Source organism: Candidatus Dechloromonas phosphoritropha (assembly GCA_016722705.1).
Taxonomy (GTDB): Bacteria; Pseudomonadota; Gammaproteobacteria; order Burkholderiales; family Rhodocyclaceae; genus Azonexus; species Azonexus phosphoritrophus.
In genome coordinates this window covers 1,083,590-1,198,932 of the sequence record JADKGN010000004.1, presented here as the reverse complement: position 1 = coordinate 1,198,932, position 115,343 = coordinate 1,083,590, and the positions used below count along the sequence as shown (strand labels likewise).

At 61.6% G+C, this 115,343-nt stretch carries 105 protein-coding genes, 1 tRNA gene and 11 pseudogenes (2 of these 117 running past the window's edge); 85 read left to right on the top strand and 32 right to left on the bottom strand.

From position 1 onward, the window contains the following. The 6 genes and pseudogenes from IPP03_11530 to IPP03_11505 form a co-directional block, all read left to right on the top strand. Positions 1-370: the 3' portion of a HupE/UreJ family protein gene (locus tag IPP03_11530; GenBank protein ID MBL0353247.1), read on the top strand. Its footprint begins 230 nt before the window's first position; the window shows 370 of its 600 coding nt (coding positions 231-600); its start codon lies off the left edge, out of view; it ends in the stop codon at positions 368-370. Positions 371-392: 22 nt separating this feature from the next. Then, positions 393-752: a hypothetical protein gene (locus IPP03_11525; GenBank protein MBL0353246.1), complete on the top strand. Its 360-nt coding sequence runs from the start codon at positions 393-395 to the stop codon at positions 750-752. Positions 753-832: 80 nt separating this feature from the next. Then, a complete protein-coding gene (locus IPP03_11520) occupies positions 833-1,405 on the top strand; it encodes a HupE/UreJ family protein (protein MBL0353245.1) in 573 nt (190 codons plus the stop codon). 300 nt (positions 1,406-1,705) lie between these two features. Next, a complete protein-coding gene (locus IPP03_11515) occupies positions 1,706-1,849 on the top strand; it encodes a transposase family protein (protein MBL0353244.1) in 144 nt (47 codons plus the stop codon). 281 nt (positions 1,850-2,130) lie between these two features. Continuing rightward, positions 2,131-3,006 carry a site-specific integrase gene (locus IPP03_11510; protein ID MBL0353243.1) on the top strand — a complete coding sequence of 292 codons (876 nt, stop codon included), beginning with the start codon at positions 2,131-2,133 and terminating at the stop codon, positions 3,004-3,006. A 9-nt stretch (positions 3,007-3,015) separates the two neighbouring features. Then, positions 3,016-4,053: pseudogene (locus IPP03_11505) on the top strand (transposase). A 433-nt stretch (positions 4,054-4,486) separates the two neighbouring features. Here the strand turns inward: IPP03_11505 and IPP03_11500 are convergent. Next, a complete protein-coding gene (locus IPP03_11500; GenBank protein ID MBL0353242.1) occupies positions 4,487-4,966 on the bottom strand; it encodes a hypothetical protein in 480 nt (159 codons plus the stop codon). Positions 4,967-5,171: 205 nt separating this feature from the next. Between IPP03_11500 and IPP03_11495 the strand changes: the two genes are divergently transcribed. The 17 genes from IPP03_11495 to IPP03_11415 all read left to right on the top strand — a co-directional run bounded on the left by IPP03_11495 (position 5,172) and on the right by IPP03_11415 (position 23,446). Next, a complete protein-coding gene (locus IPP03_11495) occupies positions 5,172-6,356 on the top strand; it encodes a hydrogenase small subunit (protein MBL0353241.1) in 1,185 nt (394 codons plus the stop codon). A gap of 1 nt (position 6,357) precedes the next feature. Beyond that, positions 6,358-7,383, top strand: coding sequence for a hydrogenase 2 operon protein HybA (hybA, locus tag IPP03_11490; GenBank protein MBL0353240.1), 1,026 nt, complete (start codon positions 6,358-6,360; stop codon positions 7,381-7,383). Further along, positions 7,380-8,531 carry a Ni/Fe-hydrogenase cytochrome b subunit gene (gene hybB, locus IPP03_11485; GenBank protein ID MBL0353239.1) on the top strand — a complete coding sequence of 384 codons (1,152 nt, stop codon included), beginning with the start codon at positions 7,380-7,382 and terminating at the stop codon, positions 8,529-8,531. The genes hybA and hybB overlap by 4 nt, the downstream gene beginning before the upstream one ends. Before the next feature lie 22 nt (positions 8,532-8,553). After that, a complete protein-coding gene (locus IPP03_11480) occupies positions 8,554-10,266 on the top strand; it encodes a nickel-dependent hydrogenase large subunit (protein MBL0353238.1) in 1,713 nt (570 codons plus the stop codon). Positions 10,267-10,332: 66 nt separating this feature from the next. Continuing rightward, a complete protein-coding gene (locus IPP03_11475; GenBank protein MBL0353237.1) occupies positions 10,333-10,812 on the top strand; it encodes a HyaD/HybD family hydrogenase maturation endopeptidase in 480 nt (159 codons plus the stop codon). Next, on the top strand, positions 10,812-11,084 hold the full coding sequence (locus tag IPP03_11470) for a HypC/HybG/HupF family hydrogenase formation chaperone (protein ID MBL0353236.1): 273 nt from the start codon (positions 10,812-10,814) through the stop codon (positions 11,082-11,084). The genes IPP03_11475 and IPP03_11470 overlap by 1 nt, the downstream gene beginning before the upstream one ends. After that, positions 11,081-11,638: a [NiFe]-hydrogenase assembly chaperone HybE gene (hybE, locus tag IPP03_11465; GenBank protein ID MBL0353235.1), complete on the top strand. Its 558-nt coding sequence runs from the start codon at positions 11,081-11,083 to the stop codon at positions 11,636-11,638. The genes IPP03_11470 and hybE overlap by 4 nt, the downstream gene beginning before the upstream one ends. Positions 11,639-11,672: 34 nt before the next feature. Continuing rightward, the gene (locus IPP03_11460) at positions 11,673-11,912 is read left to right on the top strand and encodes a HypC/HybG/HupF family hydrogenase formation chaperone (protein MBL0353234.1); all 240 of its coding nucleotides are present in this window, start codon (positions 11,673-11,675) and stop codon (positions 11,910-11,912) included. Further along, entirely contained in the window at positions 11,912-13,036 is a 1,125-nt protein-coding gene (gene hypD, locus IPP03_11455) for a hydrogenase formation protein HypD (protein ID MBL0353233.1), read from the top strand. The genes IPP03_11460 and hypD overlap by 1 nt, the downstream gene beginning before the upstream one ends. After that, a complete protein-coding gene (hypE, locus tag IPP03_11450; GenBank protein ID MBL0353232.1) occupies positions 13,029-14,081 on the top strand; it encodes a hydrogenase expression/formation protein HypE in 1,053 nt (350 codons plus the stop codon). The genes hypD and hypE overlap by 8 nt, the downstream gene beginning before the upstream one ends. Positions 14,082-14,088: 7 nt before the next feature. Then, positions 14,089-15,765 carry a hydrogenase maturation protein gene (locus IPP03_11445; GenBank protein MBL0353231.1) on the top strand — a complete coding sequence of 559 codons (1,677 nt, stop codon included), beginning with the start codon at positions 14,089-14,091 and terminating at the stop codon, positions 15,763-15,765. Then, the gene (locus tag IPP03_11440; GenBank protein MBL0353230.1) at positions 15,762-17,237 is read left to right on the top strand and encodes a sigma-54-dependent Fis family transcriptional regulator; all 1,476 of its coding nucleotides are present in this window, start codon (positions 15,762-15,764) and stop codon (positions 17,235-17,237) included. Before IPP03_11445 ends, IPP03_11440 begins: the two co-directional genes overlap by 4 nt. Then, positions 17,234-18,229: a HupU protein gene (locus tag IPP03_11435; GenBank protein ID MBL0353229.1), complete on the top strand. Its 996-nt coding sequence runs from the start codon at positions 17,234-17,236 to the stop codon at positions 18,227-18,229. The genes IPP03_11440 and IPP03_11435 overlap by 4 nt, the downstream gene beginning before the upstream one ends. After that, a complete protein-coding gene (locus IPP03_11430) occupies positions 18,226-19,647 on the top strand; it encodes a nickel-dependent hydrogenase large subunit (protein MBL0353228.1) in 1,422 nt (473 codons plus the stop codon). Before IPP03_11435 ends, IPP03_11430 begins: the two co-directional genes overlap by 4 nt. Positions 19,648-19,738: 91 nt before the next feature. Then, positions 19,739-21,496 (top strand): SWIM zinc finger family protein, encoded by a 1,758-nt coding sequence (locus IPP03_11425; GenBank protein MBL0353227.1) that lies wholly within the window; start codon positions 19,739-19,741, stop codon positions 21,494-21,496. A 164-nt stretch (positions 21,497-21,660) separates the two neighbouring features. Beyond that, positions 21,661-22,125 (top strand): nickel-responsive transcriptional regulator NikR, encoded by a 465-nt coding sequence (gene nikR / locus IPP03_11420; GenBank protein ID MBL0353226.1) that lies wholly within the window; start codon positions 21,661-21,663, stop codon positions 22,123-22,125. Further along, positions 22,100-23,446 (top strand): PAS domain S-box protein, encoded by a 1,347-nt coding sequence (locus IPP03_11415; protein ID MBL0353225.1) that lies wholly within the window; start codon positions 22,100-22,102, stop codon positions 23,444-23,446. Before nikR ends, IPP03_11415 begins: the two co-directional genes overlap by 26 nt. A gap of 1,110 nt (positions 23,447-24,556) precedes the next feature. Here IPP03_11415 and IPP03_11410 read toward each other — a convergent pair. Both IPP03_11410 and IPP03_11405 read right to left on the bottom strand, forming a co-directional pair. After that, positions 24,557-25,942 carry an IS4 family transposase gene (locus IPP03_11410; protein ID MBL0353224.1) on the bottom strand — a complete coding sequence of 462 codons (1,386 nt, stop codon included), beginning with the start codon at positions 25,940-25,942 and terminating at the stop codon, positions 24,557-24,559. 147 nt (positions 25,943-26,089) lie between these two features. Beyond that, the gene (locus IPP03_11405; protein MBL0353223.1) at positions 26,090-26,809 is read right to left on the bottom strand and encodes a hypothetical protein; all 720 of its coding nucleotides are present in this window, start codon (positions 26,807-26,809) and stop codon (positions 26,090-26,092) included. Between the two features lie 130 nt (positions 26,810-26,939). Here IPP03_11405 and IPP03_11400 point away from each other — a divergent pair. Both IPP03_11400 and ltrA read left to right on the top strand, forming a co-directional pair. Then, a pseudogene (locus tag IPP03_11400) lies at positions 26,940-27,530 on the top strand (IS110 family transposase). A gap of 899 nt (positions 27,531-28,429) precedes the next feature. Beyond that, positions 28,430-29,680, top strand: a complete 1,251-nt coding sequence (gene ltrA / locus IPP03_11395; protein MBL0353222.1) for a group II intron reverse transcriptase/maturase — start codon at positions 28,430-28,432, stop codon at positions 29,678-29,680. An 89-nt stretch (positions 29,681-29,769) separates the two neighbouring features. On the opposite strand, the gene IPP03_11390 is transcribed toward ltrA, so the two are convergent. Then, positions 29,770-30,447 (bottom strand): HNH endonuclease, encoded by a 678-nt coding sequence (locus IPP03_11390; protein ID MBL0353221.1) that lies wholly within the window; start codon positions 30,445-30,447, stop codon positions 29,770-29,772. 119 nt (positions 30,448-30,566) lie between these two features. Here IPP03_11390 and IPP03_11385 point away from each other — a divergent pair. After that, a pseudogene (locus tag IPP03_11385) lies at positions 30,567-30,866 on the top strand (phage integrase N-terminal SAM-like domain-containing protein). A gap of 117 nt (positions 30,867-30,983) precedes the next feature. Then, positions 30,984-31,184, top strand: a pseudogene (locus tag IPP03_11380) (tyrosine-type recombinase/integrase). 407 nt (positions 31,185-31,591) lie between these two features. Here IPP03_11380 and IPP03_11375 read toward each other — a convergent pair. After that, complete coding sequence (locus tag IPP03_11375) at positions 31,592-32,986, bottom strand: IS1380 family transposase (protein ID MBL0353220.1); 1,395 nt, start codon at positions 32,984-32,986, stop codon at positions 31,592-31,594. A 179-nt stretch (positions 32,987-33,165) separates the two neighbouring features. Here IPP03_11375 and IPP03_11370 point away from each other — a divergent pair, with 179 nt between their 5' ends. Beyond that, positions 33,166-35,442 (top strand): NADP-dependent malic enzyme, encoded by a 2,277-nt coding sequence (locus IPP03_11370; protein ID MBL0353219.1) that lies wholly within the window; start codon positions 33,166-33,168, stop codon positions 35,440-35,442. 60 nt (positions 35,443-35,502) lie between these two features. On the opposite strand, the gene mpl is transcribed toward IPP03_11370, so the two are convergent. Continuing rightward, positions 35,503-36,849, bottom strand: a complete 1,347-nt coding sequence (gene mpl, locus IPP03_11365) for a UDP-N-acetylmuramate:L-alanyl-gamma-D-glutamyl-meso-diaminopimelate ligase (protein MBL0353218.1) — start codon at positions 36,847-36,849, stop codon at positions 35,503-35,505. 50 nt (positions 36,850-36,899) lie between these two features. On the opposite strand from mpl, the gene IPP03_11360 reads away from it, so the two are divergent. The 18 genes from IPP03_11360 (at position 36,900) to IPP03_11275 (ending at position 50,916) form a co-directional block, all read left to right on the top strand. Further along, positions 36,900-37,490 (top strand): hypothetical protein, encoded by a 591-nt coding sequence (locus tag IPP03_11360; GenBank protein ID MBL0353217.1) that lies wholly within the window; start codon positions 36,900-36,902, stop codon positions 37,488-37,490. A gap of 39 nt (positions 37,491-37,529) precedes the next feature. Beyond that, entirely contained in the window at positions 37,530-38,009 is a 480-nt protein-coding gene (aroQ, locus tag IPP03_11355; protein MBL0353216.1) for a type II 3-dehydroquinate dehydratase, read from the top strand. 54 nt (positions 38,010-38,063) lie between these two features. Then, positions 38,064-38,516: an acetyl-CoA carboxylase biotin carboxyl carrier protein gene (locus tag IPP03_11350; GenBank protein MBL0353215.1), complete on the top strand. Its 453-nt coding sequence runs from the start codon at positions 38,064-38,066 to the stop codon at positions 38,514-38,516. A 7-nt stretch (positions 38,517-38,523) separates the two neighbouring features. Further along, positions 38,524-39,882 carry an acetyl-CoA carboxylase biotin carboxylase subunit gene (gene accC / locus IPP03_11345; protein ID MBL0353214.1) on the top strand — a complete coding sequence of 453 codons (1,359 nt, stop codon included), beginning with the start codon at positions 38,524-38,526 and terminating at the stop codon, positions 39,880-39,882. A 3-nt stretch (positions 39,883-39,885) separates the two neighbouring features. Next, positions 39,886-40,776 (top strand): 50S ribosomal protein L11 methyltransferase, encoded by an 891-nt coding sequence (gene prmA / locus IPP03_11340; protein MBL0353213.1) that lies wholly within the window; start codon positions 39,886-39,888, stop codon positions 40,774-40,776. Beyond that, entirely contained in the window at positions 40,776-41,906 is a 1,131-nt protein-coding gene (locus tag IPP03_11335) for a zinc-ribbon domain-containing protein (protein ID MBL0353212.1), read from the top strand. Before prmA ends, IPP03_11335 begins: the two co-directional genes overlap by 1 nt. Next, the gene (locus IPP03_11330) at positions 41,903-42,838 is read left to right on the top strand and encodes a carbohydrate kinase family protein (protein MBL0353211.1); all 936 of its coding nucleotides are present in this window, start codon (positions 41,903-41,905) and stop codon (positions 42,836-42,838) included. Before IPP03_11335 ends, IPP03_11330 begins: the two co-directional genes overlap by 4 nt. A 223-nt stretch (positions 42,839-43,061) precedes the next feature. Beyond that, entirely contained in the window at positions 43,062-43,757 is a 696-nt protein-coding gene (locus IPP03_11325; GenBank protein ID MBL0353210.1) for a 1-acyl-sn-glycerol-3-phosphate acyltransferase, read from the top strand. 131 nt (positions 43,758-43,888) lie between these two features. Continuing rightward, entirely contained in the window at positions 43,889-44,071 is a 183-nt protein-coding gene (locus IPP03_11320) for a transposase (GenBank protein ID MBL0353209.1), read from the top strand. Between the two features lie 557 nt (positions 44,072-44,628). Beyond that, entirely contained in the window at positions 44,629-44,769 is a 141-nt protein-coding gene (locus IPP03_11315; protein ID MBL0353208.1) for a hypothetical protein, read from the top strand. A 275-nt stretch (positions 44,770-45,044) separates the two neighbouring features. Beyond that, positions 45,045-45,686 (top strand): glycoside hydrolase family 19 protein, encoded by a 642-nt coding sequence (locus IPP03_11310; protein ID MBL0353207.1) that lies wholly within the window; start codon positions 45,045-45,047, stop codon positions 45,684-45,686. A gap of 127 nt (positions 45,687-45,813) precedes the next feature. After that, positions 45,814-46,113, top strand: coding sequence for a hypothetical protein (locus tag IPP03_11305; GenBank protein MBL0353206.1), 300 nt, complete (start codon positions 45,814-45,816; stop codon positions 46,111-46,113). A 52-nt stretch (positions 46,114-46,165) separates the two neighbouring features. Next, positions 46,166-46,534: a VOC family protein gene (locus tag IPP03_11300; protein MBL0353205.1), complete on the top strand. Its 369-nt coding sequence runs from the start codon at positions 46,166-46,168 to the stop codon at positions 46,532-46,534. A 160-nt stretch (positions 46,535-46,694) separates the two neighbouring features. Then, a complete protein-coding gene (locus IPP03_11295; GenBank protein MBL0353204.1) occupies positions 46,695-47,327 on the top strand; it encodes an alpha/beta hydrolase in 633 nt (210 codons plus the stop codon). Between the two features lies 1 nt (position 47,328). Further along, the gene (locus tag IPP03_11290) at positions 47,329-47,742 is read left to right on the top strand and encodes a DUF2784 domain-containing protein (protein ID MBL0353203.1); all 414 of its coding nucleotides are present in this window, start codon (positions 47,329-47,331) and stop codon (positions 47,740-47,742) included. 77 nt (positions 47,743-47,819) lie between these two features. Then, positions 47,820-49,658, top strand: a complete 1,839-nt coding sequence (locus IPP03_11285; protein MBL0353202.1) for an SAM-dependent DNA methyltransferase — start codon at positions 47,820-47,822, stop codon at positions 49,656-49,658. Further along, a complete protein-coding gene (locus tag IPP03_11280) occupies positions 49,655-50,668 on the top strand; it encodes a DUF1016 family protein (GenBank protein ID MBL0353201.1) in 1,014 nt (337 codons plus the stop codon). Before IPP03_11285 ends, IPP03_11280 begins: the two co-directional genes overlap by 4 nt. After that, the gene (locus IPP03_11275; GenBank protein ID MBL0353200.1) at positions 50,665-50,916 is read left to right on the top strand and encodes a hypothetical protein; all 252 of its coding nucleotides are present in this window, start codon (positions 50,665-50,667) and stop codon (positions 50,914-50,916) included. Before IPP03_11280 ends, IPP03_11275 begins: the two co-directional genes overlap by 4 nt. A 10-nt stretch (positions 50,917-50,926) precedes the next feature. On the opposite strand, the gene IPP03_11270 is transcribed toward IPP03_11275, so the two are convergent. After that, on the bottom strand, positions 50,927-52,144 hold the full coding sequence (locus IPP03_11270) for an IS256 family transposase (GenBank protein MBL0353199.1): 1,218 nt from the start codon (positions 52,142-52,144) through the stop codon (positions 50,927-50,929). 57 nt (positions 52,145-52,201) lie between these two features. Here IPP03_11270 and IPP03_11265 point away from each other — a divergent pair, with 57 nt between their 5' ends. Next, entirely contained in the window at positions 52,202-52,717 is a 516-nt protein-coding gene (locus IPP03_11265) for a hypothetical protein (GenBank protein MBL0353198.1), read from the top strand. Continuing rightward, entirely contained in the window at positions 52,717-55,827 is a 3,111-nt protein-coding gene (locus IPP03_11260) for a type I restriction endonuclease subunit R (GenBank protein MBL0353197.1), read from the top strand. The genes IPP03_11265 and IPP03_11260 overlap by 1 nt, the downstream gene beginning before the upstream one ends. A 193-nt stretch (positions 55,828-56,020) precedes the next feature. Here the strand turns inward: IPP03_11260 and IPP03_11255 are convergent, their stop codons facing one another. Continuing rightward, positions 56,021-57,223: an ammonium transporter gene (locus IPP03_11255; protein ID MBL0353196.1), complete on the bottom strand. Its 1,203-nt coding sequence runs from the start codon at positions 57,221-57,223 to the stop codon at positions 56,021-56,023. 156 nt (positions 57,224-57,379) lie between these two features. Next, positions 57,380-58,624: a murein transglycosylase A gene (locus tag IPP03_11250; GenBank protein MBL0353195.1), complete on the bottom strand. Its 1,245-nt coding sequence runs from the start codon at positions 58,622-58,624 to the stop codon at positions 57,380-57,382. Positions 58,625-58,671: 47 nt separating this feature from the next. Between IPP03_11250 and IPP03_11245 the strand changes: the two genes are divergently transcribed. Next, the gene (locus tag IPP03_11245; GenBank protein MBL0353194.1) at positions 58,672-59,562 is read left to right on the top strand and encodes an ATP-binding protein; all 891 of its coding nucleotides are present in this window, start codon (positions 58,672-58,674) and stop codon (positions 59,560-59,562) included. After that, positions 59,559-60,503: a Nudix family hydrolase gene (locus tag IPP03_11240; GenBank protein ID MBL0353193.1), complete on the top strand. Its 945-nt coding sequence runs from the start codon at positions 59,559-59,561 to the stop codon at positions 60,501-60,503. Before IPP03_11245 ends, IPP03_11240 begins: the two co-directional genes overlap by 4 nt. A 10-nt stretch (positions 60,504-60,513) precedes the next feature. Here the strand turns inward: IPP03_11240 and IPP03_11235 are convergent, their stop codons facing one another. The 5 genes from IPP03_11235 to IPP03_11215 form a co-directional block, all read right to left on the bottom strand. Beyond that, a complete protein-coding gene (locus IPP03_11235) occupies positions 60,514-60,717 on the bottom strand; it encodes a DNA gyrase inhibitor YacG (GenBank protein MBL0353192.1) in 204 nt (67 codons plus the stop codon). Continuing rightward, entirely contained in the window at positions 60,714-61,472 is a 759-nt protein-coding gene (zapD, locus tag IPP03_11230) for a cell division protein ZapD (protein ID MBL0353191.1), read from the bottom strand. Before zapD ends, IPP03_11235 begins: the two co-directional genes overlap by 4 nt. Positions 61,473-61,533: 61 nt before the next feature. Beyond that, entirely contained in the window at positions 61,534-62,157 is a 624-nt protein-coding gene (locus tag IPP03_11225) for a dephospho-CoA kinase (protein MBL0353190.1), read from the bottom strand. Beyond that, entirely contained in the window at positions 62,154-62,825 is a 672-nt protein-coding gene (locus IPP03_11220) for an SPOR domain-containing protein (protein MBL0353189.1), read from the bottom strand. The genes IPP03_11225 and IPP03_11220 overlap by 4 nt, the downstream gene beginning before the upstream one ends. A gap of 4 nt (positions 62,826-62,829) precedes the next feature. After that, complete coding sequence (locus tag IPP03_11215) at positions 62,830-64,194, bottom strand: TrpB-like pyridoxal phosphate-dependent enzyme (protein ID MBL0353188.1); 1,365 nt, start codon at positions 64,192-64,194, stop codon at positions 62,830-62,832. 169 nt (positions 64,195-64,363) lie between these two features. Between IPP03_11215 and IPP03_11210 the strand changes: the two genes are divergently transcribed. Beyond that, positions 64,364-64,942, top strand: coding sequence for a DOMON-like domain-containing protein (locus IPP03_11210; GenBank protein MBL0353187.1), 579 nt, complete (start codon positions 64,364-64,366; stop codon positions 64,940-64,942). Then, on the top strand, positions 64,939-66,153 hold the full coding sequence (locus tag IPP03_11205) for a DUF1343 domain-containing protein (protein ID MBL0353186.1): 1,215 nt from the start codon (positions 64,939-64,941) through the stop codon (positions 66,151-66,153). Before IPP03_11210 ends, IPP03_11205 begins: the two co-directional genes overlap by 4 nt. Positions 66,154-66,172: 19 nt before the next feature. Here the strand turns inward: IPP03_11205 and IPP03_11200 are convergent, their stop codons facing one another. From IPP03_11200 to ftsY, 5 genes are all read right to left on the bottom strand, one after another. After that, on the bottom strand, positions 66,173-66,574 hold the full coding sequence (locus tag IPP03_11200) for a DUF995 domain-containing protein (protein ID MBL0353185.1): 402 nt from the start codon (positions 66,572-66,574) through the stop codon (positions 66,173-66,175). A 153-nt stretch (positions 66,575-66,727) separates the two neighbouring features. Then, positions 66,728-68,344: an FAD-dependent oxidoreductase gene (locus tag IPP03_11195; protein MBL0353184.1), complete on the bottom strand. Its 1,617-nt coding sequence runs from the start codon at positions 68,342-68,344 to the stop codon at positions 66,728-66,730. Further along, positions 68,337-69,236 carry an ABC transporter permease gene (locus IPP03_11190; GenBank protein MBL0353183.1) on the bottom strand — a complete coding sequence of 300 codons (900 nt, stop codon included), beginning with the start codon at positions 69,234-69,236 and terminating at the stop codon, positions 68,337-68,339. Before IPP03_11190 ends, IPP03_11195 begins: the two co-directional genes overlap by 8 nt. After that, the gene (locus IPP03_11185) at positions 69,233-69,883 is read right to left on the bottom strand and encodes an ATP-binding cassette domain-containing protein (GenBank protein MBL0353182.1); all 651 of its coding nucleotides are present in this window, start codon (positions 69,881-69,883) and stop codon (positions 69,233-69,235) included. Before IPP03_11185 ends, IPP03_11190 begins: the two co-directional genes overlap by 4 nt. Beyond that, positions 69,880-70,863, bottom strand: coding sequence for a signal recognition particle-docking protein FtsY (gene ftsY, locus IPP03_11180; protein MBL0353181.1), 984 nt, complete (start codon positions 70,861-70,863; stop codon positions 69,880-69,882). The genes IPP03_11185 and ftsY overlap by 4 nt, the downstream gene beginning before the upstream one ends. 108 nt (positions 70,864-70,971) lie before the next feature. Between ftsY and IPP03_11175 the strand changes: the two genes are divergently transcribed. The 5 genes from IPP03_11175 to IPP03_11155 are packed head-to-tail and all read left to right on the top strand — an operon-like array spanning position 70,972 to position 74,944. After that, positions 70,972-72,333 (top strand): insulinase family protein, encoded by a 1,362-nt coding sequence (locus IPP03_11175; GenBank protein ID MBL0353180.1) that lies wholly within the window; start codon positions 70,972-70,974, stop codon positions 72,331-72,333. Positions 72,334-72,349: 16 nt separating this feature from the next. Then, on the top strand, positions 72,350-73,639 hold the full coding sequence (locus tag IPP03_11170; protein MBL0353179.1) for an insulinase family protein: 1,290 nt from the start codon (positions 72,350-72,352) through the stop codon (positions 73,637-73,639). After that, a complete protein-coding gene (gene rsmD / locus IPP03_11165; GenBank protein ID MBL0353178.1) occupies positions 73,636-74,178 on the top strand; it encodes a 16S rRNA (guanine(966)-N(2))-methyltransferase RsmD in 543 nt (180 codons plus the stop codon). Before IPP03_11170 ends, rsmD begins: the two co-directional genes overlap by 4 nt. Then, positions 74,175-74,672: a pantetheine-phosphate adenylyltransferase gene (coaD, locus tag IPP03_11160; GenBank protein ID MBL0353177.1), complete on the top strand. Its 498-nt coding sequence runs from the start codon at positions 74,175-74,177 to the stop codon at positions 74,670-74,672. The genes rsmD and coaD overlap by 4 nt, the downstream gene beginning before the upstream one ends. Positions 74,673-74,686: 14 nt before the next feature. Further along, complete coding sequence (locus tag IPP03_11155; GenBank protein MBL0353176.1) at positions 74,687-74,944, top strand: YfhL family 4Fe-4S dicluster ferredoxin; 258 nt, start codon at positions 74,687-74,689, stop codon at positions 74,942-74,944. A 60-nt stretch (positions 74,945-75,004) separates the two neighbouring features. Here the strand turns inward: IPP03_11155 and IPP03_11150 are convergent, their stop codons facing one another. Together IPP03_11150 and mutM are read right to left on the bottom strand one after the other, a co-directional pair. After that, positions 75,005-76,951: a dynamin family protein gene (locus IPP03_11150; protein MBL0353175.1), complete on the bottom strand. Its 1,947-nt coding sequence runs from the start codon at positions 76,949-76,951 to the stop codon at positions 75,005-75,007. Positions 76,952-77,014: 63 nt separating this feature from the next. After that, a complete protein-coding gene (mutM, locus tag IPP03_11145) occupies positions 77,015-77,839 on the bottom strand; it encodes a bifunctional DNA-formamidopyrimidine glycosylase/DNA-(apurinic or apyrimidinic site) lyase (GenBank protein MBL0353174.1) in 825 nt (274 codons plus the stop codon). Between the two features lie 89 nt (positions 77,840-77,928). Between mutM and IPP03_11140 the strand changes: the two genes are divergently transcribed. From IPP03_11140 to ychF, 8 genes are all read left to right on the top strand, one after another. After that, the gene (locus IPP03_11140; GenBank protein MBL0353173.1) at positions 77,929-79,683 is read left to right on the top strand and encodes a tetratricopeptide repeat protein; all 1,755 of its coding nucleotides are present in this window, start codon (positions 77,929-77,931) and stop codon (positions 79,681-79,683) included. Beyond that, positions 79,680-80,252 carry an outer membrane lipoprotein LolB gene (locus tag IPP03_11135; protein ID MBL0353172.1) on the top strand — a complete coding sequence of 191 codons (573 nt, stop codon included), beginning with the start codon at positions 79,680-79,682 and terminating at the stop codon, positions 80,250-80,252. The genes IPP03_11140 and IPP03_11135 overlap by 4 nt, the downstream gene beginning before the upstream one ends. Beyond that, on the top strand, positions 80,249-81,094 hold the full coding sequence (ispE, locus tag IPP03_11130; GenBank protein ID MBL0353171.1) for a 4-(cytidine 5'-diphospho)-2-C-methyl-D-erythritol kinase: 846 nt from the start codon (positions 80,249-80,251) through the stop codon (positions 81,092-81,094). Before IPP03_11135 ends, ispE begins: the two co-directional genes overlap by 4 nt. Before the next feature lie 77 nt (positions 81,095-81,171). Next, positions 81,172-81,248: transfer RNA gene (locus IPP03_11125), tRNA-Gln, on the top strand. Positions 81,249-81,335: 87 nt separating this feature from the next. Beyond that, the gene (locus IPP03_11120) at positions 81,336-82,286 is read left to right on the top strand and encodes a ribose-phosphate pyrophosphokinase (protein MBL0353170.1); all 951 of its coding nucleotides are present in this window, start codon (positions 81,336-81,338) and stop codon (positions 82,284-82,286) included. Positions 82,287-82,341: 55 nt separating this feature from the next. Next, positions 82,342-82,971, top strand: a complete 630-nt coding sequence (locus tag IPP03_11115; GenBank protein MBL0353169.1) for a 50S ribosomal protein L25/general stress protein Ctc — start codon at positions 82,342-82,344, stop codon at positions 82,969-82,971. 73 nt (positions 82,972-83,044) lie between these two features. After that, complete coding sequence (gene pth / locus IPP03_11110; GenBank protein ID MBL0353168.1) at positions 83,045-83,623, top strand: aminoacyl-tRNA hydrolase; 579 nt, start codon at positions 83,045-83,047, stop codon at positions 83,621-83,623. Positions 83,624-83,632: 9 nt separating this feature from the next. Then, positions 83,633-84,724, top strand: coding sequence for a redox-regulated ATPase YchF (gene ychF / locus IPP03_11105; protein ID MBL0353167.1), 1,092 nt, complete (start codon positions 83,633-83,635; stop codon positions 84,722-84,724). 279 nt (positions 84,725-85,003) lie between these two features. On the opposite strand, the pseudogene IPP03_11100 reads toward ychF, so the two are convergent. Together IPP03_11100 and IPP03_11095 are read right to left on the bottom strand one after the other, a co-directional pair. Next, a pseudogene (locus IPP03_11100) lies at positions 85,004-85,243 on the bottom strand (ATP-binding protein). A gap of 13 nt (positions 85,244-85,256) precedes the next feature. Further along, positions 85,257-86,486: pseudogene (locus IPP03_11095) on the bottom strand (transposase). Between the two features lie 115 nt (positions 86,487-86,601). Here IPP03_11095 and IPP03_11090 point away from each other — a divergent pair. Beyond that, positions 86,602-87,960: pseudogene (locus IPP03_11090) on the top strand (IS4 family transposase). 89 nt (positions 87,961-88,049) lie between these two features. Beyond that, positions 88,050-89,179 (top strand): IS3 family transposase gene (locus IPP03_11085; GenBank protein ID MBL0353166.1). Its coding sequence is split into 2 segments (ribosomal slippage): positions 88,050-88,299 and positions 88,299-89,179, totalling 1,131 coding nucleotides; the frame shifts between segments, so codons are not numbered across the junction. 172 nt (positions 89,180-89,351) lie between these two features. Here IPP03_11085 and IPP03_11080 read toward each other — a convergent pair. Next, positions 89,352-89,708 (bottom strand): annotated as a pseudogene (locus tag IPP03_11080) (transposase). Between the two features lie 121 nt (positions 89,709-89,829). After that, a complete protein-coding gene (locus IPP03_11075; GenBank protein ID MBL0353165.1) occupies positions 89,830-91,362 on the bottom strand; it encodes a MarR family transcriptional regulator in 1,533 nt (510 codons plus the stop codon). A 221-nt stretch (positions 91,363-91,583) separates the two neighbouring features. Here IPP03_11075 and IPP03_11070 point away from each other — a divergent pair. Both IPP03_11070 and IPP03_11065 read left to right on the top strand, forming a co-directional pair. After that, positions 91,584-92,498, top strand: a pseudogene (locus IPP03_11070) (transposase). Next, positions 92,493-94,210, top strand: a pseudogene (locus tag IPP03_11065) (IS1634 family transposase). The pseudogenes IPP03_11070 and IPP03_11065 overlap by 6 nt, the downstream one beginning before the upstream one ends. A gap of 108 nt (positions 94,211-94,318) precedes the next feature. On the opposite strand, the gene IPP03_11060 reads toward IPP03_11065, so the two are convergent. Both IPP03_11060 and IPP03_11055 read right to left on the bottom strand, forming a co-directional pair. Beyond that, entirely contained in the window at positions 94,319-95,176 is an 858-nt protein-coding gene (locus IPP03_11060; protein MBL0353164.1) for an SPFH/Band 7/PHB domain protein, read from the bottom strand. Positions 95,177-95,194: 18 nt separating this feature from the next. Continuing rightward, entirely contained in the window at positions 95,195-95,635 is a 441-nt protein-coding gene (locus IPP03_11055) for an NfeD family protein (protein ID MBL0353163.1), read from the bottom strand. Positions 95,636-95,743: 108 nt separating this feature from the next. Here IPP03_11055 and IPP03_11050 point away from each other — a divergent pair, with 108 nt between their 5' ends. Then, positions 95,744-96,640 (top strand): AEC family transporter, encoded by an 897-nt coding sequence (locus tag IPP03_11050; GenBank protein ID MBL0353162.1) that lies wholly within the window; start codon positions 95,744-95,746, stop codon positions 96,638-96,640. Here the strand turns inward: IPP03_11050 and IPP03_11045 are convergent. Beyond that, positions 96,637-97,092: a hypothetical protein gene (locus IPP03_11045; protein MBL0353161.1), complete on the bottom strand. Its 456-nt coding sequence runs from the start codon at positions 97,090-97,092 to the stop codon at positions 96,637-96,639. The genes IPP03_11050 and IPP03_11045 overlap by 4 nt on opposite strands. An 88-nt stretch (positions 97,093-97,180) precedes the next feature. On the opposite strand from IPP03_11045, the gene IPP03_11040 reads away from it, so the two are divergent. Continuing rightward, complete coding sequence (locus tag IPP03_11040) at positions 97,181-97,855, top strand: response regulator transcription factor (GenBank protein ID MBL0353160.1); 675 nt, start codon at positions 97,181-97,183, stop codon at positions 97,853-97,855. On the opposite strand, the gene IPP03_11035 is transcribed toward IPP03_11040, so the two are convergent. Genes IPP03_11035 through IPP03_11020 form a run of 4 tightly spaced genes read right to left on the bottom strand, consistent with a single transcriptional unit; the run spans position 97,825 to position 102,678 of the window. Then, complete coding sequence (locus IPP03_11035) at positions 97,825-99,921, bottom strand: hypothetical protein (GenBank protein MBL0353159.1); 2,097 nt, start codon at positions 99,919-99,921, stop codon at positions 97,825-97,827. The genes IPP03_11040 and IPP03_11035 overlap by 31 nt on opposite strands. Next, the gene (locus IPP03_11030; GenBank protein ID MBL0353158.1) at positions 99,918-100,157 is read right to left on the bottom strand and encodes a hypothetical protein; all 240 of its coding nucleotides are present in this window, start codon (positions 100,155-100,157) and stop codon (positions 99,918-99,920) included. The genes IPP03_11035 and IPP03_11030 overlap by 4 nt, the downstream gene beginning before the upstream one ends. A 17-nt stretch (positions 100,158-100,174) precedes the next feature. Beyond that, positions 100,175-101,368 (bottom strand): FAD-binding protein, encoded by a 1,194-nt coding sequence (locus IPP03_11025; protein ID MBL0353157.1) that lies wholly within the window; start codon positions 101,366-101,368, stop codon positions 100,175-100,177. Between the two features lie 8 nt (positions 101,369-101,376). After that, entirely contained in the window at positions 101,377-102,678 is a 1,302-nt protein-coding gene (locus IPP03_11020; GenBank protein MBL0353156.1) for a hypothetical protein, read from the bottom strand. Positions 102,679-102,809: 131 nt separating this feature from the next. Between IPP03_11020 and IPP03_11015 the strand changes: the two genes are divergently transcribed. The 14 genes and pseudogenes from IPP03_11015 to IPP03_10950 form a co-directional block, all read left to right on the top strand. Continuing rightward, on the top strand, positions 102,810-104,156 hold the full coding sequence (locus IPP03_11015; protein MBL0353155.1) for a branched-chain amino acid ABC transporter substrate-binding protein: 1,347 nt from the start codon (positions 102,810-102,812) through the stop codon (positions 104,154-104,156). 70 nt (positions 104,157-104,226) lie between these two features. Next, on the top strand, positions 104,227-105,150 hold the full coding sequence (locus IPP03_11010; protein MBL0353154.1) for a branched-chain amino acid ABC transporter permease: 924 nt from the start codon (positions 104,227-104,229) through the stop codon (positions 105,148-105,150). After that, entirely contained in the window at positions 105,147-106,205 is a 1,059-nt protein-coding gene (locus IPP03_11005; GenBank protein MBL0353153.1) for an ABC transporter ATP-binding protein, read from the top strand. Before IPP03_11010 ends, IPP03_11005 begins: the two co-directional genes overlap by 4 nt. A gap of 633 nt (positions 106,206-106,838) precedes the next feature. Next, positions 106,839-107,663: an ABC transporter ATP-binding protein gene (locus IPP03_11000; protein MBL0353152.1), complete on the top strand. Its 825-nt coding sequence runs from the start codon at positions 106,839-106,841 to the stop codon at positions 107,661-107,663. Positions 107,664-107,721: 58 nt separating this feature from the next. Beyond that, positions 107,722-108,303: an RNA polymerase sigma factor gene (locus IPP03_10995; GenBank protein MBL0353151.1), complete on the top strand. Its 582-nt coding sequence runs from the start codon at positions 107,722-107,724 to the stop codon at positions 108,301-108,303. Further along, positions 108,300-109,061, top strand: coding sequence for a hypothetical protein (locus IPP03_10990; protein MBL0353150.1), 762 nt, complete (start codon positions 108,300-108,302; stop codon positions 109,059-109,061). The genes IPP03_10995 and IPP03_10990 overlap by 4 nt, the downstream gene beginning before the upstream one ends. A gap of 60 nt (positions 109,062-109,121) precedes the next feature. After that, the gene (locus IPP03_10985; protein MBL0353149.1) at positions 109,122-109,886 is read left to right on the top strand and encodes a hypothetical protein; all 765 of its coding nucleotides are present in this window, start codon (positions 109,122-109,124) and stop codon (positions 109,884-109,886) included. A gap of 34 nt (positions 109,887-109,920) precedes the next feature. After that, a pseudogene (locus IPP03_10980) lies at positions 109,921-110,157 on the top strand (ABC transporter ATP-binding protein). A 338-nt stretch (positions 110,158-110,495) separates the two neighbouring features. Next, positions 110,496-112,694, top strand: coding sequence for an ATP-binding domain-containing protein (locus tag IPP03_10975; GenBank protein MBL0353148.1), 2,199 nt, complete (start codon positions 110,496-110,498; stop codon positions 112,692-112,694). A gap of 25 nt (positions 112,695-112,719) precedes the next feature. Beyond that, complete coding sequence (locus tag IPP03_10970) at positions 112,720-113,403, top strand: DUF2290 domain-containing protein (GenBank protein ID MBL0353147.1); 684 nt, start codon at positions 112,720-112,722, stop codon at positions 113,401-113,403. Positions 113,404-113,788: 385 nt separating this feature from the next. Then, on the top strand, positions 113,789-114,448 hold the full coding sequence (locus tag IPP03_10965; GenBank protein ID MBL0353146.1) for a hypothetical protein: 660 nt from the start codon (positions 113,789-113,791) through the stop codon (positions 114,446-114,448). 117 nt (positions 114,449-114,565) lie between these two features. Continuing rightward, a complete protein-coding gene (locus IPP03_10960) occupies positions 114,566-114,892 on the top strand; it encodes an XRE family transcriptional regulator (protein ID MBL0353145.1) in 327 nt (108 codons plus the stop codon). A gap of 111 nt (positions 114,893-115,003) precedes the next feature. Then, a complete protein-coding gene (locus tag IPP03_10955; GenBank protein MBL0353144.1) occupies positions 115,004-115,237 on the top strand; it encodes a type II toxin-antitoxin system CcdA family antitoxin in 234 nt (77 codons plus the stop codon). Next, a protein-coding gene (locus IPP03_10950; protein ID MBL0353143.1) for a CcdB family protein crosses the window boundary here: on the top strand, positions 115,237-115,343 show its 5' end (the start). Its footprint extends 211 nt past the window's final position; 107 of the gene's 318 nt are visible here — the first part of the coding sequence; its start codon is at positions 115,237-115,239; its stop codon lies off the right edge, out of view. The genes IPP03_10955 and IPP03_10950 overlap by 1 nt, the downstream gene beginning before the upstream one ends.

The following is a 115,343-nucleotide window of genomic DNA, read 5'->3' as shown; positions in this document are numbered from 1 at the left end:
GATGGCCGCGGGTGCACTGCTGGGCTTTCTCGGTGTGCCGCTGCCCGGCGTCGAAGTCGGCATCGCCGCGTCGGCGATCGTGCTCGGTGCAGCGGTGGCGTTCGAACTACGGCCACCGCTCGTGCTCGCGGCGCTGGTCGTTGGCGCGTTCGCGATCTTCCACGGCCACGCACACGGCACCGAGTTGCCGGCGGGGCAAAGCGCGCTGCTCTACAGCATCGGCTTCGTCATCGCGACTGGCGGCCTGCACGCGCTGGGCATTGGCATCGGTACCGCGCACCGTTGGCCATTGGGACGCAAGCTGTTGCGCGCTGCGGGTGCGGCGGTCGCAGGTGGAGGGATATTCTTTCTATGGAGAGCGGCAGCGTGACGGCGGTTCGAGGGGACTTGGCATGAAGGCTGCGCTCGCGCTGGCGGCAATTGCGGAAGCCGTGACCGGCCTGGCCGCCATGGTGGATCCTGTGCTGGTGGTTGGGCTGCTCTTCGGAGCCGAGATTGCTAGCGCCGGGATCCTGGTAGGCCGGTTCGCCGGGATCGCCCTCATCGGCCTGGGCGTCGCCTGCTGGCCGGGCGGTTCGCCGCAGCAGCCGCACATCGGCATGCTCACCTATGGTGCATTGGCGACGCTCTACCTTCTGGTTGTCGGCATTGTGGGCGGCGGCGGTGGCGTGCTGCTGTGGCCCGCCGTCGCAGTCCATGTGTTGATCGTTGCCTTGCTGTTTGCGGGGCTGCGCCGGGGTGCATCCGATTGACTCCCAGCCGCCTTGGCGCTCGCGCGAGCCGATGCATCGCCGAACGAGGCCGGCAGCCTCGGCGCATCGGACCAGGGGCTGTGGGTTTCCTGCTGCTGCTCGCTATCCCATCCGCCGAGGCGCACCTGAATTCGACGGGCCTGGGCCCGGTCTACGACGGCCTGACACATTTCCTGACCAGCCCCGAGGATCTGGTGAGCGCGCTTGCGCTGGCATTGCTGGCCGGGCTGCGCGGCGTCGAGCATGGCCGCCGCGCAGCGTTCGTGCTGCCGGTGGCGTGGCTACTCGGCATGCTGCCCGGACTGAATGTGCCAGCCTTGAGCATCGGGGCGTTCGGTGCGGCCGTCGCCTTGCTCGTATTGGGTGGACTGGTCGTCGCCGACGTCAATATCTCACTGCGGGCGTTGACCGCACTCGGCGCCTTGCTCGGTCTCGTGCATGGTTTCCTAAACGGCAGCGGCATGGGGCTAACGGGCTCGTCTATTGCCGCCGCTCTCGGAATCGTGTCCGCTGTGTTCGTGCTCGTTGTGCTCGTCACCGCATGCGTCGCCGCGCTGCGGACTGGTTGGGCGCGCATCGCGGTGCGGGTCGGCGGCAGCTGGATCGCGGCGAGCGGGTTGCTGATGCTGGGGTGGTCGTTCCGTGGCGGATGAACGTGATCATTACGGCGCGCCGACTGGTCGCGGGACGGGCATCGCCGCGAAATCTCGCCTGAGCAATTGGGGCTCGCTCACATTTTTTTCAACCCAACATTGAGATCGCCATCAGGGCTATCGCATACGCAAATGTCGTAAACCCTGAATATAAGCCGTTCACAGTGAAGAGATTATGACAGGGTCTTGTGAACGCCAACGGAATCAGGTCTACTCTCGACTTTTATTGGGGGGTAGAAATGACACTGGACGAAGCATTCACGGGACTCGCCGACCCGCGCACGGGGCCGGCGCAGCTGCATGACCTGCGCGATGATGGCGCTGTGCGCGGTACTGTGTAGAGCCGATACCTGGGTGGATGTTGCCGAATGGGCCGAGGACAACGAATCCTGGTTGAGGCAGTACTACCGCGCTTCATTGCTCGGCCTCGTGCCTCTGAGGTAAATGCGATTGCCATGGGCCTTCGGACAACTCAAGTTTTCCTTCGGCGTAGGCCGGGGCCCGGGCCAACAAGCCGGAAAATCGAGTGACAGGTTCGTGATCAGTTACCGGTCGCTCGTGGGAGCCGTTTTTTCGGTGCACTAATGTCTGTTGATGGCCGGTGGACTAAACCGCTCGCGCGGTAGAGGCTGCGCATAAGCTGCTGAGTATCTTTGAGATTAGCGTGCTGTTTCCTATGTTGAGAACTGAGGCAATCCGCCTCGTTACTCGACAGGAGCAGCGCCATGACCATCACGACCCAAAGCATCAGCCCGTTGCGTCAACGCATGATCGACGACATGCGGATACGCAAGCTATGCGACAAGACCCAGACTCACTATATTCGCGCCGTTCGGCAATTCGCCGGTTTCCTGGGTCGCTCGCCGGACACCGCGACCATCGAAGACCTGCGACGCTACCAGTTGCACCTCGTTGATCACGGCATATCGCCCGTTTCGCTCAATGCCGCAATCACCGGGCTGAAATTCTTCTTTGACGTGACGCTCGACCATGTGGCGTTGATGGCCAAAATGCAACCTGTGCGAGTCCCGCGCACGTTACCGGTGATCCTGAGCCGCGAAGGAGTGTCGCGCCTGATTGTTGCTGCCGGCAACCTGAAGCACCAGAGCGCGCTCTCCATTGCCTACGGGGCCGGATTGCGCGCCAGCGAGGTGATTTCCCTCAAGGTCGGTGACATCGACAGCCAGCGCATGACACTGCGGGTTGAACAAGGCCAAGGCCAACAAGATCGCTACGTCATGCTCTCACCCGTTCTGCTCGAACGCCTGCGGGTCTGGTGGCGCGTCGCCCGTGCGCAGGGCAAGATGCTTGATGGTGGTTGGCTATTTCCCGACCTGAACCCGATCGATTCGCTCAGCACCCGCCAACTCAACCGCGCCATCCATGCCGCGGCGATGGCCGCCCGGATCGACAAGCGCATCTCGATGCACACCCTGCGTCACAGTTTCGCCACCCACCTGCTGGAACAGAAAGTGGATATCCGCGTGATCCAGGTTCTGCTCGAGCATAAGAAACTCGACACCACCGCGCTGTACACCCAGGTCGCCACCGACATCCTGCGCGAAGTGGTCAGCCCGCTGGAGAATCTGAACCCCGTATAGCTTGTCGCCATGGGGCGTTCTGCCCTCGAGGTCGCGGACATCTTCCGGACCCATGGGCCGGCTTGGCGCCAAACGCAGCAGGCTCACCTGAGTCTGGGGCAACTCAAGGTCATGTCGGCCATCGAGCAGTGCCGCAGCGCGGCACTGGGGGCATGTGTTGCATTGCAATGCTTGCGACCATACAGAGATTGCCTACGCCCCGAAGGAAGTCCCCTTGGGGACAACTCCTGTCGCAACCGGCATTGCCCGAAGTGCCAGGCCAGTGCGGCGCAACGCTGGCTTGCTGCTGGTGGATTACTACCACGTGGTATTTACCTTGCCGGCGCCGATCAGTGCCATTGCGTACACCAACAAGGCCGTCATTTATCGTCTGTTGTTCGAGGTGGCGGCAGAGACGTTGAGTACCATTGCCGCTGATCCCAAGCATCTGGGCGCGCAAATCGGCGCCACGCTGGTGTTGCATACCTGGGGATCGGCATTGACCCATCATCCCCACGTCCATGGCATTGTCCCGGGCGGTGGCCTGTCCCCCGACGGGTCGCGTTGGATTGCCTGCAAGCCAGGGTTCTTCCTGCCCGTTCGCGTCCCCTCCCGCTTGTTCCGGCGGCGGTGCTGGCTTATCTGGCGCGCTATACCCATCGGGTGGCGATCTCGAATCAACGACTGGTGGCCATGGACGACCGTGGCATTACCTTTCGCCGGAAGGATTACCGGGCCAATCGCCAAACCCGTTACAAGACCATGACGCTTAATCCGGGCGAGTTCATGGGCCGTTTCCTGCTGCATGTCCTGCCCAGTGGATTTCACCGGATCCACCACTATGGGTTGATCGCCAATGCCGGACGCCGGGAGAATCTGGCGCGGGTCCGCGAACTGTTGCAGGTGGCGCCCGCGGGCGTTGCAGCAACCGAGGATGCGCCGGCACCAACGGATATCAAGCAACCTACGTTCATCTGTCCTGACTGTGTGGCAGCGATGGTCGTCATCGAGACTTTCGGGCGCGGGCAGCCGATCCGCGCACCACCACTGCAACGCGTCGCACGATGAGCGCATCGCTCTCTCAATATCTCAACTGTCCGTCATCACTGCCGCCAATAGTGACGATACGGGAAGCGATTGCCTGGCGCTACGGAAATGCCCATTCTGGCAGGGTGCGACACCCAAAAACCTGGCCTATCCCCTCAGAGGCCGGTCGATTGAACGCGGCCGTCACCTCGCTGACCGGCTTCATCCTCGTCTCAGTCGGCAATCCGGGCAGTCAAATCCCCATAGCCCGTCGCCTTTCCTGATATCGCCGTCGTGCTCCCCGCGGTTTCCTCCCCCGGCGCTTGTCTGACGCCAGCCCAATGAGCGGCTCCCGTTCCCAGCAGCCATGCCGGTCAGGGCTGGCATCTGACAACCCTTAACAATTGCTGTCTAATACATCCTGGTCAAGTCGACCGTATTTCGTGGTCCGATGTAATGAGATCAGGTGGTCAACTCAGTCGATATTTCGCACACAACCACCGCCGACGGCGATTTTTGGCTCTTTTTCCCGGTCGACCGCGCCCCGTTGAAAGTGCCCCTGGGGTGCAAACATGCACCCATTCGGCAAGGCCGGCGGCAAGCGCCGTGTGGAACAGCGCGGCGCCAGGGCCGGGTTCGGCGCTTTCGAGCAGAATGGGGTCCGTGCGCGACAGCCAGTCCCTCCAGTTCCATCGCCGAGCGGGAGTCTGAGTGGCCGGAGATGGGCGAGGCGGTCGCACTTGACGCCGGCAAGGCGCAACAGTCCTCCGCCCCAAAGCCCGCCATCCGGCCCGAGACCGACAGCGTCGGTGGCTAGGCCATTCAGAGGCTCGCTGACACCATGATCGGCCCAGATCGCTGGAATATGTGGAATGGTGTGGCGCTCGGGCAGGGCTGGGTGGCGTGACGGATGGGTGACGAGATCTTCCTGCCGCAATGCAAAGATACTGACCATTGTTAAGAAAATTATGGAAATAATGTTTCCACATAAGGCATCCATGCGCTTGATGAGTCCCTCCAAGTGACTGAATAAAGGCCACATTCATATCTGGCCGGTTTCTTGCGTTGAAGCCTCCAAAGCAGCTATAGCCAAACCCCCAACAGAGAGACATTGCCGGTCAGCGGCCGGTACCAAGAAGGTGGTAACAGGAGGAGGGTTCATGGCCAAGCAAGATCTGATGTTGCTGGAGAGCGATGAGCGGATCGACGCGGCGGCAACACGCCTGTCGATGACGCGCCGGGAATTCCTGCAGTTTTGTGCGGTTCTGGCGACGACTCTGGGATTGCCACAGGGGGCCGATGCGGCGATTGCCGAGGCGGTGGCGACCAAGCGGCGTCCGAGTGTGATCTGGCTGCATTTCCAGGAGTGCACGGGGTGCACCGAATCCTTGTTGCGCGCCGAACACCCGACGCTGGAAAAATTGATCCTCGACGTCATTTCGCTTGATTACCACGAGACGCTGTTCGCCGCCGCCGGCCACCAGATCGAGGCGGCCCGGCTGCAGGCGATGAGCGAGAACAAGGGCAAATATCTTCTAGTCATCGAAGGCGCGATTCCGACCAAGGATGGTGGCATCTATTGCAAGATTGGCGGCAAGACGGCGATCGAACTGGCCAAGGAATGTGCGGCCGACGCGGCGGCGGTAATCGCCATCGGTTCCTGCGCTTCGTGGGGTGGCATGCCATCGACCGACCCCAATCCGACCGGCGCCTCGAGCGTCTCGCAAGTGCTTGGCAAGCCGGTCGTGACCATCCCGGGTTGCCCGCCCAATCCCTACAACTTCCTGTCTTCCGTCGTCAATTACCTGACCTTCGGCAGCTTGCCTGCGGTCGACCATCTTGGCCGGCCGAAATTCGCCTATTCGCGCCTGATCCACGAGAACTGCGAGCGGCGCGCGCACTTCGACGCCGGGCGCTTCGCCCTTGAGTTCGGCGACGATGCGCACCGTCATGGCTTTTGTCTGTACAAGCTTGGCTGCAAGGGTCCGGAAACCTACGCCAATTGCCCGACCATCCAGTTTGGCGATATTGGCGCCGGCACCTGGCCGGTCGGTTGCGGCCACCCGTGCATCGGCTGCACTGAGCAGGGTATCGGATTCCAGAAGCCCATTCATGCCCTGGCCAAGATGAAGAACATTCAACCCGGCGTCTTCCTGCCAGGCGTTGTCGAGCAGAAAGGCATGGGTGCCACGCTTGGATCAGCCGCCGTGCTGGCGGCGGTCGCCGGAGTTGCGATCGGTGCGGGGGCCAAGCTGACGAGGAATCTCGGGCTCTCGCACAAGGCGGAGGAGATGGAAAAGGCGAAAAAGGCTGGCAAGCCCAGCAACGAATCAGCGGAGGTGTGAGATGCTGAGCAGACGCAATTTTCTCAAGGGTTGCGTGGCCGGCAGCGGCGCCGCGGTAGCGGCACTGGCCCCCGCTCCTGCCGACGCCCGCGGCAACCTGACGAAACCACCCGGCGGCCTCGGTCTGCTGTATGACGCAACGCTTTGCGTCGGTTGTCAGGCCTGTGTTGCCGCGTGCAAGGAAGCGAACAACAATCCGGCCGAATTCAGGACGGCGGACAGGTTGTGGGATACCCCGCTCGACACGACGGGTCACACCTTCAACGTGATCAAGGTCTATGCCAACGGTACCGGCGAAACCAAGGACGTCGAGACAAACGGCTTCTCCTTCATGAAGACGTCCTGCATGCACTGCGCCGATGCTTCGTGCGTATCGGCGTGTCCGGTATCGGCCATGCGCAAGGATCCGGTGACGGGTATCGTCAGCTATAACCCCGATGCCTGTTTCGGATGCCGTTACTGCGTCGCCGCCTGCGCGTTCGGGATTCCCAAGTACCAGTTTGACTCGCCGATCGGCAAGATCGGCAAATGCGAGCTCTGCCGCCACCGCCACAAGGACGGCCACTATTCAGCGTGCGCCGAGGTCTGCCCGACCGGCGCGACGCTGTTCGGCCAGACCGTGGATCTGCTCGCCGAAGCCAGGCGGCGGCTGGCGCTCAAGCCAGGCGAGACGACGCTCATCCCGCGCGGTCGTCTGCCCTATGGCGACATCGAGGCGGAAAAGGCAAGCACCTGGAAGCGGGATCCGGATATGCGTTACGAAGCGCGGGTCGGAAACTACCTGCAGCACATCTACGGCGAACACGAATACGGCGGTACCCAGGTCCTCAAACTGTCGGCGGTGAATTTCGAAAAGGTCGGCATGCCCAAGCTGCCGGAGAGATCCTCAGCTTCGCTCTCGGAGGGCATTCAGCACACGCTGTATCAGGGCATGATCATGCCGATTGCCGTGCTCGGCGTCATGACCTGGGCTGCCAGACGCAATGTCAGGAAGGATGACGATGATTCCAAAGGAGGCGAGTCATGAGCGCCCATCTGCCCGCGGCTCCGGTCGGCGGAAAGCTGATCAATAACACCACGGTCGTCTGCGGCGTCCTCATAGTGCTGATGCTGGCAGTCCTGGCGGCGCGTTTCATTCTTGGCCTGGGCGCGGTAACCAACCTGAACGATGGCTATGCGTGGGGTCTATGGGTGGTGGTGGACGTCCTCATCGGTTCCGCTCTCGCTTGCGGCGGCTTTTCGGTGGCGATGATGGTCTACATCTTCAACAAGGGCGAGTATCACCCGCTGGTGCGGCCCGCCCTGCTGACCAGCCTGTTCGGCTATACGCTGGCCGGTGCCGGCGTCATGTTTGACCTCGGGCGTTACTGGAACTTCTGGCACATCCTGTGGCCCGGCTACTGGAACCTGAATTCGGCCCTGTTCGAGACGGCTCTGTGCATCTCGATCTACATTCTCGTGATGTGGATCGAGTTCTCGCCCGTCTTCATGGAGAAGTGGGGCCTGAACGTGGCCAAGAAAAAACTGGGCAAGGTGTTGTTCTTCTTCATCGCCCTTGGCACCGTGCTGCCGATGATGCACCAATCGTCGATCGGCACGCTGCTGGTTCTGATGGGCGGCCAGGTCAATCCGCTCTGGCAGACTCCCATCGTGCCGCTTCTCTACCTGCTGTCGGCGATCCTCATGGGCTATGGCGTGGTGCTGTTCGAGTCCTGCCTCGCGTCCGCGGCCTACCGGCGGGAAATCGAAACCGTCATTCTGGGCCCGATGGCCAAGGTGATGCTCGGCATGCTCGGCGTCTATCTGATCGTGCGTGTTGTCGACCTGACGGTACGCGGCGCCTGTGGCAATGCTTTCAGCTTTGGCCTGGTGGCGATCTTCTTCTGGGTCGAGATGATCCTGTTCTGCCTGCCCTTCGCGCTAGTTGGCACGGCCGACGCCCGCCGTAACCCGGCCCGGCTCTTCCTGGGGGGGGTCTCCATCATGCTCGCCGGTGCCTTTCTGCGGCTCAACGGCTATCTCATCGGCTTCGATACGGGTCCGGGCTGGCAATACTTCCCGTCGATTCCCGAACTGCTCGTCACTATGGGCATGACCGCAGTGGCAGTGCTTGGATTTATCGTCGTTACCCGCCTCTTCCCGGTGCTGCCGCGCGAAGAAGCAAGCGCCAACTGAATTCCGGAACCAGGAGATAGAAATGTCCAAACGAGTAACCATCGACCCGGTGTCCCGCATCGAAGGCCATCTGCGCGTCGACGTCGAAGTCGACGGCGGGATGGTCAAGAAGGCCTGGGCTTCCGGCCAGATGTTCCGTGGCGTCGAGACCATCTTGATCGGTCGCGATCCGCGCGATGCCTGGGCGATCACCCAGCGTATCTGCGGCGTGTGTACGACGGTTCATGCCATGGCCTCGGTGCGCGCGGTGGAAAACGCGCTGCAACTGGAAATCCCGATCAACGCCCAGTACATCCGCAACATGATCATGCTGGCCCACACCGTCCATGACCATATCGTGCACTTCTACCACCTCTCGGCGCTCGACTGGGTCGACGTGGTTTCCGCACTCAAGGCCGATCCGGGCAAAGCGGCGACTCTGGCGCAGAGCCTGTCCAGCTGGAACGGCAACAGCAAGGCCGAATTCACGCAAGTTCAGGACCGGCTCAAGGGCTTCGTCGGCACCGGCCAGCTCGGCATCTTCACCAACGGCTATTGGGGCCACCCGGCGATGAAACTGTCGCCTGAGGTCAATCTGCTGGCTGTCGTGCATTACCTGCAGGCACTTGAAATCCAGCGCCACGCCTCGAAGATCGTCGCCATCCTCGGCTCCAAGTCGCCGCATATCCAGAATGTCGCCGTCGGCGGTGTCTCCAATCCGCTGTCGCTCGATTCGCAGTCGGTGCTGACCCTCGAGCGCCTGATGGCGGTCAGGAAATGGATTGAATCGCTCGACGATTTCGTCAAGAACGTTTATCTCGTCGATGTTGCCGCGATCGGTGCCTTCTACGCCGACTGGACCAAGTACGGGCGTGGCATCACCGACTACCTGAGCGTGCCGGACATCCCGCTCGATGGCAAGGGCACCGAGTTTGCGCTCCCCGGCGGCTACATCGAGGGTGGAAAACTGGAAAGCTTCAAGCCGATCAAGACGTTTGGTGACCCGTATCTCGTCGATGGCGTTTCGGAGGCGGTCAGGCACTCGTGGTATGACTACAAGGGGGGCGACGACAAGTCGCTGCACCCGTACAAGGGCGAGACGACGCCGAAATACACCGATTTCCAGGACGACGGCAAGTATTCCTGGCTCAAGGCGCCCACCTTCTACGGCAAGCCGATGCAGGTCGGGCCGTTGGCCAGGGTTCTCGGCATGCTGGCCGCCGGCCACGAGCCAACCAAGCAATACGCGACCACGGCGCTCGATCTGGTATCCAGCCTGGCCGGCGCCAAGGTCGGGCTCGACGCCATGCATTCGACCATCGGACGCCACGCGGCCCGGGCCATTGGCTGCGCGGTGCAATGCGACGAACTGGCGAAGCAATGGGATCTGCTGGTCGCCAACATGGCCAAGGGTGATCTTGCCACCTTTAACCATCCGGTTTTTCCGGCGGGTGAGCAGCGCGGCGTCGGCTTCCACGAAGCGCCACGCGGCGTGCTCTCGCACTGGGTCGTGATCGACTCCGGCAAGATCAAGAACTATCAGTGCGTCGTGCCGACCACCTGGAATGCCGCGCCGCGCAACGAGAACAGCACGCCGGGCGCCTATGAGGCCTGCCTAGTCGGCAATCCGGTGGCTGATCCTGAGCGGCCGCTCGAAGTTTTACGCACCGTACATTCCTTCGACCCCTGCTTGGCCTGCGCTGTCCATGTTGTCGACGAGCAGAATAAATCGGCGGTTACCGTGACGGCCGTTTGATCCAAGGTAAGGTTTTCGGTCCTTCGGGGCGCGACACTTTTCGCGCCCCGCTTTATTGGTGAGATCATGCGCATCGTGGTTCTCGGAATTGGCAACATCCTCCTCTCCGACGAAGGCGTCGGTGTCCGCGTTGTCGAAGCGCTGGCTGATGGCTGGCGTCTGCCGCCCGAGGTCGAGGTCATCGATGGCGGCACCAGCGCCATGGAAATGCTCGAACAACTGGAGAACCTGGATCTGCTGATTGTCGTCGACTGCGTGCGCGGCGGGCGCCCACCCGCCACCCATGTCCTGCTCAGGGGCGACGCGGTGCCGGTGTTTTTCCGGACCAAGCTGTCGCCGCACCAGGTCGGGCTTTCGGATGTTCTCGCCAATCTCGAATTGATCGGCCGCTCGCCAGCGGAGACGATCATCATCGGCATCGAGCCGGAGTCGATGGCGCTGGGCATGGCGCTGACGTCTGCCGTGGCGGCCCGGGTACCGGAACTGGTAGCACTCGCCGTCGGCGAAATCCGGGCACGCGGCCTGACGGTCGCGGAGCGTACGTGATGTGCCTGTCGATACCCATGCAGCTAGTGTCCCTGGAGGGTGAGGGCGATTTCGCCTGGGTCGAGCGGATGGGCCGCCGCGAGCTGATCAACATGATGCTGGTCGGCCCGCAGCCGGTCGGTACCTGGCTGCTGACCTCGCTGGGCCTGGCCAGGGAAGTGGTCGAACCCGAAACACTGGCGCAGATCGAGGATGCGCTGGCGGCGCTCGACGCCGCGCTGGCCGGCGACTATGACCCGGCGCTATATTTCCAGGACATTCCGCCACGATGAGCGAGCGCCTTCGCAAACCGGCTCTGGCGCCACCGCTGGTGCGCCCGGCGACGGCCCGTGACAGCGACCCGAGCGCCCTGCTCGAAGCCCACTACCGCCAGATCTGGGAGACGCGCATGCGCGACCTGTCCTTCGTCAATCCGCAACTGGAGGTGGCGGCGATCGGCTTTATGCGCCATGAGGGCGACTGGCTGGGCGTCATGATCACGCCGTGGTTCCTGAACTTATTCCTGATTTCCGGCGGCGGCGCGCTGTGGGGTGACATCCCGGCCGGCGAGCGCCGCTACCTCGAACTACCCTGTGGTACGCTGCAATTTGTCGCCGACGATGATCCCGACCTTGGTCCCTACCAGTATTGTCCGCTGATTGCCCCGGTGAGCGCCTTGCCCGACATGGCAGCGGCACGCCAGGCCGCCCACGATGCATTGGCGGCGGTACTCGCGCCAATACCGGAGTCATTGCCGGAGCCGAAACCAGTCCCGGAACCGACAATCGAGACGCGGCGGCATGTGTCAAGGCGCGGTTTTTTCGGTAGGCTGGCAGGGCGGCGCTAAAGAACGGCGCCGACTGGGAACATTGGAGGTTTGAATGTGTCTGGCAATTCCCGCGCAAGTCGTTGAATTGCGCGCCGGCGACAATGCAGTGGTCGATCTGGCCGGTGTGCGCAAGGAGATTTCCTTGGCGCTGGTAGACAACGTGCTCGTCGGCGACTACGTGATCGTCCATGTCGGCTATGCGCTGAACAAGCTCGACCCCGACGAGGCCGCCAAAACACTCGCCCTGTTCCGGGAACTGGGGCAACTGGACGAAGCGTCAGCACTTCATTGATGAAATACATCGATGAATTCCGCGACGGCGAGGTCGCCAAAGGCTTGGCCGAAGCCATCCGGCGCGAGGCCAGATCCGACCACCGTTACCATTTCATGGAGTTTTGCGGCGGCCATACCCACGCCATCTCGCGCTATGGCGTCACCGATCTGCTGCCGGACAACGTCAGGATGATCCACGGCCCGGGTTGCCCGGTCTGCGTGCTGCCGATCGGTCGCGTCGATCAGGCGATCCGGCTGGCGCTCGATGAGGACGTTACGCTGTGCACTTACGGCGACTGTTTGCGCGTGCCGGCTTCTGACGGCCTGTCGCTGATGAAGGCCAAGGCGCGCGGTGGCGACATCCGCATGGTCTACTCCAGTGCCGATGCGGTGGCGCTGGCGCAAAAACATCCGGACAAGCATGTCGTATTCTTCGCTATCGGTTTCGAAACGACGACACCACCAACGGCGGTGGCGATCAAGCAGGCCGCCGCGCTCGGCCTGAAGAATTTCTCGGTACTGTGCTGCCACGTGCTGACGCCGTCGGCGATTGCGAGCATTCTCGAATCGCCGGAGGTGCGCCAGTGGGGCACAGTGCAACTCGATGGCTTCATCGGCCCGGCCCATGTTTCGACCATTATTGGCAGTCGACCGTACGAGTTCTTCGCCGAGGAATACCGTAAACCGGTGGTCATCGCCGGCTTCGAGCCGCTCGACGTGATGCAGGCGATCAAGATGCTGATCCGCCAGGTTAACGAAGGCCGCGCCGAGGTCGAAAACGAGTTCTCGCGCGCCGTCGACCGTGACGGTAATCTCAAGGCGCAGCAACTGGTAGCCGAAGTATTTGAAATGCGGAAAAACTTCGAATGGCGCGGCTTGAACATCCTGCCCTACTCGGCGCTGCGTATTCGCCGCACGTTCGCCGAATTTGATGCTGAAAAGCGCTTTTCGCTCGACTACCAGTCGGTGCCGGATCACAAAGCCTGCGAATGCGGCGCGATCCTGCGCGGCGTCAAGCGCCCGCAGGACTGCAAGATTTTCGGCACCGTGTGCACGCCGGAAAACCCGATCGGCTCGTGCATGGTCTCGTCGGAGGGCGCGTGCGCCGCCCACTACACCTATGGACGCTACAAGGATGTCTGAAGTTCGCAAGAGCTATGTTCGGCCGCTCGACATCAAGCATGGCCGGATCGACATGGCGCATGGCTCGGGCGGCCGGGCGATGGCGCAACTGATCGAGGAGCTGTTCGTCAAATACCTCGGCAATGAATACCTGGCCCAAGGCGACGACGGTGCGCTGCTGCCGGCGCCGGGCGAAGGCCGGCTGGTCATGGCGACCGACGCGCATGTCGTTTCGCCGCTGTTCTTTCCCGGCGGCGATATCGGCTGCCTTTCAGTGCATGGGACGATCAACGATGTGGCCGTGATGGGGGCGAAGCCTTTGTGGCTATCTGCCGGCTTCATCCTTGAGGAGGGGTTCAAGCTCGCCGATCTGGCGCGTATCGTGCAGAGTATGGCGGAAGCCGCCATGGCGGCTGGCGTGCCGGTGGTGACGGGCGACACCAAGGTCGTCGAGCGCGGCAAGGGCGACGGCGTGTTCATCACGACGACCGGCGTCGGCGTCGTGGCACCGGGTGATGAACTGTCGGGCTGCCGCGCCCGGCCGGGCGATGTGATCATGGTTTCCGGCACGCTTGGCGATCACGGCATGGCAATTATGGCCGAACGGGAAAGCCTCGGCTTCGAGTCGCCCATCGTTTCCGACACGGCGGCATTGCATGAGCTGATCGCGGCGCTGCGGGCGAGCGGCACCGATATCCGTGTCCTGCGCGACCCGACACGCGGTGGACTGGCAACGACACTGAACGAAATCGCCAGGCAATCGGGCGTCGGCATGATGCTGCAGGAGAGGGCGCTGCCGGTGAAACCGGCGGTTGCGGCCGCCTGTGAATTTCTTGGCTTGGACCCGCTTTATGTTGCGAACGAAGGCAAAATAGTGGCGATCTGCGCTGAACCGGACGCCGAAAGGCTGTTGGCCGCGATGCGCGCCCACCCGCTGGGAACGGATGCCGCGATCGTCGGGACGGTGCATGAGGATTCTCATCATTTTGTCCAGATGACCACCGCCTTCGGTGGCCGACGCATCGTGGACTGGCTGAGTGGCGAGCAGTTGCCGCGTATTTGCTGAGCCGGACGTGCGCATCCTTTTCCTCACGCACGCTTTCAACAGCCTGACCCAGCGCCTGTATTGCGAACTGGCGGCGCGTGGCCACGAAATCAGCATCGAATTCGACATTGCCGACTCGGTGAGCGAGGAGGCAGTGGCGCTGTGCAGGCCCGACCTGATCCTGGCGCCCTTCCTCAAGCGGGCGATTCCGGAGTCGATCTGGTCGCGCCACCGTTGCCTGGTCGTTCATCCGGGCATCGTCGGCGACCGCGGGCCGTCGGCGCTCGACTGGGCGATCCAGCAGGGCGCTGGCGAGTGGGGCGTGACGGTTCTTCAGGCCGAGGCGGAGATGGATGGCGGTCCGGTCTGGGCTACGGCGAACTTTCCGCTGCGAGCGGCCAAGAAGTCGTCGATCTATCGCAATGAAGTGACCGAAGCGGCGGTGCAGGCGGTGATCGTTGCGGTCGACCGCGTAAAACAGGGAAATTTCAGCCCCGAACGTCACCCCGGACAGGCGCATGCGCTGATGAAACAGTCTGACCGGGTCATCGAGTGGCAGCGAGAAGGCAGTGTCGCAATCATCGCCAGGCTGAATGCCGCCGATGGTTTTCCCGGCATCGCCGACGAACTGTTCGGCCAGCCCTGCCATCTCTTCGATGCCTGGCCGGAAGCAATACTGCGGGGGGCACCGGGCAGCCTGCTTGGGCGTCGCGAGACGGCCATCTGCAGAGCGACCGTCGATGGCGCGCTGTGGATCGGCCATGTAAAACGGCCGGGCGGCATCAAGTTGCCGGCGACACTGGCTTTCCCCGAGGCTGGCGACTTGCCCGAACGGGCGCTGGCCGGTTACTGGAAATCGCCGACCGCGACCTGGCAGGACATCGCCTATGAAGAGGCGGCCGGCGTCGGCTTCCTGAGTTTCGAGTTTTACAACGGCGCGCTGAGCACGACGCAGTGCCGGCGCCTGACCGAGGCTTTCGGCTGGGCGACGACGCGGCCGACCAAGGTCATCGTGCTGAGCGGCGGCAGCGATTTCTGGTCGAACGGCATCCACCTGAATACGATCGAAGCGGCCGACAGCCCGGCCGACGAGTCGTGGGCCAACATCAACGCCATCGACGACCTGGCCGAGGCGATCCTGCGCTGCGACACGCAGACCGTCATCGCCGCACTGGCCGGCAACGCCGGAGCCGGCGGCTGCTTCCTGGCGCGCGCTGCCGATTTCGTCTGGGCGCGCGACGGCGTCATGCTCAATCCGCACTACAAGAACATGGGTAATCTCTACGGTTCGGAATTCTGGACCTACCTGCTGCCGCCGCGGGTTGGCGAAGAAGGTGCACAAGCCATCATGCGCCACCGGCTGCCGATGACGGCGGCCGAGTCCGCCAAACTCGGCTTCTACGACGCCTGCCTGCCGAGCCCCGGCTTCGTCGTCGATGTCGCCCGCCGCGCCGTCGAACTGGCGGCGGCGCCGGATATTGCCGACTGTCTCGCCGCCAAACGGGCAAAACGGCTGGCCGATGAGGCCAGCAAGCCGCTGGCCGCCTACCGCGCGGCGGAACTGAAGGAAATGCGCCGCAATTTCTACGGTTTCGACCCCTCTTACCACGTCGCGCGCTATCATTTCGTATCCCATTCGGCGCATTCGTGGACGCCGCGCCACCTCGCCCGCCACCGCGATCTCGACTGGAAAATTCCCCAATGACCCCGCCCCGCCCGCACAAGCTGCCCGCCATTCTCGTCATCGACGACGAAGTGCGTTCGCAGGAGGCGCTGCGCCGCACGCTGGAGGAGGATTTCGAGGTCTTTTCCGCTTCCGGTGCTGCCGAGGGCATGGAAATCCTGCAAAACGAGCAGTCGACCGCGGACATCCGCATCGTGCTCTGCGACCAGCGCATGCCGGGCATGACCGGGGTGGAATTTCTCAAACAGGTCCGTGACCGCTGGCCCGACGTCATCCGCATCATCCTCTCCGGATACACCGCAGCCGAAGACATCATTGCCGGGGTGAACGAGGCGGGTATCTGGCAATACCTGCTCAAGCCCTGGCAACCGGAGCAACTGCTGCTGACCCTGCAACGTGCGTCGGAAGTCTGGCGGTTGCAACAGGACAACCAGAGGCTGTCGCTCGAGTTGCGCACCGCCGCGCCGGCCTTGCGGCAGCGGGTCGAGAGCAAGCAGGAAAAGTTACGCAGCCGCTTCGGGCTGACCTCGCTGGTGCGCGGACCGGGCAGCCCGCTGGACCATGTATGCACGATGATCGGGCGCGTCGCACCTTACGACCTGTCGGTGATGATCACCGGCGAGTCGGGAACCGGCAAGGAGATGGTCGCACGCGCCATCCACTACGAGAGCCAGCGGTCGGACCGGCCTTTCATCACCGAGAACTGCGGTGCGCTGCCCGATACCCTGCTCGAGTCCGAACTCTTCGGCTACAAGCGTGGCGCCTTTACCGGCGCCGTCGAGGACCGTGTCGGTCTGTTCCAGCAGGCCGACGGCGGAACGCTGTTTCTCGACGAGGTCGGCGAAACCAGCCCGGCGTTCCAGGTCAAGCTGTTGCGCGTGTTGCAGGAGGGCGAATTCCGTCCGCTCGGCAGTAATCGTGCCGTGACGGTCGATGTGCGCGTTATCGCGGCGACCAATCGCAACCTTGACGAAGACCTGCGCAGCGGGCGTTTTCGCGAGGATCTCTACTTTCGGCTGGCGACGATTGCCATTCATGTGCCGCCGCTGCGCGAGCGGCCGATGGACTTTCCGTTGCTCGCCGACCGTGTTCTCGATGCCAGTTGCAGCGCTCTCGGCAAGATCGTGACCGGCTTCGCAACCGACGCGCTGGCGGTGCTCGCCACCTATGAGTGGCCGGGCAATGTGCGCGAATTGCAGAACGAGATCCTGCGCATGGTAGCGCTGGCCAACGGCCCGAAGCTGGGGGCGGAACTGCTCTCGCCGCGTGTCCTGCGCGCGCCCGCGGTTAGCCGCGGTGAGCCTGCGGAGGTCTGGTCCGACAGCTTCGCCGGCAGTCTCAAGGAGCGCCAGGAGCAGCTGGAAACCCGGGTTCTGAAATCAGCCATGCAGCGCCATCGCGGCAACAAGTCGCGGGTCGCCCGCGAACTCGGCCTGTCGCGTGTCGGCCTGCGCGCCAAGCTGGCGCGCTACGGACTGGAGACAAGCGAATGAAGATCCTTTGGCTGCAAAGCGGCGGCTGCGGCGGCTGCACCCAGTCGCTGCTGTGCGCCGAGCCGCGACCCTTGTTCGACGAACTGCGTGATGCCGGCATCGAGTTCGCCTGGCACCCGGCGCTGTCGCTGGAAAGCGGCGCCGAGGCGCTGCAACTGCTCGTTGATTGCGCCGACGGAACGACGCCGTTCGACGTGCTCTGTGTCGAGGGTGCGATGCTGCACGGCCCAAACGGCACGGGAAAATTTCACCTGATGGCCGGCAGTGGCCGTCCGATGACCGAGTGGGTCGAGCGTCTCGCCCGGCGCGCTCGGTGGGTATTCGCCATCGGCTCGTGTACTGCCTTCGGTGGCTTCTCGGCCAGTACCCCCGGCAATCCGCTCGAGGCCTGCGGTCTGCAATACGACGGCGATGAGCCGGGCGGGCTGCTCGGCGAGGACTTCGTCGCGGCCGGCGGCCTGCCGGTGGTCAACATTGCCGGCTGTCCGGCCCACCCCGGCTGGGTCGTCGATACGCTGCAGAAACTTGCGCTCGACGGTCTGACGGTGGGTGACCTCGACGAATGTGGCCGGCCGCTCCTTTACGCCGAACAACTGGTGCACCATGGCTGCTCGCGCAACGAGTATTACGAATTCAAGGCCAGCGCCCGGCAGCACTCCGATCTCGGCTGCCTGATGGAAAATCTAGGCTGCAAGGGCACCCAGGCGCATGCCGACTGCAATGTCCGTACCTGGAACGGGGCTGGTTCCTGCCTGCGCGGCGGCTTTGCCTGCATCGCCTGTACCGAGCCGGGTTTCGAAGCACCCGGTCACCCCTTCCAGGAGACGCCGAAGATTGCCGGCATCCCCATCGGGCTGCCGACGGACATGCCGAAGGCCTGGTTCGTCGCGCTCTCCATACTCTCCAAGTCGGCGACACCGAAGCGGGTGCGCGAAAACGCCGTGGCCGATCACCCGGTGGTGCGCCCGGCCGTCAGGAAGCCGAGCAAGTGAGGCGCATTGTCCTCGGGCCCTTCAATCGCGTCGAAGGCGACCTTGAAATCAGTCTCGATGTCGACGCCGGTCAGGTCATGGCGGCGCGCGTCAATTCGCCGTTGTTTCGCGGTTTCGAGCAGATATTGATCGGTCGCGCGGCGCAGGATGCGCTGGTTATCGTGCCGCGCATCTGCGGTATCTGTTCGGTGGCGCAGTCGGCCGCTGCCGCTGCGGCGCTGGCCGACCTGTGCGCCGTCGAGATGCCGGGGAATGGCCGCCTGGCCCGGTACCTGGTGCAGGCCACGGAGAACCTGGCCGACCACCTGACACATTTCTATCTCTTCTTCATGCCTGATTTTGCCCGCACCGACTATGTCGACCGCAACTGGCATGCCGCAGTCGCGGCCCGCTTTGCCGCGGTCACCGGCAGTGGCGCGCCGGCGGTGCTGGTCGCGCGCGCCAATTTTCTCAAGTTGCTTGGGTTTCTCGCCGGCAAGTGGCCGCATACCCTGGCCATGCAGCCCGGCGGCAACACTCGGGCGATCGGGAGCGCCGAGGCGGTCCGTATCCTGGCCTTACTACGCGGTTTCCGTGCCTTTCTCGAAGCCGAGCTGATCGGCGATACGCTGGAGTCCTTCGCGGCGCTGGCAAGCGAGGCGGAACTGCGCGCCTGGGGTGAGGGGCGCGGTGGCGATTTCCCGAACTTCCTGCAAGCTGCTTACGACCTGTCGCTGGAAAGGGTTGGCCGCGCCGGCGATGGTTTCCTGTCCTATGGCGCCTACGGGCTGTTCGCCAGCGGCATCTGGCAGACAAGTGGCGCGGTCGACGCCCTGGAAACCGGGAAAATCACCGAGGATAGCCGTCACGCCTGGTTGCTCGAAGGTCCGCCGCAACCACCGGCGGTGGGCGAAACCTACGTCGATGCCGACAAGGCGGGCGCCTACACCTGGTGCAAGGCGCCGCGCTATGGCGGCCGGATTCTCGAGACCGGCGCCCTGGCCCGTCAGGTCGTTGCTGGCCAGCCGCTGGCGCGCGATCTGGTCGCACGTCATGGCGCCAGCGTCACCGCCCGCATCGTCGCCCGCATGATCGAACTGGCCAGCGTACTGCCGGCGATGGAGCGCTGGGTACGCGACATCGTTCCTGGCGAAGCGTTCTGCCAGGCGGCGGCGCTTCCCGAATCCGGTCAGGGTGTCGGGCTGGTCGAAGCGGCACGCGGCAGCCTCGGGCACTGGGTGAGCGTCAAGCGGGGTCATATCGAGCGCTACCAGATCATCGCGCCAACGACCTGGAATTTCTCGCCGCGTGACGCCGATGGCCAGCCCGGTCCGCTGGAACGGGCGCTGGTCGGCCTGCCAGCCGGCGAAGGTTCGCCGCCGACCATCCAGCACGTCGTCCGCTCGTTCGATCCGTGCATGGTGTGCACGGTGCATTGACGGGTATTCGTTGGAGAATAGTTACGTGGACACTGACCGGAACCCGCCAGTGGACGCTTTGTCAGCCAGAGGACGAATCGGGAGATAGTTCGTGACTACTGATCTGCTCACCCCCGCGATACTCGAAAGCCTTGCCGGCGCCGCAGCCTTCCGGCGCGGCGAGGAGTATTTTTCCGGCGGCGCGGTTGGGCCTCTGCGCTTAACCGACGACACGATTAGCGCTCGGGTTCAGGGGAGCGAGGCCTACCAGGTTGAACTGCGGGACGACGACGGTGATCTGGCTTGGGGCTGCACTTGTCCGCGCGCCGCCGATGGCTATTTCTGCAAGCATTGCGTGGCTGTCGGACTGGCCTGGCTGGCCGGAGATGCGGCGGCGCCGGAATCCGGCAACGCATCCGGGAAGAAGAAGCGGCGCGATCCCTGGCGGGACATCGAGAATTTTCTGGGTACGCAGCCACAGAAAGCCTTGATCGAGCTTCTGCTTGATGTCACCCGGCGCGATGACAGGCTCTACCAGTCCTTGCTGCTGAAGGCCGAGCGAGTGGTGAGCGGTGGCAATGTGGCCAAGGCCTTCCGGCGCGCGATCGACGATGCGTCGAGCATCAACGGATATGTCGACTGGCGTGAGGTCCGTACCTTCGCGGGAAACCTCGACCAGGTTGCCGATTCACTGGCCGAACTGCTCCAGCCCGACACGGCAGGAATGCTGGTGGATCTCGCCGAGTACGCCATTGAGCGCATCGAGGGCGCACTGGAGCAGGTTGACGACTCCAATGGCGAGATTGGCGGTATCGCCTCTCGCCTGGGCGAGATGCACCTCAGGGCGTGCACGATGGCCAAGCCGGATGCTGCGGCGCTGGCGGAACGCCTGTTCCGTCTTACGACGACTTTGCCATTCGGCATCTGCAATTTCGATGCCGCAACGTACCGGGATTCCCTCGGCAAGACGGGCCTGCAACGCTACCGCGAACTGGCCGAGGCGGAGTGGCGCAAGATCGGCCCCCGTTGCGATGACCATGGCTACGACAGCCATCGCGCCACGATCACCCGCATCATGGAGCGCCTGGCCGAAGCCAGCGGCGACGTCGACGAACTGGTGGCGATCAAGTCCAGGGATCTCTCATCGGCCTATCGCTACCTCGGCATTGCCGAAATCCTCGCCAAGGCCGGGCGGAAAGACGAGGCGCTGGAGTGGGCCGAACGTGGCCTCAGGGCCTTCCCTGATCGTCCGCGCGACGACCTGCGCGATTTCCTGGTTGCGATCTACCTCGAGCGCAAGCGCAACGATGAGGCCCTGCAACTGACCTGGGTCCAGTTCGAGGAACGTCCCGGCCTGGAAACCTTCAAGAAGCTCAACGTTGTTTCCGGGAAACTCGGCATGTGGCCAGCGCAGCGCGAGCGAGCGTTGGCCAGGCTCGCGGATGCGATTGCCAGCGAGGCCGCGGCAACCAGTCGCTGGAAACCCAAGCCTTCGCCGCCGGACCATTCGCTACGGGTAGCGATCGCCTTGTGGGAAGAAGACCTCGATGCGGCATGGACGGCCGCTCACCAGGGTGTCTGTGACCGCAATTCCCTGATCACGCTGGCCAGCAAGCTGGAATCCGCTCGCCCAGAGGATGCCATCAGCCTCTACCGTCGCGTGGTGACGCCCATCGTCGAGCAGACCAACAACGCAGCCTACGCGGAGGCGATCAAGCTGATCCGCAAGGTAGGCGGATTGATGAAAACGCTGAATCAGTCACGACAATTCGGCGACTATCTGGCAGAGTTGCGGGTCAGGTTCAAGCCGAAGCGCAATTTCATCAAGCTGCTCGACGACATTGTCCGCTCGACGCTATCCGCGAAATGAGCCTGACAAAACCCGTTGCCAGGCATTTGCTTCCCGTGGCGCGTGCCATGACGAGTCGACTTGATTTGCAGCGCTGTCGGCGGCAAGCCATGGTTACCGGCATAACGCTGTTTTTCACCGCGCGGTCTGCTTGGATGCCGTGCCTGGTGTGCTGAAAGGACGGCATGGAACGCTTTACCATTTCACTCGATGAATCGCTCGCCCGCGAGTTCGACGAACTCATCGCGGCGCGCGGCTACGGCAATCGCTCGGAAGCGGTGCGCGACCTGATCCGCGGCGCCATCGAGGGCGACAGCCAGAACGATCCGCCTTCCGGCCATTGCGTCGCGACTCTGTCTTACGTGTTCAACCACCATGAGCGCGAGCTTGCCGAGCGGCTGACCGGCATGCAGCACGATCACCACGACCTCACAGTGGCGGCGATGCACAGCCATCTCGATCACGACAATTGTCTAGAAACGGTCATTCTCAAGGGTCGCACCGCACTGGTCCGACAGTTCGCCGGGGCGCTGATGGCCGAGCGCGGCGTGCGTCATGGCCAGCTCAATCTGATCGCCCTTCAGGCCGAACACCATCATGCGCACGATGAACAGGGTGAGGAGCATGTCCACTACCGCCCCGCCCGCTGACAACCCGCTCGACCCGACGTCGGCCGCCCTCGGCGAGCAGGCCTGGATCGAGGTCATCCAGAAGATGGATGAGGTTTACAACGACCTGCTCCAGTACGAAGTGGCGCTTGAGGACAAGAACGCCGCGCTCGAGGAGTCGCAGCAGTTCATCGAGAGCGTGCTGGGCGCGATGTCGGACATCCTGATCGCCTGCGACCGCCACGGCCTTATCGTCGAGGTGAACCCCTCGCTTTGCCACTTCGCTGGCAAGACCGCAGCCGAACTCGAAGGTCAGCCACTCTACGACCTTTTCGCCGACAACGCCGAGCAGACGAGAGCGCGCGAGGCTTTTGCCCGCTTCGGCAAGGATGGCGTACACGATCGGGAGTTCTTCCTGCGCGCCGGCGACGGGTCGACGGTTCCGGTGTCGATGAACTGCACGCCGCGCATCTCGCAGACCGGCAAGCTGATGGGGATGGTGGTCACCGGCCGCCCGGTGGGCGAGCTGCGCAAGGCGTATCAGGCCCTGCGCCAGGCGCACGATGACCTGAAACTGACTCAGGGTCAGTTGCTGCATGCCGAAAAGATGATCTCGCTCGGCCGCCTGGTGGCGGGCGTGGCACACGAATTGAACAACCCGATCAGCTTCGTGCTGGGCAATGTGCTGTCGCTCAAGCGCTACGCGCAGCGTCTCGAGGGCTACCTGAAGGCGGTCCATGCAAGCGCCGCCGCCGATGATGCGGGCTTGCGCGAGGTGCGCCGGGACTTGCGCATCGAGCGCATCCTTGCCGACATGCCGGCGCTGATCGACGGCATGATAGAAGGCGCGGAGCGCACCCGTGACATCGTCGACGCGCTGAAACGCTTTGCCGCGGTCGACAAGATGTTGCCGGAGCAGGTGAATATCAACGAAGTCATCGAGCGCTCGGTGCGCTGGGTGGTGCAGAGCGCCCCGGCGAAAGTTGCGGTCGACGTCGATTTGCCGCCCGATTTGCGGTGCACCGGTTCGTCCGGCCAGTTGCAGCAGGTGGCAATGAATCTGGTGCAGAACGCCTGCGACGCCATGGCCTCCCGGGCCGCCGGCCGGCTCCGCATTTCGGGGACGGTGGCGGACGGCATGGTCAGACTGAGCTTCGCCGACAACGGCCCGGGAATCGCCGACGCCGATCTCGGCCGCCTGTTCGAGCCCTTCTTCACCACCAAGCAGGTCGGGCAGGGGACCGGCCTTGGCCTCTCAATAAGCTACGCAATCGTCGAGCGCCACGGCGGCCGGCTGGCCGCGAGCAATCAGGCGGGCGGCGGTGCGGAATTCGTACTTTCCTTGCCGGTCCAAGGCCCGTGATCGCCCAGTAAGCGATCGCCGGTGGAGCGGAACGCCCGATCGCTTGCCCAGCCATTTGCCGCATCTGCCCGTGGTCACTCCCTCCCGCCATTGATGAGAGCTGGCGGTCGGGGCGCTGGAGAAATGGCTGCACCGGGTTGCACTTGCAAAATCGGGTGCAAAATCGGGGACAGACCAGAATGGCGCTAAGTTAAGGCCGTCCAGCATGCTCATCGCCAGCATTGTGGCTGAAAAAGTGGATGCAATAAGTCCTTAACTTGGTGCCATTCGGGACAGACCAAAATTTCTACTCATTGCCACGGTCAACCGCGCAAAACAGCCAAAAACCGTGGTTTGTCCGTTCGCAGTAACAGCAGTAAATCTAGCGGGTTGAAGTCCCGTCCGGGGAGTTGTCCGTACGCCCCGGTAGCATGAGGAAGCGGCGTCGCGGTAACGCGGGGTCGTGAGTTTCCAAACAGCAAGAGAGCAGGCCGTAACGCAAGTGAACCCATGAGTAGCCTCGTAAACGAAATGGAGACGCCGACCCCAGTGGACAGAAGGGGAAGGCCGTTGGGTGGATGCTGAAATAACGGAAGTGGCATTCGTTGACTCCCGGGGTAGCAGGGTCGGCATGTACTCGAAGATAGACTGCCCAGTGCTGGAGACCCGTTTTGGGAGGTGGGGAGGCCACCGACTGTTGCGTATAAGGAAACGAAAGCGCAGCGGCCTGAGACGGGAGTCGGAGGGGTTCATAGTACCGACTGAGATCGCGGGACAACACAACCCCGGTCGAGGGAAGGAACCCTGCTTTGTTCATGCAACCGAAGCGCGGAGGATCAGGGGATTGCCATGTCGCTAACCATCCCGGATACGATCAGGACGCTACAGAGGAAGCTCTATGCCAAGGCCAAGCAGGAAAACGCTGATGTTGCTTACTCAAGCATTGAGTGCGCAGGTTCGACCAACTCGGTTGAGCTAGCAACCATGAGTCGAGGAACTGCGCATGCCTTGGTGTGAAGAACATCGGAAAGCCGTGTGCGGGAAAATCGCATGCACGGTTTGATGAGGGAGGGCAGGCGAAAGCCTGTCCTCTACTCTACCCAGTTATTACTGGTCTGTCCCGAATGGCACTTACTTAAGCTTTTTTGGGTGCCCATGGCGCTGGATATCCTCCCGTGCCATAGGGCGTGGTCTCATCAATAATGGGTAGGCATTGCGGCGTCGCTTGAGGGCACGAGGCTCGATGCGGCCTGGGCGATTGCCGACGGTTTGCTGGGCAATGAGGGCGAAGAGTTGGCTGGGGTGTGCGATGCCACCATGATAGGCATGAGGCGCCCAGGCGAGCCAGACTTGCACGGCATGCTTGAAGCTCAACTGACGGGGCAAGAGGCCGCTTTGTAGCGCCGCTTGAGCCATCATCAAGCGGATCAAATTGTAGGCGAGCAGATAGACCCAGATTTCCTTCACGGCCATGGCTGGCGTTTGGCAGCCCAGTTGCTCCATGCCCAAGGTGGTCTTGATGTTGCGCAGATCAAGTTCAACATGCCAGCGATCCCGATACAGGCGTTTGATGGCCTCCTTGGATGTTTGCTTTGGACACAGAAAGGTCGTGACGAGTGTCTTGCCCCCCGCCCGAAGCTCGCGAACCGTGACACTGGCCGGTGCCTGCGCGTAATCCTCCTGAGACATCCAGTCTGGCTTGATGCCTGGTTTGGATAAAACCAGCAGGTGGTCACGCTCCCCCAGTCGCTGGCCGAGGCAAAAATCGGTGGTGCGTTGGCGTGATCCGTGTTGTTCAAAGACGGCATCAACCCCGCGCTCGATCAGCGCGCAGAGCAGGAAGTAGGTGGCAAAGAACGCATCGCCCACCAGCACATCGCCGCGCACCAAGGTGTCGATCTGGCGGCGCAGCAAGGACTGCTCGTCGCTGCCTTTGCCGCGACAGGCGCTGATCGCGGCATTGAGCACAGCACCGCTGCCCAGGCAGATCAGGCCGACGATCCGGCATTGCGGGAATCCCAATCCAGCCTTCTGGCTACCGGGCTGCGGGAAGTCGGCCTGATTGGCGTCAGTATCGGGCATGATCACCGTGGCCCCATCCACCAATCGTACCGGACGCCCCCGCCAGTGCCATGCCGCCGGGGCATGGGCCGTTAGCCATTGCCCGGTCTGATGGGTCAAGGTACTGACCATCGACGTCGGCACGCGTTGGCGAGCCCGGCAGTAGGCGCCGGTATGGGTGCTGCAGGGCGTGAGTCCGGCGATCAGGCGCTTGATCGCCCCTTCATTGACGGCGCGTTGGCAGGAGCGGTCGGCGCTGAGGGCTTGCGCCAAAAACATCGATAGCGTTTCAGTGGGCGGAAACAGTCGCTCTCGGTGCGGCGGCAAGGCCAACTCCACGGCATCGAAGAGTTCCGGCCCAGTCAATAGATCGAAAAACGCGTGGGCATCTACGCTGTTGGCCTTCGCCGAAATCGCGTGACGTTGCCGGGTGATGGCTTTGTGAGTAGCATGCATTGGGGCTGATTCCTCGGGTGACAGTCGGGTGTTTGGCGACTCCAACTTATCACGCGTCGATTCAGCCTGCTTTATCAATTACATCAGTATGTTGGGGCTTAAGTAAGTGCCATTCTGGTCTGTCCCCGGTTTTTCGCCCGAGCCACCTTAGGGCAGGGCCTTGGAAACAAGGCGACTCTCCAAAACTGTGCCAACCAGCCAAACGGTCGCCGCCGGAAGCAACCAGAGCGCAAGAATGACCATGGCGCAGCTACGCGATGGACTATGAAAGAGGGCGTACGCGAGCAGTCCTTCGAGTAGCACGATCAGAAAGGCATTGCCGTGCTCGCGAAGATGGCGGTAGGAGGTGATGTACTCGATGCCGGGCGTTGGTGGTTTGTCATTCTTGGGCATACCTTTGGAGCGCACGGTAGCCAGATCGCGATAGAAAGTTTCAACGACGTTGAATTTCGTGAAAAGAGCGAGAAGAACCAGACCGCTTTCAACACCAACAACCAAACCAGCACCTGCGGCCGCGACTGGCGGCAGGAACTGCCAGAACCACAAAATGGTGAGTAACGTTGGTACGAGAAGAGCGGCGGTGAACGCATATGGCGAAGCCTTAATGGCGGAGAGGCGCAGATGTGCTCGAGTGGCGTGAAGAGTCAGCACTGGCGAACTAGCGATGTAGCAGAAAGCAAAGCCAAGTGCCGCAAATAGTCCAACGCCAAGAAACGTTGCCTCCTTCGAGTCTCCGAGGATAGCCAAGCGATCTTTAAAGGGAGAACACGGCTCGAGGTTTAGAAAGGCTACAACGAGGGCGCCAACTACTGTGCCCACGAAATAGCGAACCGCGTAATACTCCCACCACTTATTCTCCATGCGCATAGTCCTTTCTTGAGGTGGCTAACGAATGAAAGGGACTTCCCCGTCCCGAAGTAGCGGCGGAAGCCACCGGTAGCAGTAGCTGCCATGATTGAGTTTCCAGACTGAATCATTCATTCGAAAGGGGAAGTCCATGAGTATTGTCACCGTTGGCATCGATCTCGCCAAGAATGTATTCGCTTTACATGGCATTGACCAGAGCGGCCAGGCAGCTTTCGTCAAACCGAAGGTGGCGCGCAGCCAATTACTGGAGATGGTCGCCAATCTACCGCCTTGTCTGATCGGTATGGAGGCCTGCTCGGGTGCGCATCACTGGGCAAGACTGTTCCGGCAGTTCGGGCACACCGTCAAACTGATGGCGCCCAAGTTCGTGGCGCCGTACCGGATGAGCGGCAAGCGCGGCAAGAATGATGCGGCGGATGCCGCAGCGATCTGCGAAGCCGTTACCCGGCCCAATACGCGCTTCGTACCAATCAAGGACATCGACCAGCAAGCCATCCTCTGTCTGCACCGCACCCGGCAAGGCTTCATCGAAGAGCGCACCGCACTCTACAACCGTCTGCGCGGGTTGATCAGCGAGTTCGGCATCGTCCTGCCGCAAAAAGTCGAGCGCCTGCGCCGGGAAATCGGCGCCCACCTTGAAGAGCTACCCGGCTGGGCCAACCGCTGTGTCGGCGATCTTCTTTCCCACGCTGACCGTCTCAACGAACGCATCACGGAATACGCCCCGGAGGAAGTCCCCTTGGGGGATAACCGATTGTAGTACCGCAGTCCTTCACCTTCTTTGCTTCGACATGGCAGACCAGATGGGCAGACAGATCATTGAGGCAGAACAACGATGAGACAGTAAAAATCAGAAGCCCGCTTGCTAAATATGGGGAAGCCCTTGTAGAAGCCCTTGTAGTAGAGCTAACCGGCGCTGCGCGGCTTTATCGCGCAGCGTCCAGAGAGCGAAGCGAACGTGGTTGAGCGCCGGGTGTGCGCCCAGCATGGGCGCGATGTAATGGGGTGGAAGTCCCCTGTGGGAGCACCGACATGGATTCATCACGAGTCAATGATAACCACTAGCCGAAGGCAAGGGCAAGCTCGCGAGGGCTTGTCTGGAGGAAGCCGGAGTGCAAACGTGCGAGGCGACGGACAGAAACTGCATAGAAGGCCGAGAGGGTCGAGGCGAGTCGGCACAGGACGACGAAGCCCACCGGTACGACCCTTACGGTAAATGCGGCGCTTGTGCGCGGAAACATCGCGTTCTTACCTGGGGAGATCTGCCGCGCGAGCGGTGACGTAGGCTGAACGAAAGGTGGCCGGGTTGAGCCAGTCCCAATCAACCAGCGCCGATGTGGGCTGTCACGCATCAAGGGCGATCGAACGGGCAGCAACGTTCAGTAACCGTAACAGCGCAGCGGTCAGCAATGGCTGATGTGAAGCGGCAGAAGTCAGCAGAGATCATAGTAGTCGTGCAAGTTGTGGCGCGGCGAAGGATCGAACAACGAACCACAAGGAGCAGACGGAGCGATCTTGGCGTAGCCGAAGTATCCCCAGGCGGGGAAGGCGAGCCGGCGAACAACCCGAACCGAGCCTTGAAACAAGACGAGACGAAAAGCAGTGGAAACAACCGAGTTAATGGCAGCAGTACTCTCCAGCGGCAACCTGCGCACCGCGTGGGGGCGCGTGAAAGCCAACAAGGGGGCGCCGGGTATCGACGGCATCACCATCGAGGGCTTTCCCGCCTACCTGCGGGCGCACTGGGGAGACATCCGAAGCCAACTCGAAACCGGGCACTATCGCCCCAGTGCCGTCCGTCGGGTCGAAATACCCAAGGAGGACGGCAGCAAGCGGCTGCTGGGGATTCCGATCCTCATGGATCGGGTCATCCAGCAGGCTATCGCCCAAGTGCTCACGCCGATCTTCGATCCCCGCTTCTCGGGATCGAGCTTCGGCTTTCGACCGGGCCGCAATGCACACCAAGCGATCAGACAGGTACAACGGCATGTGAAGGACGGCTACGCCATGGCCGTGGATATTGACCTCGCCAAATTCTTCGACACGGTCAATCACGACGTGTTGATGAATATCCTCGGGCGAACGATCCGCGACAAGGCGTTGTTGAATCTGATCGGACGTTACCTGCGCGCCGGGGTGCTGGTCGGTGAGCACGTCGAGCCCAGCGACATCGGCACGCCCCAGGGTGGGCCGCTGTCGCCGCTCTTGGCCAACATTCTGCTCAACGAACTGGATCATGAACTCGAACGGCGTGGGCATCGTTTTGCGCGATACGCCGACGACATGGTGGTGCTGGTCAAAAGTCCGCGAGCAGGAAACCGAGTCATGCAAAGTTTGACGCAATATCTGGAAGGTCGTCTGAAGCTCAAAATCAACCCGGTCAAAAGCAAGGTGGCGAAGATAAGTGAATGCGGTTTTCTGGGCTTCACGATAGTTCGGGGCAAAATCCGCTGGCTGGAGAAAAAGCTGGCGGCGTTCAAGTACCGCGTGAAGGAACTCACCGGCAGGAGCTGGGGAGTATCAATGGAGTTCCGGCTGCGCAAGCTGGGACAGTACGTGCGGGGGTGGATGGGGTACTTTGGCATCAGCGAGTACTACCGACCGATCCCGGGACTGGACGAGTGGATCAGACGGCGCATCCGAATGGGCTATTGGAAACAATGGCGCTGGCCGCGCACGAAGATCAAGCACTTGCTGGCGTTGGGCGTGAGCCTGAAAACAGCGATCCAGCATGGCGTCAGCAGCAAGAGCTACTGGCACATGGCACGTACTCCGGCGATGCAACAAGCGTTGAGCAATGACTGGCTCAAGACCAAAGGGTTGCTGAGCATCAAGACGTTATGGTGCAAGGCGCAGGGTTATTCGTCTTAGTCGAGCGCGTCAACTCGTTGAACCGCCCACTGCGGACCCGCATGGTGGGTGGTGTGGGGAGGGCCGGTTAGAAGCCGGTCCTTACCCGATTAGCCGTCATGGTGCATTGAGAGATTGCTTTTGCCAATGTTGATGTCCTTCGCAAGAGTTTGAAGGTTTTCCATCACTGTCTCGCCGCCCTTGTCCCATGGGACGATGTGGTCAACCTCAAGAATTACGGTTGGGTCGGTAGCCGGTGAACGCCCTGTAATGCGGCACTTAAAGTTGTCTCGACGCATTACCAGAAAGCGAAGGCGGTAATTGATATTGCGTGGCGTTCGATGCCGAGTGGCGCGTCCGTTAAGTGAAGGCTCAGCGGCGTGAGCCTCGCCTTCGTTGGCCCAGGCCACGAATGCTTCAAGTCCTTTTCTCCACCCCCCAAAACGATTCTCGTAAGTGCCGCTGGAGAACCGCGAAGACTGCGACGTTAGATCGTTGTACTTGGGCTGCCGGCCGAGCCGTGTCCAGACTTCGGCGAGATTCTGGAACAGGTCGTCATTCGAGATATGCAGCGTACGCGACTTGGCGAGGCCGGCCCGCTCAAGCGCCTTGAGCCATGACCCAAAGCGACGCGCCAGCGAAGAGGCGTGGAATCTGCCGCGTTCATTGTATTGGTCGCTGGTTACGGTCGGCTTGGCCAGCTCTCTCGCGACGCGCTGTAGATCCGCGACGAACTCCTCGTCTGGCACGTTGCGGTGATGAGGCTCAAGTTCGAAGCGCGGTGCCATATAGTGACGGCTAACGTTAAGTATACGCCTTGGCAGGCGTATACTTAACCAGCCGAAGGTGTATAACGCGAACAAATTGTTTGCAACGCATTGAATATTTTTACTTTATTAAAATCATCATGCCAGATGCCACCCCTCAACCCCCACCGCCGCCAAAACTGCTCGACCAGGTGCGCGACCGCCTGCGCGCCAAGCATTACAGCATCCGCACCGAAACGCAATATTTTCAATGGATAAAACGCTTCATCCTCTTCCACGGCAAGCGCCACCCGCGCGAGATGGGGGCGGTCGAGGTTGAGGCTTTTCTGACGCATCTTGCGGTGGAGGGGAGGGTGGCGGCGGCGACGCAGAATCTGGCGTTGTCGGCTTTGCTGTTTCTTTACCGCGAGGTGTTGAATATCGATCTGCCCTGGCTCGACAAGGGAAGCGCTGATTTATTCCTAATCTGTCATTCCGGCGCAGGCCGGAATCCAGGAAAATCAACGAACTGGACCCCGGCTTTCGCCGGGGTGACGAATAAATCAGCGGTTCCCAAGGTCGTCCGTGCCAAGCAGCCGCAGCGTCTGCCGGTGGTGCTGACACGCCAGGAGGTGACGGCGATTCTCGATCGCATGAGCGGCGTGCACGGCCTGATGGCGCGTTTGCTTTACGGAACGGGCATGCGGTTGATGGAGTGCGTGCGGCTGCGGGTGAAGGACGTTGATTTCGAGCGGGCCGAGATCGTCGTGCGCGAAGGCATGGCCCGAGGCCACCCCGAGGCGGCGAAGGACAGAGCCCGTGAACGATATCGAATACTGGCATGACTCGCAGTTACCCAATGAAACCGCGCCGGTGTTCGATCACCACGTTCTTCCGGCTGAGCCACGAACCTTCAGGCTGACCTTCGCGCATCGTTTCTGACCCCGAAATTCATAACCCGGATGTTTCATAAACCCGCCGCGCGATGTCAATGTCGTGCCATTCCAGCCGTGATGCGAGTCAGCTTGCTGCGAATTTTGCTGCCAACCCGCCACGATCGGCCAAATACCCCAACTTTTGGGCATCACACCCTGCCGCCATCGATCCCTGGACAGAGCGCTGGCGAGACCTCACCTCCGCTCAAGCGGATTCGAGTCGGCAGCATGAGACGGCGTCGCCGAGTCGATCAGGCCGGCGCCGGCGGGCGCGGGACGAGGTAAAGCAACTCGGTCACCCGCGCCAGCACCCCCTTCATCGGACACGACGTAGGCAAGGACAGCTTGATCCGATCCTTGTACTGCACCACGCGCACCGCCAACTTAAAGAGTTTCAGGATAATCGACAGCGGTTGCGCCTTGGCCAGTTCCGTATGCACCAGCGTGTTCTCGCGCAAGCCGTGAATCAACCCATACGCCGCACACGAATAGAACAGCCGCAGGTGATTGGCGAGGAAGGCATGATCGGAGGTCCGGTCACTGGCCAAGTCGTTCTTCACCGCCTTGATGAAGTTCTCGTCCTGCCCTCGAGCACAGTACAGCTCTTTGTAAAGCACATCAGGCGTCGGGTCGGACAGCGAGGTCACCACGTACCGCGGGTTGTCACCCAAGGCCATCACCTCGGCCTTGACCACCACGCGGTAAGCCTTGGGCCACGAGCCCGCCTGATACTCGATATCGTCGTACAGTCGTGTCGCCGCAGGCTCGGCGTTCCCCAGGCGCTGGGCGTTGGCGCTGTGTGTCTGGTGCAGCGCACGGGCTTTCTTCAGCAGCGGCTCGGCCTTGGGCGAGAGCACCTGGTTGCCGGCCAGGCCGAAGAGAAAGTCCAGATGCGGATCGGACTCGCACAAGGTCATCAGTTCGGGATTCGCGAAGTGACCATCCCCGCGCAGCAGGATGTGGGTCTCGGGCCAGGCCTGGCGGAGCAGGTGCAGCACGCGCTTGATGATGACCGCATTCTCTTTACCGGTGGGACGCTTGCCCGGACGCAGGACGGCGGTGATCAGCTTCCCGGAGAGTCCTTCGAAGAGGAACAACGGCAGGTAGCAATGATTGCCGTAGTGGTGGTTGTAGAACGCCAGTTCCTGCTGCCCGTGAGTGGCATCCTCAGAGTGATCCATATCCAGCACGATCACGGCAGGCGCTTGGGCGTAGCTGGCGATGAAGGCGTCGACGAAGCTTTTGGCCAGGCGGTAAATGTCTTTGCGCGATACGCTGTTCTCGAGCCGGGAGAGCGTGGGGCCGGAGGCCAGGTCATTTCCCTCGCCCAGCGGGGCACGACCGACCGCCAGTTTGAACAGCGGATCGCGCCGCAGCGTGTTGGCGTCATTACCGTCGGCGTAGCCGCTGGCGGTCTGGAATATCCGCTGACGAAGCAGGTCGGCCAGCGGATGGTCAATGTACGAGGCGTGGCGTTTGTCGTGAATCGCGCTGACCAGGCGGGGAATCAGGCCGATTTGCAGGTCGATGCCACGCAACAGGAGTGCGCCAAAGTCGGAGGACATCGCCCCGCCGTCAAACTCTGCCCGGATCGTAAATCCGGCGCTGGCGGGAAAGCGAAGCTGGGTTGGGATAGAATTGTCCATGGGCGGTCTCGTTTAGGCTTCTTACGAAGCGTTATTGGCGTAACCCCAATTATATCAATGGGTTAAACGAGATTCGCCTGCTTTTATGAAAAATTCGGGATAATTACGTTTTGCCGCACAGGAAGCTTTCCGGTAATCTAAGAGGTTTCGCCCAATAGTCGAAACCCGGAGGATAGTTCGTGGAAAAAGATCTGCGCGAAGCCGCACTTGAATATCATCGCCTGCCGACTCCGGGCAAGATCTCGGTTTGTCCCACCAAGACACTGACCAACCAGCGCGATCTCGCGCTGGCCTACTCGCCGGGTGTCGCCGCTGCCTGCGACGCCATCGCCGCGGATCCTGCAACAGCGGCCGATTACACTTCGCGCGCCAACCTCGTCGGCGTGGTCACCAACGGCACCGCCGTCCTTGGCCTGGGCAATATCGGCCCGCTGGCGGCCAAGCCGGTGATGGAGGGCAAGGCCTGTCTGTTCAAGAAATTCGCCGGCATCGATGTCTTCGACATCGAACTGGCCGAGAACGATCCGGACCGCCTGATCGACATCATCGCCGCGATGGAGCCGACTCTGGGCGGTGTCAACCTGGAAGACATCAAGGCACCCGAGTGCTTCTATATCGAGGAGAAACTCAAGGAGCGGATGAACATTCCGGTCTTCCATGACGACCAGCACGGTACGGCGATCATTTCCGCCGCCGCCATGCTGAATGGCCTGAAGGTCGTTGGCAAGAAGATTGACGAGATCAAGGTCGTCTGTTCCGGCGCCGGTGCCGCCGCCATTTCCTGTCTCAACCTGTGGTGCAAACTCGGCGTCAGGCGCGAGAACATCACCGTTTGCGATTCCAAGGGGGTCGTCTTCGTCGGTCGCGAAGCCGCCATGGAGGCCACCAAGGCGCATTACGCCCGCGAAACCACCGAGCGCACGCTGGGCGATGCGATGGTTGGTGCTGACGTCTTCCTCGGCCTCTCGGCCCCCGGCGTGCTCAAGCAGGAGATGGTGGCCAGCATGGCCGAAAGGCCGATGGTCTTCGCGCTCGCCAACCCGACCCCGGAAATCATGCCGGAACTGGCGCGGGAGGTGCGTCCGGACGTCATCATCGCCACCGGCCGTTCCGACTATGTGAACCAGGTCAACAACGTTCTCTGCTTCCCCTTCATCTTCCGCGGCGCGCTCGATGTCGGCGCCACTCGCATCACCGAGGAAATGAAGATGGCCAGCGTCAAGGCCATCGCCGAACTCGCCGAAGCCGAGGTTACCGACGAGGTCGCCATGGCCTACCCCGGGCATGACCTGTCTTTCGGCCCGGAATATCTCATTCCCAAACCTTTCGACCCGCGCCTGATTGTCAGGATCGCACCCGCTGTCGCGCGGGCGGCCATCGCTTCCGGAGTCGCCACCCGCCCGATCACCGACTGGCATGCCTACACTGCCAAGCTCTCCGAGTTCGTTTATCACACTGGTGTCGGCATGCGCGCCATCTTTCAGGCTGCCCGTCAGGCCAAGGGAAAACGCATCATCTATGCCGAGGGCGAAGACGAGCGCGTGCTGCGTGCCGCCCAGGTCGTCGTCGAGGAAAGATTCGCCCGTCCCATCCTGATTGGCCGGCCTTCGGTCATCGAACATCGCCTGGAGAAAACCAACCTGCGCATCAGGCCGGGTGTCGATTTCGATATCGTTAATCCGGAATCCGATGAGCGCTATCGTGAATGCTGGACGGAGTATCACAAGCTTATGGTCCGCCACGGCATCACGCCGGCGCTGGCCAAGGAAGCCTTGCGCCGCAAGCCGACACTGATCGGCTCGATGCTGCTCAAACTCGGTTACGCCGACGGCCTGCTCTGTGGCATGACCGGCCAGTACAGCCATCACCTCGGCGTGATCAATCAGGTCATCGGCAAGCGCCAGGGTGTCCATACTCTGGCAGCGATGAATTACCTGATGCTGCCGGGGCGCTCGCTGTTCATCTGCGATACGCATATCAACGAAAACCCGAGTGCCGAGGAAATTGCCGAGATGACGCTGATGGCCGCTGACCAGGTCAGGCGCTTCGGTATCAATCCCAAGGTCGCTCTGCTCTCGCATTCAAATTTCGGTTCCGGTTCATCCGAAGCCGCGCGCAAGATGAGCCTTGCTGCCGCCCTGCTGCCCGCCATGTCATCCGATGAGCTCGAAATCGACGGCGAAATGCACGGCGACTCTGCCCTGTCGGAAGATATTCGTCGCCAAGCACACCCCGAATCCCCGCTCAAGGGCGAGGCCAACCTGTTGATCATGCCGAATATCGACGCCGCGAGCATTGCCTACAACCTACTGAAGATGACCGCCGGCGAGGGCGTGACCATTGGCCCCATTCTGCTCGGCGCAGCCCGTCCGGTTCATGTCCTGACCTCGACATCGACGGTTCGCCGCCTGGTCAATATGACCGCGTTGGCCGTGGTCGAATCGCTGGAGCGCTGATCCGCCGTTTGCGGATCCTGGCGGCGGCAGTCGCCTGCCGCCAGGATCGCCGCCGGATGTTCATCCGGCCAGCGCGGCGAGCAACTTGCCGTGAATGCCGCCGAACCCGCCGTTGCTCATCACCAGAACGTGGTCGCCGGCACGGGTTTGCGCGACAACCTTGCTTACCAGGCGATCGAGATCGTCGTCCACGACCGCCTTGACACCCATCGGCACCAGTACCTCGCGGGGATCCCATCCGAGGTTGGCGGCGTAACAGAAGACGGCATCGGATTCGGCCAGGCTCTCAGGTAGCTGGCTCTTCATGACGCCAAGCTTCATCGTGTTCGAGCGCGGCTCGAGCACGGCAATGATGCGGGCTCGCCCGACCTTGCGTCGCAGCCCGGCCACGGTCGTCGCGATAGCGGTGGGATGGTGGGCAAAATCGTCGTAGACCGTTACTTCGCGGACCGTTCCGCAAACTTCCATTCGACGTTTGACGTTCCCGAAACGGGAGAGCGCTTCCAGGCCCTTGTCCAGCGGCACCCCGGCATGGCGGGCGGCAAGCAGGGCTGCACAGGCGTTGGCAAGGTTATGCTCGCCCGAGAGCGGCCACTTGATGCGCCCGAGTTCGCCGTGCCGACCGCGCAGAACCAGCTCACCGCTGGTATCGTCGCCGCTGGCGTGAAAGCCGGAGGGGTCGTTGAAATGCTCGACCGGCGTCCAGCATCCGCGCTTCAGGACACGCTCAAGGCTGGCTTCACCAGCGTTGGCGACGATCAGCCCGTTGCTGGGCAGGGTTCGCACGAGATGGTGGAATTGTGTCTCGATAGCGTCAAGATCATCGAATATGTCTGCATGGTCGAACTCGAGATTGTTCAGGACAAGGGTTCGCGGCCGGTAATGCACGAACTTGGAGCGCTTGTCGCAGAACGCGGTATCGTATTCATCGGCCTCGATGACGAAGAAAGGCGTGCCGCCAAGACGTGCCGAGACGCCGAAATTCAGTGGAACCCCGCCGATCAGGAAGCCGGGTTGCAGACCGGCATCCTCGAGGATCCACGCGAGCATCGAGGCAGCGGTGGTTTTGCCGTGCGTGCCGGCGACACCAAGAACCCAACGACCCTGCAGTACATGTTCGGCTAGCCACTGCGGACCAGAAACATAGGGCAGGCCGTCGTCGAGAATGGCCTCGAGCAACGGATTGCCGCGTGAAACCGCGTTGCCGATGACGAAGATATCGGGTTGTATTGCGCGTTGACCGGTGTCGAAACCTTCGATCAGGTCGACGCCGGCGGCGCGCAGCTGATCGCTCATCGGCGGATAGACATTGGCGTCGCAGCCAGTGACCTTGTGCCCGGAAGCTGCCGCCAGTTGCGCGAGGCCGCCCATGAAGGTGCCGCAGATGCCCAGAATATGAATGTGCATGTCACATAGACCCGTTAGAATGGGGCGATTTTACCCTGATCGCTTTTCCCATGCCCCGTCATGAACGGTCCCGTTCGAGCAACGGCTCCCGTGCCACCATAGCCAGTGCCGCCGCCCGCCTGATGGCCGAGGACGGCATTGCCGACTATCATCACGCCAAACGCAAGGCCGCGCGCCAGTTGGGTCTGCCGGAGCATACCGCGTATCCGGACAATGCCGAGGTCGAGGCTGAACTGCGGGCTTACCGCAGTCTCTACCAGGAACAGTCGCATCCGGATCTGATTCGGGCCATGCGCTTGAGCGCGCTGCGCCTGCTTGAACTGCTTGCCGATTACTCGCCTTATCTTGCTGGTTCCGTCCTCGATGGAACGGCTGGCGAGCATTCTCATATCGACATTCTCCTCTTCGCCGACAGTGCCAAGGAAGTCGAGATCTTCTTGCTCAATCGCGGCATCGAATTCGAACATGCCACCCCGCGTAACGAGCGTGCCGAAGCGGTTCTGGTCATGGAAACCGATACCGCCGGGGCCAATCTGGTGATTTTCCCGCCGCAACTGGAGCGGGTGGCCATGAAGCAGCGTGACGGACGAACGCGTGAGCGCATCCGTGCCGATGCATTGCGCACCCTGATCGGTGAATAGAGTGGACAAATAGCCGCGATTTGCGGCAAACTTGCGCCTATGACGAAGCGAAAAGCCGAAACCGCGCCGGCTGAGAAGCCCCGCATCCTGGTAGTGCACGGCCCCAATCTGAACCTGCTTGGTACCCGCGAGCCTGATCATTACGGTCATGTGACGTTGGCGGATATAAATCTGGCGCTTGCGCGCCTGGCCGAAGGCGCCAGCGTCGATCTCGAGAGCTTCCAGAGCAACCATGAAGGAGCGTTGATCGAGCGCATTCACGCTGCGCGCGAGCAGGGAGTGCGCGCCATCATCATCAATCCCGCGGCGTACACGCATACCAGCGTCGCGCTGCGCGACGCGCTGGCGGCGGTGGCGATCCCGTTCATCGAAGTGCATCTTTCGAATGTCCATGCGCGCGAGCCCTTCCGACATCATTCCTATTTTTCCGACCTGGCTCTGGGAGTGATCTCCGGCCTCGGTCACGAGGGCTATCTTTTGGCACTCGAGTATCTGCTCAACCGAGTCAATATCGATTAACGCGGCAATCGCCGGACCTTGCGTCGGATCGACGCAACACAGAGGGGAGTCTCAATGGATCTGCGCAAACTGAAGAAACTTATCGATCTCGTCCAGGAGTCAGGCATTACCGAACTTGAGCTGACCGAAGGCGAGGAACGGGTGCGCATTGCCAAGAACTACGGCGCGCTTGCCGTCCCGATGCAGCAATATGCCGCTCCCCTTGCACTACTGGGCGCGGCGCCGGCCGCCGCTTCGGCAGTAAAGCTCGACGACGAGGATGATATTCCGGATGGGCACATCGTCAAGTCGCCGATGGTCGGCACTTTCTACCGGGCTCCTTCGCCGGGCGCCGAGGCCTTTGCCCAGATCGGCCAAGCCGTCAAGGAAGGCGATACGCTGTGTATCATCGAGGCGATGAAGCTTCTCAACGAGATCGAGGCTGATGCCTCAGGAGTAGTGAAGGCGATTCTGGTCGAGAACGGCGAACCGGTCGAGTTTGGCGCTCCGCTTTTCGTGATTGGCTGAACGAGCAATGTTCGGAAAAATTCTGATCGCCAACCGCGGCGAAATTGCCTTGCGCGTTCAGCGCGCTTGTCGCGAACTCGGCATCAAGACCGTCGTCGTCCATTCCGAGGCAGATCGCGAAGCCAAGTATGTCAAGCTGGGCGACGAGTCGGTCTGCATCGGTCCGGCGCAGTCGGCCCTGAGCTATTTGAACATTCCGGCCATCATCTCGGCGGCTGAAGTGACCGATTCCGAGGCCATCCATCCCGGCTACGGGTTCCTTTCGGAGAATGCCGATTTTGCCGAGCGTGTCGAATCGTCAGGCTTCGTCTTCATCGGACCGCGCGCCGAAACCATACGCCTGATGGGGGACAAGGTGTCCGCCAAGGACGCGATGAAGGCTGCCGGCGTTCCCTGCGTGTCTGGTTCAGATGGCGCGTTGCCGGAAGATCCCAGGGAAATCGTGCAGATAGCCCGGCTGGTCGGCTATCCGGTGATCATCAAGGCGTCCGGTGGTGGTGGCGGGCGCGGCATGCGCGTGGTTCATACGGAAGCGGCGCTGATCAGCGCCGTGCAGATGACACGCACCGAGGCGCAGGCTGCATTCGGCAACTCGATGGTGTATATGGAGAAATATCTGGAGAATCCGCGTCACGTGGAAATCCAGATTCTCGCCGACCAGTTTCGTAATGTCATCTATCTCGGCGAGCGTGACTGCTCAATGCAGCGCCGCCACCAGAAGGTGATTGAGGAAGCTCCAGCGCCGCACATCCCGGCCCGACTGATCAGCCGCATCGGCGAACGCTGTGCCGACGCCTGCCGCAAGATTGGTTACCGCGGCGTGGGCACCTTTGAATTCCTCTACGAAAACGGCGAGTTCTTCTTCATCGAGATGAACACCCGTGTTCAGGTCGAACATCCGGTGACCGAGGCGATCACCGGCATCGATATTGTCCAGGAGCAGATCCGTGTCGCAGCGGGAGAGAAGCTGCGCTACCGGCAGAAGGACGTCACGTTCCGCGGTCACGCCATTGAATGCCGCATCAACGCCGAAGATCCCTTCACGTTCGTCCCCTGTCCTGGCAAGATCACTTTCTATCATCCGCCCGGCGGACCGGGAATCCGTGTCGATTCGCACATCTATCAGGGCTATACCGTGCCCTCGCACTACGACTCGATGGTCGGCAAGGTGATCGCCTACGGTGACACGCGGGGGCAGGCGATTCGCCGTATGCGCATCGCGCTGTCCGAAATGGGCATCGAGGGCATCAAGACCAACATTCCGCTCCATCAGGAATTGATGCACGACGCGCGCTTCGTCGAGGGCGGCACAAGCATTCACTACCTTGAGAAGAAACTCGCCGAAAAGGGCGAAGTCAAGAAATAGGCGATGGCCTGGCAGAGCGTCAGTTTCCTGACCGATGCATCACATGCCGAACCGGTGTGTGATGCCCTTCTGGATGTCGGGGCGCTCTCTGCCAGCGTCGAGGATGCCGACGCCGGAACACCGGACGAACAACCACAGTTCGGCGAGCCGGGTTCGATCGTCGCGTCTGGCTGGAACCGTTCCCGTGTCATTGCCCTGCTCGAACCCGATGTCGATGTCGGCGCCCTGCTGGCACGAGCGAGCGCCACTGCTGGTCTGACTACGGTGCCGGCATGGACCGTCGAGGAAGTCGCCGAGCAGAACTGGGTCCGGCTGACCCAGTCGCAGTTCGATCCCATCCGCGTGTCGGAGCGCTTGTGGATCGTTCCCTCCTGGCACGCGGCGCCGGACCCAGCCGCGGTCAACCTGGTTCTCGACCCCGGAATGGCCTTCGGCACCGGATCGCATCCGACCACCCGTCTTTGTCTCGAATGGCTCGAACGCAATGTTCACGCCGGCTGTTCGGTTCTCGATTATGGATGCGGCTCAGGCATTCTGGCGATTGCGGCGGCCCGTCTCGGGGCTGCCAGCGTGGTTGGTGTCGACATCGACCCGCTGGCGGTTGAAGCGGCCCGGGCCAATGCGCAACGAAACGGCGTGAACGCGACGTTTCACGACTCGGCGCAGCCGGTTGCCGGCGCGTATGATCTCGTCGTGGCCAATATCTTGTCTAATCCATTACGCGTCCTAGCCCCGGCCATCTGCGCCCATGTCCGCGGAGGTGGTCGCCTGGCTCTGTCCGGCATCCTGCGCGAGCAGGCGGACGAAATCATGGCGATTTACGGGCAGTGGCTACCGATGCGGATTGCCGATTTTCGCGAAGACTGGGTATGCCTGACCGGTACCAAGTCCTGATGCGTACTCGTTGCCCCACCTGCAACACAGTCTTCCGGGTCACTTCCGATCAGTTGCGGGCCAAGGCCGGGAAGGTCAAATGCGGCTTTTGCCAGTGCATCTTCAACGCTTTCCAGGAGTTGATCGACGACCCGCCGAAGACACCGCCTGCTGTCGTGGCGGCGGCCGACGTCATGGACGCGCGAGGACCTGGCCCCGAGCCAAAAGCGGTGACCGCGCTCGCCAGCGAGCCCGCTACGCTCCCTGAGCCGGTCGCAGGCGAAGTCCAGCCTGAGATCGGAGCCGAAGCCGAAGCCGACAGCGCAGCAGATCCGGCAAAGGGGTTAATGGAGGAAACCGCTGCGTCAGAGGACGACGACGGCCATGCGGAACCGGCGGGCGCCGAGGTTGCGGCCGAAGAGACCGCATCCGACGTCTGCGTTGAGCCGGATCCGGAAGCGGCTGACCGCGATCTGGACAGCGCTGCGGAAATTGCCGCGATTCCCGGGTCGACCGCGACAGAGGCGGAACAGGAAGCGGAAGGGGTTCGTGCGGAGACCATCGAGGAAGCCACTCGGGCCGCGCGCGGGGCCGGCCCGGTCGCCGCTGGTGAGCTGGCTGAAGCGCCCGCCTACAATCGCTGGACGGCCGGCGCACTCGATGGTGCTGCTGTGCACCCGCGCGCTACCTGGCCGTTCGTTGTTGCCCTGCTGCTGCTGCTTGCCGCTCTGGCGTTCCAGCTTGCCTATTACTACCGCAGCGATCTGGTGCGGCATGTTCCCGTCGCTGGGGAATTGTTCGCAGCGCTGGGGATTGCCGTGCCGCTCCCGACCCGCAGTGAACTGGTCAGCATCGAAGCTTCCGATCTGCAGTCGGACAACGTTCGCGGGCTGTTCGTCCTGCAGGCGACGCTGCGCAATCAGGCTGCCTATGCCCAAGCCTGGCCGGCGCTCGAGCTGACACTGACCGATGCGAGCGATGTGGTAGTCGCGCGGCGCGTCCTGTCTGCCGCCGACTATCTGGCGCCCGGCAAAGATCTGACCTCCTTCCCCGCCGACGCGGAAGTTCCCGTTCGTCTCTGGATCGACGCCAAGGGGCTGGGCGCCGCCGGCTACAAGCTTTATATCTTCTACCCCCGAGCCCTGCCATGACCACCCTGATCTGCGGTTCCCTCGCCTTTGACAACATCATGGTCTTTCCCGACCGCTTCAAGAACCACATCCTGCCCGAGCAGATCCACATCCTGAACGTCTCCTTCATGGTTCCCGAGATGCGCCGCGAATACGGCGGCTGCGCCGGCAATATCGCCTACAACCTGATGCTGCTTGGCGGCGAGCCGCTGATCATGGCGACGGTCGGTGATGATGCCGGGGCCTACCTCGAACGGCTGGATCGTCTCGCCCTCCCGCGGACGCATGTGCGCCATTTTCCCGGCAGCTTCACTGCCCAGGCATTCATCACGACCGATCTCGACGACAACCAGATCACGGCTTTCCACCCGGGGGCCATGAGCTTCTCGCACCTGAACAAGGTCGCCTCCGCACATACGGCGCGCCTCGGGATCGTCGCACCGGACGGGCGCGAAGGAATGACGCAACACGCCCGCGACTTTGCGGCGGCGGGCGTGCCGTTCGTCTTCGATCCGGGACAAGGGATACCGATGTTCAGCGGCGACGAACTTCTAGATTTCATGCGGCTGGCGAATTACGCCTGCTTCAACGATTATGAGGCGAAGCTGCTGAGCGATCGCACCGGGCACAGCCTGGAGCAACTGGCCGGGGAAGTCGATGCCCTGATCGTCACGCGCGGTGGCGAGGGTTCCGAAATCCTTGCCGGCGGCCAGCGCTATGAGATTCCCTGTGTCGAGGCCGACCGGATCGTCGATCCGACCGGTTGCGGCGATGCCTATCGCGCCGGTCTGCTCTACGGCATCGCCAACGGTTTCGACTGGGTGAGTACCGGCCGACTGGCTGCCGTGATGGGAGCGATCAAGATCGCCTATCGCGGTGGTCAGAACCACCAGCCCAGCCGCGAGGAGATCGGCGAACGCCACCAGCGGGCATTCGGTATGTCACCCTGGTAATCAGGTACAGGAAATTGCTATCATCCTCCGGCAGCATGAGGGTAACGCGATTGCTCAAAGCTTGTTTCGCGGCCTTTGGCGGCAGGCTGGGCAAGCCCTTCCTGGCTGTCATCCCTGAGGCGGGACGGCCAGGCTGAGACACCAGACATCTTCCAGTGCCGCCAGATTGAGCGAAGCCCCCCCCCTGCTACGCGCCTTCCGGCTGTTTCGTCTTGCGCTGGCGATGATCTGGGCCTTCGTTGTCGCTCTTTGTCTTTTTCCGATCTGCCGCAACGCTACCCGCCAGCGCCTGAAAGCCGGCGCCGCCCGCCGTGTCGTCAATTCGCTTGGTGTCAGGCTCGATCCGGATCTGACCGAAGCCGTTCCAGGCGCTCTCATCGTCGCCAACCATATCTCGTGGATCGATATCTTCATCATCAATGCGGTTCTGCCGGCGGCCTTCGTTTCGAAGGAAGAGGTTCGCCACTGGCCGTTGGTCGGCCTGCTAGCGGCGCGTAGCGAAACCGTGTTCCTGCGTCGCGGTAGCCGCGGACACGCCCGCATCATCAACCAGCAGGTAGCCGACATCCTGGCCAACGGCAATTACGTCGCTGTTTTTCCCGAGGGAACGACGACCGACGGCACCCATCTGCTCCATTTTCATGCCGCGTTGATCCAGCCCGCGCTCGCCGCCAGCCGGCCGGTTCTGCCGGTGGCGATTTCGTACTGGGAGGCGGACGGAAGCCGCAGTCTTGCCCCGGGCTACGTGGGTGACATCTCGCTGGCGCAATGCCTGGGCGCAATTATCGGGCGCAAGAGCCTGGTCGCCCGTGTTGTAGCCTGCCCGGCGCTGGGTGTGCACGGCGAGAATCGCCGCCAGGTGGCGGCGCTGGCGCGCGAGGCGATCTGCGCAGGCGCCAAGCTTCCTCGCTCGGAATGACGGAGGCGCTGGCGTCTGTTCTTGACAATTAAAGTCGAAAACTTAGAGCCTATCCGCAAATAGTGTTTAATCACATCCCATGCGCGGGGATCGCGTGCGGAGCGATGATGTCAAGAGCCAAATCATGGGAAGTGACCGACGAATTCTGGAAACGTGTTGAGCCACTGATGCCGATCCGCCAGCGACTGGCGGATCGGAGCTACGCCCGTAAGGCTGGCGGTGGGCGCAAGCCCAAAGAACCCAGACTGGTCTTCGAGGCGATTGTTTATGTGTTGCGCACAGGTTGCCAGTGGAAGGCGCTCCCGGCTAACTGAGGATTTTAGGATCACCAGCAGAATCTCAAGTCGTTTGCCCGAGCGTGATCGCGAAGCGCTAAAGCCAAGACCAAGCCGCTCGTTCTTGAGATCACGAAAGGATTCCTCAATGGTTATTCGTCGGGAGCACTGGTCAATAATTGTCTCTGGACTCGCTTTTGGAAATACTGGAGAACAACCGCGCCCGCTGCGGCGCCGCCTGCGGGCCGCTGGTGCGCCAGGCTTGTCGGCGTGGCTTCCGCTGCTGCCTTGCTCGGCGCGCTCGGGATCTTCGCTCTCACCCACCCAGGGATACCTCCCGCGCCTCGAGCCGCGTCCCTTGCGGAAGTTCCGGGAACGCGGCAGCCTTCCGTGCCGTCCGCCGCCAAGGGCAAACACGCCGGATCCGGGGCGCCAATGAGGCGCATGGGGGCGAGGGCAGCCGAAATCCGCATCAACAGATGCTGCGGCGCCGCTGACCGGCGGGGCGTCGGCGACGCTGCTGTTCCAGATCACGCCGCCCGACGAGGCTGCTATCGCTTTCATCGACGGCCGGAAGGTCGGGGGCCTCACCGGCATTGACCGCGTACAGGGTCACGCCGGGAAAGTACAAGGTCGAGATCTACGGCAACAGCATGCCCATGGTCTATCACTTCTGGGTCAATCTCAAGCCCGGTGCAAAGAAGAAGATCTGGGTGCGGTTTGCCGACGAATCCTGAACGGAGAGGCGCGAACCCGGCGACGAACTCCGGCGCGGGCGCGCTGATACCAACTCCGGCTTGAGGACGGCAACCCCGCCGATCTGGTCAACTCCAGGTAATGAGAATATATTCTGCGTCAGATCGAGCGTGACGGTGACAACGCGCACGGGCTTCATCTTTCGTGTACATGATCAGGCCCGGAAACTCGGTTACGATTGCGACGGTTGCCAGCGGTTTTCCGTTATCCATACAGCGCGTACGACCAGACATTCATTTCGTGAGGAGCAATAGCCATGACCATCCCTGTTACCCTTGTCCAGGTTCTGCATCTCTCGCCCAATGCACGATCGAGCTATCGCGACGCCTTCCAGAACGGCCAGTCCGTTTTCGATCGCTATGGGATTTCGCAAACGCCGCTGCGCGTGGCCCATTTCATGGCCCAGATACTGCACGAGTCGGGCGGACTCGCCATCCAGTTCGAGAACCTCAACTACAGCGCAGGGCGTCTGCCGAAAGTCTGGCCATCGCGCTTCAAGCCTAGTGGCCCTCTTGATCCTTCTATTTATGCCGGTAACCCGCAGAAGCTCGCCAATGAGGTCTATGGCGGACGCATGGGCAATACGGCCCCCAATGATGGCTACACGTATCGCGGACGTGGCCTGATGCAACTCACCGGCAAGGCAAGCTACCAGGAGGCGACTGCCATCCTGCGCAAGGACAACCCCGCCGCCCCTGACTTGGTAGCCGCGCCCGACGAGGTCATCGGCGCGGAATGGTGCCTGGCGATTGCGGCAGCCGAGTGGGCTGCAAAGGGGTGCAATGTCCTGGCCGACCAGGATGACATAAGAAGAATCACACGCGCCATCAACGGCGGACTGATCGGCCTTGCCGAGCGGATGGAGTGGGCGAGGCGTACCAAGGCCGTATGGCTGTAGCTCCGTCTGTCGTAATCTTGACGGGTGGGCGAGGTTGGTGGGTGATGGATCGTTCATGTCGATCGGGAAGATAGTGATGTCGGGATTGGCTTTGAAGATTACGGCATGCGCGGCATGCGTGGCCCTGATGTTGCTGGGCAGTCTGGCGCATGCCGCGCCGCCACATCGATGTGCCAGCGCCGCCACGGAACAGGCCGCAAAGCTGCTCGCGTTCCACTTTGGGCCGGATGACCGCATCGAAGTGGACAAATCCGTTATGGAACTGGCTCCGATCCGCAATCCGGCAAACAGGAAACAACTACTCGATGTGCTGCAGGTGTGGGGCCACATTTACAAGGGACAGTACCGGATGCGCTTCATCTATGCGCGAATGTCGGGCGAGTGCCTGTTGATGGGCCAGGAAATCCTGGAATACGCGGACTTGTGATCCTCCTGGCTCCAGGCCAGGGTTCAATCGCTGCGATGACGAAAGGAATGGCATGAACAATCCTGTTGGCTGGTTTGAAATCTACGTCGCCGACATGGCGCGCGCCAAGGCATTCTACGAGGCGGTTTTCGGCGTTGAGCTTGCCGAACTCGAGAGTCCGGGAATTGAGATGTGGGCATTCCCCATGCTGCCGGAAAAGCCTGGCGCATCCGGTGCGTTGGTCAGGATGCCCGGCTTTCCCATGGGCGGCAATAACATCCTGATCTACTTCAGTTGCGCGGACTGTGCGGTCGAGGCTGCGAAGGCGGCCGAGTCCGGCGGCAAGGTCCAGAAGGAAAAAATGTCCATCGGCCAGTACGGGTTCATCGCGCTGGTCAGCGACACCGAAGGCAACATGATCGGCCTGCATTCGATGCAGTGACTGCTTGTCGATTGTCGGCGCCGTCTTGCATTTTCCTGGCGGGCCAAGGGCGCTTCCCGATGTCGATTTCTGATTGAACCTTGTTGTTCCGAATGGTTAACGGCACGATGCCGCATGAGGCACCTTCTCCTGCGGTGCCGTCAGGCCACGGGAGGAGGTCATGCAGGCGTTGTTCGTTCACGGAATGGGGCGCTCGCCGCTGTCGGGGCTGCCGCTGCTCCTGCAACTCAGGCGCGGAGGTTTGCTGACCAGCACCTTCGGGTACTCGGTGGCGCTGGAAGTCTTTCCTGAAATCACGGAGCGGCTTGTCGCCCGAATCTCGGAACTGGCGGAAAAGGGGAGTTATGTAGTCGTCGGGCATTCGCTCGGCGGTGTCCTGCTCAGGGCAGCCTTGAGTTCCCTGCCACAGGCGGTCCGGCGGCCCCGGCACCTGTTTCTGCTGGGTTCTCCCGTGCAGCCATCGCGTATCGCACAAAAGCTTGGTAGCAATCCCGTCTACCGCGGGCTTGCCGGCGATTGCGGCCAGTTACTCGGGTCGACCGCCAGAATGGAGGAAATTGGCCCGATGGTGGTGCCGACAACCGCCATTGTCGGCCGGCGCGGTCCACCCTGGCCGGCCAAGGTATTCGCCGGGGAAGCGAACGATGGCGTGGTGTCGGTCTCGGAAGCGAGCGCCGAATGGATCCCTGATCAGGTTCTGGTCGACTGCGTTCATACGCTTCTGCCTTCGAGCAGGCATGTCGGCGAGATCATCCTGGAACGGCTCGCTCAGGGTGCCGCGCAGGCTGACTGAGATGCCGCCCCACCAGCTTCTTGCGGATGCCGTGCTGATTGCGCACTTCGGCATCGTTGTGTTCGTCGTCGCAGGCCTCGCGTTCGTCATCGTCGGGAACATTCTCTCCTGGCGTTGGGTGAATGGGCTCTGGCTCCGCCTTGCACATCTCGTGGCAATCGCGTTTGTCGTCGGCGAGTCATGGTTCGGTCTCACCTGCCCGCTGACCACCCTCGAGTCGTGGCTGCGCATGCAAGCGGGGGCGGCGGCCTACAGGCGGACATTTGTCGAATACTGGGTGCAGCGCGTGCTCTTCCACGAAGCGCCGCCCTGGGTGTTTACCAGCATGTACACGCTATTCGGATTGCTGGTCGTACTGGCCTGGCGGTACTTTCCGCCCAGGCTTGGCAAGCCCCGGAATGGAAACGGGGTATAAGTCCCGAGCCGGAGCCCCGGATACCGGACAATGGTTTTCAGTGGCTGTATAACCATGACAGAGAACAGAAAAACGACATGAACCACCAAGCCCTCTCCTCTTTCATCTGGTCGGTCGCCGACCTGCTGCGCGGCGACTACAAGCAATCCGAGTACGGCAAGGTTATCCTGCCGTTCACTATCCTGCGCCGCCTGGATTGCGTCCTGGAGAGCAGCAAAGCGGCTGTCCTCGCCGAGTTCGCGGCCAAGACCGCTGCCGGCCTCAACCCCGACCCCTTCCTGCTGCGTAAAGCGAGCCAGAGCTTCTACAACACCTCGCCGCTTGACCTGATCAAGCTGCTCGGCGACCAGGACCACATCCGGGAAAATCTCTACGCCTACATCCAGGGCTTCTCGCCTGCTGCCCGTGATATCTTCGAACGCTTCGACTTCTACACCCAGGTCGAACGCCTGGCCAAGGCAGGCCTGCTCTATCTGGTCACCGAGAAGTTCGCCAATATCGACCTGCATCCGAGCACCGTCGACAACACCCGGATGGGGCTGGTCTTCGAGGAACTGATTCGCAAGTTCGCCGAAATCTCGAATGAAACCGCTGGAGAGCATTTCACCCCGCGTGAATTCATCCGTCTGATGGTCAATCTGCTGTTCATCGAGGACGACGACGTGCTGACCCCCGGCAATGCCGTCGTGCGCACCATCTATGACCCGACTGCCGGCACCGGCGGCATGTTGTCGGTAGCTGGCGAACATCTGCTCGAACACAACCCGGCAGCCCGCCTGACCATGTTCGGCCAGGAACTAAACGACGAGTCCTACGCCATCTGCAAAGCTGACATGCTCATCAAGGGCCAGGACGTCGGCAACATCGTGGTTGGCAACACGCTCTCCGAAGACGGCCACGGCCAGCGCAAGTTCGACTACATGCTGTCCAATCCGCCATTCGGTGTCGAATGGAAGAAGGTCGAGAAGGAAGTGCGCAAGGAAGCTGCCGACAAGGGCTTCGATGGTCGCTTCGGGCCTGGCCTGCCCCGGGTTTCCGATGGTTCCATGCTCTTCCTGCTGCATCTCATCAGCAAGATGCGCCCGGCCGTCGATGGCGGCAGCCGTATCGGCATCGTCCTCAACGGTTCGCCGCTGTTCACCGGTGGCGCTGGCAGCGGGGAAAGCGAAATCCGCCGCTATGTGCTGGAAAACGACCTGGTCGAAGCCATCATTGGCCTGCCGACCGACATGTTCTACAACACCGGCATCAGCACCTACGTCTGGATACTCTCCAACAAGAAGCCGGAAGACCGCAAGGGCTGGGTTCAGCTCATTGACGCCAGCAGCTTCTGGCAGAAAATGCGCAAAAGTCTGGGCAGCAAGCGCAAGGAATTGTCGGAGGAACACATCGCCGACATCACCCGCCTGTTCGGTGACTTCGCAGAGGCCGAGCTGGCCACGGTAGTGGATGCCACCGGCAAGGAAATCGGCCGAAAATTGCTGTTGACCGCAGCAGTCCATCCCACGGCGCCCGCAGGCGGCAAGGTCAAGGTGGTGCCGATTTCGCGCATTTTCAAGAATGAGGAATTCGGCTACACCACCCTCACCGTCGAGCGCCCGCTACGCGATGCCGCAGGCGATGTCGTCGTCGGCGAAAAGGGCAAGCAGAAGGGCAAACCGCAAGCCGACAGCGCCCTGCGTGATACCGAAAACGTGCCGCTGGCCGATGACATCGCCGCCTACTTCAAGCGCGAAGTATTGCCACACGCCCCGGATGCCTGGATAGACCACGAGAAATCCAGGGTCGGCTATGAAATTCCATTCAACCGGCATTTCTACGTCTTCGAGCCACCGCGCAGCTTGCATGAGATTGATGAAGAACTGAAAGGTGTGACAGCCAACATCATGCGCATGCTGGAAGGGCTGGCCGAATGAACTCGCTGCCTGTGCCACCCACCGACTTCAATGAAATCGTCAGCCTCATTGCCACCGCCAAACAGCGAGCAGTGCAGGCGGTCAATACCACGCTTATCGACTTGTACTGGCAGGTGGGTGAAATCATCAGCCACAAGATTGCCGCGGCCGAATGGGGCGATGGCGTCGTCAATCAACTGGCAGCGCACCTGGCCCGCACGCAACCCGGCCTACGCGGCGTTACCCGCCCCAACCTGTTCCGCATGCGCCAGTTTTACGAGGCTTACCGGGATGATGAAAAAGTCTCGGCACTGCTGAGACAATTGCCCTGGACGCACAACCTCATCATCCTCAGCCAGAGCAAGCGCCCGGAAGAGCGCGAGTTTTACCTGCGCACCGCCATCCGCGAGCAATGGAGCAGCCGCGAACTGGAACGACAGTTCAAGGGTGCACTGTTTGAGCAAAGCGTCCTCAGCCCGGCAAAAGTCTCGGCAGTGCTGAGACAAACCCACCCCGATGCGCTCGGCGTCTTCAAGGACAGCTATCTGGTCGAATTCCTCGACCTGCCAGCCGGCCATGCCGAAAGCGACCTGCATCGCAGTCTGCTGCATCGGCTCAAGGACTTCCTCATCGAACTCGGGCGGGACTTCTGTTTCGTTGGCTCCGAATACCCGCTGCAAGTCGGCAAGCGCGACTTCGCCCTCGACCTGCTGTTCTTCCATCGTGGCCTCAACTGCCTGGTCGCCATCGAACTCAAGGTCGGCCGCTTTGAACCGGAATATTTGGGCAAGCTCGGCTTCTACCTCGAAGGGCTCGACCGCGACGTGAAAAAGCCCCACGAAAACCCGGCCATCGGCGTCCTGCTCTGCGCCAGCAAGGATGATGAAGTCGTCGAATACGCACTCAGCCGCAGCCTGTCGCCGGCGCTGATTGCCGAATACCAGACCCAGTTACCGGACAAGCAACTATTGCAGGCCAAACTGCATGAGTTTTATCAGTTGAATGCGGTCGACCGGGAGGACGGCGCATGAGCTTGCCGAGGTATGCAGAGTACAAGGAAAGTGGGATTGAATGGCTGGGCGAGGTGCCGGAGCATTGGGCTGTCCAGCCCTTTCTTGGCATTGCATCGGAGCGGAATGAATCCAACACCGGAATGCTTGAGGACAACCTGCTTTCGTTAAGTTACGGGCGCATTGTTCGCAAAAACATCGAATCCAACGATGGCCTTCTGCAGTCAAGTCCAAAATCTGCTGTAAATACTCTTCGATCCGATGAATGACGAATGGTTTTCAGCTAGCGAGGGCAACAACGTTGTTGCCCTCGCTAGCTGCGGCGCGGGAAGCCGCCCACTCCTTGAATTCATCCATGTCGAGGTACTTCCGTTCCTGCCAAGCCTCGTTCTGTTCGGCCAGCAGAGCGCCGATCAGGCGCAAGGCGGACTCGTCGTTGGGGAAGATGCGGATCACGCGCTCCCGCCGGCGAATTTCCTCGTTGAGCCGCTCCTGCATGTTCGTTGTGCGTAGCCGCTTGCGATACTTCTCGGGCAAGACCATTACCGCCATGGCATCCTCGAATCCTGCTTCGAGGCAGGCCACCGCTTTGGGGGCGCTCTTGGCGAAGCGCTCGGTGAATTCCGCCAGGCGGCGCTTGGCCTCGACCAAATCGGGCGCCTGCAGCACGAGCTTGACGGCAGCTGCCACCTCGGCGCGGTGGCGGGTGTTGCATTGGCCCAGAATGTTGCGCATCAGATGCACCTGACAGCGTTGCCAGCTGGCCCCCTGAAAGTGCCGCGCTGCCGCTTCACGCAGGCCGCCGTGGTCGTCCGAGATGATGAACTGCGTGCCCTTGAGGCCGCGCCCTCTGAGCCAGCGGAAGGTCTCGTCCCAGGTGGCGAAGCTCTCGGTGTCGCCGATCCGCACGCCCAGAATCTCCCGGAAGCCATCGGAGCGGATGCCTGAGACGGTCAGCACGGCACGCGAAACCACACGATCTTCTTGCCGACTCTTGATGAACAGGGCATCGACCAGCACGAAGGGATACTCGCCGTCCAGCCGCCGTTCGTTGAACGCGCTGACCCGCGGTTCCAGTCCGGCGCACAGTGCGCTCACCATCGATTTGGAGAAGCTGGCGCCGCACAGCTCTTCGGTGATCGCCGAGACCTTGCGCGTCGAGACACCGTGCACGACCATTTCCATGAGCGCCAGAACGAAGGCCTGCTCGCTCCGCTGGTAGCGCTTGAAGATGTCCGTCGAAAAGCTGCCGTCCCGCGTCTGCGGCACCAGCAGCGTCACCGGCCCAACCCGCGTGTAAAGGGTGCGTGGCCGGTAGCCGTTGCGATAGCCGGCCCGTTCGTCCGTGCGCTCGTGCCGCGTCGCCCCCAGCGTTTCCGTCACCTGCGCCTCCAGTACTTGATTGAGCACCGCTTCCACCAGTTTCGCCAGCCCGTCCTGCCCGTTTAAAAGCCCTGGCAGCAAGTCCGTTCCTACGCTAACCTCATACCCAGTCATCGCTTCTCTCCTTCGGTTATCGATCGTCTCGCAACGTCAGTTTACCGAATCGAAGCGGTGGCTACCTGCCACCCGATTTACAGCAGTTTAGGGACTCAATCCCTTCTGCCTGAGTCGTTTGAAACCTATCAAATCGTCAGACCCGCTGACATCGTTTTCCGGCTTACGGACCTCCAAAACGATAAGCGCAGCTTGCGAACGGCCATTGTCAAAGAACTTGGCATCATCACGTCAGCCTACCTTGCAGCAAAACCAACAGGCATACAGGCCCATTATTTAAGCTATTTGCTGCGCGCTTACGATGTCACAAAAGTGTTTTATTCGATGGGCGGCGGCTTACGGCAGTCCATGAAATTTGCTGACATCAAGCGGCTTCCAACTCTTGTTCCTCCTGTTGCCGAACAAACCGCCATCGCCACCTTCCTCGACCGCGAAACGGCGAAGATTGACGGGCTGATTGCCGAGCAGGAAAAGCTTATCGCCCTGCTCAAAGAACGCCGCTCCGCCCTGATTTCCGCCGCCGTCACCGGCAAAATCGACGTTCGCCACCTTGCCGAAGCCGAGGCTGCCTGATGTATAACCTGCACCAGGAACACCATTTCGAAGCCGCCATCTGCAACCACCTCAGTCAGAATGGCTGGCTCTACGCCGAAGGCGATGCCGCCCATTACGACAAGCACAACGCCCTGTTCCCGCCCGACCTGCTGGCCTGGATTGAAACCAGCCAGCCGGAAAGCTGGCAGGCACTGTCCAAGACCCACGGCGCCAGCCTGCCCAAGGTTCTCGCCGAGCGGGTGCGCAAATGCCTCAATGAGCAAGGCACGCTGGAAGTGCTGCGCCGGGGCGTCGAAATGGTCGGCCTCAAGAAGCCGCTGTCGCTGGTGCAGTTCAAACCAGCGCTCGGCATCAACCCGGCCATTCAGCAGGCTTATGCCGCCAACCGCCTGCGTGTCGTGCGTCAGGTGCATCATTCCCTGAACAATGCCAAGGACGCCCTCGACCTGTCGCTGTTCGTCAATGGCATTCCAGTCGCCACCGCCGAACTGAAGTCCGACTTCACCCAGAGCGTCGGCGATGCCGTTGACCAGTACCGCTTCGACCGTAACCCGGCCCTCAAGGGCGGGCTGGCCGAACCGCTGCTCTCTTTCCCGGGCGGGGCGCTGGTGCACTTTGCCGTCAGCCAGTCCGAAGTGATGATGAGCACGCGGCTGGCCGGTACGGCGACACGCTTCCTGCCCTTCAACCGGGGCAACGCCGGTGGCGCCGGCAATGCGCCCAACCCATTCGGTTTTGCTACCTACTACCTGTGGGAAGAAGTCTGGCTGCGCGATAGCTGGCTGGAAATCCTCGGCCGCTACCTCATCGGCCAGCGCAACGACAAGAAGCAACTGACCAGCGTCATCTTCCCCCGTTACCACCAGCTCGACGCCACCCGTAAACTGGTCGCCGACGTGTTGGAGAACGGTACCGGCCAGCGTTACCTGATTCAGCATTCGGCAGGCTCCGGCAAGACCAACTCGATTGCCTGGACTGCCCACTTCCTGGCCGACCTGCACGACGCCGGGAACCAGAAGCTATTCGACAGCGTGCTGGTGGTCTCCGACCGCAATGTGCTGGATGCCCAGTTGCAGGAAGCGATTTTCGACTTCCAGCGGACAAAAGGGGTGGTTGCTACGGTCAACGATGAAAATGGCAGCAAAAGCAGCCAGTTGTCGCTGGCCTTGAAGGACGGCAAGAAAATCATCGTCTGCACCATCCAGACCTTCCCCTTTGCCCTGAAGGCGGTGCAGGAACTGTCGGCCACCGAAGGCAAGCGCTTTGCCGTTATCGCCGATGAAGCCCATAGCTCGCAAACCGGCGAGGCGGCCGCCAAGCTCAAGCAGTTGCTCTCCGCCGAAGAAATGGCCGAATTGCAGGACGGCGGTGAAATCGACACCGAAACCCTGCTTGCCTTGCAAATGTCGGCCAAGGCGGCACAGGACAAGAACCTGACCTACATCGCCTTCACCGCGACACCCAAGCAGAAGACGCTGGAACTGTTCGGCCGCAAGGATGCCGACGGCCTGCCGCAGGCCTTCCACGTCTATTCGATGCGCCAGGCCATCGAAGAGGAATTCATTCTCGACGTGCTGAAGAACTACACGACCTACAAGCTCGCCTTCAAACTGGCCAACAACGGCCAGGAATTCGACGAAACCCAGGTTACCAAGAGCGAAGCACTCAAGGGCATCATGCAATGGGTTCGCCTGCACCCCTACAACATCAGCCAGAAGGTACAGACGGTCGTCGAGCACTTCCGCGAGAACGTGCAGCCACTACTGAATGGCAAGGCCAAGGCGATGATTGTCGTCAGCAGCCGCAAGGAAGCGGTGCGCTGGCAGAAGGCGATTGCCGGCTACATCCAGAAGCAGAACTACAAGCTCGGCGTGCTGGTCGCCTTCTCGGGTGAAATCACTGACCCCGAGAGCTACACGGAGCCGGTCAGCGAGCACAGCAAGCTGCTCAACCCCGGACTCAAGGGCGATATCCGCGAATCCTTCAAGGCACCGGATTATCACCTGCTGCTGGTGGCCAACAAGTTCCAGACCGGGTTCGACCAGCCGCTGCTGTGCGGCATGTATGTCGACAAGCGTCTGGGCGGTGTTCAGGCGGTGCAGACGTTATCCCGCCTCAACCGTGCCTATCCCGGCAAGGACACGACTTACATCCTCGACTTCGTGAACGAGGCCGAGGACGTGCTGGCCGCCTTCAAGACCTACTACGAAACGGCGCAACTGGAAGCGACCACCGACCCGCATCTGGTCTTTGACCTGCGGGCCAAGCTTGATGCCAGTGGTTTTTACGACACGTTCGAGGTCGACCGTGTCGCTCAAGTCGAAATGGACCCCAAGGGTACCCAGGCCCAACTGAGTCAGGCATTGGCCCCGGTTGCCGACCGCCTGCTGAAACGCTACAAGGCTGCGCAGAACGACAAGGCAATTGCCGACGCCAACAAGGACGAGAACGCCAGCCAGGCCGCCAAGGATGCGATGGCGGTGCTGGTCCTGTTCAAGGGTGACATGGGCGCCTTCAACCGCCTGTATGCCTTCCTGTCGCAGATATTCGACTACGGCAATACCGACATCGAGAAGCGCTTCATCTTCTACAAGCGGCTGATACCGCTGCTCGAATTTGGCCGTGAACGCGAAGCCGTCGACCTGTCCAAGGTCGTGCTGACCCACCATACGCTGCGCGACAAGGGGCAACAGGCGCTGAACCTGAAGGATGGGGAGACGCCAAAGCTGGAACCGATGACGGATACCGGCAGCGGCTCGGTCCAGGAAAAGGAAAAGGCCCTGCTCGCCGAAATCATCGAGAAGGTGAATGGGCTGTTCGAGGGTGAGCTGTCCGACAACGACCAATTGGTCTATGTGAATGGTGTCATCAAGGGCAAGCTGCTGGAGAACGATACCCTTGTCCAGCAGGCGGCCAACAACTCGAAGGAACAGTTCGCCAATTCACCTGACCTGTCACAAGCCATCTTGCACGCCATCATGGATGCCCTGGATGCCCATACGACGATGAGCAGCCAGGCGCTGAATTCGCAGAAGATTCAGGACGGTTTGAAGGACACCCTTTTGGGGCCGGCGCAGTTGTATGAGGCGCTACGGGCGCGCACTCAACCGTCGACCGCACCCCTGTAACAACCCAGAGAAATAAAAGGGGCTTTCGGCCCTTTTCCAGGTCTGCCCGACTGACTTAAGGAAACGCTGATTTATTCCAGAGTTGTCATTCCGGCGAAGGCCGGAATCCAGGAAAATCAACGATTTGGACCCCGGCCTTCGCCGGGGTGACGAATAAATCAGCGTTTCCTTAATTGTTTCCTATCGACAGTGCTTACCAGTTCGGCTCGCGCTCCGGAGTAGACGTTATCTTATGGATGGCGAGGTCGGCACCCCGGAATTCGTCTTCTTGGTCGAGGCGCAGGCCAAGCACCGCTTTCAGCGAGCCATAGACGAGCAGGCTACCAATCATGGCGACAACGATCGCCATGCCGGTCATGATCAGTTGCGGCATGAAGGCAATTCCGCCGGCGCCGCCCAGAGCCTTGCTGCCGAAGATGCCGGCGGCGATGCCGCCCCAGGCGCCGCACAGGCCGTGCAGCGGCCAGACGCCAAGTACGTCGTCGATTTTCCAGCGGTTCTGGGTCAGCGTGAACATGAAGACGAACAGGCCCCCGGCGATGCCACCGACGGCCAGCGCCCCAATCGGGTGCATCAGGTCGGAACCGGCGCAGACCGCGATCAGACCGGCGAGAGGGCCGTTGTGCACGAAGCCGGGGTCGTTCTTGCCGAACAGCAGCGCTCCAAGGGTGCCGCCGGCCATCGCCATCAGCGAATTGAGGGCGACGAGGCCGGAGATCTTGTCGAGCGTCTGGGCGCTCATGACGTTGAATCCGAACCAGCCGACGGTCAAAATCCAGGCGCCGAGGGCGAGGAAGGGAATCGACGACGGTGGGTGGGCGGAAATCCGGCCGTCCTTGCTATAACGCCCGTAGCGGGCGCCGAGCAGCAGCACCGCAGGCAACGCAATCCAGCCGCCCATGGCATGGACGACGATGGAACCGGCAAAGTCGTGGAATTCCGCGCCGAAGCTCGCTTTCAGCCAAGCCTGGATGCCAAAAGCATGGTTCCAGGCGATGCCCTCAAAAAAGGGATAGACGAAGCCGACGAGCAGGAAGGTGGCGATCAATTGCGGATAGAATTTGGCGCGCTCGGCGATGCCGCCGGATACGATGGCCGGAATGGCCGCGGCGAAGGTCAGCAGGAAGAAGAAGCGGGTCAGCTCGAAGCCGTTTTTCTCCATCAGCGTATCGACACCGGTGAAGAAGTGGATGCCGTAGGCGATGCCATAGCCGATAAAGAAATACGCTACGGTCGACACCGCAAAATCGGTCAAAATCTTGACCAGCGCATTGACCTGGTTCTTCTTGCGCACGGTGCCGACTTCGAGAAAGGCGAAACCGGCGTGCATGGCGAGCACCATGATGGCGCCCAACAGGATGAAGAGGACGTTGCCGCCCGATTGAACTGCTTCCATGGAACCCCCGACGAATTGATCGGAGGTTATAAGCAAGCACCATTCCAGTGCGCAAATAATGTTGAAAATCAGTGCATTGCATCCAGATGCACGCCCCGGTTCGCACTGCTTTGGTGCACCGCCTGATCGGTGCGCTTCGCAACGGTGCGGATTCTCCTATTTCGCGGCTGCCTCGGGCGGCAGTAGCACCCACATTCGCCCTGCTTGCTTCATCCGCCCCGCCTGCTCCCCAGCTTCCTTGCCGAAGCCCCAGAAGAAGTCGGCACGCACCGCGCCCTTGATCGCGCTGCCGGTGTCCTGTGCCAGCATCAGACGATTGAGCGGTTTGGTCGAATTGGGACGCGTCGTCGCCAGAAATACCGGCACGCCCAGCGGTACTGACCGCGGGTCGACGGCGATGCTGCGCTCGGCGCTCAGCGGCACGCCCAGCGCGCCGACCGGGCCACCATTGCTGTTCGGCGCTTCGCGGAAAAAGACATAGCTCGGGTTTGAATTCAGCAATTCGTCCAGGCGCCCGGGGTTGGCCCGCGCCCACGCCTGGATGCCCTGCATCGATGCCTCCTCGAGTTTCAGTTCGCCACGATCGACCAGCACACGGCCGATCGATTGATACGGATAGCCGTTCTGGTCGGCGTAGTTGAGGCGGACCGTCGTGCCGTCCGGCAGCCCGACGCGCCCGGAGCCCTGCACCTGCAGAAAGAAGAGTTCAATGGGATCGTCCACATAGAGCAGTGTGCGTGCCGGCACCTTGTCGCCACGCGCGACGATCTCGGCGCGCGACCAGTAGGGCAGGATCTTTTTGCCTTCGAGCCGGCCGCGCACCCGCTTGTCTTTCAGTTCCGGAAAGACGTTCCCAAGATCGATGGTCAATAGGTCGTCCGGGACGCCGCGTACCGGCTGCTCATAGCCCTTGGCACGCACCCGGCTGCCACGCAGCAGCGGTTCGTAGTAGCCAGTGACGAGCCCTGTCGCATTGCCGTCGGCCGCCTGAATCGCATACGGCTTGAGCTGACTCTCGAAGAAACGTCGTGGATCATGGCCCGGCTTGCCGTCGGCCGCCCGCGCCAGATCGCAGACGCGCTTCCAGTTCGGGCCGTGCGGCTTGCCGGCGATGCCACGGCAACTCGCAATGAAGGCAGGCCAGGCAGCAGCCTGATCATCTTCGCTCCAGCCGGGGAGATCAGACCATTTCGCCGGCTGCAGCGTTCGCGCGAAGGGACCCGCCGGAGGCGGCGTCGGAACTGGCGCCGGACGCGGCGGGATCGGGCCGGATACCACCGGCGGGCAAGCCACACACGCGGGGCACGGTTTGCATTCCTGGGGCGTTTCGCTGGGCGGTGTTCCCGCGCATGCGGCAAGGAATAACGAGGCAAGAAGCGCTGTGGTTTGGATTTTTCGCATGGGTTTCGTTAGAGTTCGCAAATTCACCGCGAAGTATAAACTCCACCATGCCCAACATCCCGCAACTCGAACGCCTCCTGAGCCGAGCCGAAGCTGTCCTCGGCCAGATCGAAGCCAGCCTCCCGCCGGCTAACTCGCCACCCGACTGGGAGACCGCGATCGCCCTCCGCTGGCGCGCGCGCAACGGGCGCGGCTGGCTGCAGGCGGTGCGTCATCCACATCCGATCCGCCTCGCCGACCTCACCAACATCAACGATCAGAAGACACGCGTCGTTGCCAACACACGCCAGTTCGTCGCCGGCCAGCCGGCCAACAACGTGCTGCTCACCGGCACGCGCGGCTCGGGCAAATCCTCGCTGGTCAAGGCCGTGCTGAATGAGTTCTCCGGCAAGGGGCTGCGCCTGATCGAAGTAGACAAGGACGATCTGGTCGACCTGCCGGATATCGTCGATCTGCTCGAGGGCCGCCCCGAGCGCTTCATCATCTTCTGTGACGACCTCTCGTTCGAGGCGGGTGAATCGGCGTACAAGGCGCTGAAGTCGATCCTCGACGGCTCGATTGCCGCCCCACCGGACAACGTCCTGATCTACGCGACGTCGAACCGCCGCCACCTGATGCCCGAGTACTTCGCCGAGAATCTCGATACCACCCGCGTCAATGACGAGATTCACCCCGGCGAGGCAACCGAGGAGAAGATTTCGCTTTCGGAGCGCTTCGGCCTGTGGATTTCGTTCTACCCGTTCAGCCAGGACGACTACCTGGATATCGTCAAGCACTGGCTGCGCCATTTCGGGGTCAGCGCGGGCAGGATCGCCAGTTGCGAGCGCGACGCGTTGAACTGGGCGCTCGGCCGCGGTTCACGCAGCGGCCGTGTCGCCTGGCAATTCGCCCGCGACCTCGCCGGCCACGAAAAGTCGGCGCGGAAAAAGTCGAAGTGAACGCGGTCATCGAGGTTGCCGCCGCCGTTATATTGCGTGCGGATGGCAGCGAGTTCCTCCTCGCCCAGCGCCCGGCGGATAAGGTTTATGCCGGCTACTGGGAGTTTCCCGGTGGCAAGGTCGAGCCCGGCGAAACGGTGCGCGCGGCGCTTGTCCGCGAGCTGCGCGAGGAACTCGGCATTTCGGTCAGAGCCTGTTCGCCGTGGCTGACCCGCGTCTTCACCTACCCGCACGCGACCGTCCGCCTGCACTTCTGGCGCGTTACCGCCTGGGATGGCGAAATCGGCATCACGGCGCCGCTCGAACATAGCGCGGTCGACTGGCAAAAATGCGGAAAACCGGTCAGCGTGACGCCGATCCTGCCAGCCAATGAGACTATCCTCAAGGCGCTGGCACTGCCAACGGCGATGGCCATCACGATGGGCGAGAGCGAAGGCGTCGAGCGCCAGCTCGAACGGCTGGAAGAGGCTCTGGACACGGGCCTGCGCTTGATCCAGGTGCGTGACAAGGGCTGGCTTTTCGCCCAGCGCCTGTGGTTTGCCGAAGCGGTCAGGCGTATCGCCGGGCAGCGCGGCGCGCTGGTGCTGATCAACGACGACGAAGACATCGCCCGGCGCATCGGCGCGGACGGGTTGCACCTGTCATCGGCGGGCCTGGCCGCGAGCATGCGGCGACCGGATTTCACCTGGGTCGGCGCCTCCTGTCACGGCGCGGACGAACTGCGCCGGGCTGCTGAACTGGGCCTCGACTACGCGCTGCTCGGCCCAGTGCTGCCAACGCCAACGCATCCCGAAGCAACAGGTCTTGGCTGGGCCGAGTTCGCGCGGCTGATCACCGGTACTCCGCTACCGGTGTTCGCGCTCGGCGGGATGAAAAACGGAATGCTTGCCATCGGTCAGGAGCATGGTGCGCATGGCATCGCGCTCATGCGCGGCTGGTAGCGCCATTGATTCAGGCGCTGGCACCAGCGTCGGGCACTTCGCTGCCTGGTTCGCTCTTCTCATCCTGGACCGGGATCCGGTAGGAATCGGATGCCCAGCAGCCGAGGTCGATCTGCTTGCAGCGTTCCGAACAGAAGGGTCGCCACGGATTTTCTGGCGCCCAGATGGATTCCCCGCCGCACTGCGGGCAGCGCACCTTGCGTACGGCCGTCAAAGGTTACAGAAGGTCAGCGCAAAGGGCACGTCGCGCTCGGTAATCTTGGCCTTGAGTTCGCCGGCGGGCGGGCGGGTGAAGCGGATATTGAGGAAATACTTGTTGGCGCTCACTTCCGGCACCGCAGGCTCTTCGATACCGATATCGACGCGCACCATCTGCGCCGCCGTACCGCCCAGATTGAGCTGGAACTGGCCGTTGACCGCAGTGTGCTGCTTCAGCCGTCCACTCGAGCGCAGCAGGCGCAAAACGATGGTGGTCGCGTCGCGCAGTGGCAGCAAGGGCCTGGTCCACTTGAAGATCCCCTCGCGCCTGATTCCGGGCGACCGGTGCAGCCACCAGTGATAGGACGGCAGATCGAACTCGCAGACGCCGCCGGGGATTGCGGCTCGGCTCTTGATGCTCATCAGCCAGTCATTTTCGCGCAGGTACTGACCGATCTTGCCCGCCATGGAAAGCAGGGCGGCCGAAGACGACTCGATCTCGTACAAGGCTCCCGAGAGAGCCTCTTCGGAAATTTCCGGATTGTTGCGAAAGGCCAGCAGGGTCTGGCGCTGGCGCTCGAGTTCCTGGATGAGGTCCATTTTGAGGTCGGCGCGACCTGCGGTTTCAACAATTTCAAACAGGGTGACGAGCGCCGTGTGATGCTCCAGTTGCCCGTCGCTCTCGGTGAAGTACGCCGTCTTTTCGAATAGATCCTCGAGTCGCAGCAATGTGCGGATGCGCTCGTTGAAGGGATATTCGTAGGTTATCACGCGGCTTGGGGCTTTGAAGAACGGGGAATTACCCTAATTCTGAGTCATTTGCAGCCAAATCTCAACACTTTACTTGAGCTTTCTGCGACGAAAGGTCCAGATAGCGCTGGTGCAGATTGGCAACCCGCACCTTGAGGGTGATGAGATCGCTGTCGTTGGCAAGCACGTCGTCAGCGACCGCCAGACGTTGCTCACGCGAAGCCTGGGTCGCCAGGATGGCGCGGACTTCCCCCTCCGCAAGCCCGTTGCGCGCGATGACACGGCTGATTTGCAGGCTTTCCGGGCAGTCGACCACGACAATGCGGTCGCAGCGTTCGCGATAGGTTCCGGACTCGACCAGAAGCGGGACGGCCAGAATCACGTAGGGCGAAACTGCCCTGCGACAGCGTTCGCCGGCGAGTTCGCGAATCATCGGATGCAGGATCCCCTCCAGCCGAAGCCGGACCGCCGGGTCGGCAAAGGCCCGCCGGCGCATTCGGCTCCGGTCGAGGGAGCCATCGACGGCTGCGACGTCTCGACCGAACTCGGCGCGCAATGCCGGCATTGCGGCACCGTCGGTGGTGGTCAGTTCGTGGGCGACGGCATCGGTATCGACGACATCGATACCATGAGTGGCGAAACAATCGGCAGCGGCGCTCTTGCCGCTGCCGATTCCCCCGGTCAGTCCGACGACGAAATTGCTCACTTGCAGGTCTGCGCCGTTGATTTCTTGACGATACTCGTGGCGAAGTCCTGGACTTCATCCTTCTTCGCCAGCGGCACGCGTGCCTCGACCTCGAAATGCGGTTCCCTGCCCGGACGCGGCATGAGCCTGGCCGACTTGATCCCCTTGGCCCTCAATTCCGCGAGACGATCCTGCACGCTTTTCTCGGTCGAGAATACCCCCAGCGAAATGGCAAACTGGTTGGAACCGGCTTCCTGGACAATGAACAGGTCTTTGACACCGAGTTCCTTCATCTCGGCAACCTTCCGCTCCGCCTCGGCCTTGCCGCCCTGAGGCGGCACAATCACCCAAGCGCCGGCCCCCTCGGCCGCGACGGCGCGGCGTTCGACCCGGACGCCAGCGAACTTCTCCACCAACGCCGACGCCAGTTGATCAGCCTCGGCAGCCGGCAGATGTTCCCAGAGCAGGCACAACTCCTCTGGCTCCGCACGCGCTGCATCGGCATACCGCCTTTCGCCGTTTCCCTTGGCCGGCGGCTTCTCTCCATACCCGACAATGCGCACGCGATCGGCCGCCAGCTGCTGCCCGACACGACCGGCATCCGGGCTCTCGGGGCGGCCGAAATAGCCGCCGGCAAACGCATAGAGCAGCAGGTTGGCGAGAATCAGCAGGAAGACAGGAACTCTCAAGCGCTCAACCAACCTTGGGCAGGTGCTTCAAGGATTCGCTGATGGCCTCAACCGGATACTCGTAGTCCTCGAGTTTGCCGGACAGGTAGCGGTCGTAGGAAGCCATGTCGAAATGACCGTGGCCGGTCAGGTTGAACAGGATGGTCTTGGCCTCGCCAGTCGCCTTGCAGCGCAGCGCCTCGTCGATCGCGGCACGGATGCCGTGGCAGGATTCTGGCGCCGGGATGATGCCTTCAGCGCGGGCAAACTGCACGCCAGCCTCGAAGGTACCAACCTGCGGCACGGCCAGCGCCTCGATCACGCCTTCGTGCAGCAGTTGCGAAAGCAGCGGCGAAGCGCCGTGGTAGCGCAGACCGCCGGCGTGGATGCCGGGTGGCATGAAGTCGTGACCAAGCGTATACATTTGCATGATCGGCGTGTAGCCGGACACGTCGCCGTAATCGTAGGCGTAGGCGCCCTTGGTCAACGTCGGACAGGAAGTCGGCTCGACCGCGACGCAGCGCAGGTTAGCCGCGCGCTTGTCGCCGGCCGCCTTGTCGGCGAGGAAAGGGAAAGCAATGCCGCCGAAGCTGGAACCGCCGCCGCAGGGGCCGAAGATCACATCCGGGTAGAGGCCGATTTTCTCGAACTGCTTCTTGGCCTCCTGGCCGATCACCGTCTGGTGCAGCAGCACGTGATTGAGCACCGAACCGAGCGTGTAGCAGGTGCCAAGTTCGGCTGCTGCCTCCTCGACTGCTTCCGAAATCGCCAGGCCGAGCGAGCCCTCGTTGTTCGGATCGGCAGCCAGCGCGGCGCGACCGGCGTTGGTCAGATTGGACGGGCTGGCGAAGACTTCGGCGCCCCAGGTCTGCATCATCGAGCGGCGGAAAGGCTTCTGTTCGTAGCTGACCTTGACCATGAAGACGCGCACCGGCAGGCCGAACATCTGGCCGGCAAAGGCGATCGACGAGCCCCATTGGCCGGCGCCGGTTTCCGTGGTCAGCCGCTTGGTGCCGGCGAGCTTGTTGAAATAGGCCTGCGGTACGGCCGAATTCGGCTTGTGCGAACCGGCCGGCGACACGCCTTCGTACTTGTAGAACAGCTTGGCCGGCGTCCCGAGCGCCTGTTCCAGGCGCAGCGCCCGGCAAAGCGGAGATGGCCGCCAGAGGCCGTAAATCTGGCGCACTTCCTCGGGGATCACGATCCAGCGCTCAGCCGACATCTCCTGCTCGAGGATCGGCATCGGGAAAATTGCATTCATCTGCTCTGGTGTTACGACGCTGCCATCCGGCGCCAGCGGCGGCGCCGGCGGATTGGTCAGGTCGGCCGCCACGTTGTACCAGTGGGTGGGGATTTCTTCCGGTTCGAGGTTGATGCGCAGCGGTATCATTTTTTCTCTCCCTGATCTGTGGACCGCAAAGGCGGTAAATTACCGCAAAAGACCTCGGTGACCAAGGGCAAGCCGGCGATTTAGCTGGTTTTGAAGGGCAAGCGTGCCCGTAGAGAGTGCTCTCGGTATGCGGCGGTCGGCGGCCCGAACAGGTAAAGTACCGCCTGCGATGCCTACCTGCCCCAAACCGACTTTGCCCGCCGCCATGAAACACTCGCTGTATTGCCATCCTGCGGGCCCTTGCGCGTTCGTCCAGACCGTTGAAGCCAGCGCGCGGCTGGCTGAAAGCGGTGGCCTGGCGGTCAGTTATCGTCTTTTCGGTGATCCCGGCAACATCCGCATTCCCGAACCCGCGCCGCCGGCAGCCGCCGACGAGTTGTGGCGACACACCTGCCTCGAAGCATTCATTGCCACGGCCGACGGGATGGATTACCGCGAATTCAATTTCTCTCCGTCGGGGCAATGGGCAAACTATCGCTTTACCGGCTGCCGCGCGCGCGATTTTTCCTTCATTCCGCCCGCTGCGCCGCAATCCACGTTCCGGCGTTTCGCTGACGGCTTTCAACTCGACGCTCTGCTTGCCCCCGAACTGCTGCCGCCTGGTGCCATTTTCGACATCGGGCTGAGCGCCGTCATCGAAGCCGGCGACGGCGGCAAAAGCTACTGGGCGCTGACCCACTGCGCGCCGCAGCCCGATTTCCATCTCCGTCAGAGCTTTTCGCTGACGCTGCAAAGACCCACGCCATGACCCGTCCCATCCGCTTCGGCATCGACCGCCTGCTGACCGAACCCGCCCTGCGCCGCCCGCTGGCCGGCAAGCGCATCGCCCTGCTTGCCCACCCGGCCTCGGTGACCGCTGACCTTACCCACTCGCTTGACGCACTGGCTGCCCTGCCCGACCTCAAGCTGAGCGCCGCCTTCGGCCCGCAGCACGGGCTGCGCGGAGACAAGCAGGACAACATGGTCGAATCGCCGGACTTCCTCGACCCGCAGCATGGGATCCCGGTCTTCAGCCTCTACGGCAAAGTACGTCGGCCGAGCGCCGCGATGATGGACACTTTCGACGTGCTGCTCGTCGATCTGCAGGACCTCGGCTGCCGCATCTACACTTTCATCACCACGCTGCGCTACGTTCTGGAAGTTGCCGCTGAACATGGAAAAACCGTCTGGGTCCTCGACCGCCCGAACCCGGCTGGGCGCCCGGTCGAAGGCCTGACCCTGCGCGATGGCTGGGAGAGCTTTGTCGGCGCCGGCGCCATGCCGATGCGCCACGGCCTGACCATGGGCGAACTCGGGCAATGGTTCATCAGCACACTCAAGCTGGATGTCGACTACCGTGTCATCGAAATGCAGGGCTGGCAGCCCGCTGCCGCGCCCGGCTATGGCTGGCCGCTCGGCGAGCGCACCTGGATCAACCCGAGCCCGAACGCCCCCAACCTGTCGATGGCCCGCGCCTACGCCGGTACCGTGATGCTCGAAGGCACGACATTGAGCGAAGGGCGCGGCACGACCCGCCCGCTGGAAATCTTCGGCGCCCCGGACCTCGACGCCCACGCCGTGCTCGCCGAAATGCAGGCGTTCGCGCCGCACTGGCTCACGGGTTGCAAACTGCGCGAAATCTGGTTCGAGCCGACTTTCCACAAGCACGCCGGCAAGCTGTGCAACGGCTTACAGATTCACGTCGACGACCCCGCCTACGACCACGCCACCTTCCGTCCCTGGCGCCTGCAGGCGCTCGCCTTCAAGGCCATCCGCCGCCTGTATCCGGATTACCCGCTGTGGCGCGATTTCGCCTACGAATACGAGCATGACCGGCTGGCCATCGACCTGATCAACGGCTCGCCGCTGCTGCGCGAATGGGTGGACAGCGTCAACTCCGGCAGCGACCAGCTTGACGCAACGGTGACGCCCGATGAGACTGCCTGGAACACCATGCGGGGAAACCTTCTGCTCTACTGAAGACAGGAAGTGGTGTCGCTCACTTGCTGAATTTGATCTTCCGGGCTGGATCGACGGAATTCAGGTAATAGCCGCCATCGGCGCCCTTGATGATAAAAGCGCACCACTTCTCGGGTTCGCGCTTCTGCCAATCGAACTCGACGCAGTATTTCCCTCCGTCATTGATCAACCACGTTCCGGGCCTCGTAACGGATTGTTGCCCCAACGCGTTCCCATACTTCTTGTTGTCTGTGGTCACCATGAAAGACCCGTCCGCGTCGTTCTTCCAGCGCCGCAGGCTGCCGGACTTCGTGACATGTTCCACCGTCGCCCCGGTTACCAGGGTCTTCAGCTCCTCTCCCGAGAACCTCGTGCCATCTTCGTCCGCAACCGCGGCGAACGACGCGACGGCTGCAAGCAGCAACCAAACGATCTTGCGCATAGCCCATCCCCTCTATCGGACCAGATTCGATTTCCGGAGCAACTTCCGACCAGTCGCAACGGACGCGGCACCCGGCCATGAAAATATCAGCCGCAGCGCTGTCGATTGTAATCAGGCCGCTCCCGATCAACAACCAGGTTGGGGCCAGCTAAATCAGGAGCCACCCTTGTCCGCCGATAAGAGAATGCGTTCCGCTGCTCGCACTCCACGATACTGCGCCTCCTCGAACAGCGAAAATCCGGAAAGATCGGCATGCGCCAGAGCGATGCGCGGATGGCGGAAATTGACCAGTTTTTCGCGTTGACCGCCCCACAGGCTGCCAGGGGTCGGGCGGCGCATGGCGTGGCCATTGCGGAAGATGTCGAGGCGGGTGGTCAGCTTGCGGATGTTGGGGTGCACCCGTTCGAGTTCGCCGAGGATGCCCTCGGCCCAGGTTGCGCGCGGCCTTTCGAGCAGCAGGCGGCGGCCTTCGGTGGGCGTGACCTCGCTCAAGGCGCGGTAGTAGGTGAAGACGGTTCCCGACAGATGCCTGCGGATCAACTGGTGGGTCGCCACCACGTAGCCGAGACCGGGGCTATCGTAAAGCACGCTGTCCCAGGCCGGCGGCGCGCCATGGCGTTCTTCCGGGAAATCGGATAAATGCAAGTTGGCGGTCAGCCACGGCGCGTAGTCGCCGGCCAGCGCCGCCGCCTTCAGTTCGTCCGGCAACCCAGGCCAAACGCGCGGGAGGAGGAAGGCGGGCGCCGCCCAGATCACTTGCCGCGCTTCGATGCGCACTGCTTTTGCGCCAAAAAGGACGTCGACCGCAACATTCGCTTTTCCTTCCCCGATGCGCCAGACTAGAGCGTCGGTCAGGATGCGCCCCTCGGCATGCCGGGCCAGACCACGCACCAGCCAGGCATTGCCTTCCGGTGCCGTGAGCACTACGTCATTGGCAGCATTGGCCGCCGCGCCGGTGCGGCAGGCGAAGTAGTGCAGACCGGCCCAGGCCGAGGTCTGGTCGCTGGCGGTGCCGTAATCGTCGCGCGTCGCGTAGTTGGCCAGCCAGAGCACGCTGGGCGCGGTGAAGCCATTTTCCTTCAGCCAGCGAGCGAACGGAATGCGGTCGAGCGCCAGCCATTCGGGATCGCGGCTGGAGAATTCCATCGGAATAGCGAAGAGACGCCGGCCATCCTTGCCGCGCGAATTTTTCAGTTCGTCCATGCGTTCCTGGAAGCGGCGCTGTTGCTCGCGTTCGCCGGCATCGACGCCACGATGCGGCAGTAGGCCATCGTCCCACAGGCCGTTGCGGAAAACGCGTTCCTGCGGCGTCGCGCACAGGAAGCGCTCCTCGTAAGTCGGCCTGGCGGCGCCAGGGTCACCGTGCAGTACGCCAAGTTCGGCGAGCAGCTCGCGTACGTGAGCCGCTTCTTGCGTCGGCAGCGGCAGGTAATGGGCGCCCCACGGATAAGCGACGAGCGGACTCTGCCCGGCCCGTGAATTACCGCCCGGTTCGCTTTCCATGTCGAGGACCAGAAAATCATCGACCCCGGCCTGCGCCAGTTTCCAGGCAGCCGACAGCCCGGAAACGCCGCCGCCGACGATCACGACACCCGTCCGGCGGGTTTCGCTGGGCGCTGGAAAGCCGCTGCCGCGCAGCCGATGGCCCAGCACATGGTTCATGCCGAGCAGCTCGCCGGGCGGCAGCGGCGGCTTGCCGGCTGGCGCGCAACCGGCGAGGGTGGCGGCGCCGACCGCACGCAGGAAATCGCGGCGGCTGGTGCTAGTCAAACTTTCGCAGCGAGAGGCTGACCGACAGTTGCGCTCCCAGCCAGCCGAGGACAGCGCCGATCCCCGCCAGTGCGGCAACCTCAGCGGGAACGGGCAGACGCAGGGCGAAGCTGGTGCCATAAAGCGCTGCCAGTTCGCCGGCCGGCCCCGCCAGCAGCCTCAACGCACCGACGACCAGGGCGGCGGCAAGCAGTCCGCCGAGCACGCCCTGCAGGGCGCCGAAATAATAAAAGGGACGGCGGATGAAGGTGTCGGTCGCGCCGATCATGCGCGCCACCTCGATCTCGGCGGCCTGCGCCATGACCTGCAGGCGGATAGTGTTGAAGGTGACGGCGATCAGGCCGGCGGCGAAGATGCCGGCAAGCATCCACAGGGCGAGCCTCGCGATACGCAGAAAGGCATCGAAGCGCTTGACCCAGGCGGAATCGAGCTGGACATGCGCAACATTGGGCCAGCCGGCGATCTCCTTGCGCAGTATCTCAAGAGCCGCCGGCTCCGTGTTGGTCGGCTCGACGATGAAGGCGTCGGGCAGCGGATTGCGCGGCAGGCTGGCGACGATTTCGGCCATGCCTTCGTTGGCCTGCATGTGTTTCAGCGCCTCTTCCTTCGGCACGAAGCGCCATGTGCCGGTCGCCGCCTGCTTGAGCTGGTTCTCGATTTCGGCGACCTCCTTCCTGCTGGCATCGAGGCTCATGAACAGGCTGATCTGCTGCACGCCTGAAATGTTGCGCCCGAGATCGCGCAGGTTGTCGAGCAGCACGTAGCCGAAGGCGGGCAGAGTCAGGACGATCCCCATGACAAGCAGCGAAAGCAGGGTATTGAGCGGCGCCGACCACAAGCGACGGAAGGCCGAAGCCAGCGCCGCCCCATGCTGCGACAGCCAGGCGTTCACGAGAGCCTCCCGTGATCGAGGCACAGGACATTCGGGTGATAACGCTCGATCCAGTGCTGATCGTGGGTAGCGACGACGACCGTGACGCCGACCCGGTGAAAGTCGGCGAAAATCCCTATGATGTCGTTTGCCGAATCGATGTCGAGGTTGCCGGTCGGCTCGTCGGCGAGGACAACCGCCGGGCGGTTGACGACGGCGCGGGCGATCGCCAGGCGCTGTTGCTCACCGCCGGAGAGCGCGATCGGCATCGCCTTTTCGCGTGCCAGCAGGCCAACCTTGTCAAGCGCGGCCTGGGCGCGGCGGATTGCCTTCCGCCGCGACAGCCCGACGATCTGCAGCGGCAGCATGACGTTATTGAGCGCGCTGCGGTCGAACAGCAGTTTCTGGTCCTGGAAGACCATGCCGAAATGCCGGCGCAGGTAGGGAATGGCGCTGCGTCGCAAGGCCGACAGGTTCTGGCCATTGACCACGAGGCTTCCCGAGGTCGGGAGCTCGATGGCGGCAATCAGCTTGACCAGCGTCGACTTGCCGGCGCCGGAATGGCCGGTGATGAGGACCATCTGCCCGTCCTCGATGGTGAAGCTCACATCCTTGATGGCCTCGTAGCCGCCCGGATAACGCTTGCCGAGTTGGCTGGCGACAATCATTCGAACAGCGCGTCGACGAAGTCCCTCGCCGAGAACGGGCGCAGGTCGTCGATCTGCTCACCGACACCGATGAAGCGGATCGGCTTCGGGCACTCGTGAGCGATCCCCATGACGACGCCGCCCTTGGCGCTGCCGTCGAGCTTGGTCAGGACCAGCCCGCTGACACGGATGGCCTTGTCGAACGCCCTGACCTGCTGCAACGCGTTCTGCCCGATGTTGGCGTCGAGCACCAGCAGTGTCTCGTGGGGAGCGGTCGGATCGATCTTCTGGATGACGCGCCGCACCTTGGCGATTTCTTCCATCAGGTGCAGTTGCGTCGGCAGGCGCCCTGCCGTGTCGGCCAGCACGATATCGATGCCGCGCGCCTTGGCGGCCAGGATGGCATCGAAGACGACAGCCGCCGGATCGCCCTTGTCCTGGGCGATGACCGCCACGTTGTTGCGCCGCCCCCAGGTTTCCAGTTGCTCACGGGCGGCGGCGCGGAAAGTGTCGCCGGCGGCGAGCAGCACGCTCTTGCCCTGGTTCTGGTAATACTTGGCCAGCTTGCCGATCGAGGTCGTCTTGCCGGCCCCGTTGACGCCGGCGATCATGATCACGAACGGCTTGTGGCCGCTGACATCGAGGGGCTTCTCGAGCGGCTTCAGGGTTGCGCTGAGAATATTGGCGAGCGCCCTCTGGATGCCTTCCGGCGTATCGAGCTTGTCGTACTCGGCGGCAATCTTCAGATCGTCGAGCAGGCGCATGGTTGCCTCGATCCCGACGTCGCTGGTCAGCAGCAGGGTTTCCAGTTCCTCGAGAAACTGGTCGTCGACCTTGCCGCGCGAGAAGATGGTCTTGAGCCTTCCGCCCCATTGGGCGCGCGTCTTGGCGAGGCCCTTAAACAGACGCTCACGCCATTTGGGTGTGGCGACTGTGTCGGCGGGAGCGGCTGGAGTGGCGGGTGCCGCTTCGCTTTCGGATTTCTTGACGAAACTGAACATGAGAATTGTGGTCTGAAGCCAAGCTGACAGGCAGGTGGCAAACCGATAAGATGCCGCCTGGATGAATATGATTTTCCTTGTTGATTCTAGCAGAAAGCCCAGTTACCCATGCGTATGCGTCACCTCTTCACCTTTGTTCTGCTGCTCCCCGGACTATTCACCGCAGCCCTGGCCAATCCATTCGAAACGACGCTCAGCAACGGCCTGCGCGTCATCGTCAAGGAAGACCACCGCGCCCCGACCGTCGCCCAGATGGTCTGGTACCGCATTGGCAGCATGGACGAGGTCGACGGCGCCTCAGGCGTCGCCCATGTGCTTGAACACATGATGTTCAAGGGTACGCCGAGCGTCGGCCCCGGCGAGTTCAACAAGCGTGTCGCCGCTGCCGGCGGGCGCGACAACGCCTTCACCAGCCGCGACTACACCGCCTACTTCCAGCAGGTACCAAAGGAAAAGCTGGCCGAGATGATGCAGCTCGAAGCCGACCGCATGCGCCATCTGAACGTCGACCCCAAGGAATTTGCGCAGGAGATCAAGGTGGTCATGGAAGAGCGCCGCATGCGTACCGACGACAACCCGCAGGCGCGCCTGTTTGAACAGATGAATGCCGTCGCTTTCCAGGTCCATCCCTATCGGCGCCCGATCATCGGCTGGATGAGTGATCTCGAGAGCATGAGCGCCGCCGACGCCAAGGCCTGGTACGACATGTGGTACGTACCGAACAACGCCTTCCTGCTGGTCGTCGGCGATGTCGATCACAAAGAAGTTTTCGCGCTGGCCGAGAAATACTACGGCGTTCTCGAAGGACGCCCGCTACCGCCGCGCAAGACACTGACCGAGCCGGTCCAGGATGGCACGCGCCAGGTCACGGTCAAGGCACCGGCCGAACTGCCGGTCTTGGTCATGGGCTACAAGGCGCCGGTCCTGCGCGATGTCGACAAGGACAGCGATCCCTACGCGCTGCAGATGCTGGCTGCCATCCTCGATGGCCACGACGCCGCGCGCTTCAACAAGAAGCTGGTGCGCGAGGACAAGGTGGCACTGTCGGTCGGCATCGACTATGACAACAGCGCGCGCGGTCCGGGCATGATCTACCTCTATGGCAGTCCGTCGGCGGGCAAGACTATCGCCGACCTGCAAGCCGCGTTGCGCGCCGAAATCAAACGCATCCAGCAGGACGGTGTCAGCGAGCCGGAACTCAAGCGCGCCCGCGCACAACTGGTCGCTGCACAGGTCTACAAGCTTGACTCGATGTTCGGCCAGGCGATGGAAATCGGCCAGGCTGAATCGGCCGGCATTCCGTACCAGAAGCTTGACCGCATGCTGGAAAAGTTACAGCAGGTCAGCGCCGCCGAAGTGCAGGCGGCGGCGAAAAAATATTTCATCGACGACACGCTGACCATCGGTATCCTCGATCCGCAACCGCTCGACCGCAAGCCGCGCACCGCTGCCGTCGCCTCACGCCACTAGGACAAGAAAAATCCCCATGAAAAAGCTGTTGACCGCAATCGTCGTCCTGCTCGCGGCAAATTCCGCGCTGGCCGGAATCAAGATCGAAAACTGGGTGACGCCGAGCGGTGCCCGCGTCTATTTCGTTGAAAGCCATGCTCTGCCCATCCTCGACGTGCAGGTCGATTTCGCCGCTGGCTCGATGTTTGACCCGCCGGGCAAATCCGGCACCGCGTCGCTGACCTGCGGCGCGCTCGATCTCGGCGCCGGCAAGCTCGACGAGACGGCGATCGCCGAGGAGATGGCCGACATCGGCGCCGCGCTGGGCGGCAGCACCGACACCGACCGCGCCAGTCTCTCCGTCCGCACGCTGTCGGCTCCGGAAAAGCGCGACGTCGCCCTCGCCGTACTGCGCAACGTGCTCCAGGCCCCGCGCTTCGACGCGGCGATTTTCGAGCGCGAGAAGGCGCGCACTATCCTGGCGCTCAAGGAGGCGATGACCCGCCCCGACAGCATCGCCAGCAAGGCGTTCTGGGCAGCAATGTACCCGGACCACCCCTACGGCCGGCAAGCGACGCCGGAATCGGTCGCCAGCCTGAACCGCGACGACCTCGTGGCCTTCCATGCCCGCTATTTCACGGCAGCCAATGCCAGCATTGCGCTGGTCGGCGACATCAGCCGCAGCGAGGCGGAAAAGATCGCCGAAGCGATTGCCGCCGGGCTGCCGAAGGGTACAGCCGCCACGCTGCCGCCGGCGCCCAAAATCGCTCCCGGCAAGACGGTCAAACTCGAGCACCCGGCCACCCAGGCGCACATCCATATCGGCCTGCCGGCGATCGAGCGCGGCAATCCGGATTTCTTCCCGCTGATGGTCGGCAACTATTCGCTCGGCGGCGGCGGCTTCGTTTCGCGGTTGATGAAGGAAGTGCGCGACAAGCGCGGTTACGCCTACAGCGTTTCCAGTTATTTCAACCCGTTGCGCCAGACCGGGCCGTTCCAGATCAGCCTGCAGACCAAGCGCTCGCAGGCGAAAGACGCGATCGCGGTGACCCGCGACGTGCTCGACGGCTTCCTGAAGCAAGGGCCGACCGAGGAAGAACTGGCAGCGGCGATCGCCAACCTGACCGGCAGCTTCCCGCTGCGCCTCGACAGCAACAAGAAGATTCTCGCCAATGTTGCCGTGATCGGCTTCTACGGCCTGCCGCTCGACTACCTCGACCACTATCAGGAAAATGTTCGGGCCGTTACGGTCGACGCCGTAAAACAGGCATTTTCGCGCCATATTCGGCCCGCAGACCTGATGACCGTGACGGTCGCCGCCGATTGAATTCGCTGCGCATCATCGGCGGCCGCTACCGGCGCCGGGTCTTGCGCTTTCATGACAGCGAGGGCCTGCGCCCGACGCCGGACCGGGTGCGTGAAACGCTGTTTAACTGGCTTGGCCAGGCACTCGACGGCGAGCATTGCCTCGATCTGTTCGCCGGCAGCGGTGCGCTGGGCTTCGAGGCGGCATCGCGCGGCGCGGCGCGGGTGGTCATGATCGAAGCGGCGGCGAAGGTCCTGGCGGCCCTGAACGAATCGGCAAAAATGCTCGGCAACCCGCCCGAAGTGGAGATCAGGCGCGCGGATGCGCTACAATATCTGTCCTCGACGAAGTCAAAATTTGATCTCGTCTTCCTCGATCCACCTTTCAAAAAAGGCTGGATCGGCCGCTTGGAGCCGCTTCTTTCCGGCGTTGCGAACGAAGATGCCGCGATCTACATCGAGGCGGAACATGAAATCGAGGCACTGGGCGATTGGCGCACGGTGCGTCACGGCAAGGCTGGCGAAGTCCACTTTCAGTTAATGCGGCGGAAAGCAGTTTGAGCAAACTCAATCATCGTGTAGCGATTTACCCGGGCACTTTCGACCCGATCACCCGCGGCCACGAAGACCTGGTCCGCCGGGCGGCCACACTTTTCGACAGGCTGGTCCTGGCGATCGCCGAGAGCCCGTCCAAGCAACCGCGCTTTCCGCTTGCCGACCGTGTCGAAATGGCGGTGGAAGTCCTAGGCGACCTGGATAACGTCGAGATCATCGGCTTCAACACGCTGCTCATGCACTTTGTGCACGAACAGGGCGCCAAGGTCATCGTCCGCGGCCTGCGCGCGGTCTCGGACTTCGAATACGAATTTCAGATGGCCGGAATGAACCGCAGCGTCTATCCCGAGGTCGAAACAGTATTCCTGACCCCGGGCGAGCAGCACATGTTCATCTCGGCATCCATGGTGCGTGAGATCGCGCGCCTCGGCGGCGACGTCAGCAAATTTGTGCAACCTTGTGTAGATAAACGCCTACGGGCAACAGCTTCAGTTAACTGAAAGGAAGAACGGCAATGTCCTTGCTCATCACCGACGAATGCATCAACTGCGACGTCTGCGAACCCGAATGCCCGAACGAGGCAATTTCTCAGGGTTCGGAAATCTACGAGATCGACCCCAATAAATGCACCGAGTGCGTCGGGCACTACGATGAGCCGCAGTGCGTGCAGGTCTGCCCGGTCGATTGCATCCCCAAGGATCCGGCGCATGTCGAAAGCGAAGACATGCTCTGGGTCAAGTACGAAAAGCTGACCGGCAACAAGCGCTCCTGAATTTGGCTCATAGGAACCCGAAGTTTTCGGGTTCCTTGTTATTGGCCCTGGTGGCAGGAATCAGGCGGCTTTGAGCCGAGCCTCCTGCGGCAATAGCAGTTCGTGCACCCGGCCGACCACGTCTTCCAGGGCATGGATCTGCCGCAACAGATCCTCCTCAATGCTTTCCAGCTCGCGGATGCGGTCTTCCAGCGTATCCGTCGCCTGGTGGATGCGCTTTATGCTTTCGAGGCGTCGCTTGAGCTGGATCTGGTGCTCGCGAACCTGGGTTTCCATCGGCGCCATGATCGCTCGCAGCCAGGTTTCGGCATCCTTGTTGGCTCGCTCGAAGGCTCGCCGTACCTGCACAGCGACCTCTTCGAAGAATTTTTGCGTGAGGTGTTTCTTGTCGGTGGTAAGCAGGCTGCGCATCGAGTTGAGGTGGCTGTCACACCAGGCTTCCAGGCGATCCAGTTCCTTTTCGCAGTGCAGCAGCGAAAAGGATGCCAGCGTGCCGAGCTTGAGGCCATGCTCGACCAAAAACTTCTTGTATATCGCCTCCATCATGTTCTGAATTTCGCCGATTTCGCCGGTCGACCGCGCCAGTGCGTAACGCGAGCGGCCGAAAAAATGGCCCATCGCCTCGGAAAGTGTCCGCGAAAAATTCGCCTCGACCATGGCCGTTCGGGTTTCGTAGGTCAAATGACGCAGCGCATCGAGGCCGAGATGGCCGAACAGATTGTTGGTCAGCGACGAAAAGACGCTGCGAACCGCGTAGTAGCGCTGCAGGCCGGACTCGAATTCGACCTTTTCGGCACGTACCTTGCCCATCATGTACTCGACAACGCCCTTGTTCTTGCCGCGCAGTTCGGTCAGTTCAGTCAGTTGCTCGCGCAACCCCGCAAGTCGCGACTCGAGCAGGCCGCGTACGCGCAGACTGACTTCGCCGAATTCGCTCTCGGTATTGTCGCGGACAATGTCTTGTTTGGCGGGAATCAGCTCCCCGGACAGCGCTGCCTCGAGGATCGGCAGGCGGCTCCGCTCAAGCAACGCCGCGTCGCCATGGATCTTGGCGACCAGCCCCTTCTGCGCCGACACCGGAAAAACCTGGCGCTCCGGCAAGTCGAGAATGGCCGCGCAGGAAGCTACCTGGCGGCCGATCTCGCCCTCGATCTCGGCTTTTGTCTTCAGTTCGTCCCACTGGCCGTCGATCTTGTTCAGCACGACCACGCGGCCGCGCTTGGCGCTGCCGCCGGAATTGATGTGTTCCCGCCAGATGGTCAGGTCCGACTGCGTTACCCCGGTATCGGCGGCGAGAATGAAGAGAACGGCGTGCGCGTTGGGCAGCAGCGACAGGGTCAGTTCCGGTTCGGCGCCGATGGCATTGAGGCCTGGCGTGTCGAGGATGACCAGACCCTGCTTGAGCAGCGGATGCGGAAAGTTGATCACCGCATGGCGCCAGCGTGGCACCTCGACCAGGCCGTCCGCGCCAATCCGGTAAAGTTCGCTCGCCGCGTCGCCGACCTCGAAGCCGAGGCGTCCGGCTTCCTCCGGTGAGACCCTGATGGTTTCGCTGACATGACGCAGCCCCTCCTGCATCACTTCCGCCGACTCGATATCGAGCGGGATCGCGAACCACTCCTTCGGGTAACGCCGGTATTCGCCCACGCTGGCATTGGTGGCCCGTGTCTGGATCGGCAGCAACTCGATACACGGCGCCTTTTGGGGGTCGTAGAGAAGTTCGGTCGGGCACATGGTCGTGCGTCCGGCCGACGACGGCAGGATGCGGTTGCCGAAGTCGGCGAAGAAGATGGCGTTGATCAGTTCCGACTTGCCGCGCGAGAACTCGGCGACGAACGCCACGTTCAGGCGATCCTCGCGCAGGCGCTCGAGAAGCTGGGATAGCCGCAGATCGGTCTGCGCGTCCGACAGGTCATTCTCCGACAACCAGCCCTGGAACTCGCGAACGTTGACAGACAGGCGCGAGCGCCACTCGGTATAAGCGGCAATCTGAAGAGCAAGTGTCATGATGGTCACCGATAGCGGTATAGGCCGCAATCTATCACGAAAACATGGACTTGCGTGCCATTGTCAATATTGGCAGGAAGGACAGTAGAAGGTCGACCTGCCGCCCTGGCGAACCTGGTGGATGACACCCGCACAGCGGCGACAGGGCTCGCCGGCGCGGCCGTAGACCGCGCATTCGACCTGAAAGCATCCGGCACCACCATCGCTGTGCACATAATCGCGAATGCTGCTGCCGCCCGCCGCGATGGCGTCGGTGAGCGTCTGGCGGATCGCCGCTACCAGCCGCCCATAGCGTTCGCGGCTGATCCGGTTGGCCGCGTGCAAGGGCGAAATGCCGGCGTGGAACAGACTCTCGGCGGCATAGATGTTGCCGATGCCGACCACCAGATGGCTGTCCATCAGCACCGGCTTGATCGGCCCGGCGCGCCGCCGCGTCGCGGCGAACAGCCAGTCGCCGGTAAATTCGTCGGTCAGCGGCTCGATGCCGAGCGCCGCCAGCAGCGGATGGGGCACTTCGCCCACGGCCTGCCACAGTACGACGCCGAACCGCCTGGGGTCGGCCAGGCGCAGCGTCTGGCGCGCAAAGAGTATGTCGACGTGGTCGTGTTTGCCCGGAGTCTTGTCGTTCGCCACAAAGCGCAGGTTTCCCGACATCCCGAGATGGATGATCAGGCAGCCGTCCTCCACGCCGCCGCGGCAGTCGAGCAACAGGTACTTGCCGCGCCGCCTTACCGCGACTACCTGTTGTCCCGCGAGAGTGTCGCCAAGCGTCGCCGGCAGCGGCAGACGCAGGCGTGGCGAGCGCGCAATGGCGCCGAGAATCCGCTCCCCGGTGAGCTCGGGCTGGAGCCCGCGCCGACAGACCTCGACCTCCGGTAGTTCCGGCATGGCTTGTTCCTCCGGGCAAACCCAAATAACATCGCAAACTTATTGAATTGTAAGCGCTCTAAAGCGTGACCCCTGACTGAAAGTAGCGCATGTCCAAGAAGTTGATTGTCACAGTACTTGCCCTGGCCCTCGCCGGGCCGATTCATGCCGCCGGCGAAGAAGTGGTCAGTGGGCCGGCCAAGGAACCCGCGAAGGTTCCGGCGAAAAGTCTGGCGAAAAGTCCGGCCAAGAAGCGGGTGACCGCTCAGTACGTGGGTGAGGATGTCCTCGCCCGCGCCGTCTTCCAGTCTTTGGTCGGCGAACTCGCGCTCAAGCGTGGGGATACCGAACTGGGCATCAGCGCCTGGGTCGATCTCGCCCGGCGCACCCGCGATCCGGCGGTGATCGCGCGCGCAATCGAGGTGACGGCAGCGAGCAGGCAGAACGAACTGGCGCTCGATCTGGCCCGTCTCTGGTTGCAGGTCGAACCCGACTCGATCAGGGCGCGCCAGACCGAATCCTCGCTGCTGGTCCTTGCCAACCGTATCGACGACCTCGGGCCGCAACTCGCCAGCCTGCTCGCTCAGGACCAGGAAAATCTCGCCAACAATCTGATGCATCTGAACAGCATGCTGAGCCGGCATGGCGACAAGAAGGCCGTGCAACGCCTGATAGACCGTGTCGCGACTCCCTACGGCGACCTCCCGGAAGCACGCTTCGCCATGGGTCTGGCCGCCGCCAATGCCGATGACCTGATGCATGCCCAAGGGGAATTCCAGAAGGCGCTGGAGCAGCGCCCAGATTGGGAGGGCGCCGAACTCGCCTACGCGCAGTTGCTGGCCAGGACGTCGGTGGCGAGCGCGCTCGAGAGTCTCGACGAATTCCTCGTGCGCAAGCCGGATGCCCGCGATGTCCGCCTGGCGCTCGCCCGCCTGCTGATCAGCGAACGGCGGTACACCGAAGCGCGGGTGCAGTTCGCCATTCTGCTCAAGGGTGCACCGGATAATCCCGATGTTATTTATCCGGTGGCCATGCTGGCGCTGCAGCAGGGTGACATCGACAGCGCGCGAACCCAGCTCACGCGGCTCCTGAGTTCCGATTTTGCCGACGTGAGCACCGTCCATTTCTTTCTCGGCCAGATCGAGGACGAACAGAAGAATCCCGAGCTTGCCCTCGAGCATTTCCGTCAGGTCACTACCGGCAACCAGTACATCCCGGCCCGCGGGCGCGCCGCGCAGATATTGCTGCAGCAGGGCAAGCCGGAAGAAGCGCGCGCGCTGCTACGGGCCACGCAGACCGGTTCCGAGGCCGAGAAAACCCAGTTGATCCTGGCCGAAGCCCAGCTCTTGCGTGAAGCGGGCCGCGGTGACGAAAGCTACGCCTGGCTCGAAGCCGCGCTGGCAAAGCAGCCTGAAAATCCCGAGCTGCTCTACGAAACGGCGCTCTCCGCCGAACGCCAGGGCAAACCGCAGGTTCTCGAAAAACACCTGCGCCACCTGCTCAAGCTTAAACCGGAGCACGCCCATGCCCTCAACGCGCTGGGCTACTCGTTCGCCGAGCGCAACATGCGTCTTGATGAGGCAAAGAAGCTGATTACCCGCGCGCTCGCGCTCGCGCCCGAAGACCCCTTCATCATGGACAGTATGGGCTGGGTTCTTTTCCGTCAGGGCAAGTTGCCCGAGGCGCTCAAGACCCTCGAGACCGCCTATGGCATCAAGGCCGACCCCGAAATCGCCGTGCATATCGGCGAGGTACTGTGGACACTGGGACGCAAGGATGAGGCATCGCGCTTCATGATGGAGGCGGCGAGAAAATTTCCCGATAGCGAGATTCTGGCCGGCGCCCTGAAAAAATTCCAGCCTTGATGTTTCGCATTGGAGCATTGCTCGCCTGCGGCCTGCTGGTCGCTTGCGCCAGCGCTCCTCCTGGGCTGCGGGCGCCGCGCGACGAGATCAGTAATTTTGCCTTCGAGGCCCGCTTCGCGTTACGCGTCAGCCTGCCGGACGAACCGCCGGAAAGTTCCGGCGGTCGACTCGAATGGGAGCACGGAAATGGCAACGACCGCATCCTGATTTCCAGCCCGCTTGGTGTCGGTGTGGCCGAAATCGACGTCGGCCCGGTCCGCGGGCGCCTGCGCACCGCCGACGGTCAACTCCGGGAATCCGCCGACGCCGATGCGCTGATGGAAGAAGTCACCGGCCAGCGCCTGCCGGTCCGCCAGTTGCCGGGCTGGCTGCTCGGTCGCGGCGGCGCCACTGCCAATGTCTCCAGCGACAGCGCGGGTCGCCCGACCCGCCTGGTCGATGCTGGCTGGCAGATCGACTTCTCCTACCCTGACGACAACCCAGGTGCGCTGCCCACGCTCGTCAGCCTGAGGCGCGGCGATGAAATAGAAATCCGCCTGCGCATCGAAGAGTGGAGGGTGGCGCAGTGAGTCGCTGGGGCTGGGACAGTTCGTGGCCAGCGCCGGCCAAACTCAACCTGTTCCTGCACGTGGTCGGCCGCCGTCCCGACGGCTACCATTTGCTGCAAACCGTCTTTCGCTTCATCGACCGCGCCGACACACTGCAGTTCGCACCGCGTGACGATGGCGACATCTTCCTCGCGACGCCGACTCCGGGTGTTGAGGTGGCGAACAATCTCACCGTTCGTGCCGCCCGCCTGCTGCAGCAGGCGACCGGCTGCCATCAGGGGGCGACGATCCGCTTGGGCAAGAATCTGCCGCTGGGGGGCGGTCTCGGCGGCGGTAGTTCCGATGCGGCGACCGTCCTGCTTGCGCTCAATCACTTGTGGCAAACGGGGCTTGCACGGACTGAACTGGAGAGGCTCGGGCTAGGACTTGGCGCCGACGTTCCCGTTTTCATTCATGGCCGTAATGCGTTTGCCGAGGGTATCGGCGAGGCCTTCAGCGATGTCGAATTGCCGCCGGCAACCTATCTCGTGCTGCATCCCGCGGTCAACGTGGCTACCGCGGTCATTTTCGGCGCACCGGAATTGCGTCGCGACACCCCGCCCATCCGCCCGGCGGACTGGCGGCATGGGACAGGCCACAACGATCTCGAACCCGTCGCATGCACCAGATTCGCGGAGGTTGCCGGACATCTGGCATGGCTCAGGCGGCATGCGCCCCAGGCCATGATGACCGGGTCGGGGGCCTGCGTCTTTGCCGGGTTTGCCGATCCGGCGAAGGCGGCGGCGGTCTTTCGCCAAATTCCGCACGGCATGAAGGGCTGGCTGGCTGCCGGTCTAACCGAACATCCATTGGCCTCTCTCTGACAAAGCGCTGGATTTTCGTCTGCGACTGCTGTAACATCCGCGCCTCGTTCGCACGCGAACCCGTGCAGACGACCCGCTGGGGAGTCGCCAAGTTGGTCAAGGCACCGGATTTTGATTCCGGCATTCGAAGGTTCGAATCCTTCTTCCCCAGCCAGCTTTCTTCGGGCAGGTCATGAGCCTGCCCGAATTTCATTTTGGCGGGCAGGGGCTTGCGGAAAATGCCCGAAGGGAAGTGAAGCAAATGGCCTACAACAGCTTAATGGTCTTCACCGGCAACGCCAATCCGAAACTGGCGGCCGCCGTGGCGTGCGAACTCAGCGTCGATCTGGGTCGCGCCGAAGTCGGGCGCTTCTCGGATGGCGAACTGCGCGTCGAACTGCAGGAGCATGTGCGCGGCCGTGACATCTTCGTCCTGCAGTCAACCTGCGCACCCTGCAACGACAACCTGATGGAACTGCTGGTCATGGTCGACGCGCTTAAGCGCGCCTCGGCCGGCCGCATCACCGCCACCATCCCTTATTTCGGGTATGCCCGCCAGGATCGCCGCTCGCGCTCGTCGCGTGTCCCGATCGCCGCCAAGCTGGTTGCCAACATGCTCGTCGCTTCCGGCATCGACCGCGTCCTGACCATGGACCTCCACGCCGAACAGATCCAGGGATTCTTCGACATCCCGGTAGACAACATCTACTCGCTGCCCATCCTGCTCGATGACATCCACAAGCAGACTTACGAGAATCCGATGGTCGTTTCCCCTGACCACGGCGGCGTCGTGCGCGCCCGTTCGCTGGCCAAGCGGCTCGAATGCGACCTCGCAATCATCGACAAGCGCCGCCCGAAGGCCAATGTCTCGGAAGTCATGAACATCATCGGCGAGGTCGACGGCCGCACCTGCATCATCATGGATGACATGGTCGACACCGCCGGCACACTGTGCAAGGCCGCCACCGCGCTGAAGGCCGAAGGCGCCAGGCAGGTCGTCGCCTACTGCACCCACCCGGTGCTTTCCGGTTCGGCCGTCGACCGCGTCAATCGCTCGGACCTCGACGCACTGGTCGTCACCGATACCATTCCGCTGCGCGACGACGCATCCGCATCGCCGCGCATCCGCCAGCTCTCCGTGGCGGAAATCATGGCCGAAACCATCCGCCGCATCAGCAACGACGACTCTGTTTCGTCGCTGTTCATCGACTAATTTTTTTCAACCCTCCCGTTCTGGTCGCGGATCGGGAATACTCAGGAGCAATACGATGAAATTTGAAATCAACGCGCAAGCGCGCACGCTGCAGGGATCGGGTGCGAGCCGCCGCCTGCGTCGTGCTGGCAAGGTACCGGGAATCATGTACGGTGGCGAAGCTGCCTCGCAGGCAATCGAACTCGACCACAACGACCTGCTGCTCGACCTGAAAAAGGAGGCATTTCGCGCCTCGATCCTGGTCGTCGCGGTCGACGGCAAGAAGCAGCAGGTTTTGCTGCGTGACATCCAGATGCATGCCTTCAAGCCGCAGATCCTGCACGTGGATTTCCAGCGTGTGAGCGCCACCGAGGAAGTGCACATCATGGTGCCACTGCACTTCATCAACGAAGACGAAGCGCCGGGCGTCAAGCTCTCAGGCGGCCTGGTCAACCGCGTGCTGTCCGAAGTGGAAATCCTCTGTCTGCCCAAGGATCTGCCCGCGTTCATCGAAGTCGATGTCGGCGCCCTTGAGGTTGGTGAGAACATCCTCGTTTCCGAACTCAAGCTGCCGAAGGGCGTCAAGCTGACTCAGCATTACGAAGACGACGCGCTCGTCGTCGGCATCGTCAACAAGAGTGGTGGCGGCGAGGACGGCGAGGAAGGTGAAGAAGGCGAAGCGGCCGAAGGCGAAGCAGCCGCCTGACCGTTTCGTACACCGCGCTGCAAATGGCCGCCGCAGGCAACATGCCCCCGGCGGCCATTTCATTTGGTAAGCGATGACTCCACCACGCCTGATCGTCGGCCTCGGCAACCACGGACCGCAATACGAAATTACCCGGCACAACGCCGGTTTCTGGTTGGTCGACCATCTGGCCGACAAGCTGAAAGTTGCGCTCGCGCCGCAGGCCCGGTTTTTCGGCAAGGCGGCCCGAGCCGGCGACCTGTGGCTGCTCGAACCGACCACCTTCATGAACCGCTCAGGGCAATCGGTTGCCGCGCTGGCCAATTTCTACAAGATTCCCGCAGCCGAGATTCTCGTCATCCACGACGATCTCGACCTGCCGCCGGGCGGCATCCGCCTCAAGCAGGGCGGCGGCAACGGCGGCCACAACGGCCTCAGGGACATCCAGGCCCGGCTCGGCACGCCGGATTTCTGGCGGCTGCGCCTCGGCATCGGCCACCCGCGCACGCTGAACCTGACGCAACAGGTCGTCGACTTCGTCCTGCACCCGCCGCGCAAGGAAGAACTGACGGATATCGAACACGCGCTGGCGCGCTGCCTGCTGGCCTGGCCCAGGATCGCTGCCGGAGACTATGCCGGCGCCCAACAACAATTGCACGGCAACGCCGTCTAAGGAAAACAAATGTCATTGAAATGCGGCATCGTCGGTCTGCCCAACGTCGGCAAGTCCACCCTCTTCAACGCCCTGACCAAAGCGGGCATAGACGCCGCCAACTACCCATTCTGCACCATAGAGCCCAACGTTGGCATCGTCGAGGTGCCCGACCCGCGTCTCGCCCAGCTGTCGGTCATCGTCAAGCCACAGAAGGTACAACCGGCCATCGTCGAATTCGTGGACATTGCTGGCCTCGTCGCCGGCGCCTCGAAGGGCGAAGGTCTCGGCAACCAGTTCCTCGCCAACATCCGCGAAACCGACGCTGTCGTGCATGTCGTCCGCTGCTTCGCCGACGACAACGTCGTCCACGTTTCCGGCGGCGTCGATCCGATTCGTGACATCGAGGTCATCGACACCGAACTGGCGCTCGCCGACATGGCCACCGTCGACAAGGCGCTCAACCGCTACCGCCGCCCGGCCAGCGCCGGCGACAAGGACGCCAAAATTCTCGTCACCGTCCTTGAGAAATGCTTCGCCCAGCTCGATCAGGCCAGGCCGGTGCGCGGCCTCGACCTGTCGAAGGAAGAATGGGCCAGCCTCAAGCCCTTCTGCCTGATCACCGCCAAGCCCGTGCTCTACGTCGCCAACGTTGCCGAGAACGGCTTCAAGGACAACCCGCTGGTCGACGCGGTGCGCGCCCATGCCGCCGCCGAGAAGGCCGAGGTGGTCACCGTCTGCGCCGCCATCGAATCCGAGATCGCCGACCTCGATGATGAGGAAAAGCAGATGTTCCTCGCCGACCTCGGCCTTGACGAACCCGGCCTCGACCGCCTGATCCACGCCGGCTACAAGCTGCTTGGCCTTGCCACCTACTTCACGGCCGGCGTCAAGGAAGTTCGCGCGTGGACCATCCACCAAGGCAATACCGCACCGCAGGCAGCGGGCGTCATCCACACCGATTTCGAACGCGGCTTCATCCGCGCCCAGACCATCGCCTTCGACGACTTCATCGCCTGCAAGGGCGAAGCCGGCGCCAAGGAAGCCGGCAAGATGCGCGCCGAAGGCAAGGAATACGTCGTCAAGGACGGCGATGTGCTGAACTTCCTGTTTAACGTCTAATCTGTCTATTGGGCTCTTGTTGCGTATTCCGACGAATCTGGACAGCGATTCCGAGCCAAACTGGACACGCATTCTGGAGCAAACTGGACAGTCGGAGCGTAGCGACGCGGGGTTTCAGGGTTTTACTCTGTAGATGTCATGGGGGTCAAGTTTTTGTCGCGCCATATAGAGTTATCCACGGTCGGCCGGCAGACTGCGCTCCTTCTATAGCAGGCTGGCTGGCGGCCGGCGGTGGGTAACTCGGTAAGCGTGTGCGGGGGCACATGGGGTGGCCTCGGGTCATTCCGGTTTGCTCCTTTTGCGCAGCGATTCGCCATCAGGGTTGAGGCTATGTGCCTGATGCACCAAACGGTCGAGAATCGCATCCGCCAGCGTCGGGTCACCGATGGCCTCATGCCAATGTTTGACCGGCAACTGGCTGGTGATGATGGTGGCGCGGGTGCCGTGCCGGTCATCGAAGATTTCGAGCAAGTCACGCCGGCTTTCATCGGTCAGTGGTGCCAGCCCCCAGTCATCAACCTAAAAACCGCAGTTACCCGATTCCATTCGCATGATTCTCAAGAAATTGGTGGGCGAGAGGTGGTCCGACACCGGCTAGAACGCGCTTGAGATGATCGCAGACGAGTTGCCAGAGGGATGTCACATTCAACTGCTCCGCAGCAGAGGTGACCCAGCCCTGAAGCAAAGCAGAGACACGCATCAGAGCTTCCCGTGCCTTGCCGAAATGGGCGTGCAAACCGGTCAGCGTGATCGTTGTCTGGCCTGCATGCTCGGTCTTGCGTCCAACCGACGACATCAACCATGGCCGGCTGGTGATGGCTTCGCGGCGCGCTCCGGAATTGGCCAAACGTACGAACAGACTCCACCAGTTGTCCCACAGGGACTTCCTTTGGTCGTAGATCAGCGCTACCGCACGGGACGAGAGCTGGCAGCGATGCAGGTCATGCGTGGTGAAGCCGCCCCAGCCCCACTGGTTCTTCAGTTCGTCAAAGGTGTTTTCGGCATCCGCACGGTCACGGTAGAGTTGGCCCAGGCTGAGAATCTCATAGGCGGTATTGGTGACCAATACCGAATACTCATAGCCGGTGATTTGTTTGCCGGTCTTCCGGTTCGCCTCGACAAAGCCCAGCAGTTGCTGGCCGCTGTCTTCCTGGGCAACCACGATCTCACCCTTGAGTGGGCGGCGCAGAACCACCACGCGCCTTGAGGCCTCCCAGCCGGCGAGCTTCAGTTCGCCGTCCTTGCCTTCCCAGCCCTGACCGGCATCTGTCCAACCGGCTTCACGGAACAGGCGCCCGATGTGGCGTTTGACGTTCTTCGAGAGCTTGAGTTTGAACAGGTAAGGCTGTTCGCGCTCTTCCAGCGCCGCCATCAGTGGATCGTTGCCGAAGGCGCAGTCGCCCCGCACCAGCTTCGGCTTCTTCGGCGCAGGCAGGTCATCAAGGATCTTCAGCAGCCCCGCCTGAGTATGTTTGGCTGCGTGTTCGTTGCCGGCATGGACCTTGACGCCCAGTACCAGGCGAGTAGCTGCCATGAGGTAGGTGTGATAGCTGTGAGAGGGGCGGCCCGGCTTTGTCGGGTTGTAGGAAACGATGGCGCCTTCCTGATGACCGTAGAGCGGTTTGACGGTGGCGTCGGTGTCGAGAATCCAGCCAGCATCCAGCAGTGGGACGACGCTGTCGGCAAGGTGCCGATCCAGCCAAGCTGTGCCTTCGACTTCCGGGATGCGCTTCAGAGCATTGCGCAGTGCGTCCTCAGAGACGAATGGCACTTACTTAACGTTCAACTCTTTGATGCAAATGATGAAACAGGCTGGATCGACGCGTGATAAGTTGGCGTCGCCAAATACCCAACCCGCCCACGATGAGCCAGCCCAAATGCATCCTATCCGCAGTACACGCGCACAGCAACACCGAACGGTCAAGGCCCACGCTGCCCAGAGCGACGCCTATGCGTTTTTCAACCTGTTGATGGGGCCGGAATTGTTCGATGCCGTGGAATCTGAACTGCCGCCCCACCGAGAAAGGCAATATCCCCCGACGGAGACGTTGTCGATGTTTCTGGCCCAAGCGCTGAGCACCGATCGTTCCTGCCAGAAGGCAGTCAATGACCGTGCGGTCAAATGCCTGGTTGGCGGCCTGGTGCCGGGCAGCACCCACACGGGCGCCTATTGCCGGGCGCGAAAGCGCTTGCCTTTGAAGATGCTCAGTACACTGGCGTGCCACGTGGGGCAAAGAGTCGCCACGCAGGCGCCGACAGCTTGGCATTGGCGGGGTCGTCCCGTCCGTCTGGTGGACGGGACGACCGTCGTAATGCCCGACACCTCAGACAATCAGGTCGTCTACCCGCAACCGACGAGCCAGAAGCCGGGACTGGGTTTCCCGCAGTGCCGGATCGTTGGGCTCGTTTGTTTGGGTAGCGGGGCGGTCCTCAATGCCACGACCGGCTCCTGTCGGGGCAAGGGCAGCGATGAGCAGTCGTTGCTGCGTTCGATATTCGATTCTCTGGAGCAGGGTGATTTACTGTTGGGCGACGCCTTCTACGCCACCTACTTTCTCCTCTGCTCATTGCGCGAGCGGTGCATTGATGCGGTGTTTGAACAAAATGGCGCGCGGCAACGCACCACCGATTTTTGCCGAGGTCGGCTGTTGGGGCAGCGCGATCATCTGATCGTGCTGCCAAAACCCGCCAGCAAACCCGACTGGATGCCTCAGGCCGACTACGATCAGGCCCCCGAGAGTCTGACCGTACGCGAGCTTCGGGTCGGTGGCAAGACACGGGTGACGACATTGCTTTGCCCAAAACAAACCGACAAGACTGCCTTGAAATCGCTCTATCGGGATCGCTGGCACGTTGAACTCGATCTGCGCAACATCAAGACCACGCTCGGCATGGAACGACTGAGTTGCCTGACGCCTGCGATGGCGATCAAGGAAATCTGGGTCTATCTGCTCGCCTACAATCTGATTCGCTTAATGATGGCTCAGGCTGCGATGCTCTCCCACAGATTGCCGCGCCAACTGAGCTTCAAGCATACCGTGCAAATCTGGCTCGCCTGGGCACCCTTTGCGAGCCGCAGCCATCACGACATACACAGCGAACTATTCGTTTTAATCGCCCAACAACAGGTCGGTAACCGACCGGGCCGGATCGAGCCTCGCGCCGTCAAACGACGACCTAAACCCTATCCAATGCTCACCAAACCACGTAATCTCGCCAAAGCTATCGTCATGAAAAGAGCCGGCCCCGGAATTTCGGACAGAGGGATAAGTGATAGCCTTGCTCAATCGCAGGCCGCGTAGCGGCCGAAATGAGGAGCAAGAAGATGACGAGAAGGAAGCGGCGGAATCACTCGCCGGAGTTCAAGGCGAAGGTGGCGATGGCGGCCATCAAGGGCGACAAGACGCTGGCCGAGATGGCGCAGCAGTTCGATGTTCACCCCAACCAGATTACCGACTGGAAGACACAGTTGATGGAGCGTTCGTCAGTCGTGTTTGGCGACACGGACGCCAAGGAGAAAGGCCCGGACATTCTGGCCATGGAAGCAAAGATTGGTCGCCTGAGTCTGGAAAATGATTTTTTAGAAGGCGCGCTCACCAAGGCGGGACTGCTGAGCGCAAGACGATGATTGACCGCAGCCACACCCTGCCGGTAGTCCGGCAATGCCGGATTCTCGGGCTTGCCCGGTCGACCGCCTACTACACCCCGGAACCTGTCTCGTCCGCCGATCTGGCGCTGATGCGCCGCATCGATGAATTGCATCTGGAGCACCCGTTCGCTGGCAGCCGGATGCTGCGCGATCTGCTGCGCCTGGAAGGCCATACGATCGGACGCAAGCATGTGCGGACATTGATGCGGAAGATGGGCGTTGAAGCGCTCTATCGGAAGCCGAACCTCTCCAAACGGCATGATGCCCACCTGATCCATCCCTATCTGCTCAGGGACCTGGTCATCGACCGCCCCAATCAGGTTTGGGCCACCGACATCACGTACATTCCGATGCGCCGGGGCTTCGTCTATCTGGTCGCCGTTATCGACTGGTGCAGCCGGAAAGTCCTCTCCTGGCGGTTATCCAACACGCTGACCACGGATTTCTGTCTGGAGGCGGTCAGCGAAGCCATCTTGCATTTCGGCAAGCCGGATATCTTCAACACCGATCAGGGTAGCCAGTTCACCAGCAGCGATTTCACCGGGTTGCTGAAGGATAACGGAATCCGGATCAGCATGGATGGCAAGGGCTGCTGGCGTGACAACGTCTTTGTCGAACGACTCTGGAAAAGCGTCAAGTACGAGGAGGTCTATCTCAAGGCTTACGACACGGTGGCCGATGCCAAGGCCAACCTGGGGCGCTACCTGGATTTCTACAACGCCCGCCGACCGCATCAAACCCTTGACGGTAAAATGCCGGATACGGTCCACGTCGAAAACCTGCCAAAAGAGACGTTCGCAGCATGACCACCGCGTTACCCACCGCGCCGTCAGCCTACGGTCTAAACGGACCTTCGGCCGCCGTCACCGTGGATAACGCTACCCCGCAGGGCTCCACCTATCTCCGTGGAAAAACTGTCCAAGTAAACGGGACCAGCTCTAAAAATGGACATCCCAAAAAGCTTAAGTAAGTGCCATTCTCCTCAGAGACGACTTTGCGCATACCCAGTAAGCCTGGGTTGACGCCGTCGCAACGGATGGCGGTGACGTGAGCATAGCGCTTGTGGCCAGATAGCACTGACAGCGTCCAGATGCCCAGTACGTCCGCTTTGCTCGGCGCATTCGGGCTGGTGTATGTCAGTGGACAGCTTTCCAGCCAACGCGACCATAGCCCGGTGAGTGTGAGAAATTCGATGAAGTAAGCCAATTGCCCCAGCGGGGTGGCTGCGCTTTCGGCTTCCCAGCGCATCTGCACTCGGCCCGCTACGGTTTGCACTCCCGAACAGGACAAAAGCCTTTCTTCGTGTTTCTGCTGCTTCAGTTTTGACTCACCCATTGGGTGACTCCTCATCTCGTTCGCAAAACTACAGTCTGCTCGGCTTCTGGCCAGTTTGCACTGGGGCAACTCAGGTTTTTAGTCACTAACCAGTTCAATCATCACAAATCATGAGAAGAATTCAGGATGCGCAAGCCATGGTTGGCACTATGTTGAAGCGGGTCAATGAGCAGGCCGCAGCGACGACTGAACGTCCCAATCGAGTGAGGTAGTAGCGATAGGTATGAGTGACTTTCTTGATCAAGCCGAGCGTACGCAGTCGGGCAAGTTGGCGCGACATGGCGGACGGAGTGAGCTTCAGATAGCTGAGAAGATCGGCACGACGCCAACCGTGAATGTTGAACTCGCCGCGTTGCATGGTTTGCAGCAAGGCTTTCTCGGCAGGATCAAAGAAGTTCACCCCTTTGACACCGGGAGCCGCCCCCAACCGTGGCATGCTCAATCGCTCCAAGTCACGCTCGCCGGCACTGGGGTCATCGAGGCTGGAGAGGAACGCCAGGTAACGTTGGTTGCAGCCGAGCAGGATGTCGCGCAGGTCGATCAGGCTATAGATTGTCTTCTTCAGGGGCGCCAATTCTCGGGTGGCGTGCCTGTCCTTGTGTTCCACCTTGCGGTGGTGTTTGAAGAAACTCACGTCATTGACGGTCGTTTCGACCCGCAGTACGCGGGAGAATTTGTCATACACCTTGACGCCAGCGGCGCCCATGGTGTGCTTGATGCAGCGCCCCTCGATACGGGTGGACAACCGGGAACCGATCTCCTGGGCCAGTTGTGGCGTGACTTTCTTGCCCAGAAAGCTGGAGACGCGTTCTGCGTTGGCGGCCAAGACCGCTTGGCGCGAAATGGCGTCATACAGTGGAACCAATATCTGCTCACTGCGAAACATCAGGTCGGTGGAGTATTCGACTTGGCGCAAGCTCCAGTGATACGAGGATCCAAAGACGTCAAGCACTGGGCACAACCACTGCGCATAGCGATCCAGTCGCGGGTGAAGTACGTCGGGACTGAACGCATCCGCCAGCGCCTGCGCCTGCGCGATGTCGGCGACACGCAGGAAGGCGTTGTCCTGCTGGAGGAAGTCGATCCTTTCTCGCGTCAGAGTTCTTGCCAGAGCGCTGTGACCATTACAGTAGAACTGCAACCCGAACGGTGCCCACGTCGGCACACGCAGGTAGCACAACCCCAGTTCCTCGTCGATGAAATAGAAGTAGTAGTGCAGGCACTTGCCTTGATCGGGGCGCAGGAAAGTCTTGCCACTGCCTTTGTCATGCCACGGTTTGTAGCTCGGACAGGCTTCCATGGCCGAGAGTACATGCACCAAACCCGGTGCGTCGCCGCGACCGGCGAGCACTCGCGCGACCAACTCTTCCTTGCGAATATGGCTTTTGCTGACGTGCTCGATTTCAATACCCGCCGCCAGACACACCTCCTGCGCACGCTCACGAATGCGATCTCGCAGCGGCTCGGCAAATCGCGGGTAGTCGAATACCCGAATTCCGTGCGTGTACAAATAACTCGTCATTCCTGCCGCGTAGCACGCACCAGGCAGCGTGCCGGTGATAATGATCCGGTCAAAGCACGAAAGCACGCCATGCATGTTCGTCGCGTATCGTTCCGCCAGAGCCATCGCCAACATGATCGCCTCCTCGGTCATTCGTCAGCCTTCTATCGTAATACCTGTTTGGTTCCGGCTCGTCCGGCTTAGGATTATTTAACCCATGTTTAACAACCTCCCCCCGATTTTGCCCTGATTTCGCCCCATGACGCCCCGCAAACCCGCATGGTTACGTGGGGTGGGGCTGGAGATCATTTTGTAGTGCCATAATATTTGTCAGTAGCCGATCCAAACCCCTTGACTCGCGCTATCCTTGGCGCATGTTCATCCGCCGCACCGCCACCCGTCGTTCCGCCTCCGGCGAGGTCTACCACACCTACCGCCTGGTCGAGAGCCGCCGCGAGGGCGGACGCGTCCGCCAGGTCACCCTCCTCAACCTTGGTTCCCACTTCGACCTCGCCGAGGACCTCTGGCCCAGCCTCTGCGCCCGCCTGAGCCAACTGCTCGGCCAGCAGGAGTCGCTCCTCAGCGTGGACCGGCTCGAGGAGGTCGAGACGATTGCCCAGGCCCTGTTTGCGCAACATCTGGTCCGCGCCCCGGCTCCCGCCGAGAGCCCGGCATTCGTCGAGGTCGATGTGCACTCCCTCGAACTCACCCAGCCGCGTTCGGTGGGCGTCGAGCATGTAGGACTCGCCGCTCTGGCGCAACTGGAGTTCGAGCCCCTGCTGGCTTCGCTGGGGATCAACGCCGTGACCCGCGCCATGATCCTGGCGCAGGTGGTGGCGCGCATGGCCGCGCCCGCTTCGGAGCTGACCACCTGGGGCTGGCTGAACGAGACCAGCGCCTTGGGCGAACTCCGGGACCTCTCGCTTTCGGACCTGTCGATCATGCGCCTGTACCGCGCCGCCGATGTGCTGATGAGGCATCGGGAGGCTATCGAGACCTCGCTCTTCAACTGGGTCCAGGACCTCTTCGGCCTGGAGACGACGGTCACCTTGTACGACCTGACCAACACCTATTTCGCGGGCGTCGAGGCGGGCAATCCCAAGGCCCGGCGCGGCCATTCGAAGGAGAAGCGCAGCGACTGTCCGGTCTTGACCCTGGGCCTGATGCTCGATGTCAGTGGATTTGTGCGCCGCTCGCAGGTCTTCGCCGGTAACGCGGTGGAGTGCCGCACGCTGGCGGGGATACTCGGCGGGCTGTCGGCGTCGCCGGGCGCCTTGGTGGTGATGGATCGGGGCATCGCTACCGAGGAGAATCTCGCCTGGTTGCGCGAGCATGGCTACCGTTACCTCCAGCTGGTCGAAGTCTTTCGTGACGATGCTGGCAAGGCCAAACCTCGCACGCGGGTTACCCTTGGCCGGCTTGATCAACTGACTGACCGTCTCGACTCGGTGATTTCCGGGCTACTGAAAGTGACCGGTCGCCCGGATTTCCTGAATGCCTCGTTGCCGCCGGTTGTGTTTAAAACGGCACGGGCGCTCGGCAACGTCTGGGCGCTGAACGAGATGTGGGAATCGTTGGGCTTTGGCGAGTTGCGCCGGGTCTTTCGCAAAACGCGCCACAGCACCGACATCGAGGCCATGATCTGGGTGATGGTCTTCAATCGGCTGTGCGACCCAGACTCAAAGCTGGGCTTCTTGCGCTGGCTGGAAACGGTCGCGATGCCAGGGATTGAAGCCAACTCGATCACCCATCAGCATCTGCTGCGCAGCATGGATGCCCTGATCGATCATCAAGCCGAGGTCAATGGCATCGTCGCGGGTCTGCTGCGCCCGTTGATCGATCAGGATCTGTCGGTGGTCTTCTACGACATGACGACGATTCGGGCTGAGGGACACGCCACCCAAGAGGGCGAGGTCCGCCGGTTCGGCATGGCCAAGGAAGGCCTGATTGCCCGTCAGTTCATGCTCGGCATCGTACAAACCGGGGAGGGGCTGCCGATCTATCACGAGGTGTTTGCCGGCAACAGGGCGGAATCGCCGACCTTGTTGCCGACGCTGAAGACGGTGCTGGAACGCTTTCCCTCGATTCGCCGCGTGGGTGCTGGTCGCCGACCGGGGCTTGCTCGCGCTGGAGAATCGCGATGCGCTGTGCGAAATTCGCCTGGCAAGCGGTGCGCCGCTGGAGTTCGTGTTGGTGGTACCGGGGCGTCGCTACAGCGAATTCACCGAGCTGTTGCGCCCCCTCCATGATCAGCACTGCACCCCGGCTGAAGGAGAGGCGATCGGCGAATTGCCGTGGCGGAATCTGCGCCTGATCATCGCCCACAACCCGGCGGTCGCCCGGGCGGCGCAGATGCTGCGCCGGGAACGAATTCATGCCTTGGAAGAACAAGCGGCGGCCTGGCTGGGCAAGCTGGATGCCAGGGTGAGCGTACGCGGCAAGAGGCTCTCGGATAGTGGCGCCAAGGCACGGCTCTATCACGCCGTGAAGGACGCGCACCTGGCGCACATCTTGCGGGTTGCTCTCAAGAACGCGCTATTTGCTTATGACATCAATCAGGATGCGCTTGCCTTGGCGGAACTGATGGGTGGCAAGTTGTTGCTGGTGACCAATACGCCCGATTTGTCGGCCAATAATGTGGTCGACCGCTACAAGTCGCTGGCTGACATCGAGCGCGGCTTTCGGGTGCTGAAGTCCGAGATTGAAATCGGCCCGGTGTTTCATCGTTTGCCTGAACGCATCGAGGCGTACGCCCAGCCTTTGCTTCATCGCGCTGATTCTCTATCGCATCATGCGCCAACGCCTCCACGCCGCCGACAGTGAGCTGTCGCCGGAACGCGCATTGGCCGAGTTGCAGAAGCTTCAGCAGCATCAAATCCGCATCAATCAGGCCGCGCAACCGGTCAGTGGCATCTCTCGCTTCTCGGAAACCCACAACCGCGTCTTCGCTGACCTGAACCTGAAAAAACCGCCTCAACCACAGCAGCTATCCCTCTTGTAGTCCACGTTCTTGAACTCGCGTTTATAACAATCAACCACTTACGCGTTTAACTGTCGAACTCGGGCATTCTCTGTCTGACTACGTCCGCTGAGGGTCGATTTGAGCTAGTCACCCCTTGACCCGCCCGAACAGCCCGCGCACCGCTTCCTGCAAGTCGGCCGGCAGGACGACGACCTTGGCGCTGTCCTTCTCGCCCATGCGTTCGAGGGCGTGGATGTATTTTTCGCCCAGCATGTAGGACATCGGCCCGGTCTGCTCGCCGATTGCGGCGGTAATGCGGCGGATTGCCTCGGCCGAAGCTTCGGCCAGCATGACCTGCGAATTGGCGTCGCGTTTGGCCGACTCCAGTCGCGCCTCGGCTTCGAGGATGGCCGCCTGCTTGGCACCTTCGGCCCGGATCACCACGGCCTTGCGCTCACGTTCGGCGGCGGCCTGCATTTCCATGGCTTTCTGCATTGATTGCGAGGGCTTGATGTCCTGGATTTCAACCGATTTGACGGTCAAACCCCAATCAACTGCCTCATCGGCGATGCTCTCGCGTAGCCTGGCCTTGATCTTGTCGCGCGACGAGAGCGCCTCGTCGAGTTCCATTTCGCCGACGATCGAACGCAGCGTCGTCATGATCAGATTGCGGATCGCCTCGGAGAAATCGGTAATGCCGTAGACCGCCTTGACCGGATCAGTGACCTTGATGAAGGCGATGGCGTTGGTCAGGATCACCGCGTTGTCGCGGGTGATGACTTCCTGCTCCTGGACGTCGAGGATGATGTCCTTGGTCACCAGTTGGTAGGCGACCTTGTCGAGATAGGGGATGACGATGTTGAGGCCGGGCTTCAGCGTGCTGTGATACTTGCCGAGGCGCTCGACGATCCACTCCATGCCCTGCGGTACGATGCGCACCCCCTTGGCGACGGTGACGATGACGAAGACGAGAATCGCCGCGGTGACAATCAAGCCAGAATCCATACTCATCTCTTCAATTCCCTATGTTTTGCTGATTTTCAGAAAACTGCCTTCGACGGCCACGACCTTGACCCGCTCGCCGGCCGCGATCGCCGTATCGGCCGTGCAAACCCACTCCTCGGAGCCGAGCAGCGGCCGTTGAAAGCGCGCCTTACCGCGCTGGAACGGGGCGACTGGAGTGACGAGAATGCCGATTTCGCCGATTACGTCGCCGTCCGCCGTGCCCGCCCTGGTTTTTACGAAGCTCTGCTTGAAAATGCGGAACCACAGGAAGACCATGGCCAGAGACGCCAGCGTCCAGGTCGCCAGTTGCGCCGTTAGTGACAAATCAAAGGCGAGCGTCAGCAGGCCGACGAATAGCGCGCCGAGGCCGAACCAGACGATGAAGAACGACGGAATGAGTAATTCGGCAAGCACCAGCACGATGCCGCCAACGATCCAGTGCCACCATTCGGGGTGCATTTTTATCTCCTTGATGCGGCGAGTATTTCGGGTTTGTGCGGCAGGGTCAAGGTGGAATGTGGTTTTTACGTATATCTGGCGGTTGACCGCAGGACTTAAAATCCGCCCATGAATACCGCCCTCCAGTTGCTGCCCGATTTCGCGCTGATCCTGCTCGGTGTCGGAATCCGGCGCTGGATGCATCTCGGCGACCATTTCTGGACCGGCGTCGAGAAGCTCGTTTACTTCATCCTCTTTCCGGCACTGTTGATCAACGCCATCGTCAAGACCCGTCTCGATCTGGGGGCGGCGCTGCCGCTGCTGGCGACTGCCTTCGCCGCGATGCTCGGCGGCATGCTGCTGGCGCTGTTGCCGCGTCTGGTAATCAGGATTCCACCGCTCACTTTCGCGTCGCTGTTCCAGTGCGGCTACCGCTTCAATTCCTATATCGCGCTGGCAATTGCCGGCATGCTCTACGGCGCGGTCGGGATCGCCACGATGGGGCTGATCGTTGGTGCCGCGGTGCCGCTGGCCAATCTGGTTTCAGTGTGGATGCTGGCGCGCCACGGCGAAGTCGGCCTGTGGCGCGAAGTGGCGCGCAATCCGTTGATCTGGGGCACCGCCGCCGGCTTTCTCCTGAATCTGGCCGGCTTTGTGCCGCCGCCGCCGCTCCAGGCCTTCCTCGGCCGCCTCGCCGATGCGGCGATCGCGCTGGGCCTGATCACCGTCGGCGCCGCCCTGCGTCTGAACGGATCGCAGGGCGTGCGTGGCTATTCGCTATGGCTGCTCGGCGTCAAGCTGCTCGCCTTGCCACTGATCGCGGCCAGCGTCGGCCTGCTGCTCGGCCTCGAAGCCATGAATTACCGGGTCGTCGTTTTGTTTGCCGCACTGCCGACAGCCTCGTCAGCCTACATTCTGGCGATGCGCATGGGTGGCGACGGGCGCAGTGTCGCGTGGCTGATTTCGGCGACCACGCTGGGTTCGATGCTCACGCTGCCGCTGTGGGCAGCGTGGTTGATGCGCTAGGGGGTCTCGCTGCGCTTGGCGGCGGGGTTTTCCTCGCTGCTTGTCTTTACGGCCGCTTCGGCGGCTTGTTGCATCTGGTCGCGCATCTGCTGCATCATCTGCCAGGGCCACAGCGCGGCATCGGAAAATGCACTCTTTTCCGGGTCGACCGCGGCAGGCACCTCCGCGGCTTCCGGGTTCATCGCCTTGGCCGTATTGGAGGCGAGTTGGCCCATGGCCTGGACGGCGCCGAGAGTGGTGCGCTGCATTTCGAGTCCCTGGATGGTCATCTGCAGCATCGACAGATTCATTCGCAGCCAGGCTTCGACCGCCTTCATGTCCTTGATGCGCTTGTCCAGTTCATCGACATCAAAGGTCGGCGTCACCATGCCAGGCATCGTGATTCCCATGCCACTCCACATGCTGCGCACAAAAGCCAGCGGGTCATTCAGGTTCGGGGTATTGTTGGACATGTCTCTCTCCATGGCAAAAGCGTTCTGGCATCTTAAACCACTTCGCTGGGGCACGTGACAAATTACGCACGATGACTGCAGGGGAGGCATGCACAAGCTTCTGGTGATTGAAGACCACACGTTGGTCCGCGAGGGGCTGGTGAACCTGCTCGCGCAGGTGGAGGAGGGGGTCGTCGTGGCCGACAGGCCGGATTTCGAGTCGGCGCTCGCACTCCTCGAAGACGAGGACGAAGTCGACCTGATCCTGCTCGACCTCGCCTTGCCCGGGATCGATGGGTTCGCCGGCCTCGACATACTGCGCCGGCGCTACCCGGCGATTCCGGTCGTCGCCGTCTCGGCATTCGACGATCGGCCGACCGTCGCCCGCGTGATGAATCTCGGTGCTTCCGGGTTCATCCCGAAATCCTTTTCCGGAGAACAACTGCTCGCCGCGGTGCGCCGGGTTCTGGCCGGCGAGATTTTCCGACCGCAGGGCGCCGGCAAAGGGGGGCACCTCGATGATCTCGTGCCGCTGCCGCCATCCGGCAGCGGTGGGGCGGGAGTCAGTCCCGCGGAGTTTGGACTGACCGAGCGCCAGGCACAGGTCCTGGCGCTGGTCGCACGAGGTCTTTCAAATCGCGAGATCGCCGGGCACCTCGACCTTTCGGAAGGTACCGTCAAGATCCACGTGACGGCGATCCTCAAGACACTCGGCGTTGCCAGCCGCACCCAGGCGTTGATCGCCGTGATGCGCTACGGCATCGATCTCGGCGCGGCTTTCTGACGCTGGCCGAGCAGAGCCCGGAACTTGGCGGGCCGCACCGGCAGCGAAAGCAGGTGGCAATCTTGCGGCAGGGGAACCTCGTGACCGTCGTCAAGCGCGATGATCGGGGCACCCGTCGGGTCCGTCGCCCGCACCAGCGCGGCGAGGCTGGCCAGCGTAACGATGATGGACGGTCGCTGGCTTTCGGGCGCCCGGCCACCCCCAGTTGGATCATGGCTGATCTTATGGCGCCAGTTCACTGCCATTTCCATGCACGCCCGCAGATCGCTGCTGTTGCCGACGAAATGGATGGCCGCGCCGCTCGGCGCCGGCTCGGAAAGCCTGGCCACGGCTGGTGGCGGAGCCCTCTTGATCAGCAACCCGAATGTGCTGCCACGGCCGAGCGCCGAACGCAGATTGACCGCGATGCCCAGGGCCCGCGCCAGGCGGGTGACAATGGAGAGACCGAGACCCAGTCCCCGCTGCGCTTGGCGTGCCCGGTTCCCAATCTGGTAGAACTCGTCGAAGATGGCGTCGTGATGCTCGCTGGCGATACCGCAGCCATTGTCGCGAACTTCGATCAGCATATTTTCGCCACGTCGGCGCGTACCGACAAAGATCCGGCCGCCGGGAGCGGTATAGCGCAGCGCGTTGGCGATCAGGTTGGACAGGATGCGTTCGAGCAGCGCCGGGTCGGATTCAACCCAGACCCCGGTCGGCCTGAAAATGAGGGTTTGCTGGCGGTCGACCGCAACACCGCGGAACGACGTAGCCAGCCGCTCAAGGGTTGGGTTCAGCGCGAAGGCATGGATCTCGGTCCCTATTTCGGTAACGTCCAGCCTCGAGATGTCGAGCAGCGAATCGAACAGCTCGCGCAGCATGTCGGTCGACGCAGATATCTGCCTGGACAGCCGCGGCAATTCGTTGCTGTTGCCTGCCTGGATCTGTCGCTGCAGGTTGGTGGCGAAGAGCGCCAGCGCGTGCAGGGGCTGGCGCAGGTCGTGGCTGGCCGCGGCCAGGAAGCGGCTCTTGGCGCGGTTGGACTGTTCGGCCTGGTCCTTCTGCAGCGACAGTTCGGCGGTGGCGGCCTGGACGCGCGCCTCGAGCTGGTCCCGGCTGGCCGCCAGATCGTCGGTCAGCGCGTGCATGTCGCGAACCTGGCGACGCACCAGCAGCCCGCCGGCGAGCAGGATCAGGATGACGATGAAGGCGAGTATTCCAACTTGCGTAAGATGGCCGCGCCACGAGGCCAGCACGCTGGATTCGGGAAGGACGGTGAGCACGCGCAGGTCGGCGAAATCCGGTACCGGCGACACCGAAGCGATCAGTCCGTTGTCACGGGCGACACCGGTCGTCGGAAGCCAGCCGCGCAGCCGGCCGCCATAGAGAACATCGACCGCGAGGGCGCCGAGAATCGGCGATTGCTTGCTGAGCTCGGTCGGCCGGCAGGAGGCGACAACCTGCCCGCGGGCGTTGATGATGACCGATTCGAAATCCTCGGCCAGACGGTTGGACCAGCAATGGCCGGAAAAGTAGGCGGGCTCGATGGCGGCAGCGACGATACCGGCGAAGTCGCCTCCGGCGTCCTGGATGCGCCGCGCCAGGGCGTAGGTGTAGCGACCCGAAGTGCGGCCGATGAAGGGGCCGAAGCTGATGGTGGGCTTTCCCTGTTCGAGCGCGATGAAGTAGGGCCGGTCACGCACGTTGATGCGCGGCGGCGGGAAATAGGTCGAGATGAAGCGCTCCTCACCGTCGCGGCCAAAGATGATCAGGTCGCGCAACTGGGGCAGGGAGCGGGTATGACGCTCGGCGACGTAGCTCCAGCCGCGGCTGGACTCCCAGGTTGGCCACTCCGGATGATTGCTTGACAGGTCGGAAGCAATCTCGCGTAGCAGGATGTCCAGGGCTTCGTAGGTGCGCGCCGTGTGCTCGGCGAGCATCGTCCCGAAGTGTTCGGTCCGCGCCGTGCCGAGATCGATTTCGCGTTCGCGCGACAGCAACAGGTCGCCGAGGAGGAAGGCGACCACGGCGAGCGTGCCGGTCACGGCGACGATCAGGGCGAGCAGGTCGGGGCGACGACGGATCATAACGGCGACGGGTAGAAGAACCACGCCAGCGGCAAGACGGTGGCGTGGGCGATGCGCCATGGCCACGGTTGCCGGGACAGTGTCGCAAAGACGAAGGCGACAGCGCCGATCGCAAGCACCGTTTCGCGCCACGGCATGGCTTTGGCGGTCCAGCCGAAATAGGGCCAGGCCAGCGAAAGCACGAGAATGATCGCCGCTCCCTGCAGGGCCAGCTGGCGATAGGGCGTCAAGGGCATCCTGCGATTCTATGCCATCACGGTTCGGGCAGTATCTTTCCCGGGTTGAGTAGGTTTTGCGGATCGAGCGCAGTTTTCACTGCCCGCATCACGTCGACCGCAACGCTGCCATGTTCCGGGATCAGGTACTGCCGCTTGCCGAGGCCGATGCCATGCTCGCCGGTACAGGTGCCTTCCATGACGATGGCGCGGTCGACGACACGGCTGCCCGGCTTCAGTTGCAGGCAGGCGAAGTAGGCGTCGTGGCGTGCCTGCCACAGGCGGCTGCGGTCTTCCGGGCGGGTCGCCCAGGCGAAGTTGGCGCCGCCGAGATCGCCGGCGATGGCCTGCACGGTTTCCGCTTGCTCGGCGACCGAGGCCGGGCTGCCGTGGAATTCGAAAAATAGCGTCGGCGCCTCGGCCAGCGTGGTCTTGCTGAAGCGGTTGATGGCCTGCAGCGACAGCGCGTCGAGCAATTCGATGCGCGCCACCGGCACGCCGAGCTGGATGGTCTGGATGACCGTCTGCACGGCGGCGGCGATGCTCGGGAAGGTGCACACGGCGGCCGAGATGGCCTCGGGAATCGGGTAGAGCCTGACCGTCAGCTCGCTCATGATGCCGAGCGTGCCTTCCGAGCCGACCAGCAGGCGAGTCAGGTCGTAACCGGCCGACGACTTGCGGGCGCGGCCGCCGGTTTTCATGATGCGGCCGTCGGCGAGCACGGTCGTCGTCGCCAGCACGTTGTCCTTCATCGTCCCGTAGCGCACGGCATTGGTGCCGGAAGCGCGGGTCGCCGCCATGCCGCCGAGCGTTGCATCGGCACCGGGGTCGATGGGAAAGAACAGGCCAGTGCCCTTCAGCGCATCGTTGAGCTGCTTGCGCGTGACGCCGGCCTCGACCACCGCATCGCCATCTTCGGCGTGGATGGCGATGACCCGGTTCATGCCCGAAAGGTCGAGCGAGATGCCGCCGCCCGGCGCCAGCACATGGCCTTCGACCGAACTGCCGACGCCGTAGGGGATGATCGGTACGCCGTGTTCAGCGCAGAGCCCGACGGTCAACGCAACTTCTTCAGTGCTTTCAGCCATGACGACGCCGTCGGGCAGCGCCGGTTGATGGACCGATTCGTCGCGTCCGTGCTGCAGGCGTGTTGAGTCCCCGCTGGAAAAGCGGGAACCGAAATGTCCGGCAAGCGACTGTCTCAGGCCTTGCGGCAATGATGAAGCAGGCATCGCCTTACTCAAGAAGAAAGAAAACCGGTGGCGTTATCGAGGTCACTTTGGGTACGGCCGTCGTGCAGTGCGTTCACGAACTTGCGCCAGGCAAGGTCAGGCTCGCCGATCTGGAATCCGTAGCGGTGGCTGCCTCCGAATTCCTGGTCCTGGACATTGCGCACCAGCAGCAGCGATGCCTCCTGGCGGCCAAGCTGGATCAGTGCGGTCAGCCAGGTGCCGGGCTGCACGGGCTGGCGGGCTTGGGCGCGGAAACCGTAGCGCGAAACGTCGCTGACCTCGATCGTGATCGCCGCTTCCTTACCTTCGGTGGATGACAGGCGTCCGGGACACCTGACCGAAAAGCGCCGGTGCTGGCGGACCATCGCGGCGCCGGTCGGCAGCGACAGCGGCGGCAATACCTTCCGGAAGTCGGGCAGATCGTAGATGGCGTGCAGAAGCATCTTCTTGCGGTCGCTCAAGGTGGCGAAGACATTAGTCTTCCGGTTAAAGAAATGGTCGATCAGATCCGGAGTCATGAGCGGATCGTTGGCTGTGAAAAAGCGGCGGTCGGGCATTTTGATGTTGGGTAGCCGCATGACCATGAAATAGTGGTGGAGGTTCCGGCGCAGCGGCCTCTCGCCATAGCACTTGCGTAGGAGTTCTGGCGCGTTCCTGAGATCCAGTGTGGCGCCGACGGCGGGCGCGCCATTGACGAAGTCGTAGCCGGGAACGACGTTTGCCGAAAGGCGCCGGAAGAAAAGCAGCGCTTCGTAGGTCTCGATATGCCGCGGATTGACGGCGATGACCAGGTGCCGAGTGTCGAAGAAGGTCGTGCAGTGCTCGTACAGGCACTTCATCAGTGGCATCAGGATCATTCCACCCCGCTGCTGGAAAGCAGGATCGATGGCCAGTCCCGACACCTCGGCAATGTTGCCGCGTTTGGCGCGCACGCTGGTCAGGTCGAAAGCCCGCTGCAGCGGAAGGCCGATGGCGCTCTCGCGAATCAGCGACAGCGTCCCGACGACCTTGTTGTCGAACAGCGCGCACAGCGTGGTCGTCGTCGGCAACGCGTTATAGACGGTCACCCGCATTCGCGAGGGATCGGGCTCCATGTAGCCGCTCCGGACATAGGCATCGTGCAGCAGCCGGAAACAGCCCTCGAACTCTTCGCGGGTTTCGGCGATCTTGAAAATCAGCCGCGAACTGGGGGTGGGATCGTAATGTGCAAAGTAGCGCAGGACGCGATACCTCCTCCGGCGCGGAAGCGGCAGAAGAAGCCGCCGAAGCGCCCGCTCGGTGATGTCCTTCAGGAGTCGATTGGGCCACATCGCGTATGCCAGAATGTTGTCCTTGTCCAATGTCATCATAGCACCTTGTTATTGACACGGCTCCGACGGCTCCGGACAATCGGACGTCAGTATTTTTTCTTCGCACCATCAACAAGTCAGGAGACTCATCGATGCAAGCAAAGCTTTCCGCAATTGCCCTCTCCGCTGTCGCCGCCCTTGCCCTCGGCGCCTGCGGCAAGAAAGAAGAGCCGAAGCAGGTAGTGGCCCCGGCGGCGCCGGCGCCCGTCGCCATGCCGGTAATCGTCGTCAAGCTCGGTCACGTGGCGCCGATGACTGGCCCGCAGGCCCACCTCGGGAAGGACAACGAATACGGAGCACTCCTGGCGGTCGAGGAGTTGAATGCCCGCGGCCTGGAAATCGGCGGTGCCAAGGTAACGTTCGAATTGCTCGGTGAAGACGACCAGGCTGACCCGAAACAGGGATCCATCGTTGCCCAGAAGCTGGTCGACGCCAAGGTCGCCGGCGTCATCGGCCACCTGAATTCCGGCACCACCATTCCGGCTTCCAAGCTGTATTCAGACGCCGGCATCCCGCAGATTTCCGGATCGGCAACCAACCCGAAATACACGCAGCAGGGCTTCAAGACGACTTTCCGCGTGATGGCCAACGATGTCCAGCAGGGCAAGGCACTGGGCGAGTTCGCCGCCAGGCAGGGCTTCAGGACCGTCGCCGTCGTCGATGACCGTACCGCCTACGGTCAGGGTCTCGCCGACGAGTTCAAGAAGGCGGCGGAGGCCGCCGGCCTCAAGGTCGTGGCGACCGAGTACACCAACGACAAGGCAACCGACTTCAAGGCCATCCTGACCAAGATCAAGTCAACCAAGCCGGATCTCGTCTTCTTCGGCGGCATGGACGCCCAGGGCGGCCCGATGACCAAGCAGATGAAGGAACTCGGCATCAAGGCCAGGTTCCTCGGCGGCGATGGCGTCTGTACGCCGGAGTTCATGAAGCTGGGCGGCGAGGCAACCGAAGGCAATTATTGCTCGCTGCCGGGCATGCCGCTGGAGAAACTGGCCAAGGGACCGGAATTCCGCGACAAGTTCACCAAGAAGTTCGGCGCCGATATCCAGCTCTACGCGCCCTACGTCTACGATGCCGTGATGGTGGCGGCCGATTCGATGAAGCGCGCCGATTCCGTCGAGCCGGCGAAGTACCTGCCCGAGGTTGGAAAAACCAATTATGACGGCGTGACCGCATTGATCGCTTTCGATGAGTTCGGCGACCTCAAGGGTGGCGCGATCTCGGTCTATCAGTACAAGGGCGGCAAGCTTGAATATGTCGAGACCCTCGGGGGTGGTGCCCCCGGTGCGGTGAAGGAAGCCGCGGCCGAAGTCAAGGAGACCGCCAAGACGGTTGCCGGTGCGGCGACCGATGCCGGCAAGGAAGCGGTCAAGGCCGGTGCGGAGGCGGTGAAGGACGCTGCCGATGCAACCAAGGCGGCGGTCGAGAAGAAGTAAGGACGGTTCGGGCTGAACAAAACGGCACCGCAAGGTGCCGTTTGTTTCTGCTCCGGTCGACCTTCCCAAAATGGATATTTTCCTCCAGCAGATCATCAACGGCCTCGTTCAGGGCAGTATTTACGCCCTCGTCGCGCTCGGCTACACGATGGTGTACGGCATCATGGGCCTGATCAATTTCGCCCACGGTGAAGTGGTGATGATCGGCACGCTGGTCGCGATCACGGTGGCCAGCTTTCTCATCAAGGTCGGCATGCCGGTGGCGCTGGCCGGCCTCGCCGGCCTGAGCGCCTCGGTGCTGGCCTGCATGGCGCTCGGCTGGAGCCTGGAACGCCTCGCCTATCGGCCGCTGCGCGGTTCGCCACGCCTGACCCCGCTGATTACGGCGATCGGCATGTCGATCGTCCTGCAGAATCTGGCGATGATCGTCTGGGGGCGCAATTACATGACCTTCCCGTCGTTGCTGCCCAAGATCAATTTCGAGGTGGCCGGCGCTAACTTCACGGTCGTCCAGGTCGTCATCGTCGTTGTTTCCGCGCTGACCATGGGCGCGCTGGTGTTTCTTGTCTATCGCACCAAGCTTGGCATGGCGATGCGCGCCACCGCCCAGAATCCGCAGGTAGCCAGCCTGATGGGCGTCAACAGCAACCGCGTGATCGCAGCCGCCTTCGTCATCGGGTCGGCGCTGGCGGCGCTGGCCGGCGTCATGGTCGGCAGCTACTACGAAATCGCCCACTACCAGATGGGCTTCATGCTCGGCCTCAAGGCGTTCACCGCCGCCGTGCTCGGCGGCATCGGCAATCTTGCCGGCGCGATGGCGGGCGGCATTCTGCTTGGCATCATCGAGGCGCTCGGCGCCGGCTATATCGGCGACCTGACCGGCGGCTTCCTCGGCAGCCATTACCAGGACATTTTCGCTTTCGTCGTGCTGATCGTCGTATTGATGTTCAAGCCCTCCGGCCTGTTCGGCGAAAAGACCGGGGACCGGGCATGAACAAGTGGCTCGCTCCGCGTTCGGCGATCGGCATCCTGTTGATCGCTGCGGCGCTGATCGCGCTGCCCTTCGTTGCCGCGCTGGGCGGGCAGGCGTGGGTGCGCATCCTCAATTTCGCAATTCTTTACGTTTTCCTGGCACTCGGCCTCAACATCGTCGTTGGCTTCGCCGGCCTGCTCGATCTCGGCTACATCGCTTTCTACGCCGTCGGCGCCTATGTCTATGCGCTGCTCGCCAGCCCGCACTTCGGCCTGCACTGGCCGTTTTGGGTCATTCTGCCGATCGGCGCCGCCGTCGCCTGTGTCTTCGGGGTCCTGCTCGGCTCGCCAACGCTCAAGTTGCGCGGCGACTATCTGGCCATTGTGACCCTCGGCTTTGGCGAAATCGTGCGCATTTTTCTCAACAATCTCAACGCGCCGATCAATGTCACCAACGGGCCACAGGGGATCACCCTGATCGACCCGGTGGCGATCGGGGATTTCAGGTTTTCCGGCACCAGCGAGATTCTTGGCATTTCTCTGAGTGGACCGCAGAAGTACTATTTTCTGCTGGTCGCGCTGGCAATTTTTATCATCATCATCAATCTGCGGCTGCAGCATTCGCGGATCGGCCGCGCCTGGCAGGCGATCCGCGAAGACGAAATCGCCGCCAAGGCGGTCGGCATCAATACCCGCAACATCAAGCTGCTGGCTTTCGCGATGGGCGCCAGTTTCGGCGGCATCGCCGGCGGCATTTTCTCGGCGATGCAGGGCTTCGTCTCGCCGGAGAGTTTTTCGCTGATCGAGTCGATCATGATTCTCGCCATGGTTGTGCTCGGTGGCATGGGGCACATCCCCGGCGTGATTCTCGGGGCGGTGCTGCTGACTGTCCTGCCGGAGGTTTTACGCTACGGCGTCGGGCCCCTCCAGGTCGCCGTTTTCGGCAAGATGCTGATCGATCCGGAAAGCCTGCGCATGCTGGTCTTCGGTCTCGCGCTGGTTCTCGTCATGCGTTTCAAGCCGGCCGGGCTGTGGCCTTCGCCCGAGCGCAAGCGCGAACTGCAGGGTGACGCCTGATGGCCGAGGCGCTGCTCGAGGCGCGCGCGGTCGCCAAGCACTTCGGCGGCGTCAAGGCGCTGCGCGATGTCTCCCTGATCATCCGGCAAGGCGAGATTTACGGCCTCATCGGACCCAACGGCGCCGGGAAAACCACCTTCTTCAACTGCATGACCGGGCTTTACGTCCCGGATGGTGGTGGCTTCACCTTCGCCGGTGCGCCGCTGCTCGCCGATGCGCCGCACAAGGCCGCCGAACGCGGCATTGCCCGGACATTCCAGAATATCCGCCTGTTCGCCAACATGACCGCACTCGAGAACGTCATGGTCGGCCGTCATGTGCGGACCCGTGCCGGCGTTTTCGGCGCGATGCTGCTGAATGCCGCGACGCGTGAGGAGGAAGCAGCCATCCGCCAGCGCGCCGTCGAGTTGCTGCATTACGTGAATATTGCCGATCGTGCCGACGAACTCGCCAAGAACCTCTCCTACGGCGATCAGCGCCGGCTGGAAATCGCCCGGGCGCTGGCGACCGAGCCCAGCCTGCTCTGTCTCGACGAGCCGGCGGCGGGCATGAACGCGACCGAAACCGGGGAACTGCGTACCCTGATCGACGGCATCCGGCGCGACGGCACGACCGTCCTGCTCATCGAGCATGATGTCAAGCTGGTCATGGGCCTCTGTGACCGGGTCGCCGTCCTCGACTACGGCGCCCTCGTCATTGAGGACGTCCCGGCGGTGGTGCAAAAGGATCAACGCGTCATTGAGGCTTACCTCGGTGCTTGAGGTTACCGGACTCCATGTCGCATACGGCGGAATCCAGGCCGTGCGTAGCATCACCTTTCACGTGAACGAAGGCGAGACGGTCGCCCTGATCGGCGCCAACGGCGCCGGCAAGACCAGCACGCTGAAGGCCTTGGCGCGGGTCATTGATGCCGTCGGCGGCGACGTTCATTTCTGCGGCGAGAATATCACGCGCATCGCCTCGCACGACATCATCCGCAAGGGCATCGCGCTGGTGCCAGAAGGGCGCGGCGTCTTTCCCCGCCTGAGCGTCGCCGAAAACCTGGCGATGGGCGCCTTCATACGCAATGATGCGGTCGACATCGAAAAAGACCTGAAAATGGTCTATGACTACTTCCCGCGCCTCAAGGAACGCATCGGTCAGCTCGCCGGCACCCTTTCCGGTGGCGAACAGCAGATGCTGGCGATCGGCCGCGCCCTGATGAGCCGCCCGCGGCTGCTCCTGCTCGACGAGCCATCGATGGGCCTGGCGCCGCTCATGGTCAACAAGATATTCGAGGTCGTCCGCGCTGTCGCCAGCCAGGGCATGACCATTCTCCTGATCGAGCAGAACGCCAGGCTGGCCCTGCAGACCAGCCAGCGCGGCTATGTCATGGAAAGCGGCGAAATCACGCTAAATGGCGAGGCGGCGCAACTTCTCGACGACCCGAAGGTGCGCGCCGCCTATCTCGGCGAGTGAGCTGCACGGATTCACAGCGGCCAGCCGAAAAACCCCTTTTGCCGGAACGCATCGTTTGATGGAAGAGGACGCCAGAAGCGACGAACAGTTGATGCTTGCCTACGGCGCCGGCAACGCCGCGGCATTCGAGGTTCTGTACGGCCGTTGGCGACGCCAGATCTACCGGTTTCTGCTTCGCCAGTGCGCCAGCACCGGTAGCGCCGAAGAGTTGTACCAGGATGTCTGGTTGCGGGTGGTCAATGGCCGTCGTCAGTACACGGTGACGGCAAAGTTTTCGACGTGGCTCTTTCGTATCGCCCGCAATCGCCTCATCGACCACTGGCGTTCGGAGAGCCGGAAGCCCATCGTTGAGATGGTCATGACGGATGATGGCGAAGCTGACCCTTTGGACAAGGTCGCGGCACCGGATGAACTGCAGCCGGAGAAGATCATGGAGAGAAAAGAGCGGGCGCGCCTGCTGGTTGGCGCCGTCGAAGGGCTGCCCGACGCGCAGCGCGAAGCCTTCCTGATGCACGAGGAGGGCGGCCTGACGATCGACGAAATTGCCACGTTGACCGGCGTCGGCCACGAAACAGCCAAGAGCCGCCTGCGCTATGCCATGACCCGGCTGCGCGCCCAACTGACGGAGTGCAGACCATGACGGCCGGCGACGACCGCGATGTCACGAAGCTTTACCACGAAGGCTCTGCTGAAGAGCCGCCGGCCGCGCTTGACAGCGCCATCCTCAAGGCCGCCAGGGAGAGTGTTGCGCCCGCCAAAATGCCGAAGAAACCCTGGTGGTTACGCTTTGCGCTGCCGCTGCAACTTGCCTTGTCGGCGGTGCTGGTCATCATGCTTGCCATGACGGTGGACCGGAATCCGCCGGACATCCCGCCGCTGACGGCAACGGTGGAATCGCCGCAGGCGCCCGCCGCCGCCCCGGCCAAGGCAGCGCCGCCCGTCGCCGCTGAGGCGGGGGAGGTGCCTGCGGCGCCGCAGGCAAACGAAGCCAGGGCCCGGCTACCGGCGTCCGTGGGGTCGACTACGCTCGCTCCAAGGGCTGACCGCAAGGCCGAGGCGGCTCCCTCCGCGGTGCTCGTCCCGGGGCGAAGCGAACGCGCTTCCGACGAAAAAGCGCTGGCCAAGGATGCTGCTGCACTAGTCGGCGGGCGGTCGCAGGAAGCTGCGACACCGGGACCGCCATCGACTGGCTCCGTGCCCGGTGTTTCACCGTCAGCCGAAGCGCCAGTTGCAAAGCGGATGACCGTGGCCAGGAGCCCGTCTGACTGGCTGTCCGCCATTGAGCGCCTTGCCGGCGCCGGAGAAAAAACGGCGGCGCGCAGCGAGCTTGAGTCATTCCGCAAGGCTTACCCCGAATACCCAGTCCCTGACAGAATCGAAAAACTGCTTGCGCCTTAACCCCGTTGTGGCGAACCCCTCGTTTAAGAAGGTGAAGCCAACCACCACGAGGAGCAAGCCATGAAGTCCATTCTGTCCATTTTCGCAGCCGCGCTATTCTGCTGCGCCGCCCCGGCCGCCGAAGCGTCGATGGTCGCCGACCTATCAATTGTCAACCGGAGCACGGGCGAACGCCTTCAGACCTACAGGCACGGCGGCAAGCTCTATGTCGCGGGAAAACCCGGCGACCGCTATGCGCTTGAACTCCGAAACCGCACCGGGGAGCGGCTGCTGACGGTGGTTTCCGTCGATGGCGTCAATGTCGTTTCGGGCGAGACCGCTTCGGCCAGCCAACGCGGCTACGTCCTTGCACCGGGGGGATCGACGGAGATCGCCGGCTGGCGAAAATCCACCCAGGATGTTGCGGCCTTCTACTTCACCGCCCTGCCGGATTCCTACGCTGCCCGCACGAACCGGCCGACGAATGTCGGGGTGATCGGGATTGCCGCCTTCCGTGAATACCGCGAACCAGTCGTCTCAAGCCAGGAAAGCACCCTTGGGGGATCGCGCATGGACTCGGCACCAGCCGCCACCGCCGCAAACAAGGCCGAGGCGAAGCGTAGCGCCGGTGTTGAGGAAAGGCTTGGCACCGGGCACGGGGAACGGCTTTACGCTCCCGCTCAGCAAGTCGAGTTCCGCAAGGCAAGCGAGCGGCCGGACAATATCATCACGGTCTATTACGACTCGCATGAAAATCTGCGGGCGCAGGGAATCATTCCGATAGTCCGCCGGCGCCCGACGCCGAATCCATTCCCGACCGACAGATTCGTTCCGGACCCTTCTTGACGAATTTGCTGCGATCGGCGAGGTCGTGACGTCGCTGCTCGATGAGCCATCGATGGGTCTGGCGCCGCTCATGGTTCAGAAGATATTCGAAGTCATCCGCGCCGTCGCTGCGCAAGGCATGACCATCCGGCTGATCGAGCAAAACGCCAGGCTGGCGCTGCAAACCAGCCAGCGCGGCTACATCATGGAAAGCGGCGAGATCACGCTGAACGGCGAAGCCGCGCTGTTGCTCGACGCCCCGAAGGTGCTCGCCGCCTATCTCGGCCAGTGAGTCGCGAGCGTTTGCAGTGGGTGGCGAAAAGCTGACGGTCGACTGTCGGTTCTGAATGTCTCGGGGTCGGCCTGAACAGACGGTGGCGTTCCCCTCTGAATCGGTCTGCAATGCTCTGGTTACCCGGCCCTCCTCACCAAATCGTGCTGAAGCAACCGGTAGTATCACACGCCTCGGATGGCGGAGAAACACCCAGTCCATTGCATAGACATGAGCGACGACTTGCTGCAGTTTGCCGCTCAACTAGTCCGGAAGTCGTATACTGCATCGTTCGGGTGAGTCGTTCGAACGGTTCCTCATCGATCACTCACGTCAACCCACACTACATAGAAAACACAATGACGAACAGTTTTTCGTTTCTCGCTGGCTCGCTCGCATTGGAGAACAGACCGTTCCATTTCAAGGTGGCAGATCTCATTCGAGCCGCGTTTGCTAACTGCCACGGTTATGTTGGATACAAGTTGACGACCCTTGGTCGAGCATCAGATGACGATGTCCCATCATTTATTGTTGTCACTCAGGAACATGGAATTATTCTCATCGACGTTATTGAAGAGAGGGTTTCCAACGTAATTCAATCTGATAGCACCGAGTATTGGAAATCGGATTCCGGCAACACTTTCGTCGCTCGGAATCTAGTGCTCGATATCTATCACGAAGAGGTTCAGAGCCGGTTAAAGAATGATCTCTCCTTGTATGACCGGAAGGCCAAGAAGGCGAAGACGCCGATTATATCCGCGCTCGTCTTTTGCTCAAACGAGGCAACAGAACTTGACAAGTTTGTCCAACCGGATGAATTCGATATAGCGGGTCTGACGATTGATTCGTTGGATGCTTGGCTTAAAGGATTGATCCAGAGCTATGGCTGCACAGAACAAGAACTCGGCAGACTCTATGCGCTCCTCGAAGGTACTTTCATTTATGAGTCGAAGCACGCACCAATCGAAGAAGAGAGGCTCCTAACTGTCAACGATTACATTCGGAGGTCACTTCGGACTACGTTCAAGCAGGATGACGCGCAGCGTCTTGCCTCAATGCAGTTACCGCCCGGCCCACAGCGTATACGAGGTCTTGCTGGAACCGGCAAGACAATTGTTTTATGTTTGAAGGCTGCAATTACTCACAAACGATTTGCTGATTTCAAAATACTATACTTATTCAATACTCAAAGCCTGTACCACCATGTTCAAAGCCTAATTTCAAAATATTACACGCTGGAAGCAAAGAAGACTCCAGACTTCGCCGACCAGTTGCATGTCTTCCACGCTTGGGGTGGCAGGCAAAAACCTGGGCTTTATTCAGACCTATGCAGGCAGTATGGTCTCGTACCGCTAACGCTTGGCGACGTTCGCGGTCAAGGCGAATCCCTTGCCTATATCTATCGCGATCTTTTGTCGAAGGCTGGTGACTCCATTAAGCCAGAATACGACTTGATATTGATCGATGAGGCTCAAGATTTTCCCAGCGAAGTGTTCCAAGTTGTATTCAAGCTTGCAAAAGGCACTGGGGCGGAGAAGAGAATTATCTGGGCTTACGACGAGTTTCAATCTCTCCGAGACGCTGAAATTAAGGGACCGGCTGATCTGTTTGGAAGCGCCACAGACGGCACTCCCAATCTTCCAGACTCGATTCTCTCAGGAAAATATGCGGGAGACATTCCAAAAGACTTCGTGCTCCCAAATTGTTACAGAACACCCCGCCCAGTCCTGATGACCGCACACGGCATAGCGATGGGACTGTACACGAAGCAGCCGGTAGAAATGTTTTATCACCCGGCTGACTGGCAGGCCATTGGCTACCGCGTAAATGAGCCTCAAACACTTATGTTGACGCCCGGTGATAACGTCGAAATTGAGCGACCCGACGAAAACAGTCGGAACCTCCTTGAAGGGCTAATGCGTGAGAATGGAAAAAGTCCGCTGAATTTAGTTCAGAGTGAAGTTCTGGCCAAGGACAGCGAACAACTGGAATTCATTAAGACAAAAATAGAAAAGTTAATCTCGGAGGACGGTGTTGCGGCGGAAGAAATCATCATCGTTAACTTGAAGTCGGGAAACAACAAGGAAGCGATGCTTGCCATTCAGCGTGCCCTTAACTCTGTCGACATCAAGTCTGTTATCCCAGGATATGTTGAGAGTGCAGACGTTTTCAAACCGAAGGGATCTGTAACAATAACTACGCCATTCCGAGCAAAAGGAAATGAAGCAAATATTGTCTTCGTAATTAACGCACAGCGAGTGGCCGATGACTTTACTCTTAGAATGCGTAACGCATTTTTCGTTGCGGTCACGCGCTCGCGTGGCTGGTGCTACATAACGGGGTTCGGCACAGGAATGCAAAAATTAGCCAGCGAAATAACTGCGATTAAAACAGACCTCCCAAGTTTTCGCTTCATATGCCCAGATCAAGCTAGCGTACAGCGAGGAAAGACTTTTTTGAACAAGTCAGACAAAGAATTAGACAAGATTCAAGAATTGATGGAATTGCTGGATAAGAACCCGGAACTTCGGCAACTGATTGTTGAGCGGGCTAAATAAATGTGAGGAATCATCAGGGACGACCATGCGCCTAGCTCACGCTCGCCAAGGATTGAATAACGCAGTTGCGTACCTGCGTAACGAGATTCAAGTTAAAAATGTGATCGCGTCGGAGACCGACCGAACGATATCTTGGGTAGGCCGAACGACAGGAATTCTTAAGGGGGTCTATTACCCTCTCGAATATCAATTTCTGCTTGATCGTCAGCAGTACTCAGTACTGTTATCAGATGGATCGTTTTTTCAGTTCTCTTACCTATTTGATACAGAAGATAAGTTAAGACAAGCCCGCCTTGCATTTTTCCCGCCTCCTATTTCCACACGCGACAGCATAGAGGACCTGTTGGATGCTGCTGAGGGGGCGCTCGACCGCGAGGATGAGCGGCTATATGAGCACCTTTTCAACTGGACTGAGTGGCTTGAAATTAAGCAGCGGTCACCTTCAAATACTTCACACATTCGATTCGATTTTGACAGGGATGTGGCCTCGCATTGTCAATCGCATATCCAGTTTAGTGGAGTGCAAGAACTGCGCGTCCCGGCAGCCTTCTTTCCGCAGCCGTTGGCCTTCGTTCAGCTATGTGAAACTATGCTGCCAGGTATAGAAGCGATCAATGTTGGTCAACTAGGCTTCGAAAGAAACAATAGCCTTTCGCTCGAACGTCCCACTCAGTTAATCGCCTTGGGACATCTCGAAACTCCACCCTGAGATTGCAGCGTTGTGCGGGATGGTTCGATTGCGTGAAGATTGCACAGGCTTGGGCGGAGAATCTACTTCTATTCGGACCCCGAGACACACGGTGTGGACATGGCGAGGTTCGAAGGTCAGCGCTTTCAAGGCATATCAGAGCAGATGTTCGACGAGAACAACCGACGAGCGGCAGGAAACCGTCACGTTGCCGACTGCTGAAGGCGGATAAGCGAATGGCCGGATTGGCCGATTTCCAGACCTTGGCGGTCAACTGGTCGACTGGCGGCTCTGGGTGATCATCTTCAATACCGCCAATCATTCCACGACCTCTTTTTAGCTGTATCAAACGTTTCGCCACCGCGACAGGCGACAATGTCAGCTTCGTCTTTAGCAGGTTCCGTTCATGAACTTTCAACATTTTCTCGCCGTGCTGACCACCATATTGTTTGCCAGCGCGCTCCATGCCGAAGAAGCCAAGCCGGTCGACAATACGCCCAAGCTGGCCTACGGTCAGATGCTGAAGCAGGGCGAGAAGCTGGTCTTTTCGCCCTGCCGCGACCCCAGTTACGCAATGATGGAAGACATTTCTCAGGACCGCGCCGTGACCAAGGCGCTGAACAGCGTCGGCCTGGACGCCGGGAAAAAGCTCTACGTGGAACTGATCGCAGTCAGCGAAGGCGGCATGATCAAGGCTTCCGCCCTCAATCTGGCGCGCACCGAAGGGCGCTGTCAGCAGCCCGGCGGCAAAGAGGAATCGTGGCGCGCGGCGGGCAACGAGCCGGGCTGGCTACTGGCCGTGGGCAACGAAGTGGTGGTGATCAAGCGTCCGGGGAAACCTGATCTGAGGCTGCCTTTCACCCCGTTGAAAACCGACGGTGGCGTGACGCCGCAAAGCAAGCCCTCTGGCGGGACGCGCTTCGATGCTGCCGCTGAAGGCAACCGACTGGCGGTTACTTTCGAGAAGCAGTTGTGCCACGATACGATGGCCGATTCCGTTTTCGGGTGGACGGCAACCGTCAACCTGAATGGCCAGACGCTCAAGGGCTGCGCCTGGCAGCGCTGATTGACCAGCCTGCTGTACCACAAGGGTACTTGCTTCGCGGCGCGGTCGACGGCCAAAAAAGGCCAAAAATCAAATTGCCGAAAAGGCTGGAACAACTTCGACGTGAAGGAGTAATTGATGGCCAAGAAATTTTCTGCACTGCGCGCAGGCATGAGTCAGTCAGCCCGCGAAATGGCTGACAGCAAGGCAAGAGCGATGTTGGCGGAAATGCCGCTGAATGAGCTTCGCCAAGCCCGTGGCCTGTCACAAAAAATGCTGGCTGAGGTGCTGCATGTGCAACAGCCCTCCATTGCCAAGATCGAGAAGCGGACAGACATGTACTTGTCAACGCTACGCAGTCACATCGAGGCGATGGGTGGCGAGCTGGAGGTTATTGCGCGATTCCCCGACGGGACGGTAAAAATCAGTAACTTCTCCGATTTGGCGGGTGCCGTTTCGCGCTGACAAATCTATGTCAATCGCGCGCCTTACATTGAAAACGGACTGGAATAGGAAAAACATCCGTTTCGTGCGTATAATTAATGCGCACTTATCACACGGATCGCGAGGTTGAAAATGCTACCGACACCCCCCAGGCGCGCTGTCAACCTGACGGTGAATAGCGCCTTGGTACAAGAAGCCAAGCAATTTGATATTAACTTGTCGCGCGAATTCGAGGCGCACTTGGCCGATTTGGTCAAACGGCGCAAGCAGGAAATATGGCTGGTGGAAAATCGCGAAGCCATCGATGCCTACAACGCTCACATCGAACGAGACGGTGTATTCAGTGACGGGTTGAGAGGCTTTTGATGGCCCAGTTCGATGTCCACCGTAATCCCAACGCCGCCTCGGCAAAGGCGATCCCTTTTCTGCTCGATGTACAGGCGGATTTGCTGAGCGGGCTGGCCACGCGGGT

Excerpts from the sequence above, each read along its gene's own strand:
- IPP03_11275 (MBL0353200.1), top strand. The coding sequence starts at position 50,665 with ATGAGCTTGCCGAGGTATGCAGAGTACAAGGAAAGTGGGATTGAATGG.
- IPP03_11035 (MBL0353159.1), bottom strand. The coding sequence starts at position 99,921 with ATGATCCGTCGTCGCCCCGACCTGCTCGCCCTGATCGTCGCCGTGACC.
- IPP03_11155 (MBL0353176.1), top strand. The coding sequence starts at position 74,687 with ATGTCCTTGCTCATCACCGACGAATGCATCAACTGCGACGTCTGCGAA.
- IPP03_10985 (MBL0353149.1), top strand. The coding sequence starts at position 109,122 with ATGAAGTCCATTCTGTCCATTTTCGCAGCCGCGCTATTCTGCTGCGCC.
- IPP03_11390 (MBL0353221.1), bottom strand. The coding sequence starts at position 30,447 with ATGGCACCGCGCTTCGAACTTGAGCCTCATCACCGCAACGTGCCAGAC.
- IPP03_11295 (MBL0353204.1), top strand. The coding sequence starts at position 46,695 with ATGCAGGCGTTGTTCGTTCACGGAATGGGGCGCTCGCCGCTGTCGGGG.
- hybE (MBL0353235.1), top strand. The coding sequence starts at position 11,081 with ATGAGCGAGCGCCTTCGCAAACCGGCTCTGGCGCCACCGCTGGTGCGC.
- IPP03_10990 (MBL0353150.1), top strand. The coding sequence starts at position 108,300 with ATGACGGCCGGCGACGACCGCGATGTCACGAAGCTTTACCACGAAGGC.
- IPP03_11435 (MBL0353229.1), top strand. The coding sequence starts at position 17,234 with ATGAAGATCCTTTGGCTGCAAAGCGGCGGCTGCGGCGGCTGCACCCAG.
- IPP03_11305 (MBL0353206.1), top strand. The coding sequence starts at position 45,814 with ATGTTGCTGGGCAGTCTGGCGCATGCCGCGCCGCCACATCGATGTGCC.
- pth (MBL0353168.1), top strand. The coding sequence starts at position 83,045 with ATGACTCCACCACGCCTGATCGTCGGCCTCGGCAACCACGGACCGCAA.
- IPP03_11025 (MBL0353157.1), bottom strand. The coding sequence starts at position 101,368 with ATGCCTGCTTCATCATTGCCGCAAGGCCTGAGACAGTCGCTTGCCGGA.
- IPP03_11200 (MBL0353185.1), bottom strand. The coding sequence starts at position 66,574 with ATGCGCAAGATCGTTTGGTTGCTGCTTGCAGCCGTCGCGTCGTTCGCC.
- IPP03_11205 (MBL0353186.1), top strand. The coding sequence starts at position 64,939 with ATGACCCGTCCCATCCGCTTCGGCATCGACCGCCTGCTGACCGAACCC.
- IPP03_11115 (MBL0353169.1), top strand. The coding sequence starts at position 82,342 with ATGAAATTTGAAATCAACGCGCAAGCGCGCACGCTGCAGGGATCGGGT.
- IPP03_11260 (MBL0353197.1), top strand. The coding sequence starts at position 52,717 with ATGTATAACCTGCACCAGGAACACCATTTCGAAGCCGCCATCTGCAAC.
- IPP03_10975 (MBL0353148.1), top strand. The coding sequence starts at position 110,496 with ATGACGAACAGTTTTTCGTTTCTCGCTGGCTCGCTCGCATTGGAGAAC.
- nikR (MBL0353226.1), top strand. The coding sequence starts at position 21,661 with ATGGAACGCTTTACCATTTCACTCGATGAATCGCTCGCCCGCGAGTTC.
- hypE (MBL0353232.1), top strand. The coding sequence starts at position 13,029 with ATGTCTGAAGTTCGCAAGAGCTATGTTCGGCCGCTCGACATCAAGCAT.
- IPP03_11510 (MBL0353243.1), top strand. The coding sequence starts at position 2,131 with ATGACCATCACGACCCAAAGCATCAGCCCGTTGCGTCAACGCATGATC.
- IPP03_11055 (MBL0353163.1), bottom strand. The coding sequence starts at position 95,635 with ATGCACCCCGAATGGTGGCACTGGATCGTTGGCGGCATCGTGCTGGTG.
- ychF (MBL0353167.1), top strand. The coding sequence starts at position 83,633 with ATGTCATTGAAATGCGGCATCGTCGGTCTGCCCAACGTCGGCAAGTCC.
- IPP03_11525 (MBL0353246.1), top strand. The coding sequence starts at position 393 with ATGAAGGCTGCGCTCGCGCTGGCGGCAATTGCGGAAGCCGTGACCGGC.
- IPP03_11270 (MBL0353199.1), bottom strand. The coding sequence starts at position 52,144 with ATGACTGGGTATGAGGTTAGCGTAGGAACGGACTTGCTGCCAGGGCTT.
- IPP03_11440 (MBL0353230.1), top strand. The coding sequence starts at position 15,762 with ATGACCCCGCCCCGCCCGCACAAGCTGCCCGCCATTCTCGTCATCGAC.
- mutM (MBL0353174.1), bottom strand. The coding sequence starts at position 77,839 with ATGCCGGAACTACCGGAGGTCGAGGTCTGTCGGCGCGGGCTCCAGCCC.
- IPP03_11010 (MBL0353154.1), top strand. The coding sequence starts at position 104,227 with ATGGATATTTTCCTCCAGCAGATCATCAACGGCCTCGTTCAGGGCAGT.
- IPP03_11310 (MBL0353207.1), top strand. The coding sequence starts at position 45,045 with ATGACCATCCCTGTTACCCTTGTCCAGGTTCTGCATCTCTCGCCCAAT.
- IPP03_10955 (MBL0353144.1), top strand. The coding sequence starts at position 115,004 with ATGCTACCGACACCCCCCAGGCGCGCTGTCAACCTGACGGTGAATAGC.
- IPP03_10965 (MBL0353146.1), top strand. The coding sequence starts at position 113,789 with ATGAACTTTCAACATTTTCTCGCCGTGCTGACCACCATATTGTTTGCC.
- IPP03_11375 (MBL0353220.1), bottom strand. The coding sequence starts at position 32,986 with ATGGACAATTCTATCCCAACCCAGCTTCGCTTTCCCGCCAGCGCCGGA.
- IPP03_11515 (MBL0353244.1), top strand. The coding sequence starts at position 1,706 with ATGACCTGCGCGATGATGGCGCTGTGCGCGGTACTGTGTAGAGCCGAT.
- IPP03_11140 (MBL0353173.1), top strand. The coding sequence starts at position 77,929 with ATGTCCAAGAAGTTGATTGTCACAGTACTTGCCCTGGCCCTCGCCGGG.
- hybB (MBL0353239.1), top strand. The coding sequence starts at position 7,380 with ATGAGCGCCCATCTGCCCGCGGCTCCGGTCGGCGGAAAGCTGATCAAT.
- IPP03_11255 (MBL0353196.1), bottom strand. The coding sequence starts at position 57,223 with ATGGAAGCAGTTCAATCGGGCGGCAACGTCCTCTTCATCCTGTTGGGC.
- IPP03_11280 (MBL0353201.1), top strand. The coding sequence starts at position 49,655 with ATGAACTCGCTGCCTGTGCCACCCACCGACTTCAATGAAATCGTCAGC.
- IPP03_10970 (MBL0353147.1), top strand. The coding sequence starts at position 112,720 with ATGCGCCTAGCTCACGCTCGCCAAGGATTGAATAACGCAGTTGCGTAC.
- IPP03_11215 (MBL0353188.1), bottom strand. The coding sequence starts at position 64,194 with ATGATACCGCTGCGCATCAACCTCGAACCGGAAGAAATCCCCACCCAC.
- IPP03_11470 (MBL0353236.1), top strand. The coding sequence starts at position 10,812 with ATGTGCCTGTCGATACCCATGCAGCTAGTGTCCCTGGAGGGTGAGGGC.
- IPP03_11480 (MBL0353238.1), top strand. The coding sequence starts at position 8,554 with ATGTCCAAACGAGTAACCATCGACCCGGTGTCCCGCATCGAAGGCCAT.
- IPP03_11325 (MBL0353210.1), top strand. The coding sequence starts at position 43,062 with ATGATCTGGGCCTTCGTTGTCGCTCTTTGTCTTTTTCCGATCTGCCGC.
- hypD (MBL0353233.1), top strand. The coding sequence starts at position 11,912 with ATGAAATACATCGATGAATTCCGCGACGGCGAGGTCGCCAAAGGCTTG.
- accC (MBL0353214.1), top strand. The coding sequence starts at position 38,524 with ATGTTCGGAAAAATTCTGATCGCCAACCGCGGCGAAATTGCCTTGCGC.
- IPP03_11020 (MBL0353156.1), bottom strand. The coding sequence starts at position 102,678 with ATGTGGCCCAATCGACTCCTGAAGGACATCACCGAGCGGGCGCTTCGG.
- IPP03_11285 (MBL0353202.1), top strand. The coding sequence starts at position 47,820 with ATGAACCACCAAGCCCTCTCCTCTTTCATCTGGTCGGTCGCCGACCTG.
- IPP03_10960 (MBL0353145.1), top strand. The coding sequence starts at position 114,566 with ATGGCCAAGAAATTTTCTGCACTGCGCGCAGGCATGAGTCAGTCAGCC.
- IPP03_11245 (MBL0353194.1), top strand. The coding sequence starts at position 58,672 with ATGCCCAACATCCCGCAACTCGAACGCCTCCTGAGCCGAGCCGAAGCT.
- IPP03_11000 (MBL0353152.1), top strand. The coding sequence starts at position 106,839 with ATGTCAAGCTGGTCATGGGCCTCTGTGACCGGGTCGCCGTCCTCGACT.
- IPP03_11120 (MBL0353170.1), top strand. The coding sequence starts at position 81,336 with ATGGCCTACAACAGCTTAATGGTCTTCACCGGCAACGCCAATCCGAAA.
- IPP03_11290 (MBL0353203.1), top strand. The coding sequence starts at position 47,329 with ATGCCGCCCCACCAGCTTCTTGCGGATGCCGTGCTGATTGCGCACTTC.
- IPP03_10995 (MBL0353151.1), top strand. The coding sequence starts at position 107,722 with ATGGAAGAGGACGCCAGAAGCGACGAACAGTTGATGCTTGCCTACGGC.
- prmA (MBL0353213.1), top strand. The coding sequence starts at position 39,886 with ATGGCCTGGCAGAGCGTCAGTTTCCTGACCGATGCATCACATGCCGAA.
- IPP03_11045 (MBL0353161.1), bottom strand. The coding sequence starts at position 97,092 with ATGTCCAACAATACCCCGAACCTGAATGACCCGCTGGCTTTTGTGCGC.
- IPP03_11405 (MBL0353223.1), bottom strand. The coding sequence starts at position 26,809 with ATGCGCATGGAGAATAAGTGGTGGGAGTATTACGCGGTTCGCTATTTC.
- IPP03_11330 (MBL0353211.1), top strand. The coding sequence starts at position 41,903 with ATGACCACCCTGATCTGCGGTTCCCTCGCCTTTGACAACATCATGGTC.
- IPP03_11050 (MBL0353162.1), top strand. The coding sequence starts at position 95,744 with ATGAATACCGCCCTCCAGTTGCTGCCCGATTTCGCGCTGATCCTGCTC.
- mpl (MBL0353218.1), bottom strand. The coding sequence starts at position 36,849 with ATGCACATTCATATTCTGGGCATCTGCGGCACCTTCATGGGCGGCCTC.
- IPP03_11150 (MBL0353175.1), bottom strand. The coding sequence starts at position 76,951 with ATGACACTTGCTCTTCAGATTGCCGCTTATACCGAGTGGCGCTCGCGC.
- IPP03_11170 (MBL0353179.1), top strand. The coding sequence starts at position 72,350 with ATGAAAAAGCTGTTGACCGCAATCGTCGTCCTGCTCGCGGCAAATTCC.
- IPP03_11300 (MBL0353205.1), top strand. The coding sequence starts at position 46,166 with ATGAACAATCCTGTTGGCTGGTTTGAAATCTACGTCGCCGACATGGCG.
- IPP03_11040 (MBL0353160.1), top strand. The coding sequence starts at position 97,181 with ATGCACAAGCTTCTGGTGATTGAAGACCACACGTTGGTCCGCGAGGGG.
- IPP03_11495 (MBL0353241.1), top strand. The coding sequence starts at position 5,172 with ATGGCCAAGCAAGATCTGATGTTGCTGGAGAGCGATGAGCGGATCGAC.
- hybA (MBL0353240.1), top strand. The coding sequence starts at position 6,358 with ATGCTGAGCAGACGCAATTTTCTCAAGGGTTGCGTGGCCGGCAGCGGC.
- IPP03_11335 (MBL0353212.1), top strand. The coding sequence starts at position 40,776 with ATGCGTACTCGTTGCCCCACCTGCAACACAGTCTTCCGGGTCACTTCC.
- ltrA (MBL0353222.1), top strand. The coding sequence starts at position 28,430 with ATGGCAGCAGTACTCTCCAGCGGCAACCTGCGCACCGCGTGGGGGCGC.
- IPP03_11060 (MBL0353164.1), bottom strand. The coding sequence starts at position 95,176 with ATGGATTCTGGCTTGATTGTCACCGCGGCGATTCTCGTCTTCGTCATC.
- IPP03_11475 (MBL0353237.1), top strand. The coding sequence starts at position 10,333 with ATGCGCATCGTGGTTCTCGGAATTGGCAACATCCTCCTCTCCGACGAA.
- IPP03_11210 (MBL0353187.1), top strand. The coding sequence starts at position 64,364 with ATGCCTACCTGCCCCAAACCGACTTTGCCCGCCGCCATGAAACACTCG.
- IPP03_11005 (MBL0353153.1), top strand. The coding sequence starts at position 105,147 with ATGAACAAGTGGCTCGCTCCGCGTTCGGCGATCGGCATCCTGTTGATC.
- IPP03_11250 (MBL0353195.1), bottom strand. The coding sequence starts at position 58,624 with ATGCGAAAAATCCAAACCACAGCGCTTCTTGCCTCGTTATTCCTTGCC.
- IPP03_11015 (MBL0353155.1), top strand. The coding sequence starts at position 102,810 with ATGCAAGCAAAGCTTTCCGCAATTGCCCTCTCCGCTGTCGCCGCCCTT.
- IPP03_11185 (MBL0353182.1), bottom strand. The coding sequence starts at position 69,883 with ATGATTGTCGCCAGCCAACTCGGCAAGCGTTATCCGGGCGGCTACGAG.
- IPP03_11410 (MBL0353224.1), bottom strand. The coding sequence starts at position 25,942 with ATGCATGCTACTCACAAAGCCATCACCCGGCAACGTCACGCGATTTCG.
- IPP03_11415 (MBL0353225.1), top strand. The coding sequence starts at position 22,100 with ATGTCCACTACCGCCCCGCCCGCTGACAACCCGCTCGACCCGACGTCG.
- IPP03_11030 (MBL0353158.1), bottom strand. The coding sequence starts at position 100,157 with ATGCCCTTGACGCCCTATCGCCAGCTGGCCCTGCAGGGAGCGGCGATC.
- ftsY (MBL0353181.1), bottom strand. The coding sequence starts at position 70,863 with ATGTTCAGTTTCGTCAAGAAATCCGAAAGCGAAGCGGCACCCGCCACT.
- IPP03_11075 (MBL0353165.1), bottom strand. The coding sequence starts at position 91,362 with ATGACCGAGGAGGCGATCATGTTGGCGATGGCTCTGGCGGAACGATAC.
- IPP03_11350 (MBL0353215.1), top strand. The coding sequence starts at position 38,064 with ATGGATCTGCGCAAACTGAAGAAACTTATCGATCTCGTCCAGGAGTCA.
- IPP03_11175 (MBL0353180.1), top strand. The coding sequence starts at position 70,972 with ATGCGTATGCGTCACCTCTTCACCTTTGTTCTGCTGCTCCCCGGACTA.
- IPP03_11360 (MBL0353217.1), top strand. The coding sequence starts at position 36,900 with ATGCCCCGTCATGAACGGTCCCGTTCGAGCAACGGCTCCCGTGCCACC.
- aroQ (MBL0353216.1), top strand. The coding sequence starts at position 37,530 with ATGACGAAGCGAAAAGCCGAAACCGCGCCGGCTGAGAAGCCCCGCATC.
- IPP03_11500 (MBL0353242.1), bottom strand. The coding sequence starts at position 4,966 with ATGGTCAGTATCTTTGCATTGCGGCAGGAAGATCTCGTCACCCATCCG.
- IPP03_11460 (MBL0353234.1), top strand. The coding sequence starts at position 11,673 with ATGTGTCTGGCAATTCCCGCGCAAGTCGTTGAATTGCGCGCCGGCGAC.